The sequence below is a fragment of the Paraburkholderia sprentiae WSM5005 genome, assembly GCF_001865575.2.
Taxonomy (GTDB): domain Bacteria; phylum Pseudomonadota; class Gammaproteobacteria; order Burkholderiales; family Burkholderiaceae; genus Paraburkholderia; species Paraburkholderia sprentiae.
This window is the reverse complement of sequence record NZ_CP017562.2, coordinates 1,200,009-1,315,351: the sequence shown is the minus strand read 5'-3', so window position 1 is coordinate 1,315,351 and position 115,343 is coordinate 1,200,009. Positions and strand designations below refer to the sequence as shown.

Annotated in this window: 88 protein-coding genes, 2 tRNA genes, 3 rRNA genes, 1 pseudogene and 2 riboswitches (2 of these 96 cut by a window edge); of the genes and pseudogenes, 67 read left to right on the top strand and 27 right to left on the bottom strand. The window is 62.6% G+C overall.

The window, feature by feature from the left end; translation table 11 throughout:
• Positions 1–215: the 3' end of an ApeA N-terminal domain 1-containing protein gene (locus BJG93_RS22710; RefSeq protein WP_154671772.1), read on the top strand. The gene continues 1,456 nt to the left of window position 1, outside the view; the window shows 215 of its 1,671 coding nt (coding positions 1,457–1,671); its start codon lies beyond the left edge, outside the window; the stop codon is at positions 213–215.
• 54 nt (positions 216–269) lie between these two features.
• Entirely contained in the window at positions 270–515 is a 246-nt protein-coding gene (locus tag BJG93_RS22705; RefSeq protein WP_027196476.1) for a DUF3732 domain-containing protein, read from the top strand.
• A gap of 606 nt (positions 516–1,121) precedes the next feature.
• Here the strand turns inward: BJG93_RS22705 and BJG93_RS22700 are convergent.
• Together BJG93_RS22700 and BJG93_RS22695 are read right to left on the bottom strand one after the other, a co-directional pair.
• The gene (locus BJG93_RS22700) at positions 1,122–1,475 is read right to left on the bottom strand and encodes a hypothetical protein (RefSeq protein ID WP_154671771.1); all 354 of its coding nucleotides are present in this window, start codon (positions 1,473–1,475) and stop codon (positions 1,122–1,124) included.
• Positions 1,476–1,480: 5 nt separating this feature from the next.
• Positions 1,481–2,386 carry an NmrA family NAD(P)-binding protein gene (locus tag BJG93_RS22695; protein ID WP_034478399.1) on the bottom strand — a complete coding sequence of 302 codons (906 nt, stop codon included), beginning with the start codon at positions 2,384–2,386 and terminating at the stop codon, positions 1,481–1,483.
• A 237-nt stretch (positions 2,387–2,623) separates the two neighbouring features.
• Here BJG93_RS22695 and BJG93_RS22690 point away from each other — a divergent pair, with 237 nt between their 5' ends.
• On the top strand, positions 2,624–3,535 hold the full coding sequence (locus BJG93_RS22690; protein WP_027196474.1) for an AraC family transcriptional regulator: 912 nt from the start codon (positions 2,624–2,626) through the stop codon (positions 3,533–3,535).
• A gap of 31 nt (positions 3,536–3,566) precedes the next feature.
• On the opposite strand, the gene BJG93_RS22685 is transcribed toward BJG93_RS22690, so the two are convergent.
• From BJG93_RS22685 to BJG93_RS22675, 3 genes are all read right to left on the bottom strand, one after another.
• Positions 3,567–4,418, bottom strand: coding sequence for an anti-sigma factor family protein (locus BJG93_RS22685; protein ID WP_027196473.1), 852 nt, complete (start codon positions 4,416–4,418; stop codon positions 3,567–3,569).
• The gene (locus BJG93_RS22680; RefSeq protein ID WP_027196472.1) at positions 4,415–4,933 is read right to left on the bottom strand and encodes a sigma-70 family RNA polymerase sigma factor; all 519 of its coding nucleotides are present in this window, start codon (positions 4,931–4,933) and stop codon (positions 4,415–4,417) included. The genes BJG93_RS22685 and BJG93_RS22680 overlap by 4 nt, the downstream gene beginning before the upstream one ends.
• A gap of 134 nt (positions 4,934–5,067) precedes the next feature.
• Positions 5,068–5,793, bottom strand: a complete 726-nt coding sequence (locus BJG93_RS22675) for an anti-sigma factor family protein (protein WP_027196471.1) — start codon at positions 5,791–5,793, stop codon at positions 5,068–5,070.
• Positions 5,794–5,959: 166 nt separating this feature from the next.
• Here BJG93_RS22675 and BJG93_RS22670 point away from each other — a divergent pair, with 166 nt between their 5' ends.
• The 6 genes from BJG93_RS22670 (at position 5,960) to BJG93_RS22645 (ending at position 16,268) form a co-directional block, all read left to right on the top strand.
• Positions 5,960–6,232, top strand: a complete 273-nt coding sequence (locus tag BJG93_RS22670) for a DUF4148 domain-containing protein (protein ID WP_027196470.1) — start codon at positions 5,960–5,962, stop codon at positions 6,230–6,232.
• A 239-nt stretch (positions 6,233–6,471) separates the two neighbouring features.
• Entirely contained in the window at positions 6,472–9,954 is a 3,483-nt protein-coding gene (locus BJG93_RS22665; RefSeq protein ID WP_027196469.1) for a DEAD/DEAH box helicase, read from the top strand.
• A 915-nt stretch (positions 9,955–10,869) separates the two neighbouring features.
• Positions 10,870–11,610 (top strand): response regulator transcription factor, encoded by a 741-nt coding sequence (locus BJG93_RS22660; protein ID WP_027196468.1) that lies wholly within the window; start codon positions 10,870–10,872, stop codon positions 11,608–11,610.
• A 38-nt stretch (positions 11,611–11,648) separates the two neighbouring features.
• On the top strand, positions 11,649–13,058 hold the full coding sequence (locus BJG93_RS22655; RefSeq protein WP_034478769.1) for a FecR domain-containing protein: 1,410 nt from the start codon (positions 11,649–11,651) through the stop codon (positions 13,056–13,058).
• A 67-nt stretch (positions 13,059–13,125) separates the two neighbouring features.
• Positions 13,126–15,612 carry a CHASE2 domain-containing protein gene (locus BJG93_RS22650; protein WP_027196466.1) on the top strand — a complete coding sequence of 829 codons (2,487 nt, stop codon included), beginning with the start codon at positions 13,126–13,128 and terminating at the stop codon, positions 15,610–15,612.
• 41 nt (positions 15,613–15,653) lie between these two features.
• Positions 15,654–16,268: a DUF4136 domain-containing protein gene (locus BJG93_RS22645; protein ID WP_027196465.1), complete on the top strand. Its 615-nt coding sequence runs from the start codon at positions 15,654–15,656 to the stop codon at positions 16,266–16,268.
• A 36-nt stretch (positions 16,269–16,304) separates the two neighbouring features.
• On the opposite strand, the gene bluB is transcribed toward BJG93_RS22645, so the two are convergent.
• From bluB to cobA, 5 genes and pseudogenes are all read right to left on the bottom strand, one after another.
• Positions 16,305–16,964 (bottom strand): 5,6-dimethylbenzimidazole synthase, encoded by a 660-nt coding sequence (gene bluB / locus BJG93_RS22640; protein WP_027196464.1) that lies wholly within the window; start codon positions 16,962–16,964, stop codon positions 16,305–16,307.
• Entirely contained in the window at positions 16,948–18,288 is a 1,341-nt protein-coding gene (locus BJG93_RS22635) for a cobyrinate a,c-diamide synthase (protein ID WP_051374318.1), read from the bottom strand. Before BJG93_RS22635 ends, bluB begins: the two co-directional genes overlap by 17 nt.
• A gap of 3 nt (positions 18,289–18,291) precedes the next feature.
• Positions 18,292–18,894 (bottom strand): cob(I)yrinic acid a,c-diamide adenosyltransferase, encoded by a 603-nt coding sequence (gene cobO, locus BJG93_RS22630; RefSeq protein ID WP_027196462.1) that lies wholly within the window; start codon positions 18,892–18,894, stop codon positions 18,292–18,294.
• Positions 18,891–19,292 (bottom strand): cobalamin biosynthesis protein, encoded by a 402-nt coding sequence (locus BJG93_RS36250; protein ID WP_322791098.1) that lies wholly within the window; start codon positions 19,290–19,292, stop codon positions 18,891–18,893. The genes cobO and BJG93_RS36250 overlap by 4 nt, the downstream gene beginning before the upstream one ends.
• An 84-nt stretch (positions 19,293–19,376) precedes the next feature.
• Positions 19,377–20,138, bottom strand: a pseudogene (gene cobA / locus BJG93_RS36245) (uroporphyrinogen-III C-methyltransferase); the annotation flags it as partial.
• A gap of 194 nt (positions 20,139–20,332) precedes the next feature.
• Positions 20,333–20,591: riboswitch (cobalamin riboswitch) on the bottom strand.
• 80 nt (positions 20,592–20,671) lie between these two features.
• A riboswitch (cobalamin riboswitch) is annotated at positions 20,672–20,949 on the top strand.
• Positions 20,950–21,153: 204 nt separating this feature from the next.
• Between cobA and cobW the strand changes: the two are divergent.
• The 4 genes from cobW (at position 21,154) to BJG93_RS22605 (ending at position 27,845) form a co-directional block, all read left to right on the top strand.
• On the top strand, positions 21,154–22,245 hold the full coding sequence (gene cobW / locus BJG93_RS22620; protein WP_272493196.1) for a cobalamin biosynthesis protein CobW: 1,092 nt from the start codon (positions 21,154–21,156) through the stop codon (positions 22,243–22,245).
• A gap of 13 nt (positions 22,246–22,258) precedes the next feature.
• Entirely contained in the window at positions 22,259–26,077 is a 3,819-nt protein-coding gene (cobN, locus tag BJG93_RS22615) for a cobaltochelatase subunit CobN (RefSeq protein ID WP_027196459.1), read from the top strand.
• Positions 26,074–27,174 carry an ATP-binding protein gene (locus BJG93_RS22610; protein WP_027196458.1) on the top strand — a complete coding sequence of 367 codons (1,101 nt, stop codon included), beginning with the start codon at positions 26,074–26,076 and terminating at the stop codon, positions 27,172–27,174. Before cobN ends, BJG93_RS22610 begins: the two co-directional genes overlap by 4 nt.
• Before the next feature lie 131 nt (positions 27,175–27,305).
• Positions 27,306–27,845, top strand: a complete 540-nt coding sequence (locus BJG93_RS22605; RefSeq protein ID WP_071336648.1) for a vWA domain-containing protein — start codon at positions 27,306–27,308, stop codon at positions 27,843–27,845.
• 65 nt (positions 27,846–27,910) lie between these two features.
• Here BJG93_RS22605 and BJG93_RS22600 read toward each other — a convergent pair whose 3' ends face one another.
• Positions 27,911–28,855 carry a flagellar brake protein gene (locus BJG93_RS22600; RefSeq protein ID WP_027196455.1) on the bottom strand — a complete coding sequence of 315 codons (945 nt, stop codon included), beginning with the start codon at positions 28,853–28,855 and terminating at the stop codon, positions 27,911–27,913.
• Positions 28,856–29,398: 543 nt separating this feature from the next.
• On the opposite strand from BJG93_RS22600, the gene BJG93_RS22595 reads away from it, so the two are divergent.
• The 5 genes from BJG93_RS22595 to rrf all read left to right on the top strand — a co-directional run bounded on the left by BJG93_RS22595 (position 29,399) and on the right by rrf (position 34,770).
• Positions 29,399–30,931: ribosomal RNA gene (locus BJG93_RS22595) — 16S ribosomal RNA — on the top strand.
• A gap of 76 nt (positions 30,932–31,007) precedes the next feature.
• Positions 31,008–31,084: transfer RNA gene (locus BJG93_RS22590), tRNA-Ile, on the top strand.
• 53 nt (positions 31,085–31,137) lie between these two features.
• Positions 31,138–31,213: transfer RNA gene (locus tag BJG93_RS22585), tRNA-Ala, on the top strand.
• A gap of 349 nt (positions 31,214–31,562) precedes the next feature.
• Positions 31,563–34,444, top strand: a 23S ribosomal RNA gene (locus BJG93_RS22580).
• Positions 34,445–34,656: 212 nt separating this feature from the next.
• Positions 34,657–34,770: ribosomal RNA gene (gene rrf, locus BJG93_RS22575) — 5S ribosomal RNA — on the top strand.
• Together the 16S, 23S and 5S rRNA genes with 2 tRNA genes alongside form the textbook arrangement of a ribosomal RNA operon.
• Before the next feature lie 73 nt (positions 34,771–34,843).
• Here the strand turns inward: rrf and BJG93_RS22570 are convergent.
• The 3 genes from BJG93_RS22570 to BJG93_RS22560 all read right to left on the bottom strand — a co-directional run bounded on the left by BJG93_RS22570 (position 34,844) and on the right by BJG93_RS22560 (position 39,406).
• Positions 34,844–35,926: a lipocalin-like domain-containing protein gene (locus tag BJG93_RS22570; RefSeq protein WP_027196454.1), complete on the bottom strand. Its 1,083-nt coding sequence runs from the start codon at positions 35,924–35,926 to the stop codon at positions 34,844–34,846.
• Positions 35,927–36,102: 176 nt separating this feature from the next.
• Positions 36,103–38,682 carry an FtsX-like permease family protein gene (locus BJG93_RS22565; protein WP_027196453.1) on the bottom strand — a complete coding sequence of 860 codons (2,580 nt, stop codon included), beginning with the start codon at positions 38,680–38,682 and terminating at the stop codon, positions 36,103–36,105.
• Positions 38,672–39,406, bottom strand: a complete 735-nt coding sequence (locus tag BJG93_RS22560; protein ID WP_027196452.1) for an ABC transporter ATP-binding protein — start codon at positions 39,404–39,406, stop codon at positions 38,672–38,674. The genes BJG93_RS22565 and BJG93_RS22560 overlap by 11 nt, the downstream gene beginning before the upstream one ends.
• 682 nt (positions 39,407–40,088) lie before the next feature.
• Here BJG93_RS22560 and BJG93_RS22555 point away from each other — a divergent pair.
• The 5 genes from BJG93_RS22555 (at position 40,089) to cyoD (ending at position 45,902) form a co-directional block, all read left to right on the top strand.
• Positions 40,089–41,645, top strand: a complete 1,557-nt coding sequence (locus tag BJG93_RS22555) for a complex I subunit 4 family protein (protein WP_027196451.1) — start codon at positions 40,089–40,091, stop codon at positions 41,643–41,645.
• Positions 41,646–42,036: 391 nt separating this feature from the next.
• Positions 42,037–42,930: a ubiquinol oxidase subunit II gene (cyoA, locus tag BJG93_RS22550; protein ID WP_027196450.1), complete on the top strand. Its 894-nt coding sequence runs from the start codon at positions 42,037–42,039 to the stop codon at positions 42,928–42,930.
• Between the two features lie 3 nt (positions 42,931–42,933).
• On the top strand, positions 42,934–44,955 hold the full coding sequence (gene cyoB, locus BJG93_RS22545) for a cytochrome o ubiquinol oxidase subunit I (protein ID WP_027196449.1): 2,022 nt from the start codon (positions 42,934–42,936) through the stop codon (positions 44,953–44,955).
• Positions 44,955–45,560, top strand: coding sequence for a cytochrome o ubiquinol oxidase subunit III (cyoC, locus tag BJG93_RS22540; protein ID WP_034478390.1), 606 nt, complete (start codon positions 44,955–44,957; stop codon positions 45,558–45,560). The genes cyoB and cyoC overlap by 1 nt, the downstream gene beginning before the upstream one ends.
• Positions 45,561–45,902, top strand: coding sequence for a cytochrome o ubiquinol oxidase subunit IV (gene cyoD / locus BJG93_RS22535; RefSeq protein ID WP_027196447.1), 342 nt, complete (start codon positions 45,561–45,563; stop codon positions 45,900–45,902).
• A gap of 90 nt (positions 45,903–45,992) precedes the next feature.
• Here cyoD and BJG93_RS22530 read toward each other — a convergent pair whose 3' ends face one another.
• From BJG93_RS22530 to BJG93_RS22520, 3 genes are all read right to left on the bottom strand, one after another.
• Positions 45,993–48,002 (bottom strand): Ig-like domain-containing protein, encoded by a 2,010-nt coding sequence (locus BJG93_RS22530; RefSeq protein WP_051374317.1) that lies wholly within the window; start codon positions 48,000–48,002, stop codon positions 45,993–45,995.
• Between the two features lie 408 nt (positions 48,003–48,410).
• Entirely contained in the window at positions 48,411–50,462 is a 2,052-nt protein-coding gene (locus tag BJG93_RS22525) for a capsular polysaccharide biosynthesis protein (protein ID WP_051374316.1), read from the bottom strand.
• Positions 50,463–51,611: a glycosyltransferase family 4 protein gene (locus BJG93_RS22520; RefSeq protein ID WP_027196445.1), complete on the bottom strand. Its 1,149-nt coding sequence runs from the start codon at positions 51,609–51,611 to the stop codon at positions 50,463–50,465.
• A gap of 891 nt (positions 51,612–52,502) precedes the next feature.
• Between BJG93_RS22520 and BJG93_RS22515 the strand changes: the two genes are divergently transcribed.
• The 10 genes from BJG93_RS22515 (at position 52,503) to BJG93_RS22470 (ending at position 65,474) form a co-directional block, all read left to right on the top strand.
• Complete coding sequence (locus BJG93_RS22515; protein WP_174566125.1) at positions 52,503–52,772, top strand: hypothetical protein; 270 nt, start codon at positions 52,503–52,505, stop codon at positions 52,770–52,772.
• A 120-nt stretch (positions 52,773–52,892) separates the two neighbouring features.
• Complete coding sequence (gene galU / locus BJG93_RS22510) at positions 52,893–53,774, top strand: UTP--glucose-1-phosphate uridylyltransferase GalU (protein WP_071336647.1); 882 nt, start codon at positions 52,893–52,895, stop codon at positions 53,772–53,774.
• A gap of 1,038 nt (positions 53,775–54,812) precedes the next feature.
• A complete protein-coding gene (gmd, locus tag BJG93_RS22505; RefSeq protein WP_027196443.1) occupies positions 54,813–55,850 on the top strand; it encodes a GDP-mannose 4,6-dehydratase in 1,038 nt (345 codons plus the stop codon).
• 334 nt (positions 55,851–56,184) lie between these two features.
• Positions 56,185–57,348, top strand: coding sequence for a polysaccharide biosynthesis/export family protein (locus BJG93_RS22500; protein WP_027196442.1), 1,164 nt, complete (start codon positions 56,185–56,187; stop codon positions 57,346–57,348).
• Between the two features lie 175 nt (positions 57,349–57,523).
• On the top strand, positions 57,524–58,633 hold the full coding sequence (locus tag BJG93_RS22495) for a glycosyltransferase family 4 protein (RefSeq protein ID WP_027196441.1): 1,110 nt from the start codon (positions 57,524–57,526) through the stop codon (positions 58,631–58,633).
• Between the two features lie 186 nt (positions 58,634–58,819).
• On the top strand, positions 58,820–59,476 hold the full coding sequence (locus BJG93_RS22490; protein ID WP_082194569.1) for a DUF4214 domain-containing protein: 657 nt from the start codon (positions 58,820–58,822) through the stop codon (positions 59,474–59,476).
• 85 nt (positions 59,477–59,561) lie between these two features.
• Complete coding sequence (locus BJG93_RS22485) at positions 59,562–61,823, top strand: glycosyltransferase (protein WP_027196440.1); 2,262 nt, start codon at positions 59,562–59,564, stop codon at positions 61,821–61,823.
• A gap of 3 nt (positions 61,824–61,826) precedes the next feature.
• Positions 61,827–62,630: a hypothetical protein gene (locus BJG93_RS22480; RefSeq protein WP_154671770.1), complete on the top strand. Its 804-nt coding sequence runs from the start codon at positions 61,827–61,829 to the stop codon at positions 62,628–62,630.
• A 5-nt stretch (positions 62,631–62,635) separates the two neighbouring features.
• A complete protein-coding gene (locus BJG93_RS22475; RefSeq protein WP_082194568.1) occupies positions 62,636–63,178 on the top strand; it encodes a DUF4214 domain-containing protein in 543 nt (180 codons plus the stop codon).
• Positions 63,179–63,323: 145 nt separating this feature from the next.
• A complete protein-coding gene (locus tag BJG93_RS22470; protein WP_231337589.1) occupies positions 63,324–65,474 on the top strand; it encodes a glycosyltransferase in 2,151 nt (716 codons plus the stop codon).
• 115 nt (positions 65,475–65,589) lie between these two features.
• Here BJG93_RS22470 and BJG93_RS22465 read toward each other — a convergent pair whose 3' ends face one another.
• From BJG93_RS22465 to BJG93_RS22450, 4 genes are read right to left on the bottom strand one after another with little or no spacing between them, the layout of a single operon-like run.
• Positions 65,590–66,870, bottom strand: a complete 1,281-nt coding sequence (locus tag BJG93_RS22465) for a glycosyltransferase family 4 protein (RefSeq protein ID WP_027196438.1) — start codon at positions 66,868–66,870, stop codon at positions 65,590–65,592.
• A 36-nt stretch (positions 66,871–66,906) separates the two neighbouring features.
• Complete coding sequence (locus tag BJG93_RS22460) at positions 66,907–67,560, bottom strand: ABC transporter ATP-binding protein (protein ID WP_027196437.1); 654 nt, start codon at positions 67,558–67,560, stop codon at positions 66,907–66,909.
• Positions 67,557–68,357 carry an ABC transporter permease gene (locus BJG93_RS22455; protein WP_034478386.1) on the bottom strand — a complete coding sequence of 267 codons (801 nt, stop codon included), beginning with the start codon at positions 68,355–68,357 and terminating at the stop codon, positions 67,557–67,559. Before BJG93_RS22455 ends, BJG93_RS22460 begins: the two co-directional genes overlap by 4 nt.
• Position 68,358: 1 nt before the next feature.
• Positions 68,359–69,513, bottom strand: coding sequence for a capsule polysaccharide export protein (locus BJG93_RS22450; RefSeq protein WP_027196435.1), 1,155 nt, complete (start codon positions 69,511–69,513; stop codon positions 68,359–68,361).
• A gap of 465 nt (positions 69,514–69,978) precedes the next feature.
• On the opposite strand from BJG93_RS22450, the gene BJG93_RS22445 reads away from it, so the two are divergent.
• The 14 genes from BJG93_RS22445 to BJG93_RS22380 all read left to right on the top strand — a co-directional run bounded on the left by BJG93_RS22445 (position 69,979) and on the right by BJG93_RS22380 (position 89,370).
• Positions 69,979–71,187: a capsule biosynthesis protein gene (locus BJG93_RS22445; protein WP_027196434.1), complete on the top strand. Its 1,209-nt coding sequence runs from the start codon at positions 69,979–69,981 to the stop codon at positions 71,185–71,187.
• On the top strand, positions 71,180–71,965 hold the full coding sequence (locus BJG93_RS22440; RefSeq protein ID WP_027196433.1) for an SDR family NAD(P)-dependent oxidoreductase: 786 nt from the start codon (positions 71,180–71,182) through the stop codon (positions 71,963–71,965). Before BJG93_RS22445 ends, BJG93_RS22440 begins: the two co-directional genes overlap by 8 nt.
• On the top strand, positions 71,966–73,501 hold the full coding sequence (locus BJG93_RS22435) for an LTA synthase family protein (RefSeq protein ID WP_027196432.1): 1,536 nt from the start codon (positions 71,966–71,968) through the stop codon (positions 73,499–73,501).
• Positions 73,498–81,183 (top strand): type I polyketide synthase, encoded by a 7,686-nt coding sequence (locus BJG93_RS22430; RefSeq protein WP_027196431.1) that lies wholly within the window; start codon positions 73,498–73,500, stop codon positions 81,181–81,183. Before BJG93_RS22435 ends, BJG93_RS22430 begins: the two co-directional genes overlap by 4 nt.
• On the top strand, positions 81,183–82,097 hold the full coding sequence (locus BJG93_RS22425; protein ID WP_027196430.1) for a UDP-3-O-acyl N-acetylglycosamine deacetylase: 915 nt from the start codon (positions 81,183–81,185) through the stop codon (positions 82,095–82,097). The genes BJG93_RS22430 and BJG93_RS22425 overlap by 1 nt, the downstream gene beginning before the upstream one ends.
• A gap of 23 nt (positions 82,098–82,120) precedes the next feature.
• Positions 82,121–83,458: an aminotransferase class I/II-fold pyridoxal phosphate-dependent enzyme gene (locus BJG93_RS22420; protein ID WP_027196429.1), complete on the top strand. Its 1,338-nt coding sequence runs from the start codon at positions 82,121–82,123 to the stop codon at positions 83,456–83,458.
• Positions 83,459–83,494: 36 nt separating this feature from the next.
• Complete coding sequence (locus BJG93_RS22415) at positions 83,495–84,205, top strand: GNAT family N-acetyltransferase (protein WP_027196428.1); 711 nt, start codon at positions 83,495–83,497, stop codon at positions 84,203–84,205.
• An 87-nt stretch (positions 84,206–84,292) separates the two neighbouring features.
• Positions 84,293–85,723: a mannose-1-phosphate guanylyltransferase/mannose-6-phosphate isomerase gene (locus BJG93_RS22410; RefSeq protein WP_027196427.1), complete on the top strand. Its 1,431-nt coding sequence runs from the start codon at positions 84,293–84,295 to the stop codon at positions 85,721–85,723.
• Positions 85,724–86,355: 632 nt separating this feature from the next.
• A complete protein-coding gene (locus BJG93_RS22405) occupies positions 86,356–86,811 on the top strand; it encodes a hypothetical protein (RefSeq protein WP_027196426.1) in 456 nt (151 codons plus the stop codon).
• 3 nt (positions 86,812–86,814) lie between these two features.
• A complete protein-coding gene (locus BJG93_RS22400; protein WP_027196425.1) occupies positions 86,815–87,108 on the top strand; it encodes a hypothetical protein in 294 nt (97 codons plus the stop codon).
• A gap of 41 nt (positions 87,109–87,149) precedes the next feature.
• Positions 87,150–87,521 (top strand): M35 family metallo-endopeptidase, encoded by a 372-nt coding sequence (locus BJG93_RS22395; RefSeq protein WP_231337588.1) that lies wholly within the window; start codon positions 87,150–87,152, stop codon positions 87,519–87,521.
• Complete coding sequence (locus tag BJG93_RS22390; protein WP_231337587.1) at positions 87,518–88,066, top strand: hypothetical protein; 549 nt, start codon at positions 87,518–87,520, stop codon at positions 88,064–88,066. The genes BJG93_RS22395 and BJG93_RS22390 overlap by 4 nt, the downstream gene beginning before the upstream one ends.
• Positions 88,067–88,370: 304 nt before the next feature.
• Positions 88,371–88,856 carry an OmpA family protein gene (locus BJG93_RS22385; protein WP_027196424.1) on the top strand — a complete coding sequence of 162 codons (486 nt, stop codon included), beginning with the start codon at positions 88,371–88,373 and terminating at the stop codon, positions 88,854–88,856.
• 121 nt (positions 88,857–88,977) lie between these two features.
• Positions 88,978–89,370 (top strand): carboxymuconolactone decarboxylase family protein, encoded by a 393-nt coding sequence (locus tag BJG93_RS22380; RefSeq protein ID WP_027196423.1) that lies wholly within the window; start codon positions 88,978–88,980, stop codon positions 89,368–89,370.
• An 89-nt stretch (positions 89,371–89,459) separates the two neighbouring features.
• On the opposite strand, the gene BJG93_RS22375 is transcribed toward BJG93_RS22380, so the two are convergent.
• Entirely contained in the window at positions 89,460–89,699 is a 240-nt protein-coding gene (locus tag BJG93_RS22375; RefSeq protein ID WP_027196422.1) for a hypothetical protein, read from the bottom strand.
• Between the two features lie 208 nt (positions 89,700–89,907).
• Entirely contained in the window at positions 89,908–90,594 is a 687-nt protein-coding gene (locus BJG93_RS22370; RefSeq protein ID WP_027196421.1) for an HAD family hydrolase, read from the bottom strand.
• 191 nt (positions 90,595–90,785) lie between these two features.
• Between BJG93_RS22370 and BJG93_RS36235 the strand changes: the two genes are divergently transcribed.
• The 6 genes from BJG93_RS36235 (at position 90,786) to BJG93_RS22335 (ending at position 95,644) form a co-directional block, all read left to right on the top strand.
• On the top strand, positions 90,786–91,106 hold the full coding sequence (locus tag BJG93_RS36235; RefSeq protein ID WP_027196420.1) for a YXWGXW repeat-containing protein: 321 nt from the start codon (positions 90,786–90,788) through the stop codon (positions 91,104–91,106).
• 271 nt (positions 91,107–91,377) lie between these two features.
• A complete protein-coding gene (locus BJG93_RS22355) occupies positions 91,378–91,944 on the top strand; it encodes an RNA polymerase sigma factor (protein ID WP_027196418.1) in 567 nt (188 codons plus the stop codon).
• Positions 91,941–92,357: a hypothetical protein gene (locus BJG93_RS22350; protein WP_071336645.1), complete on the top strand. Its 417-nt coding sequence runs from the start codon at positions 91,941–91,943 to the stop codon at positions 92,355–92,357. The genes BJG93_RS22355 and BJG93_RS22350 overlap by 4 nt, the downstream gene beginning before the upstream one ends.
• Positions 92,354–92,887 (top strand): periplasmic heavy metal sensor, encoded by a 534-nt coding sequence (locus BJG93_RS22345; protein WP_027196417.1) that lies wholly within the window; start codon positions 92,354–92,356, stop codon positions 92,885–92,887. Before BJG93_RS22350 ends, BJG93_RS22345 begins: the two co-directional genes overlap by 4 nt.
• Before the next feature lie 82 nt (positions 92,888–92,969).
• Positions 92,970–94,490, top strand: coding sequence for a DUF1800 domain-containing protein (locus BJG93_RS22340; protein ID WP_027196416.1), 1,521 nt, complete (start codon positions 92,970–92,972; stop codon positions 94,488–94,490).
• A 5-nt stretch (positions 94,491–94,495) separates the two neighbouring features.
• On the top strand, positions 94,496–95,644 hold the full coding sequence (locus BJG93_RS22335; RefSeq protein ID WP_027196415.1) for a DUF1501 domain-containing protein: 1,149 nt from the start codon (positions 94,496–94,498) through the stop codon (positions 95,642–95,644).
• 103 nt (positions 95,645–95,747) lie between these two features.
• Here the strand turns inward: BJG93_RS22335 and BJG93_RS22330 are convergent, their stop codons facing one another.
• Entirely contained in the window at positions 95,748–96,125 is a 378-nt protein-coding gene (locus BJG93_RS22330; protein WP_027196414.1) for a BON domain-containing protein, read from the bottom strand.
• Between the two features lie 586 nt (positions 96,126–96,711).
• On the opposite strand from BJG93_RS22330, the gene BJG93_RS22325 reads away from it, so the two are divergent.
• The 5 genes from BJG93_RS22325 (at position 96,712) to BJG93_RS22305 (ending at position 101,575) form a co-directional block, all read left to right on the top strand.
• On the top strand, positions 96,712–97,023 hold the full coding sequence (locus tag BJG93_RS22325; protein WP_027196413.1) for a DUF4148 domain-containing protein: 312 nt from the start codon (positions 96,712–96,714) through the stop codon (positions 97,021–97,023).
• A 67-nt stretch (positions 97,024–97,090) separates the two neighbouring features.
• A complete protein-coding gene (locus tag BJG93_RS22320) occupies positions 97,091–98,218 on the top strand; it encodes a VIT1/CCC1 transporter family protein (protein WP_027196412.1) in 1,128 nt (375 codons plus the stop codon).
• A 260-nt stretch (positions 98,219–98,478) separates the two neighbouring features.
• Positions 98,479–99,654 (top strand): quaternary amine ABC transporter ATP-binding protein, encoded by a 1,176-nt coding sequence (locus BJG93_RS22315; RefSeq protein WP_027196411.1) that lies wholly within the window; start codon positions 98,479–98,481, stop codon positions 99,652–99,654.
• Positions 99,647–100,549, top strand: a complete 903-nt coding sequence (gene choW, locus BJG93_RS22310) for a choline ABC transporter permease subunit (RefSeq protein ID WP_027196410.1) — start codon at positions 99,647–99,649, stop codon at positions 100,547–100,549. The genes BJG93_RS22315 and choW overlap by 8 nt, the downstream gene beginning before the upstream one ends.
• A 33-nt stretch (positions 100,550–100,582) precedes the next feature.
• Positions 100,583–101,575 (top strand): GlxA family transcriptional regulator, encoded by a 993-nt coding sequence (locus BJG93_RS22305; RefSeq protein ID WP_027196409.1) that lies wholly within the window; start codon positions 100,583–100,585, stop codon positions 101,573–101,575.
• Positions 101,576–101,606: 31 nt separating this feature from the next.
• Here the strand turns inward: BJG93_RS22305 and BJG93_RS22300 are convergent, their stop codons facing one another.
• On the bottom strand, positions 101,607–102,689 hold the full coding sequence (locus BJG93_RS22300) for a GlxA family transcriptional regulator (RefSeq protein ID WP_027196408.1): 1,083 nt from the start codon (positions 102,687–102,689) through the stop codon (positions 101,607–101,609).
• 271 nt (positions 102,690–102,960) lie between these two features.
• On the opposite strand from BJG93_RS22300, the gene BJG93_RS22295 reads away from it, so the two are divergent.
• Genes BJG93_RS22295 through BJG93_RS22270 form a run of 6 tightly spaced genes read left to right on the top strand, consistent with a single transcriptional unit; the run spans position 102,961 to position 109,930 of the window.
• Entirely contained in the window at positions 102,961–104,355 is a 1,395-nt protein-coding gene (locus BJG93_RS22295; protein ID WP_027196407.1) for an L-serine ammonia-lyase, read from the top strand.
• A gap of 37 nt (positions 104,356–104,392) precedes the next feature.
• Positions 104,393–105,637 (top strand): sarcosine oxidase subunit beta family protein, encoded by a 1,245-nt coding sequence (locus BJG93_RS22290; RefSeq protein ID WP_027196406.1) that lies wholly within the window; start codon positions 104,393–104,395, stop codon positions 105,635–105,637.
• Positions 105,638–105,654: 17 nt separating this feature from the next.
• Positions 105,655–105,990, top strand: a complete 336-nt coding sequence (locus BJG93_RS22285; RefSeq protein ID WP_027196405.1) for a sarcosine oxidase subunit delta — start codon at positions 105,655–105,657, stop codon at positions 105,988–105,990.
• Entirely contained in the window at positions 105,987–108,989 is a 3,003-nt protein-coding gene (locus tag BJG93_RS22280) for a sarcosine oxidase subunit alpha family protein (protein ID WP_027196404.1), read from the top strand. Before BJG93_RS22285 ends, BJG93_RS22280 begins: the two co-directional genes overlap by 4 nt.
• Positions 108,979–109,635: a sarcosine oxidase subunit gamma gene (locus BJG93_RS22275; protein ID WP_027196403.1), complete on the top strand. Its 657-nt coding sequence runs from the start codon at positions 108,979–108,981 to the stop codon at positions 109,633–109,635. Before BJG93_RS22280 ends, BJG93_RS22275 begins: the two co-directional genes overlap by 11 nt.
• 31 nt (positions 109,636–109,666) lie before the next feature.
• Positions 109,667–109,930 (top strand): hypothetical protein, encoded by a 264-nt coding sequence (locus tag BJG93_RS22270; RefSeq protein WP_027196402.1) that lies wholly within the window; start codon positions 109,667–109,669, stop codon positions 109,928–109,930.
• Positions 109,931–109,942: 12 nt separating this feature from the next.
• Here the strand turns inward: BJG93_RS22270 and ampC are convergent, their stop codons facing one another.
• Positions 109,943–111,124 carry a class C beta-lactamase gene (gene ampC, locus BJG93_RS22265; protein WP_027196401.1) on the bottom strand — a complete coding sequence of 394 codons (1,182 nt, stop codon included), beginning with the start codon at positions 111,122–111,124 and terminating at the stop codon, positions 109,943–109,945.
• A gap of 279 nt (positions 111,125–111,403) precedes the next feature.
• Between ampC and fdhA the strand changes: the two genes are divergently transcribed.
• Entirely contained in the window at positions 111,404–112,603 is a 1,200-nt protein-coding gene (gene fdhA / locus BJG93_RS22260; RefSeq protein ID WP_027196400.1) for a formaldehyde dehydrogenase, glutathione-independent, read from the top strand.
• 19 nt (positions 112,604–112,622) lie between these two features.
• Here the strand turns inward: fdhA and BJG93_RS22255 are convergent, their stop codons facing one another.
• Positions 112,623–113,618: a GlxA family transcriptional regulator gene (locus BJG93_RS22255; RefSeq protein WP_027196399.1), complete on the bottom strand. Its 996-nt coding sequence runs from the start codon at positions 113,616–113,618 to the stop codon at positions 112,623–112,625.
• A 419-nt stretch (positions 113,619–114,037) separates the two neighbouring features.
• Between BJG93_RS22255 and BJG93_RS22250 the strand changes: the two genes are divergently transcribed.
• The gene (locus tag BJG93_RS22250) at positions 114,038–115,312 is read left to right on the top strand and encodes a serine hydroxymethyltransferase (protein WP_027196398.1); all 1,275 of its coding nucleotides are present in this window, start codon (positions 114,038–114,040) and stop codon (positions 115,310–115,312) included.
• 18 nt (positions 115,313–115,330) lie between these two features.
• Positions 115,331–115,343 carry the 5' portion of a dipeptidase gene (locus BJG93_RS22245; RefSeq protein WP_027196397.1) on the top strand. The gene runs 959 nt beyond the window's last position, so only the first 13 of its 972 coding nucleotides appear in the window; its start codon is at positions 115,331–115,333; the stop codon falls past the right edge of the window.

The window sequence follows — 115,343 nt, the reverse complement described above, 5'->3', positions numbered from 1 at the left end:
CCGGTCGCCAGATCGCATTTGCAGACCACTTCTGGCAAAAGCAAAAGGACTGGCACAACGCGCGCCACACGGGCATGTTTACGGCGGAACAAATCTTTGGTGTGAAAGCCACGGCGGTTCGGCATGTGCCCCATCTGTTCATCGAGTGTGGGGACGACAGCCTTGAGTTTCACGGTGTGCACATCTTTGACAGCTCTCGTCTTGAACCATCGTAAGTGGGGCGCCTGTCCGTGATCGTTGGACCATGAAGTTGTAGCATTCGACACAAAATGAGCGATAAGGTACGGGATATGGCTGGATCATTGTCGCAAGCGCATTTTTCGCCCGATCCGGTGCCTGGCGATGGGTTGACGCAGGAAAAGATCGACTCGGATCGTCTGGCGGTGAAGCGATTGTACGGCCAGGTTTTTGACGTCGTGGAGAGCCTTAAAGGTAAGTTCCAGGTGATCATCACTGATCACCTGGACTTTAGCGACGATGCACGATTCCAGGCGGCCTTGCGTGAACGGTGGTGAGACGGCCTGAAGCTGGTGCCCGACGACTGGCCTACAGCCTAAACGGTTGCGTCGGTCTCGTTGGCGGTTTCGTTGGACCACGCGATGTACTCCAACAACGTCGATGAAGCAGTCCACATCGTTGCATCGTTGCACCCTAAGGCCGACTCTGACGGTATCAGGTGACGGTATCGACGTCTTGGGGCATTTTGCCGTTCGCGATACCGTCATTCACGATAGCGGGAGGGGTTTTGTTGGTGCAGTTTGGCTCGACACATGGTTCATTGGTCGATGCCTGGACGCCGACGGACCGTCTTGGACACATGGGCCGTGCCGAGAGAATTTTTTGGCGCGTATACGGCTTCCATACTGTAAGCCGCTAGAGGAAGGCGTACAACGGTACGCTTTACGGTATCACGTTCGCATGGATCGTCGCAACCGCCCGCTGGCATTGGCTTCAACGGACCGATTTAGGATCGAGTGGGCATTGGGTCTTCGCCGAACGCGTTCTACCAAGTGATCGCCTCCGTTGCCAAAATGCGACATCAAAATGCTAAAGTGTCGGAGATGATCCGGCGTAGGTTTTGGCGTAGGTTTGTACATGAAGGCCCGTCGGATAAGGCCCATTCATTTCTTCGACGAGAACGAATAAGCCATCTCGCCAGAGCTGGGCCGCGAACCTAGAACACGCCGAAATCGTCGTTGCTGTCGGGAATCGCGGCGAGCAGGTTCGTAAGCGCGCGCCAGCCGATCAGGCTCGATAGTGATATCGCTGCGCGCAACCAGCGCTCGGCGTATGAGCTGGGTTTCGTCGGCGACGTGGGCGGCGCTGACGCCACGCACCGCAGCCGTCGCGTTACGCTTTTCGTTGATGCTGCGTCGATCCATGCGCGACGCAACGGGCAGGTCTGCATAGTGTGTCTCCCCGGTTGAATCTCTTCGACGCTGCTCGAGCCGCGCAGTCCATTTGCGGACGTCCATGCGACTCAACGCGCCGCCGTTTGTGCATCGGCCACGCGCGATAGCTGCTCCCTCAGCACCTGTTTCAACGTCGTGGCGCCAAAGCGTCGCTCGCTGATGTTCGCCTCGACGTCGATGCGGCCCGCGTTGTGCGCGTCATACAGATCGACGATCAATTGCGCATGCCGCTCACCGAGCCCGGCGCCGCGCAGCACGGCAGTCCATTCGTCGCGCGGCACCTGGTGGGCAACGACCGGCCGCTCCGACAACTCCGCCAGGGTGCGCGCGACGTCGAGCGCGCTCACCCGCTCTTTCCCTTCGATACTGACCACCCGCGGCGTCGCTCGCGCAGGCCCGCCATCGACCAGCAATTGTGCGGCGAGTTCGCCGACGTCCTGCGCAGCGACGGTCGGAAACAGCTTGTCGAGCGGATCGTGCAGACTCGGCAGCACGCCGCGATCGAGCGCGACCGGCAGCACGCGCGCCCAGTTCTGCATGTGCTCGGCGGCGCGCAGCAAGGTCAGCGGTGCAGGGACGGTACGCAACTGCGTTTCGAGGTAGTGGAACAGCGTCGTGATGCCGGTGCCGTCCGCGTGCTCGGCGCCGTAGTCCGATAGCGCGAGGAGTCGCGGCGGCGCGGCCGCGCGGAAAGCGGCGACGCCCGTGTCGATGATCTGCCGCATCGCGGCCGCCGGATCGGCATGCTCGCGCGGCACCGGACAAAGCCATTGCACTGCGTGCGCACCGTCGATCGCGCGCGCGACCGAGTCCGCATCGTTCAGGTCGGCGAGCGCGATCTCGCAACCGATCGCCGCGAGCGTGTCGGCTTGCGTTGCATCGCGCACCACCGCGCGTACTTCATGGCCCGCGCGACGCAGTGCGGCGGCGCTCGCATGTCCCACATGACCGGTAGCTCCGAATATGACGAACACGTTGTGCTCCTGTGAAGATCGCGATGGCTTGATGGTACGGACGTCGTGCTCGCGGGGCGCTCAGATCTGGATGGTTTTGCGCAGATAGGGATGATTTTTTGCAGCGACGCGCCGGCAGCCGTGCGAATCGCATCGGCCGCCGGGGAGCTATTCAATGTCGTCACTCCGGCGAAGTCGCCAAAAACGCCGCACAATGCAGGCTTCTCGTCGTCATTCAGGACACTCAGGAGAGAAGCGATGAACGCCGTCACCCCGATTCCTGCGCCTGCGCCGCACAGCGGCTCGCGCGTCGCCGTACGCACGAGCAGGGCGCTAGGCTGGCACGGCTTCGGTGCGGAACTGGTCAACGTGTCGGCCGGTTTGCATCGGCTGCCCGCGTTTGGCCATCATCGCGTGGGCGTGCATGTCGGCGCGCCGGTGACTGCGCGCTGTCTGTGCGATGCGCACCGCCACACGCGAATTCAGGCGCACGGCGACGCGGACGTAATTCCCGCAGGACTCGAAGGTGAGTGGAACGATGACGCCGCGTGCACGATTTTCAGCATCTGGTTTGCCGAGGACTTCGCGCGACGAACCGTCGAGCAACTCGCGCTGAAATCGGTCGACGCGCAGTTACGTCCGCGCTTTCAGATGCGCGATCCGCGCTTTCAGCATCTCGCGTGGGCGTTGCGCGCGGAACTCGAAGCGCCCGACGCATCCGATCCGCTCTACGCCGAAAGTCTGTGTACGGCGATGCTAGTGCGTCTGATCGGTGCCGAGTCCGTGTCCGACAACCGGCGGCGCACGCTCGCGCCGCGCACGGCCGCACGCGTGATCGAGTTTATCGACGCGCATCTCGATCAGCGTCTGACGCTCGACGAGCTCGCCGCGCAGGTGCACCTGAGCGTGCCGCATTTCAAGGCGCTGTTTCGCGACACGCTCGGCGTGCCGGTGCATCGGTACGTGGTGCAGCGCAGGGTGGAGCGCGCGCGAACGCTGCTGCTGCAAGGACAACTCAGCGCAAGCCGGATCGCGCTCGATACCGGCTTCGCGCATCAGAGCCATATGGCGCAGTGGATGTCGCGTCTGCTCGGCATAACGCCGCGCGAACTGCGCGTCGCCGCGCGCGATGACGTGGCGACGTCGGCGCAGCAGACGACACGCCGTTAACGCGCGAACCGCACGGCGGGACACCCCGGCTTCAACCAGGCGCCGCTCCCGTCAACTGCGCATAGACATCATGCGCGAGCTGCAACAGCGCCTTGCGATCGATCCCGCCCGACACCGCATAGCCGAAGTCGCCGTCGACCCAGTAGAACACGTTCACAGGCCCCGCCTGATACAGCCTGAACGCCGTCGTGTTCGCGTTCTCGCGCCGATGCGCGATGCACAGCGTGACGCGCTCGCCGTTCCGTCCGCGATACATGAACTGCGCTGTCGGGCCGTCGTCGCCGGGCAGCAGACGGCCGCCCGACAGCATGAAGCCGCTCTTCGACAGCATCGGCGGGTGAACTTGCGTGCCGAGCCGGTTCGCGAGCCATTGCACGAAGTCCTGTTCGTGATCGGCGTTCATGTCGCTCGGCCGCTCGATCGCCGGCATGTAGACGACATGCGCGAGCGCCGCCTGGCGCGCGAAACCTTCGGCGCTGTCCGCGCTGACCGCACGATTTCCCGCTCGAGTGTCGGCGGCCGTGCCGGGTTGATCGATCGCAACGGGTGCGATCAGATCGTTTCTGTGCATGCCGATGCCCATGCCAAGCACGAGCGCCGCGGCCATAGCCCCGAATTGCGCGGCAAACCGCGGCCAGTTCGCGGCCAGCCGCGTGCGGCGCGGCGTGCTCGCCAGCAGACGCTTCGGCACGGGCTCGCTGAGCACGCGGTCGTAGCGCTCGTGAAGCAGACCATTGAGCGAAAAGTAATCGCTGACGCGCGCGGCCAGTTCCGGATTCTGTTCGAGCGTGCGCTCGAGCTCGTCGCGCCGCTCGCCGGACAGCGTGCCGTCCACGTACGCGTGCAAGTCTTCTTCGCCGATCGGCATTTGCGGCTCGCTCATCGCACCACCTGTAATTTCGCGCTGGGCTGGGTGCCCGCCATCAAAGCCCGCAGCCGTTCGCGTCCGCGCGACAGCCGCGACATCACCGTGCCGATCGGAATGTTCAGCGCGAGTGCGACATCGGCATAGCTCATCTCCTCGAGACCGACCAGCAGCACCACCTCGCGCTGCTCGACGGGCAGTCGCTGCAGCGCGTAATCGAGGTCGCGCATTTCGAGCGAACGGGTCTGGCCCGACGGCACCGCGAGCTCGCTTTCGGCGATGCTGTCGTCGTCGACCGCGATGTGGACCGCGCGCGCCGACGCCTTGCGCGCCTGATTCGCGAAGACGTTGTGCATGATCGTGAACAGCCACGCGCGCAGATCGGTGCCCGGCTGGAACAGACGGGTGCGGCCGAGCGCGCGTTCGAGCGTGTCCTGCACGAGGTCGTCGGCGAGCTCGCGATTGTTGATCAGCGCCCGCGCATAGCGCCGCAGACGCGGCACGTGCTCCATCAGCTCGTCACGGACATCCATGGTTGATCCCGGTCAAGGGCGTGGGGTGGATCGATTCGCGTTCGGGCGGGTCGAAGGCTGCCCGTCGCACGATGCGTTCGAGCTGCCAACACCCGTCAGCGCATTTTATTCCGCAGGGGCGGCGCGCAACGGCGTCAGCGTGCGCTCATCACGTCTGCGGCGCGCATCAGCCCGTGCGTGCGCGCATTGCCCGCGACGACGAAGCGCTGCCGCCGCGCGGTCCACGTCAACAGCCGCAACTCACCGATGCGACGCGCGGTCCACTGCGGCTCTTCGCGCGCAAACGGCGCCGCGGCCGACAGCACCACCACCGGCTGCTGATCGCCGTTCAGATACACCAGTTCGTCCGCGCGCTGCCATGGCCCGAGCCGCAGCACGCGTTGCTCGACGAGGCGCAAGCCGATCGCGCCGAGATCCGGCGCAGCGGGGTCGACGCGCGTCGGCGATGCCGGCGAAAAGGGCCGCGCGGTGGCTTCGGCGAGCGCCATCACGGCGGCGTTATCGAGCGCTTGAGCGGACACCTGAGTCGCCGCGAGCCAGCCGCTGCCGGCGATCACCATCAGCGCTACTGCTACGAGCGCGACTAGCGTTCGGCGCGCGCGACCGGCCGGTCGCAGGCGCATGCGCAGCGGGCGCGATCCGTCAATGTGGCCGTGCCGGGGCTTCTCCGTGCTCTCAAACGTGGCCTGCATCTGTGCGTTGAGTCGGTCGTAGAAGGCCACACGCCGTGCTTCCGCCGGATGCTTGCCGAGATAGTCGCGCAGCGACGCGGCACGCTCGGGTGTCAGCGTGCCGTCGGCATAGGCCTGAATGTCGGCTTCCGAAGGCGGAGCGCCGCAGGGATGGTGGGTCGAGGTCATGACGATGCGCGGTGTTGATTGCGGCTATCCGACGGCAAACACGGCTGCGTGCGCATTTATTCCCCGCCTGAGCCATGTTTTTTTCACGCCGCGAATCGAGGAATAAACGCCGCCGACCCATGGTTCTCCCTGCTGCGAACCCGCACAATTCTCACAGGAGTCGATCATGAAAAAGCTTTCGTTTGTCGCTTTGTCGTTCGCAGTTCTCGCCGCTTCGTCGAGCGCGTTTGCGCAGGGCAAGACACGTGCTCAGGTCTACCAGGAGTTGATCGAGGCGCAGCAGAACGGTCTCGACTACATCACCGACGCGTCGTACCCGGATGTCAGTCCCGTCTTCGCACGGCAGATCGAGCAGCGCAAACAGGCGCTCGCCGCTCAGGCGGCGGCCGCCGCCGGCCACGTCGCAAACTCGGGCGCGCCGGCTGTCGGCACCCATTGAAGCAACGTCGGCGACCGGCGAGCGCTGAACCCGGCCGGAGCCGCGGCTTGACCGGGCCGCTCCCGAACCCTCCAAACCGGTCGCCCCAGCGACGTTCGTCCAACGCGTAAAATGGCCGGCTATCACTGGCAAGTCGCAGCTCGACAGAATCGGCCGGGCGTCGCGCGCGCGCGTCGCGCGGCGCCCGATTATGGCCCGCGCGCGCTTGCCTTCGCCGGTTTGAACAGGAATGCACGCGGATGTCGTCAGTTTTCTTCGATCGGGAAAGGATTGCGGATTGGCTCGGTGAGCGGACCGTCGCCAAGGCGCGCTCGGTGGGTGCGGTCAGCAACGTCAAATGGCAGGGCGAGACCCTGTCGGGTAACGTGCAGGGCTCGCAGCCGCGGCCGTACCGGACGCGGGTGCACTTTCGTACCGATGGCGGGTCGCCGTGGGCGGTGGGCGAATGCACGTGCCCGGTCGGCCGCAATTGCAAGCACGTTGCGGCGCTGCTGCTCGCGCAACTCGATTACCACGACGAGATGGATCACATCACGCAGGTCGAGGATGACAGCGACCCCGCCACGTCGGAGGCGTTCATCGCGCGACGGATGACGGTCCCGGGCGCGCCGCCGTCTCCATCGCCCGCCGTGCGCCCGGAACTGGTCAGCTGGCTCGAGCGTTTTCGCGCCCGCGCCCGCGCGGCCGACGCCGCCGCCGACAAAGATGCGGCCCGCAAGGTGCTCGCCGCGCGCAAGGAAACGCTCGCCTATCGGCTCAACTGGTCGCGTTTCCATATGCATCACGAGGTCGTGCTGCATCGCGCGCGCTGCGACGCGCAAGGCGTGATCGTCGAAGTCGGCGACAACTGGGAGGACATCGAAGGCGCGCTGCTCAGGCAACCGCGCTTCGTGTCCGACGAAGATCTGTCGATCCTGCGCGGCCTGTGGCTCGGCCGCTCGCGCGAGGATCTTGGCCAGTTCGTGTTGCGCGGCACGAGCGGCGGACAGACGCTGCAGAAGCTGATCGCGACCGGGCGCCTGTTCTTCGACTTCAGGACCGCGCCGGGCCAGGCCGGACCGACGCCGCTCGCGCGCGCCGCCGACCGCCCTGGCCGCATCGAGTGGGAGCCGCTCGCCGACGAGCGCCTGCGCCCGGTGCTGCGCACGGAACCGCGCGCGAGCATGGTGCTGCCGACCGAGCCGGTCTGGTACGTGGACGGCGTCGCCAACGAAGCGGGCGTCGTGCCGCTCTCGCTGCCGTTCCAGCAACTGCCCGACTACCTCGCGATGCCGCCGATCTCGCTCGCCGAGGCGCCGCTCGTTGCATCGGTGTTGCGCGAGATCGCGCCCGAACTACCGCTGCCGCCCACCCACGACGCCCCCGCGATTCGCGTAATCGACGTCGAGCCGGTGCCGGTGCTGACGCTGAACAGCCACGCGCTGCCCGGCATGCCGAAGGCGTTGAAAGCGGCGAAAACTGCGAAGGCAGCCGAGCGCAAGTCCGCCGCGGTCGAACTGGCCGCCGCGAGCTTCGACTACGACGGGGTCAGCATCAATGCCGACAGCAGCGTGACGCTGGTGCCGCTGCCAGGCGGCGACGTGATCCATATCCGCCGGCGCTACGACGCCGAGAAAAAGCGTCTGCTCGAATTACGCAAGACCGGTCTGCAAAAGGTGCCGACGCGCAACATGCACGCGTCGCGCCTGTTGCCCGACACGATGCTCGGCCTGCCCGACAGCGACGCGTGGTCCGAGTTCGTCAACGAAGCGGTGCCGGATCTGGTCGCGAAGGGCTGGCGCGTGACGATGGCGCCGGAGTTTCGCTACAACGTGATCGAGATCGACGCGATCGACGGCACCGCGCAGCAAGCCGGCGACGGCTGGTTCGATCTGGAGATGGGCATCCGCGTCGGCGAGCGCAATGTGCGGCTCGAGCCGCTGCTGGCCGATCTGTTCCGACGCGACCGGCGCTGGCTGTCTGGCGCGCTGGAGAGCATCCGCGACGACGAGCCGATCGAGCTGAAAACCGAGGAGAACAAGCGCCTGCGGCTGCGCGCCGATCGTCTGAAGCCGGTGGTGCGGGTGCTGGTCGATCTGTTCGATTCGCTCAGCGGCGCGCTGGCCGAAGGCGCGCCGCTGCGCGTGCCCGCGGTCGATGCCGGCCGCCTCGATGCGCTGCACGACACCGGCCGCTGGCAATTCAGCGGCGACGACTCGATCCGCGCGCTTGCGCGTCGTCTGCAAGCCGGTGCGGGTCTGCGCGAAGTGCCGGTGCCGCGCGGTCTGCAGGCCGAGCTGCGCGCGTATCAGCACCAGGGCCTGAACTGGATGCAGTTCCTGCGCGAACAGGATCTGGCCGGCGTGCTCGCCGACGACATGGGGCTTGGCAAAACCATCCAGACGCTCGCGCACATTCTGGCGGAGAAAGAAGCGGGGCGGCTCACGCATCCCGCGCTGATCGTCGTGCCGACCACCCTCGTGCACAACTGGCGCGAGGAGGCGCGCCGCTTCGCACCGGCGTTGAAGGTGCTGGTGCTGAACGGGCCGCAGAGGAAGGAGCGCTTCGAGCAGATCGGCGAACACGAACTGATCCTGACCACTTACGCGCTGCTGTGGCGCGATCAGAAGGTGCTCGCCGGGCACGACTACCATCTGCTGATTCTCGACGAAGCGCAGTACGTGAAGAACGCGACCACCAAGGCTGCGCAGGCGATTCGCGGCTTGCGCGCGCGACATCGGCTGTGTCTGACGGGCACGCCGCTCGAGAATCATCTCGGCGAGCTGTGGTCGCAGTTCGATTTTCTGCTGCCGGGCTTCCTCGGCAGCCAGAAGGACTTCACCCGACGCTGGCGCAATCCGATCGAAAAGAACGGCGACGACGTGCGCCGCGCGTTGCTCGCGCGCCGCATCCGGCCGTTCATGCTTCGCCGTCGCAAGGACGAAGTCGCGAAGGAGTTGCCGCCGAAGACGACGATCGTGTGTCCGGTCGATCTCGAAGGCGCGCAGCGCGACCTGTACGAAACCGTGCGTACGGCGATGCAGCAGAAGGTGCGCGCGGCGGTCAGCGCGCAGGGGCTCGCGCGCAGCCACATCATCGTGCTGGACGCGTTGCTGAAGCTGCGTCAGGTGTGTTGCGATCCCCGGCTCATGCGCATGGCGAGCGGTGTCGCGGACGGTGCAGCTGCGCACGGCGGCGCACGCCCGATGCGTTCGGCCAAGCTCGATCTGCTGCTGTCGATGCTGCCCGAGCTGATCGAGGAGGGACGCCGCGTGCTGCTGTTCTCGCAGTTCACCGGCATGCTCGCGCTGATCGCCGAGGCGCTCGACGAAGCCGCGATCCCGTATGCGTTGCTGACGGGCGACACGGCCGATCGCGTGACGCCGGTCGAGCGGTTCCAGCGGGGCGACGTGCCGCTGTTCCTGATCAGCCTGAAGGCGGGCGGCGTGGGGCTGAACCTGACCGCCGCCGACACGGTGATCCACTACGACCCGTGGTGGAATCCGGCCGCCGAGAATCAGGCGACCGACCGCGCGCATCGGCTGGGACAGGACAAGCCGGTGTTCGTGTACAAACTGATCGCGGCCGGGAGCATCGAGGAAAAGATCGTCGAACTGCAGGCGCACAAGGCCGGGCTCGCGGACAGCATTCTCGCGGAAGACGCGGCCGGCGCCGCGAAGTTCTCGGACGACGATCTGGACGCGCTGTTCGCGCCGATGCCGGAAATCGAAGGGGCGCGCTGACGGTGCGAGCCAGCGGCGGAACGGCGGCCAGGTAATCCGATGCGCGGGCCCAACACCGAAGCGGACCAGACTGTAACAAAACGTCTGGGTATGTAAATCCACCGCGAACGCGATTCAACTCATACCAATTTCGACCTCGCGCCGCGTGGCCTGATCAGCCAATGTCCGTCGGCTGTCCCGTAATAACTACTTCGACAACGGTTACAACGGCAGTTGTTTCGTCTTGAGCACGATTTTCTGGCGGGCTAATGTGACCTTACTCGCGCGGTTAGACCCCGGCGAGCGTGTGTAGTGTTTTTGGGCGGCGTTGCTTCGACAGGAGTGGCGCCGCATTTTTTTTGCCCGCGATGTGCAGGTTTCAGCCTCTTGCCGGATCATGCCGATCGCGTCAAATGACAACTGGCGCCCGGCCAGATCTAACAATGTTTAAACGATTTGTTCTCAGATTATTCTTATACTGAGCCCGCAATTGTTAAATAAACGTACTTGGCGGGAATCTTAAAGCGGATGAGCGGACGCAGCCAAAAGCCGCTCGGGCAAGGGTTTGCCGTCTCAACTGTCGCTTCCCCGCAGGCGCCGGCCAGTGCTGGCAGACCGGCGAAACTTTAAATGCGCGTTGACCGCTTCCAATCAGGATTTCTTGCGGCGGATTGCCGACACGCGACAAACGTGAAACAAGAGGGTTTTCGATTATCATGATCTGCCGTGCATAATTGCGATGGCAATCCCATATATTCGCTGATTTCGACTTCACGAAACAGCGACATTGCGGGGTAAGGCGAGGGACCATTAGTCAGAAAAGTAGCCGCCAAAGTTTATTGGGGAAGCCGGATTGGCGGTGCTGCGCCGTCATCCCGCTCGTCAGCCGGTTTGCCGGACGTCAGCCACGAAGGCGCTGTTGCGTTGTGGGGTTTTATGAGAATTGCAGTGCTCGATGATGATTCGGCTCAAGCCGATCTTGTATGTCAAACGCTGTCCGCCGCTGGACACGTCTGTCATGCGTATAGCGCAGGGCGCGAACTGGTGCGCCAATTGCGCCGCCAGACGTTCGATCTGCTGGTGCTCGACTGGAACGTTCCGGACATGTCCGGCGAAGAAGTGTTGCGCTGGGTGCGCGAAAGCCTGTCGGAGCGCCTGCCGGTGCTGTTCATGACGAGCCGCAGCCGCGAAACGGACATCACTTCGATTCTGAATACCGGTGCGGACGACTATCTCGTCAAGCCGGTGTCGGCCGGGGTGTTGCTCGCGCGGGTCGGCTCGCTGCTGCGCCGCGCCTATTACCTGAAGCCGCCGGCCACCCGGGAAGTGTTCGGCGAGTTCGAGTTCGACCTGAGCGCCAAGCACGTCGTCGTGCGCGGCACGCCGGTCTCCGTCACGCAGAAGGAGTTCGAACTCGCGCTGCTGTTGTTCCAGCATATGAGCCGCCCGCTGTCGCGCGCGCACATTCTCGACGTGATCTGGAAGCAGGCCACCGACATCCCGTCGCGCACGATGGACACTCACGTGTCGATGTTGCGCAGCAAGCTCGGTCTGCGCCCGGAGCACGGTTATCGGCTCACGCCGATCTACGGCTATGGTTACCGTCTCGAGCGGATCGAAGCCGATGCGCCGCCGGCCGACGACGACGAACCTACCGAAGAAGCGGGGGGGGCGTGAGGGCCTGGGCAGATGTGGCAGCGTCGGGCAGCGCCGCCATGTCCGGCCGACGTGCCGCTGCCTGGCTTGCGGTTGCCTGTCTGATGACAACGGCTACGGCCGGCTGCAGCGCGCTCGCGCACGCGCAGCCCGCGCGCGGCAAGGCCGGTGCGAAGACGCCGGCGCTCTACGCTTCCTACACGACGCACGAAGGCGACACGCTGTACGACATCGCCGCTCGCTACATGGCGGACCCGACCGACTGGGCGCTGTTGAGCAGCCTCAATCACGTGCCCGCACCGCGCCGCATGGCGGCCGGCATCGTGCTGCGTCTGCCGTCCGGACGTCTGCGCCAGGATCGGGACACGGCTCGGGTGGTCGCAAGCAGCGGTCCGGTCGAGCACGCGTTCTCCTCGAGCCCTTATCTGCCGCTGAAAACCGGTGAGACGCTTGGCGAAGGCGATCGCTTGCGCACCGGCGCGAACGGCTTCGCGACGCTCGAGCTGCCCGACGGCTCGTACGTGACGGTCGCACAGAACGGCGAACTCGACATCGACAAACTGCGGCACGTCACGCTAACCGGCGCGGCCGATCGCATCTTCGATCTGCGCGCCGGCGAAGTCGAGAGCCGGGTCACGCATGCGACGCGACGCGACGATCGCTTCCAGATCCGTTCGCCTTCGGTGGTCGCGGGGGTGCGCGGCACGCGTTTTCGCGTCGACTACGACGGCGGCACGCAGACAACCGCGGTGGCCGTGCTCGACGGTGCGGTCGGCGTCGATCCGGCCACGCAGCATGGCCAGAGCGCCGCGCCGGCGCCGGGCATGCCGTTGCAGGCGTCCGAGCAGCTGGTCAAAGCGGACTTCGGCAACGTCACGCCCTCGGGCGGCGCGGTCGGCAGTCCGGTCCAGCTGTTGCCGGCACCCGCGCTCGCGTGGCCGGCGCGCGTGCAGGACGGCCAGAGCGTCGCGTTCGACGTCGACCCGGCCGAGCACGCGGTCGGCTATCGGCTGCAGATTTCGCACGACGCCGATCAGCTCGACCTGGTGCGCGACCTGCGCGTGAGCGCGCCGCACGCCGACTTCGGCGATCTGCCTGACGGCACCTACTTCGTGCGCGTTGCATCGACCGATAGCAACGGCCTCGACGGGGTGCCGAGCGTGTACGCGTTCGAGCGCCGCCAGCTGGGGCTGGACGCTTCGTCCGCGCAGCGTGCGGGTGGCCGCGACTACGAATTTCGCTGGTTCGTCAGCCGCAGCAACGTGCCGACGCGTTTCCGCTTCGTGCTCGCGAAGACCGCCGACCTGAGCAATCCGGTGATCGATCGCACCGACCTGCCGGGCGGCGAACTCGTGGTCCGGGATCTGCCGCCGGGCATGTACTACTGGACGATCGTCGCCGAGCAGTTCGACAACGGCCGTTTCTACGAAAAGAGCAGCCCGGTGCGCTCCTTTACGCTGGCGCGCTAACGCTGGTAGATTCACGGGTCCGGCCGGCTGGCCGGCCCCATCCTCTCGTTGCCGACCACATCGCCCCTTGCACGCCACTTCCACGCGACTGAGCCTCGACCCGCGCGCCCGTTTCGGACGGCGTGCCGGCCGGCGCTTTCTGATCGAGTGGGTCAGCGTCGGCTGTCTCGGCCTCGTGGTGATTCTGCTGACGTCGTTCGGGCGCATCGGCATCGGCATCGATCAGCTGGTGTACGACCAGTTTCTGACGCTGCGCGAGCAGCCGCTGCTGTCCGACATCGTCGTCGTCGAGATCGACAACGCGAGCATCGACGAGCTAGGCCGCTGGCCGTGGCCGCGCAGCGTGCATGCGCGGCTGCTCGAGCAGATCGCCGCGGCCGGACCCGCCGCGGTGATCTACGACGTGCTGTTCACCGAGCCCAACGCCGACGACGCCGAACTCGCCCACGCCATCGCTCTGAGCCCGACCTATTTGCCGGTGCTGCTGACGCCGCCCGATGCGAGCGGCGCGCGCACCGTCGACAAGCCCGTCGCGCCGCTCGCGCAGGCGGCGGCAGGACTCGGTCACATCAATTTCGAGGTGGACAGCGACGGCATCGCGCGCAGCGTCGCGCGCTTCGAAGGTGACGACGGCTCGCGTTGGCCGCAGCTGACGGTGCTCGGCGCCGACGCGGTTGAACGCGGCAAGCTGCATCTGCGCGGCGGCCTACCGCCGCGCCGCACGAACGAGCCCGCGCGCGGCAGGGACGACGGCGGCGAAGACCGCTTCCTGATTCCGTTCGGGCCGAATGCCGCGAACTACGCGAAGCTCAGTTTCGCCGACGTGCTCGCCGGCAAGGTGCCGGCCGATCGTCTGCGCGGGCGCATCGTCGTGATCGGCGTCACGGCGTCGGGTTTGTACGACCGCTTCGCGACGCCGGTGTCGGGCGAGCTCGGTCCGCTGCCCGGCGTCTACATCCATGCGAACGTGCTCGACACGCTGCTGACCGGCCGCGAGATTCAGCCGGTCGAGCTGTGGGTGGTGTTCGCGGCGGCGCTCGGGCCGCTCGCCGCGCTGCTCGCCGGCTTCCTCGTGCTGTCGCCGCGCCGCTCGCTATTGCTGACCGGCGCGCTGGTGCTGCTCGCGGCCGCCGGCAGCGCGCTGCTGCTCTACGACGGCAGGCTCTGGATATCGCCGGTGCCGGCGATCCTCGGCGTCGTGATCGTCTATCCGATCTGGAACTGGCGACGCCTCGAAACGACCATGGCATATCTGCGCGGCGAACTGCAGCGTCTCGCCGACGAACCGCATCTGCTGCCCGAAACGCCGAAGCGCCGCCGCGAGTTCGGCGGCGACGTGCTCGAGCAGCACATGGCGCTGATGGCTCAGGCCGCGCAACGGGTGCAGGACATGAAGCGCTTCGTGTGGGACAGCCTCGATAGCGTGCCGGAGCCGATTCTCGTTAGCGATGTTGCGGGCGTGGTGCTGATCGCGAACCACGCGGCGAAAGCGCATTTCGCGCGGCTCGGCGCGCCGATGCCCGAGGGCCAGCCGATGCGCAACGTGCTCGGCGGCCTCGCGCTCGTCAAGACGATCGATGCCGGAGCGGCCTCGGACAACGAGCGCAATCTGTACGCGCACGCGCACTGGCCGGCGCTGCTCGATCCGACGCGCGGCGAGTTCGCGGCGCTGATGGCGCAGGGCGTCGAGGTGCGCGACGCGAACGAACGCGACCATCTGCTGCGCTATGCGACCTGCACCAACGCGCAGGGCGAGACGACGGGCTGGATCGCCGGTCTCGTCGACGTGTCGGCGCTGCATGCGGCCGAGCGTCAGCGGGAAGACGCGCTGCGGCTGCTGTCGCACGACATGCGCTCGCCGCAGGCGTCGATCATTGCACTGGTCGAGATCGAGCGCGCGCGGGCCGAGCCGGTGCTCGCGCGCAGCCTGCTCGAGCGCATCGAACGCTACGCGCGACGCGCGCTCACGCTCGCCGACGACTTCGTGCAACTGGCGCGCGCGGAGTCGCAGGTCTATGTGCTCGAGCCGCTGAGCCTGACCGAGCTCGTGATCGATGCGAGCGATGAAGTCTGGCCGCAGGCGCACGCGAAGCGCATCACGCTGGATACGGAAACCGGCAACGACGCCGACGACGATCCCTGGATCTGCGCCGACCGCTCACTGATGACACGCGCGCTCGTCAATATTCTGAACAACGCGGTCAAGTACAGTCCGCCCGACACGCGCATCGTGTGCAGCTTCGCGAGCCCGCTGGCGGCAAAGCACGCGGGCAGCGAGGCGCCGCGCGTGTCGTGTACGATCCGTGACCAGGGCTATGGCATCCCGAAGGACCAGCAGGCGGGACTGTTCGAGCGCTTTCACCGCTTTCACGAGGCCGAGCGGCCGGAAGTGGGCGGCGCGGGACTCGGCATGGCGTTTATCAAAACCGTCGTGACACGCCACGGCGGCAGTGTCGAGGTCGTCAGCGCGCCAGGCGAGGGGACGGCGTTTACGGTCTGGCTGCCGGCGCTCGACGACGCGCCGCTCGACGAATCGAACGCACTGCGCACCTGAGGCGCCTTCGACCTGTTCGGTGTACCAGAGAGAAAAGAAAAATGGCCAAGATCACTCACTTCTGTGCCGCGCTGGCCGCGGCGAGCCTCACCGCTTGCGCGGGTCTGAGCGCCGACGTGCACACCGTCTCCGGTAACGGCGCCGACCAGGCCGTTGCGCTGCATGGCGAGCAGACCTATGCGTTCGCGCGCACGCAGCCGCAGGACGACAGCGCCGACCATCCGCAAGCCGAAAACCTGCTGCGCGACGAACTGGCGAAGCACGGGTTCGTCGATACCGCGGGCAAGCCCGCGCATTATCTGCTGTCGATGGCGTATAGCACGCGGCCGGCGTCGGTCGGCATCGGCGGTGAGGATTGCGCGCCCCTCGATTGCGGCGCGGGCAGCGATGGTCCGGGCGCGCTGCTGTTTGGGCGCGAGTATCAGCACGCGCTGACGCTGCGCTTTTTCGACTACGCGAGCGGCATCGAGCGCTACAAGGTCAGCGCGGTGTTCACGGACCGCGATGCGTACCCGCTGCATGCGCTGCCATTGCTCGTGAAAACCGCGCTCGCGAAGCTGCCGTTCGACGCGCCGGCCGACTGGCGCGTGAAGCTCAGCATCGACAAGGCGAGCGGCGTGCCGAACGTCGAGTCGATGATGCCGCTGCAACGCTAAAACGCAGCCTTGGGTCGCCCGGGCCCTGCGTATCAGTCATTCCCGCGCCGGCTCGTCGCGCGGCCAGCCGTTTTCGAACACGCAATCGGCGAGCGGCAGACGGCTCGCCCAGCGCTCGGTTTCCAGCATCGGCTCGCTGTAGAACGCGTCGACGTGACCCAGGCACAGAATCGCGACTGGCCGCGCGCCTTCCGGCATGCCCAGCAACCGATGCACCGCGTCGACATCGAATAGCGACACCCATCCGAGCCCGAGTCCTTCCGCGCGCGCGGCGAGCCACATGTTCTGGATCGCGCACGCGACCGACGCGAGGTCCATCTCCGGCAGCGTGCGACGGCCGAAGACGTGGCGCTCGCGCCCGTCCATCAACGCGATCACGAGCAGCTCCGCGCATTCGCGCATGCCTTCCACCTTCAACTTCATGAACTCGTCGCGGCGCTTGCCGAGCGCGTCGGCCGTGGCGAGCCGTTCGCGTTCGACGATCTCGCGCAAGCCCGTGCGCAACGCCGCATCGGTGATGCGCACGATGCGCCAGGGCTGCATGTAGCCGACGCTCGGCGCGTGATGCGCCGCGTCGAGCAGACGCCGCAGCACCGCGGGGTCGACCGGTTCCGGCACGAAGTGACGCATGTCGCGGCGTTCGTAAATCGCGCGATAGACCGCGTCGCGCTCGGAGTCGTCAAAAGGCTTCGCCATGAAAGAGAGCGGCCGTAAAAGCCGGGTTGGAGGGCCAGTAAGCGTGCATATAGGTTGCCACGATCGGGCCCACGCGGAACACCGCTTCGCCGGGCGCGTCGCTGTGCGCGTGCGTGGCGAAGCACTGTGGCGCGAGCGGCGTCGCGAGCTTCGAGTAGTGGAACGTGTGGCCGGTCAGCGTGCCATGGACACCGTCGATCTGCTGCATGCCGAGCGACGTAAAGCGTGCTTGCATCGTCGCGTGGCCGGGGAGCAGGCCGAGCATCGGCGCGCTCATGCCTTGCGCGTCGGTCAGCGTGTCGAGCAGATAGAGCATCCCGCCGCATTCGGCGAGCACCGGTCTATCAGCCCCGACGTGCGCGCGGATCGATGCGGCGCTGGTCAGGTTGCCCGCGAGTGTCGCCATATGCAGCTCGGGATAGCCGCCGGGCAGATAGAGCGCCTGCGTGTCGGCGGGCAAGGCTTCGTCGGCGAGCGGCGAGAAATAGCTGAGCCGCGCGCCGAGCGCTTCGAGCAGCGCGACGTTGGCCGGATAGATGAACGAGAACGCGGCGTCGTGCGCGATCGCGATGTGCATGCCTTGCAGCAGACGCGGCAACGCTTCGGGAACCGGCACGCCGAACTCGACCGGCGGCGGCAATTCGGCGAGCGATGTCGACGCGAGCGTATCCGCCGCGCGCTCGAGGCGCACGTCGAGATCGTCGATTTCATCGGCCTGGTGCAGGCCGAGGTGACGGTCGGGCAACGTGATCTCTTCGTCCGCGGCGATGTGGCCGCACCAGCGCAACTCGGGCGGCAGCGCTTGCTGCAACATCTGCGCGTGCCGAGCGGAACCGACGCGATTCGCGAGCACGCCATAAAACGGCAGCTGCGGCATGAAGCGGGCGAGGCCGAACGCGAGCGCGCCGAAAGTTTGCGCCATCGCCTGCGCGGAAATCACCGCCAGCACCGGCACACCGAATGCGATCGCGAGATCGGCGCTGCTGGGCGTGCCATCGAACAGGCCCATCACGCCTTCGATCAGGATCAGATCGGCTTCTTGCGCCGCGCGCGCGAGCAGATTGCGGCACGCGCTTTCGCCGACCATCCACAAATCGAGCGACAGCACCGCCGCGCCGCTCGCGCGCGCGAGGATCATCGGATCGAGAAAATCCGGCCCGGTCTTGAACACGCGCACGCGACGTCCGAGCCGTCGGTGATAGCGCGCGAGACCGGCGGTGATCGTGGTCTTGCCTTGTCCCGACGCGGGCGCGCTGATGAACAGCGCGGGGCAAGTCCCCTGGGGGGACGCCCCGGAAGAAGTCGCCTTTGGGGAGGCGGACATCGCTCAGAACTCCACGCCGGGCTGCGCCTTCACACCCTGCTCGCGATACGGATGCTTGATCGCGCGCATTTCCGTGACGAGATCGGCGGCTTCGATCAGCGCATCAGGCGCGTGACGTCCGGTCACGACGACGTGCAACATCGGCGCGCGCGCGTTGATCACGGCGAGCACTTCGTCGAGCGGCAGGTATTCGTACTTCAGCACCGTGTTCAGCTCGTCGAGGATCACCATCTGATAGTCGCCGCTTTCGATCATCCGCCGCGCTTCGTTCCAGCCTTTGCGCGCGGTCGCCATGTCGGCCTCGCGATTCTGCGTATTCCACGTGTAGCCATCGCCCATCGTGACGAAGTCGCACTGGGCGATAGCGCCGAGGAAATCACGCTCCGACGTATGCAGCGCGCCCTTGATGAACTGTACGACGCCGAGCCGCATGCCGTGGCCGAGCACCCGCACGGCCATGCCGAACGCGGCCGTGCTCTTGCCCTTGCCGGTGCCGGTGTTGACGATCAGCAGCCCTTTTTCGACGGTCGCGCCGGCCTGCTTCTTTTCGTGGCCTTCGCGGCGGCGTTCGGTCATGCGTTGATGCGATTCCGGATCGGTTTTCATCGAGGGTCCTGGTCTTGAGAGGCGGGATGGGATGAGGTCGTGTCGCTAACGGCAGCGTTGTGCGCCGCTGCGATCGCCACGGTGATGCCGGCGTGCGCGGTCTTGCGTACGATTAGACGCGCGTGTTGCGCGGTTGCGGCGCAGTCCGACGCTGCCGCCGCCAGCAGCGCGCACGGCTCGCACACACCGTCGACGCCGAGATGCGCGTGGGCGGCCGCCGACGGCGACGCGACCGGTACGGCGGCGATCTGCTCGCGGTTGAACAGTTGCAGCGGCAGCTGATGACGTGAGCAGAATTCGACCAGACCTGCTTCGCAGGCTTTAGTGTCGATCGTCGCAATGGCGCGGATCTGTTCGAAGGCATTCGATCCGAGCGCCGCGCGGACAGCGGCTTCGATATCAACAGCTTCGCTGTGCGCGCGGCAACCGATGCCGACGCTCAGCGTTTTGATCTCGGGTGCGAGTTCGTGTCGTGTCGCGCTCGCTGCTGGTTCGCGTGCGACGCCGGCGTCGCGTTTGGCCGCATCACGCGCAAGCGCGAGCGATGCCACACCGCCGATCACGACGATTGCCGGCGAGCCGAGCCCCGCGCGCGCAACCGCCTCGGCAAACTCGCGAAGCGGCGCGAGCACGTGACGCTGCTCGGGTCGCGTCGCCGACTCGATGGCCGCGCAGGGCGTGTCGGCGGGCATGCCGGCCGCGAGCAGCGCGCGGGCGATCTCGCCGAGCCGGCGCATGCCCATGTAGATCACCAGCGTCATACGCGTCGCGGCGAGGGCGGCCCAGTCCGGCTCGCCGCTGCCGGCGCCGTGGCCGGTGACGAACACGACGCCCTGCGCGTGATCGCGGTGCGTGACCGCGATGCCGAGCGCCGCGGGCGCCGCGATGCCGGCCGTGATGCCGTTGATCACGTCGACTTCGATTCCCGCCGCCTGCAGCGCCTGCAACTCTTCGCCGCCGCGGCCGAACACGAACGGATCGCCGCCCTTGAGCCGCGCGACGCTGCGCCCCGCGCGCAGATGCGCGAGCATTTGCGCGACGATGTCGGCTTGCGGCGTCGACGGATGGCCGCCGCGTTTGCCGACGTACACGATTTGTGCGTCGGCGCCCGCGAACTGCAGCACGTCGGGATTCACGAGATCGTCGACGAGCACGACATCGGCCTGGGCGAGCGCGCGGGTCGCCTTTAGCGTCATCAGCTCGACGTCGCCGGGACCGGCGCCGATCAGCCAGGCGCGCGTCATCGCGGCGTGCATGGCGTGCGCCATGCGGTGATGGGAGAAGAGAAGCGGCGCGCGACAGCGCGCGCGGCGGTGAACGTAGAGGTCATGCGGAACGGCGAATCTAGGCAGGCGCGATGCCGCGCTGCTACGCCTTCACATCCGTTCCCCGCGGATTCCGGCGGCCGGCGGCGCCACGCGATGCACGGATGCATGCGGCGCCGCCTCCGCGTCTGGCCGGTATCCGGGCTGGCGGCCTCACGCGCTTTGCCTTCCCCTCCCTTTTGCGCATTCGCGGGAAAGTGGCATCAAAAAACGCATGCGCGGCACGTCAGAATCGAGGGCAAATCGAATCGCGCGCCGCAGGTCGCTTACCGTTGCGGGGACAGCACAGGTTGAACGCGCGACGCGTTGCCTGTTTCCCGTTTAACTGCACACGCGAGCGCATGTGCGGGCACCAAACGCGCGCATACGATAGCACATGGCGCCTTGCCGGATAAGCCTCGGCGGCATTTTCCGACACGCTGCGTTCCTTGACTGCGCAAGGCCGCGGGCCTACACTCGCACGCACTTTGGGTGCCCGCGTGCGCGTTCGTGCGCATGCAGTTAAACGGGAAACAGGGAGCCTTCTGCTCTTGAGCGGCTAACCTGTGCTGTCCCCGCAACGGTAAGCGAAAAGCGGTTCCGGCTTGCTGGCCGGGCGCCGCGGTGCCGGCTTCGATGTCCTCGCGCAAGGGCGCGTCGACATTTCACCACTGGACGAGAAACCACTCGTCCGGGAAGGGGAAGCGGCGCTTTCGCCAGCCCGGATACCGGCCCGAAGAAGCAGAACGTACGCCGCGGGGATGCGGCGGCGCGTTCATGACCTCACTTCCGCTTTCTATATTCCCGTTGTCGCGGCCATGCCGTCGTTCGTCCCCGTGTTCCGTGATCATTGGCCGTGGTGCGCGCGCTTCATTCGTTCCATTCGTCAGCCGATGTGCGGAATCGCGCGGACTTGCCCGGCATGCCGATGCAACGCCAAGGGATGGATCTCACGATGCAAACACAATTGCGCAAGATTCCCGTCACCATCGTCACGGGCTTTCTCGGCAGCGGCAAAACCACGCTGCTGCGACACATTCTTCAGCATGCGGGCGGCAAGCGCATCGCGGTGATCGTCAACGAGTTCGGCGAGCTCGGCATCGATGGGGAAATCCTCAAGGGCTGCGGCATCGGTTGCGATGAAAACGGGGTCGAGACCGAAGGGCGATTGTATGAACTCGCGAACGGTTGCTTGTGCTGCACCGTGCAGGAAGAGTTTTTCCCGGTGATGGAAAAGCTCGCGGAGCGCCGCGACGAACTCGATCACGTGCTGATCGAAACGTCGGGCCTGGCGTTGCCGAAGCCGCTCGTGCAGGCGTTCAACTGGCCGCAGATCCGCAATGGCTTCACGGTCGACGCGGTGGTGACGGTGGTGGACGGACCGGCCGCCGCAAGCGGCCAGTTCGCCGATAACCCGCTCGCCGTCGACGCGCAGCGCAAGGCCGATCCGAATCTCGATCACGAGTCGCCGCTGCACGAGCTGTTCGAAGACCAGTTGTCGGCGGCCGATCTGGTGATTCTGAACAAGACCGATCTGATCGACGATGCGCGGCAGCACGAGGTCGAAGCCGCGATCCGCGCGGAGATTCCGCCGCAAGTGAAGATCGTACGCGCGCAACAGGGGCGGCTCGACCTGCATACGCTGCTGGGCCTCGAAGCGGCGTCGGAACAGACGATCCACCTGCGTGCCGACCACCATGGTTCCGCCGACGACCCCGATCATCACCACGACGAATTCGATTCGGTCGTCGTGCAGGCCGATTTGCGCTCGCGCGACGCGGCGCTCGCCGCCTTGCAGGCGCTGGTCGAAAGCCACACGATTTACCGTGTCAAAGGCTTCGCCGCGTTGCCGGGCGCGCCGATGCGTCTGGTGATTCAGGGCGTGGGCCGGCGCTTCGACAGCTACTTCGACCGGCGCTGGCAGGCCGGTGAACATGGCGAAGGCGCGTTGAGCCGCTTCGTGCTGATCGGCGAAGACCTCGATCCGCACACGCTGCAACAGGCGTTCGACGCGGCGCTTGCCGCGGCGTCGAACGCGACGGCATAACGGGCGCGCCAGCATGCATCTACTGCGCACGACGCCGGGCGGCTTCGTCGACGATACGCAGGGCGTGATCCGCATCGATCAGCAGCCCGCCGATATCGTCGTGCTCAGTTCCGCCGACACCACCCTGTCGCTGCTCGCGAGCGTGGTGCCGCGTCTGGGCGACGGCTTCCCGAGCGTGCGGCTCGCGAACGTCACCTATCTGCGTCAGCCGGCCTCGGTCGATTTCTATCTCGACGACGTGTTGCAGCATGCGCGCGTCGTCGTGGTCGATCATCTCGGCGGTGAAACGTATTGGCCGTACGGCATCGAGCAGGTGGTCGCGCTCGCGCAGCGCAAACAGCAAACCCTCGCGATGTTTTCCGGCGATCTGCAGGAAGATCCGAATCTGCTCGCGCGCAGCACCGCGAGCGCCGAGCTATGTCAGCAGCTGTGGCGCTATCTGCGCGAGGGCGGCCCGCAGAACGCCGAGGCGTTTTTGCGCTGCATCGCCTATCGCGTGCTCGACTGGGGACGCGAGCCCGAGCCGCCGCGCGCGTTGCCGGCCACGTCGCTGTATCACCCCGAGCGCGATACGCCGAGCATCGCCGACTGGCAGGCGCGCTGGCGGCAGGACGCGCCGGTCGTCGCGATCCTGTTCTACAAGGCGCATCTGCAGGCCGCCAATACCGCGGTCTTCGATGCGCTGATCGATGCGCTCGAAGCGCAAGGGCTCAATCCGCTGCCGCTCGCGATCACGTCGTTGAAGGATGCGCTGAGCCGCGATGTCGTGCAGTCGCTGTGCGCGCAGCATGGTGCCGCGCTCGTGCTGAACACGACCGCGTTCGCCGCGTCCGCGATCGACGATCCCGAACCGCTCGCGCTCGCCGGCGACGCGCCGGTGTTTCAGGTGATCCTGAGCGGCGGCAATCGTGAAGATTGGCTAAAGGACAATCACGGCCTCAATTCGCGCGATATCGCGATGCATATCGCGCTGCCCGAAGTGGACGGGCGCATCATCACGCGCGCAATCAGCTTCAAGGGGCTCGCGTATCGCTGCGCGCATACACAGGTCGACGTGGTCCGCTATCAGCCCGACCTCGAACGGGTGCGTTTTATCGCCGAGCTGAGCCGCCGCTGGTGCCGTTTGCGTTCGCTCGATAACGCCGACAAGAAAGTCGCGTTGATCCTCGCGAACTATCCGATGAGCGAAGGGCGTATCGGCAATGGCGTGGGGCTCGATACGCCGGCGTCGGTAGTCGGCATTCTGTCGATGCTGCACGACGAGGGCTATCGTGTCGGCGAATTGCCCGAACACGGCGACGCGTTGTTGAACAGGCTGACCGAAGGCGTGACCAACGATCCCGTGGTGCGCGATCTGCGTCCAGCTCTGCAAAGCCTTTCACTCGACGACTATCTCGCGCATTTCAATGCGTTGCCGACCAGCGTGCGCGACGCGTTGAACGCGCGCTGGGGCAAGCCCGAACAGGATCCCACGCTGCGGCGCGGCCGCTTCATGATCGCCGGCTGGCGCTGCGGGCAGGTGTTCGTCGGCATTCAGCCCGCGCGTTCGCGCGAGCAAGGCGACTACGCGAGCTATCACGACGCCGAGCTGGTGCCGCCGCATGCGTATCTCGCGTTCTACTTCTGGCTGCGCGATCAGTTCGGCATCGACGCGATCGTGCACGTCGGCAAGCACGGCAACCTGGAATGGCTGCCGGGCAAGAGCGTCGCGTTGAGCGACGCGTGCTGGCCCGATCTGATTCTCGGGCCGATGCCGCACCTGTATCCGTTCATCGTCAACGATCCGGGCGAGGGCAGCCAGGCGAAGCGGCGCGCGCAGGCGGTCATCGTCGATCATCTGATGCCGCCGCTTACGCGCGCTGAAAACTATGGACCGCTGCAGGACCTCGAGCGCCAGGTCGACGAATACTACGAAGCATTGATGGTCGATCCGCGTCGCGCGAAACTGCTGCGTCGCACGATTCTGGCGACGATCGTCGAGCATCGGCTGCATGAAGAGCTGAGTCTCGCCGCGCCGAACGGTCAGGACGATGAGGACGCGCTGCTCACGCGCGTCGATGCGTGGCTGTGCGAGCTGAAGGAAGCGCAGATTCGCGATGGCCTGCATACGTTCGGACAGTCGCCGCGCGGCGTGCAGCGGCGCGATACGCTGCTCGCGCTGGGGCGCTTTCCGATCGGCGATGGACGCGGCGGCAAGGCGGGGCTCGTCGACGCGCTGGCGCGCGACCTGCGCATCGATCATCGGTTCGATCCGTTGAGCGTGGATTGGGCAGCCGCATGGGACGGCCCACGTCCCGAGGTATTGCAGCGGGTCAGCGACGCACCGTGGCGACATCACGGCGATACGCGCGAGCGGTTGGAGTTGCTCGCGGCGGAGTGGTTGCGCGGCGTGTGCGGTGTCGATTGCGATGACGCGGATCGCTCGCAAGCCGTACCGGTAGCGGACGTTGGTCTGCCGCAAGCGGCACAGGTGATCGCGCGCCTGCGCGACGACGTGCTGCCGCGCCTCGACGCCTGCGGCCCGCAGGAAATGACGCAACTGAAGCGCGGCCTCGAAGGACGTTTCGTGCCGCCGGGCCCGAGCGGCTCGCCGTCGCGCGGACGGCCCGACGTGCTGCCCACCGGCCGCAACTTCTATTCGGTCGACACACGCGCGGTGCCGACGCAAGCCGCGTGGACACTCGGCCTGAAATCGGCGCAGCAACTGATCGAGCGGCACCTGCAAGAGCACGGCGACTATCCGCGCGCGATCGGCCTGTCGGTCTGGGGCACCGCGACGATGCGCACCGGCGGCGACGATATCGCGCAGGCGCTCGCGTTGCTCGGCGTGCGGCCGAAGTGGGCGCCCGGCAGCCATCGCGTGACCGACTTCGAGATCATGCCGATCGAGGCGTTCGACCGGCCGCGTATCGACGTCACGTTGCGGGTATCCGGTTTCTTTCGCGATGCGTTCGCGAACGTGATGCATCTGTTCGATGCGGCGGTGCAAGCGGTTGCCGAACTCGACGAGCCTGCGCAACTCAATCCGATTCGTGCGCGCGTGCAGCGTGAACGCGATGGGTTGATCGCGCGCGGCATGGACCCGGCCGAAGCGCGCAAGCGCGCCGGCTGGCGCGTGTTCAGCGCGCGGCCCGGCGCGTACGGCGCGGGTCTGCAGCAGATGATCGACTCAGGCCAATGGCGGACCGACGCCGATCTGGCGAACGCGTATCAGGCGTGGGGCGGATACGCGTACGCGCAGAAGAGCGCAGGCGAGGAAGCGCATCAAGTGTTTGGCGCCCGCTTGGCAGCGATGGACCTCGTGCTGCAGAACCAGGACAATCGCGAGCACGACGTACTCGATTCAAACGACTACTACCAGTTTCAGGGCGGCATGGTCGCGGCGGTGCGGCACCTGGCCGGTCAGCAGCCGCGCGTCTATCACGCCGATCACAGCAATCCGGCCGCGCCACGCGTGCGGACGCTGCAGGAGGAGATCGCACGCGTGATCCGCTCGCGCGTGGTCAATCCGAAATGGCTCGATGGCGTAAAGCGCCACGGCTACAAGGGCGCGGCCGAGATCGCCGCGACCGTCGACTATCTGTATGGCTACGACGCCACGGCGCGCGTGATCGCCGATCATCAATACGCGCTCGTCGCCGATGCTTATCTGAACGACGCCGACACCCGCGCGTTCATGCAACGGCACAATCCGCATGCGCTGCATTCGATCTGCGAGCGTTTGCTCGAAGCGATGCAGCGGGGGCTGTGGCAGCAACCGGGCGACTATCGCGCGCAGGTGGAAACGCATCTGCTCGCGAGCGAGCAGCAGATCGAAGGAAGACAAACATGAATGGAGCGATGCGGGGAACGGACGACGTAGGCAGCGCAGGCGTCGCGTCCGGCACGGCGCCGCGGCCGGTTTTTCCGTTTGCGGCGCTGATTGGCCAGGCCTCGTTGCAGCAGGCGCTGGTGCTGGCGGCGATCGATCCGGGCTTGGGTGGCGTATTGATCAGCGGACCGCGTGGCACTGCGAAGTCGACCGCCGCGCGCGCGCTTGCCGAGTTGCTGCCGCAAGGGCAGCTCGTGAATCTGCCGCTTGGCGCGAGCGAGGATCGCCTGATCGGCACGCTCGATATCGAAACGGTGCTGCGCGACGGGTCCGTGCGCTTCTCGCCGGGACTGCTTGCGAAGGCGCATCGCGGCGTGCTGTACGTCGACGAAGTCAATCTGCTGCCCGATGCGCTCGTCGATGCGTTGCTCGATGCGGCGGCGAGCGGCGTGAACACCGTCGAACGCGATGGCGTGTCGCATAGTCATGACGCGAGCTTCGTGCTGATCGGCACGATGAACCCGGAAGAGGGCGAGTTGCGGCCGCAACTGATCGACCGTTTTGGTCTGATGGTCGAGTTGCAGAATGTGTTCGAGCCGCAAGTGCGGCAGGCCATCGTGAAAGCGCGGTTTGCGTTCGAGCTCGACCCCACTGGTTTTCGTGCCGCTTATGCGGAGCTGCAGGCTTCATACGTACAGCGAATTCGCGCGGCGCGCGCGGCGCTGCCGCTGCTGTCGTTCGATGACGCCGTCCATGCGCGCGTGAGCGCGCTGTGCATCGACGCGGCCGTCGACGGCCTGCGCGCCGACCTCGTGATGCTGCGCGCGGCGCGCGCGCTGGCCGCTTTCGAACGGGCGGATGCGGTGACGGTGCGACACGTGGAGCGCGTTGCCGATGCGGTGCTGCTTCATCGGCGGCGTCAGCATGATGCGCCACATGCGAATCAGCGCCAGCAGGAAGGCGAGGCGCAGTCACAAGACGTTACTGGTAGTGCGTCTGACCGTGCAGCTGGATCCGCGACGTCTTCCGCCGATCCCGACTGGGGCTACCTGCCGCCCGAGCCGACCGGGGCTGTGCCTGTCAAAGGCGTGATTCCGCTCGACGCAAAAAAACGCTGAGCCATCGGAAAGGCGCCGCCGCTGACTCGCGCAGCGGTTTTCGATGGCGGCAAGGCGCGGGGGCGGGTGCGCACGACACGTCGCATGCGGCACCGGGCCGGCGCATCGCATGGCCAGCGACGCTCGCCGCGATGCGCGGGCGCACGCTGCGGCGCGAGCATCTGCGCTTCGTACGCGAAATGCCGCGCGGCGGGGTGCTGCATTGCTTCGTGCTCGATTGCTCCGGGTCGATGCTGGCGGGCCAGCGCCTCGCGCTCGCGAAGGGTTTGCTGACTACCTTGTTCGACCGTGCGAGCGCGATGCGCGCCGAGGCCGCGTTGATCTGCTTCGGCGGTGCGGGCGCGGACGTGCGCTTCGGGCCCGCCGTGCCGCGCTGGTGGAACGAGCGATGGCTCGCGCCAGTCGGCGGAGGCGGCGGTTCGCCGCTCGCCTCGGGCGTGCGCCGCGCCGCGCAACTGCTCGAGCACGGCGCGCGGCGACGGCCGGCCCAGCAGCGTTGGCTATGGATTCTGACCGACGGCCGCACGCGCGACGAACCGGCGCGTCCGGCCGGCGCCGATGAAGTCGTGTTCGTCGACTTCGAGCGTGGTGCGATACGGCTTGGCCGCTGCGAAATGCTCGCGAATGCGTGGGGAGCGCGACGGTTGACACCGGAAGACCTGATCGGCTGATCGATGCGTGCGTAGCGGGGGCGGCCCGCCGCGTCTGCACGTGCGTTGCGTCCCAGCCGTACCGCTTATTTCAGACCGTTGGACCAATGCTGCACATTCTCTTGACGATCGAAGACGAACACCTTCATCGCCATCTGTTGAGCGGCATCGAGTTGACCCAGTTCGAGCCCATGCATCGACGGTTCGCCTGGCGTTTTGCCCTTCTGAACGTTGCGAATCACGGCCGTCGTCTCGATCTGCGAATCGTATTCGGCCGACTTGAGCCGGAACGCTATGCGCAGGCGCTCGCCCACCTCGCCGAGTGTCCATGGCGCACTCAACGACATGCCGAGCGTGCTGATGCCGTTCGCGAGTCCGAGGCCCTCGTAGGTATCGCCGTCCCCGCCGATGCCAAACCGCACGGGCAGGTGCGTATGAACGCGGATCGATTTGCGCTCGCGTAATCGGCGGACCGCGCCTGGCCGCGACAACACGACATAATCGAACGGCACACGGCACACGGCCTCGACCGTGCAGAGGAAACGGAACACGGCTTGACTCGCGATCGCGATGATTTCGACGTTCTCGCCGGGCGTGAGCGGCAGCGCTTGGCCCTGTTGCATCGGCGGCGTGAGGAACAGCGCATGATTCGGCGTGAAACCGATGATGCGGCAAGGGTGCATCGTGGCGCCGCGGCCGAGCTGCGAGCGCAGGCCGATCAATGCGCCGATCTCGAGGTGCATGTCCTTGAGCGTCAGCTTGCCGGCGTGCTCAGGCTGAGCCGTGGGCACCGGCGGTTGTGGTGCGCCGAGGCCGAGCAGGTCGCCGCGTTGCGGGTGGAAGTGTTGAAACAGGAAGGCACGCTCGTCGGTGGTCGCGAGCGTCGTGGCGCTTGCGAAGAGCAAGCTGCCATCGGCATCGACGATCGGCCAAGGTAGGGGCGTGCCTACCGGCACCGTATCAGGCGCGAGCGCCGGCGATGCAGTGGCGGGCGGGCTTTCCTCGACGTGTGCGTCGACGGGATGATCCATAGTCGGCAGCTAATTGAAGTAGCGGGATGATCTGGTTCACGGCGCGGAAGGGTAAAACTTTAATTGTGGGGAGGAGTGGTGGTTCGATTCGTGCGCAGAGTACTTTGATTTGTTTCGTCTTTGGTCTTGGCAAATAGATCGGAGGTCTAAACAATTGAATTTTTCGCGCGACGTGCTCATTTTTTAAGCTCTTCAACTTTTTAGAATAAATTGCGAGAAGGGTATTGACGGAACATGGACCGCTCTCCATAATCTCGCCTCTCTGCTGCTGATGCAGCGACGCCAGACGAAGCAGTGCCGGGTAGCTGTCATGCCGGTACGGCGGGTTGGGCGGACCGATCTTTAAAAACTAACAGCCGATAAGTGTGGGCGCTTGATGCGCAATGCGGCAGCGGGTTCTGCGGAATCTGCTGTCAGGCAGAAGTATCAAGAAGCCTCACACAGTATCAGAGGAAGGTTGATCTGTCGGAAGACGGATTGATCATCGTCAGTACGTTGAGTGAGCGACCGGTTCAGAGATGGACCGAAAACAGTAACAGGTTTGAACTGAAGAGTTTGATCCTGGCTCAGATTGAACGCTGGCGGCATGCCTTACACATGCAAGTCGGACGGCAGCACGGGGGCAACCCTGGTGGCGAGTGGCGAACGGGTGAGTAATACATCGGAACGTGTCCTGGAGTGGGGGATAGCCCGGCGAAAGCCGGATTAATACCGCATACGCTCTGAGGAGGAAAGCGGGGGATCTTTCGGGACCTCGCGCTCAAGGGGCGGCCGATGGCAGATTAGGTAGTTGGTGGGGTAAAGGCCTACCAAGCCGACGATCTGTAGCTGGTCTGAGAGGACGACCAGCCACACTGGGACTGAGACACGGCCCAGACTCCTACGGGAGGCAGCAGTGGGGAATTTTGGACAATGGGGGCAACCCTGATCCAGCAATGCCGCGTGTGTGAAGAAGGCCTTCGGGTTGTAAAGCACTTTTGTCCGGAAAGAAAGCATTCCTGTTAATACCGGGGGTGGATGACGGTACCGGAAGAATAAGCACCGGCTAACTACGTGCCAGCAGCCGCGGTAATACGTAGGGTGCGAGCGTTAATCGGAATTACTGGGCGTAAAGCGTGCGCAGGCGGTGCTGTAAGACCGATGTGAAATCCCCGGGCTTAACCTGGGAACTGCATTGGTGACTGCAGCGCTGGAGTATGGCAGAGGGGGGTGGAATTCCACGTGTAGCAGTGAAATGCGTAGAGATGTGGAGGAACACCGATGGCGAAGGCAGCCCCCTGGGCCAATACTGACGCTCATGCACGAAAGCGTGGGGAGCAAACAGGATTAGATACCCTGGTAGTCCACGCCCTAAACGATGTCAACTGGTTGTCGGGCCTTCATTGGCTTGGTAACGAAGCTAACGCGTGAAGTTGACCGCCTGGGGAGTACGGTCGCAAGATTAAAACTCAAAGGAATTGACGGGGACCCGCACAAGCGGTGGATGATGTGGATTAATTCGATGCAACGCGAAAAACCTTACCTACCCTTGACATGTATGGAATCCTGGTGAGAGCCGGGAGTGCCCGAAAGGGAGCCATAACACAGGTGCTGCATGGCTGTCGTCAGCTCGTGTCGTGAGATGTTGGGTTAAGTCCCGCAACGAGCGCAACCCTTGTCCCTAGTTGCTACGCAAGAGCACTCCAGGGAGACTGCCGGTGACAAACCGGAGGAAGGTGGGGATGACGTCAAGTCCTCATGGCCCTTATGGGTAGGGCTTCACACGTCATACAATGGTCGGAACAGAGGGTTGCCAAGCCGCGAGGTGGAGCCAATCCCAGAAAACCGATCGTAGTCCGGATCGCACTCTGCAACTCGAGTGCGTGAAGCTGGAATCGCTAGTAATCGCGGATCAGCATGCCGCGGTGAATACGTTCCCGGGTCTTGTACACACCGCCCGTCACACCATGGGAGTGGGTTTTACCAGAAGTGGCTAGTCTAACCGCAAGGAGGACGGTCACCACGGTAGGATTCATGACTGGGGTGAAGTCGTAACAAGGTAGCCGTATCGGAAGGTGCGGCTGGATCACCTCCTTTCCAGAGTCGAGCATTGCTCGCGTCAAGTGCTCACGCTTATCGGCTGTGGTTAAGAAAGCAACGCAGACAGGCTCAGGGGTCTGTAGCTCAGCCGGTTAGAGCACCGTCTTGATAAGGCGGGGGTCGATGGTTCGAATCCATCCAGACCCACCATCCTTGTCTGTGGTGCGGGGCCGGGGGAGTGTGCCCGGGTCTGTGTGGGGCCGGGGGGATTAGCTCAGCTGGGAGAGCACCTGCTTTGCAAGCAGGGGGTCGTCGGTTCGATCCCGTCATCCTCCACCAATCCTCAATGCCAAGGGTTCAGCACGAAGTGAGGCTGAGTACTTGGCATTGGCGATTGAGCCAGTCAGCGCGGTACGCGATGGAATGTGATACCGGCTGTCGTTCTTTAACAATCAGGAAGAAGTAGTAAGGAGATTCACGAAAGCGTGCCTGGAGATGGGTGCGTGAGTAGGTGAATCAGGGTTGTGATTGTATCGATGTATTTTAAAGGTGATCGAGAGATCGCCTTGGAATACGGCGCAACACGAATACTCAACCTGTAGCGAGTGCGTCTATCCCCTGCGGGGATGGGAGCCACGTAAGCGCCAGGGCGCTAACGTGGGTCGACACAGAGACACACCCGTTATAGGGTCAAGCGAACAAGTGCATGTGGTGGATGCCTTGGCGATCACAGGCGATGAAGGACGCGGTAGCCTGCGAAAAGCGGGGGGGAGCTGGCAAACGAGCTTTGATCCCCCGATATCCGAATGGGGAAACCCACTCCGAATGGAGTATCCATGACTGAATCCATAGGTCATGAGAAGCGAACGCGGTGAACTGAAACATCTAAGTAACCGCAGGAAAAGAAATCAACCGAGATTCCCAGAGTAGTGGCGAGCGAAATGGGACCAGCCTGTACTCTTTATTTGTAGTGCTAGCCGAACGCTCTGGAAAGTGCGGCCATAGCGGGTGATAGCCCCGTAGGCGAAAGCATTATGAAAGAACTGGGTGTACGAGAAGTAGGGCGGGACACGTGAAATCCTGTCTGAAGATGGGGGGACCATCCTCCAAGGCTAAATACTCGTGATCGACCGATAGTGAACCAGTACCGTGAGGGAAAGGCGAAAAGAACCCCGGGAGGGGAGTGAAACAGATCCTGAAACCGCATGCATACAAACAGTCGGAGCCTTTGAAAGAGGGTGACGGCGTACCTTTTGTATAATGGGTCAGCGACTTACATTCAGTGGCGAGCTTAACCGATTAGGGCAGGCGTAGCGAAAGCGAGTCCGAACAGGGCGTCCAGTCGCTGGGTGTAGACCCGAAACCAGGTGATCTATCCATGGCCAGGTTGAAGGCACGGTAACACGTGCTGGAGGACCGAACCCACTAACGTTGAAAAGTTAGGGGATGAGCTGTGGATAGGGGTGAAAGGCTAAACAAACCTGGAAATAGCTGGTTCTCTCCGAAAACTATTTAGGTAGTGCCTCGTGTATCACCTTCGGGGGTAGAGCACTGTCATGGTTGTGGGGTCCATTGCGGATTACTACGCCATAGCAAACTCCGAATACCGAAGAGTGCAATCACGGGAGACAGACATCGGGTGCTAACGTCCGGTGTCAAGAGGGAAACAACCCAGACCGCCAGCTAAGGTCCCCAAATATGGCTAAGTGGGAAACGAAGTGGGAAGGCTAAAACAGTCAGGAGGTTGGCTTAGAAGCAGCCATCCTTTAAAGAAAGCGTAATAGCTCACTGATCGAGTCGTCCTGCGCGGAAGATGTAACGGGGCTAAGCCATATACCGAAGCTGCGGATGCACATTTATGTGCATGGTAGGAGAGCGTTCCGTAAGCCTGCGAAGGTGCACTGGAAAGTGTGCTGGAGGTATCGGAAGTGCGAATGCTGACATGAGTAGCGATAAAGGGGGTGAAAGGCCCCCTCGCCGTAAGCCCAAGGTTTCCTACGCAACGTTCATCGGCGTAGGGTGAGTCGGCCCCTAAGGCGAGGCAGAAATGCGTAGCTGATGGGAAGCAGATTAATATTTCTGCACCATTGTGAAATGCGATGGGGGGACGGATCGCGGAAGGTTGTCCGGGTGTTGGAAGTCCCGGTCGCTGCATTGAAGAGGGTGCTTTGGCAAATCCGGGCACAGGACTCAAGGGTGTGGCGCGAGCTTCTTCGGAAGCGAAGCAACTGGAAGGGGTTCCAGGAAAAGCCTCTAAGCTTCAGTTTCACAGTGACCGTACCGCAAACCGACACAGGTGGGCGAGATGAGTATTCTAAGGCGCTTGAGAGAACTCGGGAGAAGGAACTCGGCAAATTGGTACCGTAACTTCGGGATAAGGTACGCCCTGCTAGCCTGACTGGCCTGCGCCAGAAGGGTGAAGGGGTTGCAATAAACTGGTGGCTGCGACTGTTTAATAAAAACACAGCACTCTGCAAACACGAAAGTGGACGTATAGGGTGTGACGCCTGCCCGGTGCCGGAAGATTAAATGATGGGGTGCAAGCTCCTGATTGAAGTCCCGGTAAACGGCGGCCGTAACTATAACGGTCCTAAGGTAGCGAAATTCCTTGTCGGGTAAGTTCCGACCTGCACGAATGGCGTAACGATGGCCACACTGTCTCCTCCCGAGACTCAGCGAAGTTGAAGTGTTTGTGATGATGCAATCTCCCCGCGGCTAGACGGAAAGACCCCATGAACCTTTACTGTAGCTTTGCATTGGACTTTGAACCGGTCTGTGTAGGATAGGTGGGAGGCTGTGAAGCGTGGACGCCAGTCTGCGTGGAGCCGACCTTGAAATACCACCCTGATCTGTTTGAGGTTCTAACCCTGGTCCGTGATCCGGATCGGGGACAGTGCATGGTAGGCAGTTTGACTGGGGCGGTCTCCTCCCAAAGTGTAACGGAGGAGTACGAAGGTACGCTAGGTACGGTCGGAAATCGTGCTGATAGTGCAATGGCATAAGCGTGCTTGACTGTGAGACTGACAAGTCGAACAGGTGCGAAAGCAGGTCATAGTGATCCGGTGGTTCTGTATGGAAGGGCCATCGCTCAACGGATAAAAGGTACTCTGGGGATAACAGGCTGATACCGCCCAAGAGTTCATATCGACGGCGGTGTTTGGCACCTCGATGTCGGCTCATCTCATCCTGGGGCTGTAGCCGGTCCCAAGGGTATGGCTGTTCGCCATTTAAAGAGGTACGTGAGCTGGGTTTAAAACGTCGTGAGACAGTTTGGTCCCTATCTGCCGTGGGCGCTGGATATTTGAAGGGGGCTGCTCCTAGTACGAGAGGACCGGAGTGGACGAACCTCTGGTGTACCGGTTGTCACGCCAGTGGCATCGCCGGGTAGCTATGTTCGGAAGAGATAACCGCTGAAAGCATCTAAGCGGGAAACTCGCCTTAAGATGAGATATCCCCGGGGCTTCGAGCCCCTTGAAGGGTCGTTCAAGACCAGGACGTTGATAGGTCAGGTGTGCACGTACAGTAATGTACTGAGCTAACTGATACTAATTGCCCGTAAGGCTTGATCCTATAACCGGTGTGTGCCGGCAGCCGTTAGCGCTTGAGCGCTCATGGATGCCCCACCCTGCGCAAGGCGCAGGGTCTTATGCAGACCCCACACGGTTGAGACCGGTGTTGTGCCAGAAACACCACAACCCCCCACACGAATCCCTTACGCTTCTTCCCGATTGGCTGTGGCGCGCCCGGCTGGCTCCAGCCCCGCGACGCAGCAACCCGTCATGCCTGATGACCATAGCGAGTCGGTCCCACCCCTTCCCATCCCGAACAGGACCGTGAAACGACTCCACGCCGATGATAGTGCGGATTGCCCGTGTGAAAGTAGGTAATCGTCAGGCTCCCCGGCACCTCAGAAACCCCACCCGCCGCGGTGGGGTTTTTGCGTTTACGCGCCGGTATTTGGACGCCTCGCTACTTTCCAATCCGCAGCGCATCCACGTAACCCGTCAGTTCCAGATAGGCGCGCCCAATATCGGTGTCCTGTTGATGCACCCGCACCGCGCCTTCCCAATACACCGCCCCAGCCGACTGTCGCGAATCGAGCTCTTGATCGTCCATTAGCGGATCGAGTTGCCATGTCAACGTTCCGGTTCTAACCGTCATCGAGACTGGGTACAAAGTATTCGTGTGCGGCGAGCGCCACATACGACGCGGCGTGAAGGCGACTTCACCGGGCCCGAAGTTCGTGACCTGTCCGTCGGATTTGCGAAGCGTCGCGTGGGCCCATATGGCATGTCCATCGCGGCTACGCACCTTGAATGCCATTAGCGCGGAACCGCCCGTCAAATTCGCACCGAGCCAATCCCATCCGACCGCATTCGCATCGAGCAAGGTGCTCGACCATTCGTGATCCAGCCACGCGGTGCCCGTCACTGCTGTATTGCGCGTCGTGTGGTTTCCACCCGCGACTGGGCGCACCACAGTGCCCGTCACGCGAAGTTGCGGTTCGCTGTAGTAATAGCTCGCCTGTTCGGGCCGCGGTCCTTTGCGCGAGTAACCGCGCTCGCCCTGAATCAGAGGAGACTGGGTCGGCATGAGTTGCAGATGCAGCGAGAATCCGCTTGCGTCGGCGGTAACGTCGTAGTGACCGTCCGCGGCGCGAATCATTTTCCATGCGTCGAGTTTGACGTCAGTGTTGCCGGGCTTCGCGTAGGCAAGCCCGAAACCCTGACGAGCGATGCGTTGATCGTGGACCAGCTGTCCGATGGCCGGGTCGCTCAATGCAGCGTGCGCGATGATCAGTTGCGAGGGCGCGAAGCCGCTGGGATCGGCAGCGTCGTGACCCGTCGCCGAACGGAAAAACGTGATCTGGAATCCGAGCGGTTGGTTATCGGGCGTCGTGAGCCAGCCGGTCGCGTACCACCATTCGGTGCGGAAGTCCGGATGGGCACCGCTGTCCTGAGGAAGCGAGATCGGATGGTCTGGCGTGACTGCCGCGAAGGTGGCCGCGGTGGATGCAGCGCCGTTATCACTAGCGGCAAAAGCGGGCGACACAGCGGCTATGCCAATGCAAAGCAGGCCTCGAAAGAAACGCTGCGTGCGCCGCAGAGATGGCCCGCTGTGCTTGCGCGCGACCAGCGTCGGGCATCCACATTGCGCAGAGCGAACGTGGCCAAAGGCCGCGCCACGCCAGACCAACCGTATTCCCCAGGCCCGCTGCGCGGCTCGCATCACCAGTCCTCCTTCACCGCGCGCACCGCATCGACCGATACCGCGCCACGTCCCGCGACCACCGCCGTCGAGCACGACAGCACCAACATCACCGATGCGACCGTGCTCAGCACGAACCACGGTACATGCAGCGACATGCTCCAGTGAAACGACTGCGGATTGACGACGAACACGAGAATCAGGCTGATGGCGAAACCAAGCGCGAAACCGAGCGCAATCCCGCATGCGGTGAGCAGACCGCCCTCCGACGCGAGGATCGCAAGAATCTGCGCGCGCGTCACGCCGACGTGGCGCAACATCCCAAACTCGCGTGCGCGCGCGAGCGTCTGCGCGGAAAACGTCGCGGCGACGCCGAACAATCCGATCACGATCGCCACCGCCTCGAGCAGGTACGTGACCGCGAAACTGCGGTCGAAGATCACCAGCGTGCGCGCACGGATTTCACCCGGCTGCGAGAACTCGAGCGAAGCGCCGAACGGCAACGCCTTCAAATTTGCGACGACGCGTTCGACGCTCACGCCCGGTTCGACGGTCACGGCGACATCGGTTGCGGTCGAGTCGCCGGTTAGCCGCCGATAATCGGCGAGCCGTATCTGGATCGCGCCACTCTGCCGAGCGTAATCGCGCCAGACACCGGCCACGACGAACGTCTGGCCGCGCTCGCCAAGCGGCAACGGCACTCGCTGGCCCAACCGATACCCATACAGGTCGATCATTGCTTCGGAGACCCAAACAGGTATGTCACCGGCGCGAAGCGCGGACGGCGGCAGCACCGCGCCGGTCATCTGCAGATTCGCGCCGGGATCGGCTGCGTCGATTTCGCGCGCGAGCAGCGCGACGTCCGGGCGCGCAGGATCGAGCGTCAGATGTGTGGTGCGCGCGAACGCGGCGTTGCGGATGCCTGACACCATCGCGATGCGCGTCTGTTCGTCGGGCCGCAAGCCGCCACTGTCGCTGCTATTGCCGCCCGACGCGACGCGCACGTATAGATCGGCGGACAGCAGATGCGTGATCCAATCGTCGACGGACACGCGAAAGCTCGCCACCATGATCGCCATTGCGACGATCAGCGCGAAGCTCGACAGCACGCCGCCCATTGCGATCGACGCCTGTCCCGGCGCATTCGCGAGACGCGCAATCGCGAGCGTGGCCGTCGCGCCCGTGCGGGGCCGCGCACCGCGCGCGCGGCTCGCCGCGCCGAATATCAGCGCGGTCACGCGCGGCATCAGCGCAATGCCGCCGACGAGCAGCAACGCAACCGCCAGATAGCCGGCGATCGGCGCATCGAACCACGGCGGCAAACGCGTCAGCGCGGCGGCCGCCAGCAAACAGCCGAACGCGGGCCATGGCGTCGCCAGCCGCGCCAACGCGCTTTCCTCGGCGCCAGCCTTGAGTGCCGCGGCCGGCCGTGCGCGCGCCGCGTCGATGGCGGGCGCGATGCTGCCCAACACCGACACCGCGACCCCGAGCGCGAGAAACACCGCGCTCGCGAGCGGCTCGAAACCGACTCGCGGCTGCACGCCCGGAAAATAGCCACCGCCGAGATCGCTGCCGAAAAAGCGCAGCGCACCGCTGGCCATCGCGTAGCCGAGCGCAAGCCCGCCCAGCGAACCGAGCAGCCCGAGCAGCGCGCCTTCGAGCAGGATCTGCCGCACCAGTTGAGCTCGCGTGAGTCCGAGCACGCGCAGCATCGCGAATTGCGAGCGGCGTCGCACCACACCGAGCGCCTGCGTCGAAAACACGAGGAACGCGCCCGTGAACAGCGCGACCAGCGCGAGCACGTTCATGTTGATCCGGTAAGCACGCGACAGGCGATCGGTGCGGCTTTCGGTATCGCGCGTCTCGGCGACTATCCACGCGCTGCCGAGCTGTCGTTGCAGATCGCGTTTGAAGCGTCGCCGATCGACGCCGCGGTCGAGCTGCACGTCGACGCGCGACACCTTGCCCACCTTGCCGAACCGCCATTGCGCGGCGGCGATGTCCATCACCGCGAGCCGTTGACCCGGCCGCGTGCGCACCAGCCCGCCCGCGACGCGCAGATGCAGATCCGACGTGCCGATGCGCAGCGTCACGTGGTCGCCGGTTTTCACGTTCAGCCATCTTTGCGCGGCTGTCGACAGAAATATCGCATCGGAGGCGAGCGTGTCGAACGGGCGGTCGGACGAGGGCACGCCGATCAAATCGGGCGTGATCTGGCGCGCCTTGAAGACGTCGATGCCGAGGACGGGCAGCGCACCGCTGTGGCCCGGCACCGCGACGTCGAGCGCGAGCACGGGACTCGCCAGCGCCACGCCCGGCTCATTGGCCAACCGCGGATAGAGGGACTCGTCGACGAAAGGCTGCGCGCCGCGCACCTGCAGATCCGCTTCACCGGACAGACTGCGCGCGGCCGCCGAGAATTCGTTGAAGGCGGCGCTGTTGATCAATTGCACCGCGTAGCCGAGCGCGACGCCTAGCGCGATCGTCGCGATTGCGACGAGTGCGCGGCCGCGATGACTGCGCCATTCCGCCGCCAGCAGCCAGCGCGCGAGAACGCGATATCCCGGCGTGCGCGGCAATGGACGAAGGTCAGCGGGCATCGTCGGTCGAGCGGGCCGCCGCGTGCGCGGCGTTCGCGGTTTTATCGCGCGCAGCGTGCAGGCCGCCGTCGCTCAGGATCAACACGCGGTCGGCCACGGCGGCCGCGGCTTCGGAATGCGTGACCATGATCGTCGCCGCGCCGGTCGCCTTGCTTTGCGCGCGGAACAGGCCGAGCACGTCGTGCGCGGTCGCGGGGTCGAGGTTGCCGGTCGGTTCGTCGGCGAGAAGCAGTGTCGGGCGATGCACGAGCGCCCGTGCAATTGCCACGCGCTGCAATTCACCGCCCGACAGTTCGCGCGGAAAGTCGTCGCCGCGTCCGCCGAGGCCGACCGCCGCGAGCAGGTCGAGCGCGGCTGCCGTCGGTAGATCATTGAGCAGCAGCGGCAGTGCGACGTTCTGCGCGAGTGTCAGATGCGGCAGCACGTGAAACGCCTGGAAGACGAAGCCGAGCTTCTGGCGGCGCAGACGCGTCGCGGCGTTATCGTCGAGTTGCTCGACCGGGCGTCCGTCGATCAGCACACTGCCGCTATCGGCACGGTCGAGTCCGGCGATCAGGTTGAGCAGCGTCGACTTGCCGACGCCCGAGTCGCCCATGATCGCGACGAACTCGCCCGCCGCGAGCGTGAAGTCGAGCTGCGCGAGCACGATGCGGCCGGTGCCGTACCGCTTGCTCAGGCCGCGGCATTCGAGTGCGGGTACGACGACGTCGTCACGAAGCGACATGCGAGAAGGTCCGGGAAAGGAGCCGGCGACGTGAGCCGGCGGGAGAAATGAGTGTGCCTCTCCGCGCGATTTTCCGCAGCAGATAGCAGGGCGCGGTACGTGTTGGCGTAAGGCAAATGCAATTTTGCGCGGTGGAACGATTCAGTTCGGCGCTCGTGCACGAGGCGGTCGGCACCACTTGGCGCCCCTGCTAGCGGCGCAATTCCGAGCGTGGCAACAAAAAACTTTTTTCTCGCCGACAGGGTGGATTTTGGTTAATTGCCGGACGTGCCCGCCAGTCAAAAAAAGCACGGGAGAGCACGCTTCGTTCCAGCCGCGATGATCCCACGATCCGCAACCGCCTAAATGCCGCCAACGGGACGGCAATTACCAGCTTTTGCTGCCAACTCATCGAGGCCGTGCGAGACGTTTGTAACAATGTGCAAGTGCACATTTCGATGCGCTTTGCAAGCATTGGCGTCGCAACTATGACTTGTGGCGCCGTTTTTCACGCTGTTGCGATGCAAAATTTATCTGATCTTGGTAATCTCCCACCCTTGGTCATTCGACTGCGGGTAAACGTGTAGCGGGAAACCCCTCCACACGTCCATTGCAGCGAACTCCAACTTACATTTCCATTTCAATGTCTGCGGTTTTTTGGGCGTTGACGCGGCGTTTTGTACTTCAAGTTTTGACACAGCACATGCCATTGCCACTCCTAAGTCTTCTCATCTGGATCCCCATCGTCGCCGGGTTCGTGGTTCTGCGCGCTGGATCCGACGCGGCGCGTAACCGCACGCGCTGGCTCGCGTTAATCGGCGCGGTGGCGGGTTTCTTGCCGGTGATCCCACTCGTGGCGAATTTCCGCAACGACGTGACCTCGATGCAATTCGTCGAGAACGTCCGCTGGTCGCCGACGTTCGATATCGCATGGCATGTGGGAATCGACGGGATTTCGCTGTGGCTGGTCGCACTGACCGCGCTGACGACGATCATCATCGTGATCGCATCGTGGGAGTCGATCACGCAGCGTACCGCGCAGTACTTCGGCGCGTTCCTGATGCTATCGGGCTTCATGCAGGGCGTGTTCACGTCCCTCGACGGCATGATGTTCTTCATTGCGTTCGAAGCGACGCTGATCCCGCTTTATCTGCTGATCGGCACGTACGGTCACAAGAACCGCACGTATGCCGCGGTGAAGTTCTTCTTCGTGTCGTTCCTCGGCTCGCTGATGATGCTGATGTCGCTGCTCTATCTGTATAGCCAGACGCACAGCTTCGACCTCGCCGTGTGGCGCGAAGCGCATCTCGACACGGTGCCCCAGGCGCTGATCTTCCTCGGCTTTCTTGCCGCGTTCGGCGTGAAGGTGCCGATGTGGCCGCTGCATACGTGGCTGCCCGACGTGCACCTCGACGGCCCAACCGGTGCCGCGGTGATGATCGGCATGCTGAAGATCGGCGGCTACGGTCTGCTGCGTTTCGCATTGCCGATCGCGCCGCAAGCGAGCCACTTCTTCGCGCCGATGATGATCACGCTGTCGCTCGTCGCGGTGATCTATTCGAGCCTGCTCGCGCTCGTGCAAACCGACATGCGCCGACTGCTCGCGTATTCGACGGTCGCACACATGGGCCTAGTCACGCTCGGTCTGTTTGTCTTCAACCGCTTCGGCCAGTCCGGCGCAATCGTGCAGATGATCTCGTACGGCGTGGTGTCCGGCGCAATGCTGTTGTGCACCGGCATGCTCTACGACCGCACGAAAACGGCATCGATCGCCGAATACGGCGGGGTCGCCAACACGATGCCGCACTTTGCGGCTTTCGTGATGCTGTTTTCGATGGCCAACATCGGTCTGCCCGGCACGTCCGGTTTCGTCGGCGAATTCATGGTGCTGATGGGCGCGATCCGTTTTAACTTCTGGGTCGGCGCGATCGCCGCGACCACGCTGATTCTGAGCGCGGCCTACACGCTCTGGATGTACAAGCGCGTGATCTTCGGTGCGATCGCCAACGCGCGCGTCGCGAAGCTGAAAGACCTCGGCAAGCGCGAGTTCGTGCTGCTCGGTGCAATGTCGCTGCTCGTGCTCGCGATCGGTCTCGATCCGAAGCCATTCACCGATGCGATCGATCCGTCGGTCGGCACGCTGCTCGCGCAATCGGAACGCTCGGCGCTTCCTTCCGATTCCGCGCCGACGGAAGGTGGTGAGCATCTGCAGGCAGCGGCGCCGGGCGCGGCACCCGTCGCCGCGCACACTCCGGGTTAAAAAAACAGAGCGCCAGAGCCGTTGTTGCATCCACGCGTCAGGATGCGGCGACGCTCTTGCGCTTTTACGCGTCGCTACTGGTCCCTCGATGAATGCATGCGTCACGAAGTACATCGCAAGCGCCGCGCATGCAGCGATTTTTAGCGCTTGTTTTTAAGGGACTTTGCGATGCGTCAAGCTTTCGATGCTTCGATTCGAAGCGTCGCAAACGACGCTGGTGAATAGCGTGTGCGGGGAAATGCGGCAACGTGTCGCACTGCGTCTCGGCGCAATAGAGCGTTGCAGGATCGAGTGTTTACCGGATGTCCGACGCCCACCTATTATGCGAGCGCTTATTAATGGAGAGCCGTCGAATGACGTTCGTTGAAGTCACAAAAACGAGGCAGTGGAAATGAAAGGACGGACGCTGAGAAGGCCGGCAAGTTTCCTGTCCGCCAGCCTCATGTTGTTGCTTTCGGGTTGCAGCAACCTCGATATTCTGAATCCGAAGGGGAGTGTGGGACTCGCGGAGCGTGATCTGATCGCGACTTCCGTGTGGGCCATGCTGATCGTGGTGGTGCCGGTCATTCTGATGACACTGTTTTTCGCGTGGCGTTATCGCGCGTCGAACAGCAACGCCGACTACCAGCCAGGGTGGACGCATTCCACCGCGGTTGAAGTCGTCGTCTGGACGATTCCGACTTTGATCATTCTGTTCCTCGCCGTGTTGACGTGGCGGACGACGCATGAGCTCGATCCGTATCGCCCGCTCGAATCGCAGGTCAAGCCGATCAACGTCGAAGTCGTTGCGCTCGATTGGAAGTGGCTCTTCATCTATCCGGACCTCGGCATCGCTTCGGTGAACCAGCTAGCGATCCCGGTCGGAACGCCGGTGAACTTCCGGATCACGTCGGACACGGTGATGAACTCGTTCTTCATTCCGCAGCTGGGCGGCCAGATCTATGCGATGGCGGGCATGCAAACGCGCCTGCATCTGATCGCCGATCACGCTGGCGACTACGCGGGCACCGCGGCGAACTTCAGCGGGAAGGGCTTTTCGGACATGAAGTTCCGCACGCTCGCCAGTTCGCCTGAAGACTTCAACGCGTGGGTCGCGAAGGTTCGCGCTTCGTCGGACCGTCTCGACATGGACCGCTATCACGCGGTGTCCGAGCCGAGCGAAAAGGACCCGGTGCGGTACTTCTCGACGGTTGATCCGAAGCTGTTCAACAACATCATCGCCCGCTACAACAACGGCAACGTCCTCGACAACGTCAAGGACGCTAACTGTGCGCCTAAGGGGTAACGCATGTTCGGAAAACTAACGCTCGATGCGATTCCGTATCACGAGCCAATCATCGTTACGGCGGGCGCGGGGATGATCCTCGCCGCGCTGGCCGTACTCGGCGCAATCACGTATTTCGGCAAATGGCGCTACTTGTGGACCGAATGGCTGACCTCGGTCGACCACAAGAAGATCGGTGTCATGTATATCGTCATTGCCCTGGTCATGCTGCTGCGCGGCTTCGCCGACGCGATCATGATGCGTATGCAACTGGCGCTGTCGTACCTCGCCCCGGGCTTTTTGCCGCCGCATCACTACGACCAGATCTTCACCGCGCACGGCGTCATCATGATCTTCTTCATGGCGATGGCGTTCATGGTCGGTCTGATGAACCTCATCGTGCCGCTGCAGATCGGTGCACGCGACGTCGCGTTCCCGTTCATCAACTCGCTGAGCTTCTGGATGACGGCAATCAGCGCGATCCTGATCAACGTCTCGCTGGTGATCGGTGAATTCGCGCAAACGGGTTGGCTCGCCTATCCGCCGCTGTCCGAATTGCAGTTCAGCCCCGGGGTCGGCGTCGACTACTACCTGTGGAGCTTGCAGCTCTCCGGTATCGGCACGTTGCTGACCGGCGTGAACTTCTTCGTGACCATCGTGAAGATGCGCGCGCCGGGCATGTCGTTCATGAAGATGCCGGTGTTCACCTGGACCGCGCTGTGCACGAACGTGCTGATCATGGCGTCGTTTCCGATCCTGACCGTCACGCTCGCGCTGCTCGGTCTGGACCGTTACCTCGGCATGCACTTCTTCACGAACGATGCCGGCGGCAACGCAATGCTGTACCTGAACCTGATCTGGGCATGGGGACACCCCGAGGTGTACATCCTGATCCTGCCGGCGTTCGGTATCTTCTCGGAAGTCGTCGCCACCTACGCGAAGAAGCCGCTGTTCGGCTACAAGACGATGGTGTGGGCAACCTGCGCGATCATGGGGCTGTCGTTCCTCGTGTGGTTGCACCACTTCTTCACGATGGGTTCGGGCGCGGACGTCAATGCGTTCTTCGGTATCGCGACGATGATCATCTCGATTCCGACCGGCGTCAAAGTGTTCAACTGGCTGTTTACGATCTACAAGGGCCGTCTGCAGTTCACGACGCCGGTTATGTGGACGATCGGCTTCATCATTACTTTCACGATCGGCGGTATGACCGGCGTGATGATGGCGATTCCGGGCGCGGACTTCGTGCTGCACAACAGCCTGTTCCTGATCGCTCACTTCCACAACGTGATTATCGGTGGCGTGCTGTTCGGCTATCTGGCCGGCTTCAACTACTGGTTCCCGAAGGCGTTCGGCTTCAAGCTGAACGAGAAGCTCGGCAAGGCCGCGTTCTGGTTCTGGCAGATCGGCTTCTGGGTCGCGTTCACGCCGCTGTACGTGCTTGGTTTCATGGGCATGACGCGTCGTCTGAATCACTACGACAACCCGACCTGGCATCCGTGGCTGATCGCCGCCGCGTTCGGCGCGGTGCTGATCGCAATGGGTATTGCCTGCCAGTTGCTGCAGTTGTTCGTCAGCATCCGTGATCGCAACCTGCCGCAAAACCGCGACCTCACGGGCGATCCGTGGGACGGTCATACGCTGGAATGGGCGACCAGCTCGCCGCCGCCGGCTTATAACTTCGCGCATATCCCGGAGGTCCGCTCGCTCGACGCCTTCACCGAAATGAAATCGCGCAAGGGGGCCCAGAAGGTGCCGGTGTATCGCGACATCCACATGCCGTCGAATACGTCCGCGGGTCTGATCGTGGGTCTGTTTTCGCTGGCGCTGGGTTTTGCAGGTGTGTGGCACATCTGGTGGCTTGCGATCGTCGGCCTGGTCGGCGCGATTGCCACCGTGATCATCTACAGCTTCCAGGACAACAAGGGCTATTACATTCCGGCCGACACTGTCGCGCTGATCGAAGAGAAACTCAGTGGCGGTGCTGCCGCCGGGACCGGTGTCGGCGCAGGTGCCGGTGCGCAGGTCGCGCTGGAGGTTGACTGATGTTACAGAAGACTATTGCGGTTGAGCCGCAACTCGCGCCGGACCACGTGCCGTCGCACTCGGTGTTCGGTTTCTGGCTGTATCTGATGACCGACTGCATCATCTTCGCGGCGCTGTTCGCGGTGTTCGCGGTGATGAGCCATCAGTTCGCGGGCGGTCCGAGCGGCAAGGACCTGTTCGAGATTCCGGGCGTCGCGCTGGAAACGACGATGCTGCTGCTCTCGAGTATCACGTACGGCTTCGCAATGCTCGGCGCGCACAAGAACCGCAAGGGCGCGCTGCTCGGCTGGCTCGGCGTGACCTTCCTGCTGGGCGTCGGGTTTCTCGTGCTGGAAATGCGTGAGTTCTCGCACCTGATCGCCGAAGGCGCGGGTCCGGGGCGCAGCGCGTTTCTGTCGTCGTTCTTCACGCTGGTCGGCACGCACGGCCTGCACGTGACGTTCGGTCTGATCTGGATGGTGGTGCTGGCACTGCAGGTGATGCGTCATCGCGACCTGACCGAACGCGACATGATCCGTCTGACGTGCCTGAGCCTTTTTTGGCACTTTCTCGACGTCGTGTGGATCGGCGTTTTCACCTTTGTCTATCTTGCGAGCGTGATCTAAATGGACCATAGTCATAGCGCCCATGGCGCACACTCGGAAGGCGGCCACGGCAGTTTCGGCAGCTATACGACGGGCTTCGTACTCGCCGTCATTCTGACCGTCGCGGCATTCGCGCTGGTGATGACCGGCACGTTGACAGGGCAGAGCGCGTTGCTCGCCATCGCGGGCCTCGCGTTCGTGCAGATCATCGTGCACCTGGTGTTCTTCCTGCATATGAACACCTCGTCGTCGCAGCGCTGGAACCTGACGGCGTTTGCGTTCACCGTGCTGACCGCGGTGATCGTGGTTGGCGGCACGCTGTGGGTGATGCATAACGTCAGCATGAACATGATGTCGCGATAAGCGGATAACGCTTTAGCGCGAAAAGAGAAGCCCCGCAAGAACGAAAATTCTTGCGGGGCTTTTGTCATTTACCGGCTCGCTTTATTTCCTTCAGTACTGGTAACGCCACGCGTTCATATACAGCGTGCCGTTGTTGGTCCATTGCAGCGCCGCATAGCGGATCGAGCCAGGAGCCTGGGCGGCAAACTGACAACCGGAACATTCGGCCGTGCCGTCTTCGTTGACGCCCGCGCTCAGCTGCACCGAATATTGACCGCCACCCAGCGCAGTCGGCATGTTCTGCGACCAGCTATCGATGCCCATCAACGGGATGATCCCGTTCCCCGTCTGAGTCTGGATCAAGCCCTGAGTGACGAGCGGCGCGATATTCTGACCGCCGAACAGGTTCGACCATGCGAGCGTCAACTGCGACTGAGCAGCCGCGAGCGAACCGTTCGGCGCGAAATACGCATTCATGAAGTCGTTCGATAGACTCTGCCATGCAATGCCCGCACCCGTGGCCGCCGCCATCACAGGCGTCGCGTTCACCACGCTGAACGTTCGGCCGATCTGCGCGCCAGTGGAATCATAGAGGCTCACCGAGTAGCGGGCGAATTGTCCGATGCTGGCGACATCGACCGATTGCGGACTGTAGCGACCGTTATTCGTGCCGGGCGCGAACGTGGAGCTCGCGGTGGGCAGCGCCGTCCACGAGAAGCGATAGTAGTTGGTGCCGCTGTCCGACGTGATCGGCGTGGCCGGCACGCTCGTCAACACGTTGGTGCTGAGCGCCAGACTGCCGTAGCCGCTCGCGTTCGGGCGCACCAGATAGGCGGCACCGCTGATGCCAGGACCCGTGACAACGGCGGTGTACACGTTCGACGGGTTGGTCGAATCGAGCGGAATGTCGATCAGGATGCCCGACTCGTAACGACTGAAAGGCGCATTGGCCGGATCGAGGAAAGTGCGGCGCTGCAATCCCGAGGTGATGTTCACGTTATAGGGCACCTGATTGCCGACGATGTCCCACGTGCCTGCCGCCGTTTTCTGCACGACGGTCAGCACATTGCCGGTTACGCCATTCGCGGTGGTGTAGAAGAACCGCACGAGTGCGGTCGAATTGCTGCCCGCCATCAGCTCGCCTGGGGCGAAAAACGCGAGCGTCTTCGCATCGCCCAATGTGACTCCCGCCGCGCTCAGCTCGGGATGTGCGCTGAGGAATGAGTGAAATCCGGCTTCGAGGTAAGTCGAATCGACCGCGCTTGCGCAAGCCGTCGACGTTCCCTGCAAACACTGCGACAGCGACGCGATCAACGGCGACAGATAGTCGGCGGCGACCGACGGCACGACGAGCGTCGCGGACACGCTGGTCTTGTCGTTCAGCACGATCGCCGAATTCGGATCCGCGATCGATATCAACTGCGTGCCGCCGCTGGGCGCGGGGACCACGCTCACCGAATCGACCACCGCGTCGAGCCCTTGGTGATTCGTGGCGAAGGCGGTGCCGATCGGATCGAATGCGGTGGTGCTGACGCCGTTTGCGGCGAGTATCGGCGCGAGCGCAGTCCGCAGTTTAACGACGCTCGCGTTGACGCTCGAGGCCGTGACCTGCGCCGCGAGTTGCCCTGACGTGGTGAGCTCGAGCGGGTTGCCGCTGGTCGTCAATTGCGCCGTGACCGCGGTGGTCAGCGTGGTCACGTTGGCGATGGTGGGAGCGGTGCTGTCCGGCGCCGTGGCGACCACCGAGTAGAGCGGCGTTTCGTTTCCGGCGGGATCGGCTGCAACGATGAGGAAAGGCGCGCTCAGCCCCGCGATCGACGCAGTGTAGTTGCCCGATACATTCGCCGATGCGGTGACGCTCTTGCCGTTCACATCGATCACTGTGACGTTGGCATTCGCAACCGCGCGGCCCACCGCGACCGTCCCGGTCAGTTGCATCGATTGGACCGGCTGCGTGCCCGGCTGGCTCGCGCCGCCGTTGCTTGTGCTTGCCGTATTCGCGCCGTTGCCGCCGGCGCCACCACCGCAGGCCGCGAGAACCGACGCGGTCAGCACGCTTGCCGCAAGCAGCTTGAACGGCACCTTTACGGACGTCTTTTTCTTATGCAATGAGGCTTTCATAGTCTCGGGTTCTCTCGATAACCGATATAAAAAATATAATCATATGGGCGCGCCGCAGCCGTGAGCTGCCGTGCGGTAACGGAAATAACGGCACCGGTCGAGGAAAGTTTAAGAAATTTTTTAGTGACGGTAGGAAGGGCGGCTGGGCCGGTCAATGATCGGCCGATCGCTCCGATCGTGTACATGGCACTTGCGCGATCGCGCGCAAACCGCTATATTTTTTGTATCAAAAAAAGAGAGCCTGAGAGAAACGTCGGCATAGCGGGGATTCAGCAACGGGGATGCGGCAACGCGAGTAGACCAGGACCGTCGAGGCGTCTGTGATGACGTCTCGACGGCGCCGCATGCCTATCGTTCGGCTGCGAGTGAAACGGTTCCGAGACCTGATCGTCTGCTGGTCGTGCTGGGTTATCGCGCGAAGTGCTGACGATAACGCCATCCCAGATGGCTTATCGCATTGCGAGCCCAGCGAAAAGCTTTCAGTAGCGGTCGCATCCGGTTGCCGCGGACTTTTTCCAGCGGCCGTGCGGCTTGCGATGCGAGTTGTTCGACCACGGCTTCCGGCGTCGTGAAGAGACGCGTCTTCCAGTCGTAGTACAGCGGGTAACGCAGCAGCACGCCCGCGCACAGCATGTCGAGCGTCAACGTGCGATCACGCCACGGCAGCGGCGCGAGCGCATCGTGGGTGAGTCCCCAGCCGGCGTAGAACGGCAGCCCGTACGTGAAGACCGCTTTGCCGCGCAACAGCGCGTCGAAGCCCGCAAGCGACGATAGCGTGTGAACTTCATCCGCCGCATCGACGAGCGACAGCAGGTCCGCTTCGGTATCGACGACGTCCGCGAGCTGCTGTGCGTCGATGAGCCCATTGCGGTTGCCGGATAGCACGTCGGGATGCGGCTTGTAGACAACGAATGCATCGGGACGCAGGCGGCGCACTTCGCGCAGCAGCGCATCGGCGGTGCCGATCGCGCGCGTGCCGAGGCGGATCGATGCATCGTCGGCGACCTGGCCGGGGACCAGCACAATCTGCTTGCCGGCCAGCGTCGTCCATGTAGGGCGCCGACGGCCGAGGTTGTACTTGGTGACGCCGAGTTGCACGACCTTATTGCGAAGCGCTGCAGCGCGCGCCAGCTCGATGTCGCTGAATTCGGTCTCGTTGAGCAGCACGCTCAGGTCGCTCGGCTGACTCGCATCGAAGTACAGTCCCCGGCGATCGATTACCTGACTGCGTGGCGCGATCATGTCGGAGCCGAGGCCCGTCGAGTGGAAGAAGCCGTCTTCGATTCGGACGCGATGAACTTCCGGCGCGAGGCCGTCTGCGCTGCGCGCGCCCCATAGGATCGCGCATTCATGGGATCGCACCGATTGCGGTTCGGCGGTCCAGCGTAATGCCGAATTGCCCGCCGTGATGTATGGCGTCGCGAACGGGCGTTTCCACCATTGAAAACGGAGTGCCGCGACGGCGTGCAGATCGGCGAAGCGTTGTTGGACCGCTTGCTGCAGTTCGATGCTGTCTAGCAGATCGTCGAGCGTGCCGGCTGTGTGCGTGAACGGATTCAGATAGCGCGTCGAGCGGACGAACACTACGTCGAACAAGGTGGCGAGCGAGGGGCGCGCGGTTCGGTTCGGCAAGGGCTGGGCGTCGTGCGTCAGGCCCCAGCCCGCGTAGTACGGTGCGCCGAACACGTGGACGCGCGCGCCGGCCAACAGAGCATGCATGCCTTCCGATGCGCCGAGCGTGTAGACGTGATCGACGTGAGGCAGGGCGGCGCACAGGGATTCGTTGTCGGCGAAACGCTTGGTGCCGGCGGGCAGCATCGGTTCCGATGATGTGGAGAGCCAGCGGCCTCGTGCTGGATCGGTCGATCGAGCGATCCAGAATTCGGCTTGTGGATGGGCGCTTATCGCGGCTTGTACCATTCGCGCAAAAGCTTTGGACGAGTGAGGCGTTGCGACTGCGCTAGATCCTTTCGAGCGTGCGCGTTCGTCGATCAGCAGTACGCGTTCCTTGCTTCGGGGCTCGAGTAGCGCGACGGGGCAACAGGATTGCGGGTCACGTATTGACGATGCGTTAGTGCGCGCGAACCGCTGCATCAATCGTTGTGATTGGGAGGCGGTTTGGGAACCGCGGTCCTGTTCTGTTGCGGTCGTGAGTGCTTCGTTCAGCGCGGCGACGAATGTCTCGGGACTGGCATCGGCAAGCGGCACCGAAAACCAGGACAACAGCGGTGTGCCAAACGGTCCACGCGACCAGACCGGTCCGGGCCACGCGGCGTTGATGTGCTTGCGGAGTAGAGCTGCGACGCGTAAGGCAATGCGCCCATGCCAACGGTCGATCCATACATGTTCGACGCTCCGTTGACGGAGTCCGCTCCACAGGCGAAAGCCGCGCGTGAGACCGCGCAGATCGATTGCGAGGTTCGACGAGGCCTGTTCGTTAGCGATGACGCGTTGCTTCATTTAGCGCAGCGTTTCCAGAAAGGCGTCGACGCGTTCGAAATGATCCGCCCACGTCGGCTCGCGGAATCGTTCGATGCGGATTATCTGCGCATCGCGCTCGGGGCTATTCGGCTGCGCGTAGGCCTGAATGCGCGCGAGCCAGCCGGGGCCGTCGAGTGGATCCAGATAGTCGGGAATGTCGTCGGCGATTTCGTGGAAGACGGCGAGATCGCTAGCGAGTACGGGTACTTTCAGCGCGAGTGCTTCGGCGAGTGGCATGCCGTAGCCTTCGACGAAGGAGGGGAACAGCAGCGCCTGGCAGTGTTGCAGATAGGCGTGCAGTTTTTCGTCGGAGCAGTGGGGTTCTTCTATTACGACGCCTTTTAGCGGTTCGCAGCGCTCCAACATGTCGATGACGTTTTCGCATTCCCAGCCGCGTCGGCCGATTACGACGAGCTTGGGTGCTGCGGTGCCGAGTTGTTCGACGAGGCGGCGCCAGGCTTGCAGGATTAACCAGTGGTTTTTGCGCGGCTCGATCGTGCCGAGGATGACGAAGTAGGGCGCTGGCAGCGGGCGCGCGGTGAGCGGTCGCTGCGTAACACCGGAGGCGAGGCGTGCGACTACGCTCGGCGGCATGGGAAGATCGGCGCGCTGTGCCTCGGCCGCGAGCGAGTCGAGCGTGGCTTGGGAATTCATGATCAATCCGCTGGCGTGCTTCAGCGCAGTGTGCATGCGGTGCCGATGCGTTGCGTCGACGCCCGGGCGGCAATATTCGGCGTGCGTCAACGGGATTAAATCGTGGACCATGAATACGGGGCGAATCTGACGTTTCGTCATTGCGCTGTAATAACGTCCGAATTCCATACCGTTGTGACTTGTGTGCAACAGAATTCCGCTGAGTCTTGTTTCTCGCAGGCGATTAAGGCACGTGCGGATGACTAATGCACGGATCGCGTTTCGATTACATGTGGATGAAAGAAGCCATGCAAACGTTTGCTGGGAGTCTTTTTCAGTCAATACCGTGGAGAAACCCTGTTCGCTCAGGATTGCGCGAGCTTTTGCGCCGTACTTTTCGATATAAGCGAGACCGACGCGATCTACGCCGGTGGGCAAAAGCCCATCGTAAAGACGCGTGAGTAGACGTGACACGTCCAGGAAAATGGTTGACACGTTAGGAGCAGTGACGTTTTTGTTGGCAGTCGCGCAGACGATATCCGTCTTTCAGGTGTGGCTTTTTTTAAAGAGCGCCATTCTACCTCGAGTGCGTGAGAGAATTGGTTGTTGCCTTTTATAATGCGATGGTACCTGCGCGAGGAACGATACTCCAGTGAGGCATGCAAGCGCATGCCTGCACGTTGCCCTACGATTTTTCACGTATCCGCGACAGCACTAGATCGAGATCGAACAGATTCAGCACGTTCGCGTGATCGCATACCTGGACTACCAGCTACGTCGGTTTCGGCGGCGGGCCGGACGCAGCCCACAGCATTTGAGGCATGGCGCGACTGGCAACTCAGCGGTGTTCAGATGCTTTTCCGTCTGGTACAAGATCGTTGGCCTCCAGTTCCAATACCATCAAGCCCGCGAGAGAAGAGTCAGGCGCCCCTTAGCTGGGATAGCAGGGCGGCGGGAAACCATGACTCTGAAGCCTATTGACAAGCATTTCCATGGGGAATGCGCGAGCCATCGGGCCGTAACAAAAGTGGACGTTGATGTGGCCTCGAAACTGAAAAGCTCCGAGGGCCGAGCCCGCAACCGTAAGGGTTAAGGCAGTATGGGTAGCCGAAATCTGAAGCGACGGCACGATGACAAGGACATGCCAAGCAACTGGAGAATTCCTCGTCGCCTCGGTGCGAAACACTGGAGCAAGGTAGGTCCTATAACCGGCGAACCGGGGAAGTGTGCCGAAGGCGAGAGGATGGCGGATGGGTCGGTACTAGCTGAAATTGGGTAACGATGGTGGAGCGAAGTGACTCTGCTATTTGGTGTTTCCTCGACAGCACGGGAGGCAAGGATGAAATGACAAAGGCGTCCAGCAGTTTGGAGGACCTGAGGCGGGGAATGTACGTCAAGGCGAAGGCTGAACCGTCCTGGCGTTCCTGGGATTTGTATGTCCATGTCTGCAAGTTGGAAACGCTGCGTGAGGCGTATGCGCTGGCCAGAAAGAACAACTGCGCTTCGGGTATTGACGGGGTGACGTTCGAGGCCATCAAGACACAAGGCGTGGAAGTGTTCCTTGAGCAGGTACAGGACGAACTGATCGAGCGCACCTATAAGCCGCTGCGAGCACGAGAAGCGAGGTCTGTTCCCGAGCCAAATTCACCGAAATGAAATTGGTCACTTCGTCATCCGAGAGTTCTGTACCAGCCCCGCCGGCAACTTTGCGAGCTGGTCAATTACTCAGCGATTCCCTAGCGAAATTCAAACAGATTTACCAGGAACATTTTTCACATGCTAAAAGTTACAAAGGCGGTTTTTCCGGTAGCAGGTCTTGGCACCCGCTTCCTCCCCGTCACCAAGGCTAGCCCGAAGGAGATGCTGCCGATCGTCGACAAGCCGCTGATTCAGTACGCGGTCGAAGAGGCGATGGCGGCCGGCATCACCGAAATGATCTTCGTCACGGGCCGCAGCAAGCGCGCGATCGAAGACCATTTCGACAAGTCCTATGAGATCGAGGCCGAACTCGAGGCGCGCGGCAAGGACAAGCTACTCGAACTGGTGCGCAGCATCAAGCCGAGCCATGTGGACTGCTTCTATGTACGCCAGGCGGAGGCGCTGGGCCTCGGCCACGCGGTGCTATGCGCCGAGAAGCTGGTCGGCGACAACCCGTTCGCGGTCATTCTCGCGGACGACCTGCTGTACGGTACCCCGCCCGTGATGACGCAGATGATCGAGGTGTTCGATCACTATCACAGTTCGGTGATCGGCGTCGAAGAGATCCCGCCCCAAGACACGAAGTCGTACGGCATCGTCGACGGCAAGGAATGGGAGGATTCGATCATCAAGATGTCGGGCATCGTCGAAAAGCCGGAGCCGAGCGTGGCGCCGTCGAACCTCGGCGTGGTGGGCCGTTATGTGTTGAAGCCGCGCATCTTCGATCATCTACGCTCCATCAAGCCGGGCGCGGGCGGCGAGTTGCAGTTGACGGACGCGATCCAGTCGCTGCTCGCCGACGAACAGGTGCTCGCGTACAAATATCACGGCACCCGTTTCGACTGCGGCAGCAAGCTCGGATATCTGAAGGCGACGGTCGAGTTCGCGCTGCGTCACCCGGAAGTGGCCGCCGATTTCGAAGAATATCTGCGCACCCGCTCGCCGGTGCTGGAAGGTTGAACGACTTCATGCCCAGCCTGTAAATAGAATCAGACTGACGTAAAAAAGGCGCTGTGCCCCGCATTCGGGGTACAGCGCCTCTTGTTTTGCCAGCGCGTTTCATCGCGCCTGTTCCATTCACGCTGCGCTACTATGATCGCTGCCTTAACGCGTTGGCGTCTACGCGTTCCGACCGCCCTCACTGTGACACCGGGGTTGCGTGCGCAAGCCTCTATTGCGATCCCTGTTGCTCGGCATCGCCGCGGCGACCTCGCTGATCCTCATCGCACGCTATACCTTCCGTCATCGACTGGCATCTCAAATCCACGCAAACGCCGCTCGAAACCCCACAAGTGCATGACCCCAAAAACCTTGCCGAAAGAGGAATTATTGTAAATCGTGGACCATGAATACTGGGCAAATCTTGCGCAGTGTCATTGCGCTGTAACAACGGCCGAATTCCATCCCGTTGTGACTGTGTACAACAGGATCCGGTCAAGTCTTGTTTCTCGCAGGTGATCAACGCAGGCGCGCGCGACTAAAGCAACGAATTGCATTCCGATTGCGGGTGGACGAGAAAAAGCATGCAAACGTTTGCGACGAATCTCATTCGGTCAAAACCGTGAAAAAAACTCCGCTCAAAAAAACTGTGCGAGCTTTTGCCCCGTACTTTTCGATGTAAGCGAGACCGACGCGATCTACACCCGTGGGCAAAAGACCGTCGAAAAGGCACGTGACGTCCAGGAGAATGGTTGACACGAGAAAGTGGTGCGGTTTGTCGGCTGGCGCGCAGACTTTTTTAGTGTTCTTGGGTGAGGATTTTTTTTTAATAACGTGCCATTCTACTCGAGTGCATGAGACAATCCGCACCGAAGTTTTGACCAAGCCGTGAGATATATGTCCTCTCGTGTTGGTTTCACCAAAGTTGGCTTGGACTTGGCGTTGCACGCGCGATGATTCTCTCGCAACCCGCCAGTTATGGTGAAGCTTCCGTGTGATGCGGCCTTTTCGATGTCTTTTGCCGGCGGTGCGGCGAGTCGGATCCTTGTAAAATTGAACATGAGTGAAATTGCGGTTGTAACTGGCATTACAGGTCAGGATGGGGCATATCTCGCGCAGTTGTTGCTTGAGAAGGGCTATATCGTTTACGGAACATATCGTCGAACCAGTTCGGTCAATTTCTGGCGGCTCGACGAGCTTGGGGTCCGGAAGCATCGGAACCTCCGCCTGGTCGAGTACGATCTCACAGATCCAAGTGCCAGTATTCGCTTGCTGCAAACAACGAAGGCCACTGAAGTCTACAACCTTGCAGCCCAGAGCTTTGTCGGGGTTTCGTTTGATCAACCGATTGCCACCGCGGAGATCACCGGCATTGGGCCGTTGAACCTGCTTGAGGCGATTCGGATTGTGAATACGGACATTCGCTTCTATCAGGCCAGCACGTCCGAGATGTTCGGGAAGGTCCAAGAGGTGCCGCAGGCAGAAGGCACGCCATTCTACCCACGCAGTCCGTACGGTGTGGCGAAATTGTACGCTCACTGGATAACCGTAAATTACCGCGAGAGTTACAACATCTTTGGTAGCAGCGGTATCTTGTTCAATCATGAATCTCCTTTGCGCGGCCAGGAATTTGTGACGCGCAAGATTTCCGACGGCATAGCAAAGATACGCTTGGGGCTCCTTGACGTGCTCGAACTTGGCAACCTTGATGCGAGGCGAGATTGGGGTTTTGCCAAGGAGTATGTGGAGGGTATGTGGAAGATGTTGCAGGTGCCTCTTCCCGACACTTTTGTGCTTGCGACCAATCGGACAGAAACGGTCCGCAATTTTGTATCAATGGCCGCTGCAGCAGCCGGTATGGAGCTTGTTTGGGAGGGCAGCGGTCAAAACGAAGTGGGTATTGACCGCGCAACAAACAAGACGGTTGTCAAATTGAATCCCCGATTTCACCGGCCAGCAGAAGTTGATTCTTTAATCGGCTGTGCTGAGAAGGCGAGAAAGGAACTGGGTTGGGAGCCCAAAACGACGCTCGAAGAACTCTCCGAGATGATGGTGGAGGCAGATATTCGCCGTAACAAGGCTGGTTTTTCTTTCTAGCACTCGAAGACGGAAAACTTCCCGGCGGCGAAGTAGTGGCGAGGCTTGCCTTCCGCACGTCATGCTCGGAATACCGAAAGACGTGTTATGAAGGCGAAGGCGGATACAGGTTTCGCAGGATAGGCAGACCATGATGTCGTGCTATGGTGCCCGCAGAGCAGCTATTGTCAGTAGCAACGTAGTGTCAAAACGCCGCCAACTCTGAAGGAGAGTGGCGATTGATGTTTAAGGTTAAGTTCAGCCATTCGGGTGTTGATTTTTCTTTGCATTACGCCGTTTGCGTCGGTGCGTGACACAATTCGCGCCAAACCTCAATTACTAATACATGCAATTAATGTCGCGTTTGTCCTTTGCCGTTTTCACTGCGATCGCCTTGGCCGTGGTTGCGTTTAGTGGTTGTTCAGCCATTCCGACATCCGGACCTAGCAGTTCGCAGATTGAAAAATCTGCGTCGACGGCGAATCCAACCGGCATTCAGATTGTCGATGTGACCGACGAGGTCGCGCGCAAACTGTTTTCGGAGCGCGGCGTCGGCGATTTTTCCGCCGCGCTGGGCAACAATAGTTCGTTCCAGCAGCAGCTCGGGGTAGGCGATACCATCGAAGTGTCTATCTGGGAAGCACCGCCTGCCACGCTGTTTGGCGCCGCACAAGTGGATGCGAGAGGTGGTGCGGCTAACGCGCGAGTTACCGTTTTGCCCGATCAAACGCTCGACGGAGACGGGAAGATCAACATTCCGTTCGCGGGAGAGTTGATAGCAGTTGGCCGTACGCCAACCGAACTTCAACGTGATATCACGGCACGTTTGAAGAACATCGCCCACGACCCTCAGGTGCTGGTCAAGCTTTCGCACAACGCGACTTCATACGTGACGGTTGTGGGCGATGTGGCGAGTAGCAACCGGATGCAACTCAGTGCGCGCGGTGAGCGTCTATTGGATGCACTTGCCGCAGCTGGCGGAGTGAAGCAGCCAGTGGATAAGGTCACGATTCAGGTGACGCGAGGCGACAAAGTTGCGTCGCTGCCGTTGGAAACCGTAATTCGTGACCCGCACCAGAACGTGCCCCTGCATGCGGGTGATGTGGTGACGGCGCTCTTCCAGCCGTTCAGCTTCACGTCTCTCGGCGCGACCGGTAAGAATCAGGAAATCAACTTCGAAGCGCAAGGAATCACGCTTGCTCAGGCTTTGGCGCGTGCGGGTGGTCTGGAGGATTCGCGTTCAGACGCACAAGGCGTATTCATCTTCCGTCTCGAAGATGCCAAGGCTTTGCCATGGCCGACTCTGCCTGTGCGCACCACGGCTGATGGAAAGGTGCCTGTGATCTATCGTGTCAATTTGCGCGACCCCAACTCCTTTTTCGTGGCGCAGAACTTCATGATGGAAAACAAGGATCTGCTGTACGTATCGAATGCGCCGATTGCTGAAGTTCAGAAATTCTTGAATGTGGTGTTCTCGGTGGCTTATCCGCTGGTTACCGGAGTTCAAACATTCAGGTAGGTGCCGTGCGCCGAGACTACGCTGTGGCAAGGTACGATTCCTCGCGTGTCCCGCCTGTCATTCACGAGGCAATCGCACGAGGTGTGAATCAAAAGTATGGTACTGGTTATAAGTAAGGTCATGTTGAGCGACACACGTGCTGAAACGTATCAGGAGGGCTGCGTTGGGGACAAAGATGAAACTTGTCTTTGCCGTTGATGCAATCCGGCCGCCTCTTACGGGAATCGGCCGTTATGCCTGGGAGCTTGCAAACCACTACCAAGGCGAGCCGTGCGATGTCGAGACCGTTCGCTTTTTATCGGGCGATCGCTGGATATCAAGTCTGGACGATCTGCTAATCGAGCCGGGCAAAAAAAAGCCTTTACAGCGCCGCTTCAAATGGCTAACCACATTGGGGCGTCAACAACGAGTCAGGAAGTTGATCCGTCATCACGTGTGTCACTCTCCCAACTATTTTCTTCCAGGCGTTGTGGAGCGCGGCATTGCGACAGTTCATGATTTGTCGGTGTTTAAGTTCCCGGAAACTCATCCGGTCGAGCGAATAGTTCAGTTCGAGCGTAACTTTGCGTCTACCCTGCAGAGAGCGGTGCACTTGATCACCGACTCGGCGGCGACACGTCAGGAAGTTGCGACTTTCTTTGGCTGGCCGTTAGACAAAATTACTGCAATAGGTTTGGGGGTGCGAGCCGATTTTCATCCAAGGGAGCCTGGCGAAATGGGCGCCTTGGCGCAATGGAATCTTGAACCCTTCCGGTACGCCCTTTGTGTCTCTACGCTCGAGCCGCGAAAGCGTATTGACTGTTTGCTGGACGCATATGGCTCCCTGCCAATCGCTCTTCGGCGCCAATATCCGCTCGTCATCGCGGGTGGCAAAGGCTGGCTCAACGACGCCTTGTTGATTCAGATCGAAAAGGGGCAGCAGGAAGGTTGGGTTCTCTACTTGGGATATGTCCCGGAAGAGTCGCTGCCAGTGCTTTATGCCGGCTCAAAGGCGTTTCTCTATCCTTCAATTTATGAGGGGTTTGGCTTGCCTGTGCTAGAAGCGATCGCGAGTGGTGTTCCCACCCTCGCAATGAATTGTTCGTCGCTGCCCGAAGCCGGGAGCGGTGCGGCGTGGCTTGTAGAGCCTGGTGATCATGATGCGTTGCGAGAGGGTATACAGCGTGTGCTTTGCGACGAAAAGTGGCGAAAGAGCGCAATTTCAAAAGGATTGAGTGCGGCTAGGCAGCAGACGTGGTCACGCTGCGCCAATGCCACGATTGATGTTTACCGAAAATTCGCATAGATGGGGTTCGCTGTTTCAATTGCTTGACCATCTTTTCGGGTCGGTTGGTTTTTAGCTTGTCTGCTGACCTCTTGGATGCAGTGATCGAACGTCATGCTTTTATTAATCGTGCCTTTTGAAGTTAAAACGAAGTGGTGAAATCAGGCGTATAGGTGAGAAAGATCTGAAATTTTCCGGGGGCTTCAAATGCAAGCTGTTTCAATTTATGAACTAATAGAAAGTGGCGACGATCGGTTCATCGAACGATGTTATCGTCTCCTGCTGGGCCGTGCGCCGGACGCGAACGGCATGCAGCATTACTCAAGGCGTCTCGCCGACGGCTGGAGCAAATCGCGCGTGGCGAAGGATATAGCGCGAAGCGAAGAGGCACGTAAGCGTGGAATTGTGCTGAGTCATGCAACTCGGTACAGCTGGAAAAGTACCGTGGCGGCCGTTCCCGCAATTGGTCACCTTTTTGCACCAAAACTGAGTCGCGTTTCGCCGGATGAAGCGGCGAAGCACATAGGTCACGCAGGGCCAAAAGGGCACGGCGGCATCGATCACGCAGCTATCGCTGAATTGCACGCGGGCCTGAGCGGACTGAACGGCGCGCAGCGGGATGTTGTCAATACGCTGGAAACGCTTGGCCGGCATTTTGGCGCGTCGCTTGAGGGGACGTCAGAGGCAATCAAAAGCTTGCATGAGCGTCTTGATTTCGCAATCCATTCGATTAGTGCAGCACTAGATGGAATTCGGTTCGAACAGCGAAGAATATCGGCTCGACTGGAACGGGTGGAAGCGGGTGTCGGTGACGTCAGTCAATTCGATCAGGCTGGTTCGAAGAATGACTCCCTAGCAGCATGATCTGTGCTTTGCGTGGCAACTTTCTTCGCCATATGATCATGTGTCGAGCAATACGATAAAGAATATCGATTAGAAGGATTAGAAGATGTCACTTCGTTTTTCGATTGTCATTAATACATACAACCGCGCCGCCACGCTTCGGAACACGCTCGCTTCGCTGCCGTATCTGAGGCACGACAATTTTGAAGTTGTCGTGGTAAACGGGCCGTCGACCGATGATACGCTAGACGTTTTGAAGGACTACGAGCACTCAGTCAAAGTTGGACATTGCCCCGAAGCGAACCTGTCGAAATCGCGAAATATCGGCATTGCGCTGGCTACCGGCGATATCGTCTGTTTCATCGACGACGATGCGGTTCCGGAGCCCGATTGGTTGAACCAGTTGGAGAATGGCTACGAGGATCCGAACGTGGCCGCCGTCGGCGGGTACATTCGAAACCACACTGGCGTCGATTTTCAGTGCAAGGTTACCGCGTGCGATCGGTTTGGAGACGGCCAGAGCTTTGGGACCTTGGAGGAGGCAAATGCCGAATCCGGTTCCTCGGCGAGACGCTATCTGGCTTTGACCGGAACGAATTCATCATTCCGTCGCCGCGTGCTTACAGAAATCGGCGGGTTTGACGAGGAATACGCGTACTTTCTCGATGAGACGGACGTCATCGTGCGAATGATCGATGTCGGTTACGACGTCAAATACGTTCCCGACGCGGAAATTCATCACAAGTATGCGGCAAGTCACTTGCGGACGTCTTCAAAGCTGCCTAAGTCGATCTATCTTCCGGTGCGGAGCAAGGCCTACTTCTGCATCCAGAATGCCTTGCCCGGTACATCGTACACGGAGATTTTCGGGTTCTTGCAACGGTACGCAGCAGGGCTGAAGAAGGACAAAAAATGGTACCTCGATGAGGGCCTCATCGACGCGAACCACTATCACCGTCTGTTGAGTGAGATTGATTCGGGCATATACGATGGTATCGCGGACGCTCACCGCTATCCAAATCGTCGCACGATGCCGGTCAAATACTGGGCCGATCATGCTCGGGATTTCAAGCGATTTGCACCGCGGCTGGCGGCTGGCTTCCGCCTCAAAATTTGCCTTTTGAGCCAGGACTATCCGCCTGGCCAGTGTGGTGGGATCGGCGTCTGGACGCATGAGGTTGCCACCGGCCTTGCAAAAATGGGCCATGAAGTCACTGTCGTGACGCGCGGTCATGGGCATCCCACGGTCGATTTCGAGGATGGTGTTTGGGTGCATCGCATTGTGCCGGTCTGGTGGCCAGAAAGAACCGTTCCGGCGCTCCCGGACATCCCGCCCGTCATTAGAGACTATGCATACACCGCGTTCGATGAAGTGAAGCGGATTGAGGCTCGACGCGGTCTGGACATCGTCTCTGCTCCGATTTGGGACCTCGAGGGCATTGCTTGTGTGGCTGATGGTTCGATTTCGACAATGGTTAGTTTGCATACTACGTTCCAGCTGGCACTTCCGTTCAAGCCGGAATGGGAGGCGGACAAGGAGTACCGCAAGCACCACGTCGAGAAGATCATCCAGGGCGAAGCATGGCTGCTTAAGAACGCCAAGCATATCCTTGCCAACTCCAATGCAATCCTGCGTGACATCGAGCGCGAATACCGCTTCGAAATCGCCGCGAGCCGCACCACCGTGGTGCCGCATGGCATCGAAGATGTGCCGCACATCGAATCGCGTAGAAAGAAGTCGGACAAGATCAATCTTCTTTTCGTCGGTCGCTTTGAGAAGCGAAAGGGCGTCGACCTTCTCCTGAGCGTGTTGCCCGCACTTCTAAAGAAGTACCCGAATCTGGCCGTTAAGATGGTCGGAGAAAACGGCCTTCCCGGCAATGATGGGCGTACGTTTACGGAAGCGTTTCTTGCGGAGCACGCGGGTACGAAGACGATTGTGGACCGGATGGAATTCACGGGAACTGTGGACAATGCGACGTTGCTGTCGAGTTACCAGGATTGCGATATCTTCGTTGCTCCGAGCCGGTATGAGTCGTTTGGTCTCGTACTGATCGAGGCAATGCGCTTCGGTAAGACGTGCGTCGGTTCACGTATCGGGGGGATGCAAGAGGTGATCGAAGACGGCAAAGATGGATTGCTTTTTCAATCTGATAATGCGGCGGATCTTGCCAGAGTTCTCGATTCGATCATTGCAGACGAATCTTTGCGGGTGCAACTGGGTAAAGGGGCGCGTGCCTCGTTTATCGACAAGTTTTCGACGGAAGTTATGTGTGACCACCTGGCGCAATTTTACGCCGGGCAGCGAACTGATAAAGCTGGGCGGACAAACATCGCTGAATTAATTGTCGAAGGGGCGGTCGCGTAAATTATGGTAGTTCGGGCGCGCAAATATTATTTTGCGCGCCTTATTATTGATTTAAGGTGGGCGAAAATGGTGGGCGACGGGATGCAGGCGGAGCGATTGGTGGAGCGGAATACCTTGAGTCAGAATCTCTTTTCAAAAGAATCTGAATTTTTCAGGTATGAAAAGCACGGTTCCGATACGCTTTTCGTGTGGTTTGGGGGAATCAACGAGCCTTTTTTTAGTTCATCATTTCCGAGTTACTCCGGTTTTGATTGCTTATATTTTAGGGACTCTGAGTTTGACTGGTATGCAAATGGCGTCGCAGGTCTGGTACCAGATGCAGAGTCACTCATTGCGGCATTAAGGGACGGCTTGATGCCTGCGTATTCCCATGTCTGTTTCGCCGGACAAAGTTCGGGGGGGCACGCTGCGCTTTATTATGGTCTTGCCTGTCTTGCAGACCTGTGTATCGTTTTTGCGCCTCAAATCAGAAATCAATTTGATGGTCAGTGCAAAATGGTCCCGCACGTGCCGCTGAAAAACCTCTACAACTTATACCGCGATGCGCTGGAAACACCAAAAGTGTTGGTTAATGTAAGTCGCTCAGAAAGAGATCATTCGAACGAATTCGAATGGAATGATCTGAAGCAGTTGGACGAATTTAGAAATTTGGATTGTGTCACGCTGAATATCCACCCTTACGATAATCATGCAGTATCCGTTAAGCTTCGCGAAGAAAAGCTGCTTTATGATCTTTTAGTCGGATATGTAGGCGGCTATAAAGCGCTACATAAGTCGCGTACGCAAGCGGCTATTGCGACTGTTTAAGGTAAATGAAAGACATGGACAGACGCCCCTATCGTACGTCATTTGCAGAACTGACTTTGCTTCAGGGCGATGAATTTGTCGAGGCCTGCTATCTGGCTATCCTTAACCGTTCTGCCGACGTCCGGGGGCGCACGCATTATCTGCGTAAGCTGGGCTCGGGATGTTCCAAGACTGACGTCATTCTGGATCTACTGCGAAGTAAGGAAGCAAAAGCCTTAGGGCATCGTCTGCAATCCATGTGGCTCCTAAGATTGCGGCACTTTTTCGCAACAACACCTAGCGTACGTGGCTTTTACCATGCTTGTCGTCTCGTGTTCCGCGCGCGTGTTTTATTGGCCACCGTGCAAGCTTTGGAGAATGGCAGCCGCTTGCAATCCCATTCGGATCGACACGAACAACCGGGGGTTTCGTTGGATAAGTTCGATGCATTGCTCAATGCGGCTGAGTCGAGTAATCGCCATCAGAGGGAATTGCGGCGGAGAATTGACGAGCTCACCCGGCGTTGTCGGGATCTAGAGTCAATGGTCGCCGGGAAGTCAAAAAAATAACCTGACGTGGCGCGACATCCGATTTGATGTTTCGAAACGGCTGGGACTAAACAAATCTACTTGATGCTGAAATATGGCACCTTGGCGTAAACCAAGAACATTGTCGGTTGTTGTGAATACATGTAACCGATCTGCAAGTCTTGACGTGACTATTGCTTCGCTGCTAGGACAATCATTCAAAAATATGGAGGTAATTGTTGTCAATGGCCCGTCTAGTGATTCGACTCAAAATGTCATTGATAAATATAAAAACAACATTAAATCATTGAACTGTGCGGAGCTAAATTTATCAAAATCCAGGAACATTGGCATTGCTGCAGCAGCAGGTGACGTCGTTGCGTTTGTCGACGACGATGCCATTGTTGAGCCGTTTTGGGCGGAGCGAATTCTCTCTGCGTATGTCAGCGAAGATGTCGGAGCGGTAGGCGGATTTGTTTTCGATCATACGGGATTTGAGTTTCAGACTACTTATATAGTCTGCGACCGTCTCGGTGCGAGCTGGGTAAGGGTTGAATTCGATCCGGCGGAACTTTATTCGTTGCCGGGCGCATTTAAGTACAGTGCGATGATCGGGACAAATTGTTCATTTCGCCGAGATATTCTACTTTCTATTTGCGGGTTCGACGAAGAGTATGAATATTTTCTGGACGAAACTGATGTATGTGTAAGGGTAATCGACAAAGGTTATAAAATTTGTCAGGCTAAGGGGGCATATGTACATCATAAGTTCCTCCCCAGCTATATGCGGAGTGCGTCGCGAGTAACTTTGCATCATTATCCGATATTAAAGAACACCCTTTATTTCGGACTGAAGCACGCGTCGTCGCAGATGAGTCAGCAAGCTATTCGCGCAAATGTTGACGAAATCTACGCGCGCCATCTGAAGGACGCGGAGGCTGCAGCACTGGATGGCCGAATGGCGCCTGAGATTGCCGAACAATTGCCCGCAACCTACCAGCGGGCGTGTCGTGATGCAATCGAGCGCAGCGCTTCAGCGGCGTTTCATAAGCCCCTGCGTTCATGCGAGAGCGGTTTGTTTTTTTTACCTGCGGTGTCCAGGGACCTTGATCGTTCGCGGCAATTGTGCGTTGCGCTGTTGTGCCGAAATTATGATGCCGACGACTCGGGCATAGCTAGATTCGTGCGTGTGCAAGCTCGTGCGTTAGAAGCGTTGGGACACATCGTTCATGTTTTAACCGAAAGCAAGATGCATCCGACCGTCGATTGGGAAGACGGCGTTTGGGTCCACCGGCTTGTGCTCGGCTGGTTCGATGACCAGCAAGAAATGCTTCCTCTGCAAGTTCACCCAGATCAATGGTGCTACTCGCGAACCGCGTTGGAGGAAATCCGGAAAATCAATGGAAGGCATCGAGTCGATGTGGTGGAAGCGCCGCTTTGGGGTAATGAAGCCCTTGCCATCATCGCGAGCAAGGAGTTTCCCGTCGTAGTGAGTTTGCAGACTTCGCAGGCAATCGCTCTGGAGAGCCACCCAGAATGGCAGCGTGATTCTTCGTTCATGCGAGATGTGGTGCGTCCGACTATCGAAGGGGAGAACTACGTCCTCGCGAATTGCGATCTCATCCGCACGATTAGTCGCGCAATTGCAAACGAGATTTCGTCTCGCAACGGAATAAAGTTGGCTGACGGCCGTGTGGTGCTTTGTCCTTTGGCTCTCGAAGATCGCGCCACCAGCAGGATCAGTTCCCTCGATCTCGCGCGGCCGATGATCCTCTTTGTCGGGCGGTTGGAGCTTAGAAAAGGTATCGATACGCTTTTAGATGCACTTCCTAAGATTCTGCGGGAGTTTTCAAATGCACAGGTGGTGATTGTCGGCGACGACAAGCTGCCGACCGGCGACGGAAAACAAACTTTCCGGCAAATATTCGAGGCAAAGCACGTGCAACTATTGGACAATGTCCATTTCACCGGCGTTATCTCCGACACTGAAGTCGACGAGTATTTCCAGCGTGCAGCATTGTTCGTTGCACCGTCGCGGTTCGAATCGTTTGGCCTTATCTATGTGGAAGCGATGATGTTCGATGTGCCGACCGTAGCGTGTGATGTCGGTGGGGTTCCGGAAGTCTTCGCTGATAGTGGGTGTGCAAAATTGGTCGAGCCTGATAACCCGGTCGCATTGGCCGACGCCGTCATCTGCGAATTGAGGAAGCTGTTTGACGCTGAGCAGGGAAGGACCGGCCGGGCCCGTCAGGAGTACGAGCGGCGATTCCTTCCAGAGCAAATGGCGCTGCAAATGTCGGAGATATATCGCTCCGTACTTCCGCGCAAGGTTCGTTAGAGTCTAAGCGGCCTTGCGGTGACTCGAGCGTGCGGCAAAGCCCTCCGAGTATTTGATTAGCATGCAATCCGCATGTTGTTGAGCTGCCCGCTATGGGGTCCGCTGTCTGTAGGCGTCAGGCACGGAGGGATACGAGTTTGCGCTTAAGGTGAGTGGCACTTTCGGCCCAAGTAAGCCAATGTAGCTCTCTAATGTCTGGCGCTTTCCCGGCAATCATTTCTAGCAGCCAGCTTTGGAGTGGCGCGGCAAGGTTTGAAGCGGTCGTTCCAGAAAAGTAACTGACGTTGTCTCCAGCGATCTCCCGGAACACTTTGATATCTCGAGCCAAGACGGGCACGCCAAATTTAGCGGCTTCAATTAATGGTAGGCCGAAACCTTCCCCGTTTGATGCCATCACGACGCCGGTGGCTTGCTGGTAAAGGTTGATTAATTGCTGATCTGTCGTGTCAGGGAACCAGAGCAGTCTATTGTTAAGTTCCGGATGTCGCTCAATCCTGGCCACTAGATCATCGACGTTCCAGCCGCGTTTTCCGACAATGACCAATTTTACGTCGTTGCCTTGACTCCATAAGAGTTCCATGGCGGCAATGGCCTGCTCGTAACCTTTCCGCGGCTCGACGGTCCCGACCATTAGCAGCGTTGGCTGAACGGTCGTTGCGACGCAGTTGTTCGTTGCGGACGCTTCGTTTTGCGTGGCGCCTCCTTCAAAATCGGCACCCAGATGGAACCAACTGATCGGCAAATCGGCTGAGTCCAGTTTGTAGTGAGTCAAGAACCAGTTACGGGTTTCGTCCGCTGCGGAATTTGAAATGCACAGAAGAGCGGTCGCATGAATTGCCAAAGTGGTAAGCCATTGCGCAAAGGCTTTACGCGCCCGTTGCGTAAACCAATCGGGATGCAATGCGGGCAAGAGGTCGTATACGATGAACACGAAACACACACCCTGCTTTTGCCATAGTGCAAGATCTCTTTTTCGTCTTGAGAGAATACGGCTCGCCATGTCCAGTCCAAGGAACAGGTCGCCTCGGTGAACCTTGACTAACGTATCCTCGCTCGACGCATCAATGCCAAATGTCCGTGAGACAAAGTCGTTTGCGTATCTATACGGTGATTTTCGCGTGGCGTAAATGGCCTCGACAGTCCAGCCATGCGGTGGATCTATCAGCAGTTGGCCAAGTATTGCCAATACGACTCGTTGAATTCCGGTGCCGGCATTTTGCTGGGCGATGATAGAAACGTCGACAAGCAGCCGCTGCTCACAGTTTCTCCCAGCCTCTGTAGCTAAACTCAGACGCGAACTTGCAAGACGTTTGCGAGCGGTCGGGGCGAAGGTGCGCGGGAAAAGAGACGTGAGTTGAAGCAGGATTTGATCGAGGGCGGTTAAGCGAGTAGTCATCAATGGTTACCGCGCGACGCGATGCGCTAGATTTGTTCAATTGGTGCTTTGCTGGTAGAACGAATACGCATCGTCAATGTTTTCGAAGCTATGTAGTCTTCCGCCGACAAGGACCGCGGCGGTGTCGCAGTGTTGGCGGATATAGCCTGCGTCGTGGCTGACAATAATGAGTGAGCGGTCTCGGCGCCTTTCAAACAGCTCGTGATGGCACTTCTCGTGGAAGCGGCTGTCACCGACCGCGATAATTTCATCGATCAGGAAACAATCGAATTCAATCGCCATCGATATCGCGAAGGCGAGGCGGGCACGCATGCCGGCAGAGTAGCTCTTAACCGGCTCGCGTAAGTAGTAGCCGAGCTCTGAAAATTCTTGGACGAAAGGTTCCGACGCTCTTGCGTCAGTGCCATATACGCGGCAGATAAAGCGCAGGTTGTCCATGCCCGTCAAGCTGCCCTGGAACGCACCGCCGAATGCCAACGGCCATGAGACACTCATCTTCCGTTGAATCGTTCCAGACGTAGGTAGTTCCGCCCCACTGATCATGCGAATCATTGTCGATTTTCCGGCGCCGTTGCGTCCGAGAATACCGATTTTTTCACCCTTGCGAACGCGAAGGTTGATGTCATCCAGAACAACGCGCTTTCCTTGTCGCGTGTTGTAGGCTTTTGTCAGATTGCGAAGTTCGATCATTCCGGCTCCACGCGTCTTCCGGCTTCGCGCACGAGTGCGAGCCCGACGAAAAGCAGCACAAGGTCGGAAACCACCATGTAGGGAATACTGTAATGAGCCTTGACTATCGATCCGAAGTAGCCAGCTCGGAGCATTTCGACACCATGAACCATCGGGATATAAAGAACGACTTGCTGAAAAGCGGGCGGTAGCCAGTCCACCATGAACACTGCGCCCGACAAGGGGAACAGCAAGTAGGCAATGGTGTGCCATACACGTTCGACCGTCTCGCTGCGCTCGGTTAGTGCTCCGACTGCGAATCCCAATCCCGTGCCCAGTAGCGCGAGATAGATCCAGGCCGAAACGATCAGGGAAATATCCGCAGGGGCCTTCATCATGCCCACTGCAATAAAGAGGCAGCTGAGAATAAAAAATGACATGCTGGCGCCCGCGATCTCGAGCAGCACTCTTGACATAAACAGATCGATCACCCGAACGTTTCGGTGGTAAAGGAGGCTCTGATTCGGGACGATGGCGAGCGCACATCGGCCTACAGCATTGCGCCACAGAAGAACGGACGAATAGCCGGTCACGGCGAACGCCGTGATGGGAACATTTGATCCGTGTGTTGCTTTCGAAGCGGTCCACAATGCGGTGATCCCGAGCGTGAACATCATCGGCTCGAAGAATACCCAAAGAAATCCAACGTTATGGCGCCCATAGCGAGTCAGGATTTCTCGCATCAACAAGGCGCCGATTACGCGCAGCTGGATCTCGAGGGAGCGGAAAAATGGGGTCGTCTGTTGCACCGCTTGCATCCTAGTCGTGATGTTCGCGCACGCCGCTGATCAGCAGACTCAAGACACCCCAAATCATCATTCCCAGCGCGAAAACTTCGAAAATCGATTTCAGGCGTTTCGGTTCGATTGCCACATCGGGCGTATTGGGCTGTACAAGGCGCTCGAGGTACAGTTGCTGCCGTTGAGCTTCCGCGCGTGCGTTTTCCAATCCAGTCATCGCGGACGCGAGTTGCTTCTCTGCAAATTGTGCGTCAAGTTGCAGTCGTGCGTACGCAGCGGCTTTATTCGACAATGAATTTTGTCCGCCCGCCACGCCACCTGAGACTACTTCAATTTGCTTTTCAATCGTGGCGATACTAGTCTTCAGCGCCGGTATCTGCGGATTTTGCGGCGCGATGGACTGTAGCTGGATCAGCTGCGTCTGGGCGGCGTACAGCTGGGTTTGAAGTGTGGTGATCTGCTGCAGTTGCAATGCGGACTGCCTGTCCGGATCGAAGACCGTGTTTGAATTTCTATAGGACGCCAGCGCTGCTGCGGAATCCTTCGCCTTGATTGCAGCCGCGTCAACCTGATTTTGCGCGAATCGAACGGTATCGGTTGTGGCGCGTTCGCTCATGCGATTGACCAGGCTCTCACTCAATTCCAGCAGGTGCTCATTGATCTTTTCAGCGTCGTTTGCCGTGTAGCCACGGACCTGCAGTGTGCCGATAGCTGACGTGGCGTCCACCTCAATTGATACGACATGCCTGTTGTAGTACTTCCAGAGCGCTTCAAAGCTGTCGTCGAAGCTTCGCGAGAAATGGCTGACAAAGTCGCCATGATTGCCGTAGGCATCAGCAATATAGTTGGCTTTATTCAGTTCCTTAAGGGCATCGCGCGACTGGATGTAGGCGACAACGGCGTAAGTGTCGTCTTGCGCGCGCGAGAAGCCGGTTCCTTGCAGTAGTGCGCCTACTACGGTGGACTGCGTTTGCTTTTGCGGGCTTCTCACTACAAAGCGCGATTCCGACACGTAGACATCCGACGCGATCAGACCGAAATACACGACGGCGATTGTGGTCGGCAGGACAACCGTTAACGCAAAGAGGCGATTGACCCCCTTGACGCGTTCAACCAGGCCTTTCTTTTTTCCCGAAGGCGGCAGTGCCGCGATGTTGCTAGATGCATTTTCCAACGTCTTATCCAACTTTGAATAGTTCTTTCAGTTCCCACGCAGCGTATTTGGCGAGCCACAAAGAACAGGCGATGGCACCAACAAATCCTTGTGATTCGGACCGCGCAAACGTTTTACATGGGCCAATACGAATCCTTACGCGATGTTTCTGCCGGTGTTACACGCGCAGGTCAGGCGCGGAGTTTTCTTACATGGTAAATGGCAGCGTACGTCCACCCAGTGGAGCAAGGCCGCCCGATTATATCCAGCCGGCCTGGCTTCCGTCATCCAACTTCGTGTCCTTTGAACAATTTTCCGATTTTTTCTTGTTACGAGTTATTTTTCGTCTCGTGATGTTGTATTCTTCGCTCCTTGCTTGAGACCAGTAGCACAATTCAAACGATACCAAGGTCACCGGGGGCCGAGGGCGCATGTATGCCTATGTGTTCTATCGGTAATGCTCGACCTGCCATTCGACGTACTTACATGCACCGCTCCTTCCTCGCCCTGCAAGGCACGGCTTCTCCATTCTTTAGCCGGCTTGCCACAGCATTGCGCGAACGCGGCCACGCCGTACGTCGGGTTAATTTCTGCGGCGGTGATCTGTCATATGCTTGTAATAGTGATGCATGGAATTTTCGCGGACAGCCAGGCGAATTGTCCGATTGGTATTCCAATAAGGTGAACGCCAGCAGCTTTACCGACGTACTAATGTTCGGTGACTGTCGCGAAATACATCGTCCGGTACACCCTATTGCAAAAACCCACGGCCTGCGCGTCCACGTTTTCGAAGAAGGCTATGTCCGCCCGCATTGGCTGACGTTGGAAAAGCACGGCGTAAACGGCCGCTCGCAATTGTCGCGCGATCCCGCCTGGTATCTCGACCAACGCCGTTTCACGCCGCTGAGCCCCGTCGGTCGTCCCACCGGCTACAACCTATACGAGCGCGCGTTTCACGACATCCGTTATCGCGGCGCCAACACGCTATTCGCGTTGCGCTTTCCTCATTACCGCAGCCATCGTCCGAGAAACGGCTTCTTCGAATACTCGGGACTGGCCGCGCGCGCATTGCGCCAACGCAAACATCATCACGATTCCGACAAAGTCACTCGCGATCTACTCGAAGCCGGTCGCGCGTACTACATCTTTCCGCTGCAACTGAATTCGGATGCGCAGATCGTCGTCCATTCGCCGTTCGACAGCGTGCGCGATGCAATCGCAAAAGTACTGACGTCGTTCGCGCATCACGCGCCGGCCGACAGTTGGCTCGTGATCAAGAACCATCCTCTCGACACCGGCCTGATCGACTACCGCCGTCACGCCGAGCAGCTCGCGCGCGAACTCGGCATCGCCGAGCGCCTACGTTTCATCGACGCCGGCCATCTACCGACGCTGCTCGACAACGCGCGCGGCGCGGTCGTGGTGAACAGCACGGTGGGCCTGTCGGCGCTGCACCACCGTCGCCCATTGATGGCGCTCGGTTCTGCCATCTACAACATGCCCGGCCTGACGTGGCAAGGCTCGCTCGACGATTTTTGGAGTGAAGCCGACCAGCCCGACATGAACCTGTACCAGGCCTTCCTCGACTACGTCGTCCACCACACGCAAATCAACGGCGACTTCTACACGAAGACCGGCATTGCAATGGCGGTGAGGGGGGCGGTGCAACGTCTCGAGGCCGCTGCGCATGCGTAAAGCCGCGCCGCGCCACATCGTGATCACCGGCGCGAGCGCCGGTCTCGGTCGCGCGCTCGCAACCGCTTACGCAGGACCGAGCGTCGTACTGGCCTTGACCGGCCGCGACGCGCAACGTCTCGAAGCCTCGGCACAAGCCTGCCGCGCAAAAGGCGCAAGCGTGCAGACCGCGCTGATAGACGTGCGCGACGCACAAGCCATGCAAAGCTGGCTGCACCGTTTCGACGACGCGCACCCGATCGACCTGCTGATCGCCAATGCCGGCGCGGCCAGCACGCTCGCATCCGCGACCGACTGGGAAGACCTGGCGCGCACGGCCGCGATCATCGACACCAACTTCTACGGCGCGATGCACGCGGTGCTGCCGGTCATCGCCCGCATGCGTGCGCGCAAACACGGCCACGTAACACTGATCAGCTCGCTTGCCGCGCTGCGTGGCATGGCGATTTCGCCGGCCTATTGCGCGAGCAAAGCGGCGATCAAGGCCTACGGCGATTCGGTCCGTCCGATCCTGTCGCGCGATGGAATTCGCATGTCGATCGTTCTGCCGGGCTTCGTGAAAACGGCAATGAGCGACGTGTTCCCCGGCGACAAACCATTCCTCTGGTCCGCCGACAAAGCAGCCCAACACATCCAGCGCAAACTGGCAGCCGGCCGCGCCGAAATCGCGTTCCCGAGCCTGCTCGCATTCGGCATGCGGCTGCTGCCGTTGCTGCCAGCGGTCCTCGCCGACGCGATTCTCGGCGGCCTGTCGTATCTGCCGCGCGAGGAGCATTGAGTGAACGCGACGCTCGCGCTCAGTTTCGCGGCCGCTGCCGGCCTCGCCTTTGTGCCGGAAGCACTCGCGCAGCCGCGCGCGTCGCTGCGTCGCTCGCCGCTTGCGTTCACGTTGCATATCGCGGCCATCGCGTTCCTCTGCGCGTGCGTGTTGCTGATCACGGGGCGAGTGCATTTTTCGGCGTTCGTCGCGATTGCACTGGTCGCGCTGCTGGCGGGCGTCAGCAACGCGAAATACGCGTCGCTGCGTGAGCCGTTCGTCTTCACCGACCTGAGCCTCTTCAGTCAGCTATTCGCGCATCCGCGTCTTTATCTGCCGTTCCTGAGCGTCGGCACGGTCGTTGCGATCGTGCTCGGCATCGTTGTAGTCGTCGCGGCGTTCGTTGCGGACACGCCGCTGGCGCATCGGCCCATCGCGGCGCTTTTGCTCGCCGCCTGCGCATCGATGGCGGCCGCCTACGCATGCGCCGCGCGCTTGCCGTTATCACTGCGTGCCGTCGAAGATCAGCAACGCCACGGCTTTTTCGCGGTTTTCATCGCCTATCTGCTGAACGGCATGCGCCCCGCCACCGCGCGTCAGTTGCGCACCGCGCTCGCCAACGGTCCGTTCGCGACCGGCACGCCAGGCACGACGCCCGATGTAATCCTGATCCAGAGCGAGTCGTTCTTCGACGCGCGGCGTCTGTCCATCTCGATCAATCCGTCGATCCTGCGCAACTTCGATCTCGCGGGCCGTGAGTCGATCCAGCATGGGGAGCTGACGGTGCCCGCGTGGGGCGCGAATACGATGCGCACGGAGTTCGCGGTGCTGACGGGCGTCGATGACGCGCAGCTCGGCTACGCGCGTTTCTATCCGTACGCGTTCGTGCGGCGCGCGTGCGCATCGCTCGCATCGTGGTTCAAGCAGGGCGGTTATCAGACCCTCGCGATTCACCCGTATTACGCGGATTTCTTCGGTCGCGAGCGGGCCTTCAAACATCTGCAGATCGACCGCTTCGTCGACATCAAGGCATTCGCGGACGCACCGCGCGCGGGCCCGTACGTCGCCGATATGGCGGTCGCGGATGCCATCGTCGAAGCGCTGGACGAACCGCGCGATAAACCCGCGTTCATCTTCTCGATGACGATGGAAAACCACGGCCCGCTGCATCTGGAAACGGTTCGACCCGGCGAGGCCGCCGCTTTCCATTCGCTCGGCGACGACGAGCAATGGCGCGACCTGACCGCTTATCTGCGGCATCTGGCGAACGCCGATGCGATGCTCGGCCGGCTGCTCGACGCGCTGCGCGCGCGGCGCCGCGACACGGTGCTGTGTTTTTATGGCGATCACGTGCCGGCGCTTTCGCACGTGTACGCGCAATTTGACCACGAGCCCGCACACAGCAACTACTTTATCTGGCGCAACTATGGTGAAGCGCCAGCTACCCGAGCTGATCTTTACGCCGGGCAACTTGGCGTCGCCCTCCTAGAAGCACTCGCGCCGGCTGGATCGCGCGAGACGCCGACGCGCACGCTGCACCCAACAGAAGAACGATGACCAAACAGATTGCGATTGTGGGGATGGCCTGCCGCTTCCCGGGCCATGTTGAGAACCCCGAAGATTTCTGGGCGTTGCTGCGCGACGAAAAAGACGCGGTCACGCAAGTGCCGGCCGATCGCTTCGGCACGGAGTTTTACCAGCATCCGTCGAAGCGCGAAGCGGGCAAGAGCTATACGTTTTCCGCGGGCGTGCTCGACGATGTGGCGGGTTTCGACGCGTCATTCTTCGGCATTTCGCCGCGCGAAGCGCAGCAGATGGACCCGCAGCAGCGTCTGTTGCTCGAGCTCGCGTGGGAAACCTTCGAGGACGCGGGCGTGCGTCCGCGTGACATGGAAGGCAGCAATTGCGCGGTCTATATCGGTGTCGCGAGCCCGGACTACGGCAATCGTTTCGTCGACGACCTGAACGCGGTGGACCCGTATTCGGCGACCGGCAACACGCTCAGCATCGCGTCGAACCGTCTGTCGTATCTGTTCGATCTGCGCGGGCCGAGCGTGTCGGTCGATACCGCCTGCTCGTCGTCGCTGGTCGCGCTGCACCAGGCGTGTCAGGCGCTGCAGTCGGGCGACGCCGAGGTGGCCATCGCAGGCGGCGTCAATCTGCTGCTGCATCCGTTCGGTTTCGTGACGTTCTCGAAGGCGTCGATGCTGTCGCCGCGCGGGCGCTGTCGCGCGTTCGACGCGACCGGCGACGGCTACGTCCGCTCGGAAGGCGGCGCGCTCGTGATGCTGAAGACGCTGGAGCGCGCGCTCGCCGACGGCGACACGATCCACGCGGTGATCGCCGGCTCGGGCGTGAACTCGGACGGCTACTCGCAGGGCGGCATCAGCGTGCCGGGCGCGGCGACTCAGGCCGCGCTGCTGCGCACGGTGTATCGACGCGCGGGCGTCGATCCGCGCTCGCTCGCTTATGTCGAGGCGCATGGTACCGGTACTGCCGTCGGCGATCCGATCGAGGCGCGCGCGTTGATGAGCGTCGCATCGGCGGGGCGGCCCGTCGATCGTCCGCTGCTGATCGGTTCGGTGAAGACCAACGTCGGCCACCTCGAAACGGCGTCGGGCATGGCCGGCCTGATCAAGGCGATCCTGTGCCTGAAGCATCGCGCGGCGCCGAAAACGCTGCATTTCGAAACGCCGAATCCGGCGATCGATTTCGTCGGCGGCCGGCTGCGGGTCGTCGATCGTCTGACGCCGCTCGAATCGCCCGATGGTGCGCACGCGCCCCTCGTGCTCGGTGTCAACTCGTTCGGTTTCGGCGGCACGAATGCGCACATCGTGCTGCGCGAGGCACCGGCTTCGAGCGTCACCCACGCAACGCAACCCGAACGCGGCGACGCGACAACGCCACTCACGCCGCTCGTACTGTCGACGCGCGCGGCGGCCGCATTGCCCGATCTCGCGGCACGCTATCTGGCGTCGCTCGATCAAGGCGCGTCGTGGAATGTGTTGGCAGCGAATGCCGCGCATCGCCGGCAATGGCTCAAGCATCGCGCGATCGTCGCGGCGTCGACGCTCGCCGAAGCGCGCGCGGCACTCGCCGCGCTGGCCTCGTCGACGCAAGAACACGCGGACATGGCGCTCGTCAAAGGCGAAGCGCCGGCCGACGACGGCCGTCTCGCCCTCGTATTCTCCGGCAACGGCTCGCAGTGGGCCGGGATGGGCAAGCAGTTGCTCGAACAGGAGCCGGTGTTCAGCGCGGCGCTCGAAGAACTCGACGCACTGTGGCGCGCCGACGGCAGCGCTTCGCTTCTCGACATGCTGCGCGAGGGCGTGAGCGCCGAGCGTCTCGCGGCCACCGAGCATTCGCAGCCGTTGCTGTTCGCCATCCAGGTCGGCGTGGTGCGCGTGCTCGAAGCGCGCGGCGTCGCGTATCACGTGTGCGTCGGCCACAGCGTCGGCGAAGTCGCGGCCGCGTGGGCGTCGGGCGCATTGACGCTCGCGCAGGCCGTGCATGTGATCAAGATTCGCAGCCGCGCGCAGGCGAAAACGCGCGGCACCGGCCGCATGGCGGCGGCCGGTCTGGGCGAAGCGGCGATGCGTGCGTTGATCGCGCAACACGATCTGGACGCCACGGTCGAAGTTGCCGGCGTCAACAGTCCGCAGGCGGTCACGCTCGCCGGTCCGCTCGATGCGTTGCAAGCGCTCGAATCGGCCGTCAAGGCGAGCGGCCGCTTCTTCCAGATGCTCGATCTCGACTACGCGTTTCACAGCTGTCAGATGGACCCGATCGAGCCCGACGTACTCGCGGGTCTCGCCGACCTCGCGCCGAACGCAGTCGCACGCGATTTCGTCTCGACGGTGACGGGCGACGAACTCGCGGGCACCGAACTCGACGCGCGCTACTGGTGGCGCAATATCCGCGAGCCGGTGCGCTTTGGCGACGCGATTGCACGCATCGCGCAGAACGGCGTGCGTCTGTTCCTCGAGATCGGCCCGCATTCCATTTTGCGCACCTACGTGACGCAAACGCTCGACGACGCGCGCATCGCGGGCCGCTCGCTGGCGACGCTCAAGCGCAATCACGACAGCGCGGAAACGCTGCATCACGCGCTCTACGCGATGATCGCGAACGGCGCGAACGTCGACGTCGATCGTTTCGCGCCGCGTGCGTTGCTGAGCCGACAGGTGGCGTTGCCGTCGTATCCGTGGCAGCACGAACGCCACTGGCTCGGCCCGACCGCCGAGGCCTACAACCTCGTGTACCGTCGCCGCGAGCATCCGCTGCTCGGCTATCGTCTGCACGAGCATGCGCTCGCGTGGGAAAACCAGCTCGACCCGGCGGGTCTGCCGATGCTGGCGGATCACGTCGTCGATGGCGGCGCGGCGTTTCCGGGCGCCGGCTACGTCGAGATGGCGCTCGCCGCCGCGCGCGTGCATTTCGGCACCGCGAGCTGCGCGGTCGAGAACGTCGAAATCCGTCTGCCGGTCGTGTTCCAGCCGCAGCATTCGAAGCTGTTCCGCTTCACCGTGGACGTGCGGACCGCGAACTTCACGATCGAAACGCGCGAGCGCATGTCGGACGAAGCGTGGTCGCTGAACGTCACCGGCCGTTTGCTCGCGAGCGGCTGCGCGCTCGGCGACGCGGCGGCCAACTTGCCGCTGTTCGAACTGACGAGCCTGCTCGCGCAGCCGGCAATGTCCGGCGACACGCTGTACGCGAACACCGCCGCGATCGGCCTGAACTATGGACCCGCGTTCCGTTGGGTGCGCACGGTGCACGTCGACGCGAACGCCGACATGGCCCTTGCCGAAGTGGACATGCCCGCGGTGCTCGCGCAGTCCGCCGACGCTGTGAACGCGTTCGCATTGCATCCGGCGCTGATGGACAGCGGCTTTCATCCGCTGTTCGCGCTGCTCGCTTCGCCGCGGCATGGCGAGCTCGAGCAGGCCGCCTACGTGCCGGTGCAACTGGGCCGCATCGACTATCTGCGCGGCGAGGCGATCCGCTATGTGCTCGCGCGCATCGAGCGGCGCAGCCCGCATTCGGTCGTCGCATCGTTTGAATTCGCCGACGCGCAGGGCGCGGTCGTCGCGCGTCTGAGCGCGTGCCGCTTCCGTCGCGTCGATCTGCTGAGCCGGCGCCAGCAGGCGCCCGGACGCTATACGTATATCGTCGAAGCGAAGCCGCTTGCCGCCGACGTGAACGCCCATGCGTTGCCCACGGCCGCCGCATTGCTCGCCGATGCGACGAGCGTGCTCGCCGCGCGGGAAGACGAAGCGCGCCGGCACACGCATCTGACCGAGATGCTGCCGCTGCTCGACGTGCTCGCGGGCGCCTACGCGTTGCAGGCGCTCGACGCGCTGGACGTGTTCGCACAGCCGGCGCTGCCCGATTGCGCGCATCCGGTGTTGCTCGCGCGACTCGTGCAGATCGTCATCGAAGATGGACTTGCGCGTCGCGACGGCGCGCGTCTCGTGCGCGACGACGACGCCTGCGCGAACCTGCCCGCCATCGACGAGCTGTGGCGCGAGCTGCTCGCGCAATCGCCCGCGCACGTGGCCGAGTTGACGCTGCTCGCGCATTGCGGCGCGGCGCTGCCTGCCGTACTACGCGGCGAAGTGAGCGGCGCGCAGATCTTGCCGCCGTCGCGCAGCAGTCTCGTCGAGCATTTCTTCGAAGCGTCGCCGACGTGGACGCATGCGAACGCGCTGACCGCCGCGTGTCTGCATCGCGCGATCGAAAGCTGGAGTGAGCCGCGCCGTCTGCGCGTGCTCGAACTCGATTCGCCGCTCACCGACGTACTGCAGCCGCTCGCGATTCATGTGCCGGTCGCGCGCTGCGATTACACGATCGCGGGTACGCGCGAGCAGTTGAGCGGCTTCGACACGACTGAGCATCCGTCGCTCCGTGTCGCGACCGTCGAGTTCGACGATGCGCCGCGTCTCGTCGGCGTCGACGCGAGCGAGCGCTACGACGTCGTGGTCGCGAGTCACGTGCTCGCCGCGCAAAGCGAGCCGCGCGCGTTGCTCGTCGCGTTGCGCGGCTGGCTCGCGCCGGGCGCGCTGGTCGTGATCGCGGAGCCGCGCAATAGCCGTTTCGCGGACCTCGTGTTTGATCTCGATGCGGACGCCGCTCACGCCAACGCGCGCCGCGCGGCGTGGCTGTCGCCGCAGGCGCTGACGCAACTGCTCGAGCAGGCCGGCTTCGAACAGGTCGCGCGCCATGCGGAGCAAGGGCTCGATCTCGAAGGCGCGCCGACATTGCTGGTGGCGCGCGCGCCGCTCGCGGTGGCCGCGAACGATGCGGCGGGCGCGACTATGGCGAATACATCGCCCGCGCATTGGTCGCTGCTGTACGCCACGTCCGGCGCGATCGACCCGATCGACGCTAAGCTCGCCACGGCACTGCAAGCCGCCGGTCAGACGACGTCGAGCACGACAGTCCAGGCATTGCGCGACGATATGAGCAAGCTGGCTGCGCCGGCCGGAGGTGGGCAGCACATCGCCCATCACATTGTCTTTATCGCGCCCGACCAGCCCTTGTCCGCCGACGCGGACGGCGCCGAAGTGATGCGCACGCAGCAGCAGACGACGCTCGCGCTCGCGCAGCTCGTGCGCGATCTGGCGACCGCGTCGAACGAAACGCTGCCGCAACTGTGGATCGTCACACGCGGCGGCGCGCCGGTGTCGACGCCGTTCGTGGATGCGCAGTCGCTGCGTCCGGAGCAGGGCGCACTGTGGGGGCTGGTCCGCGTGCTGGCCAACGAGCATCCCGAACTGTCGTGCCGTCTGATCGATGTGTGCGCGACGCAACCCGACGCGGGCGCGCTGCTCGCGTGTGAACTGCTGGCATCCGACGGCGAGGAAGAAGTGCTGCTGACGCCGCACGGCCGCTACGTGACCCGCATGCTGCCCACGCCGAACGCGGCGCTGCGCGACATCGTCGCCGAGCCGCTGCGTGCGCGCAATGAAGCGGCGGTGCTCGGTTTCGCGTCGCCGGGTTCGTTGCGCAACCTCGAATGGTTCCCGTTGCCGCATCGCGAGCTCGCGGCCGATGAGGTCGAGATCGAGCCGGTCGCGACCGGCCTGAATTTCCGCGACGTGATGTACGCGATGGGCCTGCTGTCCGACGAAGCCGTCGAAAACGGCTTCGCGGGCGCGACGGTCGGCATGGAGCTGTCCGGGCGCGTCGTACGCGTCGGCCGCGACGTGCAGCGTTTCGCGCCGGGCGATGCGGTGCTCGGCTTCGCGCCGGCGTCGTTCGCGAGCCACGTGCGCACCAAAGCGGAAGCGATTGCGCACAAACCCGCGCGTCTGACGTTCGAAGAAGCGGCGACGGTGCCGACCACGTTCTTCACCGCGTACTACGCGCTGTGCGAGCTCGCGCGTCTGCGCCGCGGCGAACGGGTGCTCGTGCACGGCGCGGCGGGCGGCGTGGGGATCGCGGCGATCCAGCTCGCGCGGCATCTCGGCGCGGAAGTGTTCGCGACCGCGGGCAGCCGCGAGAAGCGCGAATTCGTGCGTCTGCTCGGCGCGGATCATGTGTTCGATTCGCGCAGCCTCGCGTTCGCCGATGAAATCCGCGAGCGCACGCAAGGCGCGGGCGTCGACATCGTACTCAATTCGCTGGCCGGCGAAGCGATGGTGCGCAGCATCGACACGCTGCGTCCGTTCGGTCGTTTCCTCGAACTCGGCAAGCGCGATTTCTATGAAAACAGCCGCATCGGCTTGCGGCCGTTCCGTAACAACATCAGCTATTTCGGCATCGATGCGGATCAGTTGATGAGCGCGTTGCCGGGGCTGACCGCGCGTTTGTTCGAAGACGTGATGCGGCTGTTCGCGGACGGCGTGCTGCATCCGCTGCCGTATCGCGCGTTCCCGGCCGAGCGCGTCGAGGAAGCGTTCCGCCATATGCAGCAGGCGCGGCAGATCGGCAAGATTCTCGTCACGTATCCGGCGGGCACGCCGAGTCCGGCGCGTTCGGCGCAGGCCGGCGCCTCGCTGCAACTCGATCCGGCGGGCGCGTATCTGATCGTCGGCGGCACGGGTGGGCTTGGCTTTGCGAGCGCGCGCTGGATGATGTCACGTGGCGCGCGTCATCTGCTGCTCGCGAGCCGTTCGGGCACACTCGCGCCCGAACTGGCCGAAGAGGTCACGCGCTGGCGCGCGAGCAACGGCACGCAAGTGCGCACGGTCGCCTGCGACGTGACCGACGCGGCCGCGCTCGAATCGTTGCTCGCGGATCTCGCGCGGCGCGGCACGCCGTTGAAGGGCGTGTTGCATTCGGCGATGGTGATCGACGACGGTCTGGTGCGCAATCTCGACGACGAGCGCTTTGCCGCCGTGCTCGCGCCGAAGGTGGCGGGCGCATGGAATCTGCATCGCGCGACACGCGAGCTGCCGCTCGATTTCTTCGTGGTCTATTCGTCGGCGACGACCTTCCTCGGCAATCCTGGGCAATCGAGCTACGTCGCGGCGAACAGCTTCCTCGAAGCGCTGATCGCACAGCGGCGCGCGGCCGGTTTGCCGGGCACCTGCATGGCATGGGGCCCGCTCGACGACGTCGGCTTCCTCGCGCGCAACGCGGACACACGCGAAGCGCTGCAGGCGCGCATCGGCGGCGTGTCGATCAGCTCGGCCGAAGCGATGGCCGCGCTCGAACGCGCGCTGGTCGCGATGCATGCCGGCGAAGCAGTGGTGCGGCTCGATTGGCATGCGCTCGCGCTCGGCATGCCGGCGGCGCGCGCGCATCGCTACACCGAGCTGCAAGCGCGCGGCAGTCACGAACCGGCGCGTCAGGGCAGCGTGCAGATGCGCGAGCAGATCGCGGCGATGCCGTTCGACGACGCGCGGCGATGGGTCGAGGAGACGTTGCAGGCGCAGATCGCGCGCATCCTGCACATGTCGCCGGAGAAGATCGAAACCGGCCGCTCGATTCTCGACATGGGCATGGATTCGCTGATGGGCATGGAGCTCGGCATGGCCGTCGAAGAACGCTTCGAGGTCAAGCTGTCGATCATGACGATGGCCGAAGGCGCGACCGTGCATTCGCTTGCGCAAAGAATCGTCGAGTCGATCCAGACGCAGGATGAGGCGGCCGAGCCGAACGGCGCCGCCGCGCAGATGGCGGCGCAAGTCGCGGCGGTCGCCGCGCAGCATGCGCTCGATGTCGGTGCCAACGCGCTGGCCGACGTGGCCGATGCGCTGTCCGCTCAGTCGAGCGCGACGGAGCTGGTCTGATGCGCGCGCCCGCGGGCTGGAGTCATCGCGAGGGGACGCTCGCGCGCGAGCTGACCGTGAGCGGCCACGGCCTGCACACGGGTCGGCGCGTGAACGTGCGGATCCTGCCGGGTACCGCCAGCGGTCCGCGCGGCATCGTGTTCCGGCGCATCCAAGATGGCGGCGTGCTGGCCGAATTCGCGGTGAATCCCGCGCTGCGGCGCGCTCAGCCGCTGTGCACGATGCTCGAAGCGGCCGATGGCGTGCGCGTGCGCACCGTCGAGCACCTGCTGGCTTCGCTGCTGGCGTGCGAAATCGATCGCGCGACGGTCGAGCTCGACGCCGAGGAAGTGCCGATTCTCGACGGCAGCGCGCAACCCTGGCTCGACGAGATTCACGCGTGCGGACGCATCGAGCTGCCGGGTGCGAAGCGTTTCATTCGCGTGCTGCGGCCCGTGCGGATCGCCGACGGCGCCGGCACGCGCGACGAACGCAGCATGTCGATCGAACCGGCCGCCGCATACGAAATGAGCGTGCGCAACGATCTGAAAGGCTTCGGCGCATTGCGCTGGGACGGCGCGCTGACGCCCGCGAGCTTTGCGGGCGAGATCGCGCCGTCGCGCTCGTATGGGCGCCTCAAGTGGGCGATCCCGGCGATCGCGGCCGGCTACCTGCGCGGCATGCCGATTCTGCGCGGCGCGCGGCTGTCGTGCACGGCGGCGATCGTCGGCAATCGGGTGCTCGGCGGGATGCGCGTGCCTGACGAGTTCGTGCGCCACCGCGTGCTCGACCTGGTCGGCGACATGGCGATGGCCGGCGCGCCATTGCTGGGCCGCGTGAGCGCGTTGCGGCCGAGTCACGAAATGAACTACCGGCTCGTCGCCGCGCTGCTCGCGGATCGCGACGCGTGGGAATGGGCCGAATTCGCGGGCTGAACGTACAGGATTAGCGAAACACTATGGGATTGGGTGATCACCTTCGTCAGCAACTCGCCGCGAAGGCGTTGATGAGGCAGCTCGAACGCGTGTCCGACGACGCGCGCGAACCAGGCGCGCCGCTCGCGGCGAGCGGCACTCGCGCGGCGCAGGACGCCGCGCGCGCCGAGCTGTGCAGCTTCGAAAGCATGCCGGGTTATCAGCAGGTCGAGATTCTGCGGCAGATGGGCGACAAGCTGCAGGTGCAGTCGCCGTTCTTTCGCGTGCATGAAGGCGTGGCCGGCGCGACCACGCGCATCGGCGGCGTCGAGTATCTGAACTACGCGAACTACAACTATCTCGGTCTCGCCGGCGATCCGCACGTGTGCGCGCGAGCGAAACAGGCGATCGACCGCTATGGCACGTCGGCGTCGGCCAGCCGCATGGTGGCGGGCGAGCGGCCCGTGCAGCGCGAACTCGAAACGGCGCTCGCGTCGTTCTACGAGGCCGACGATTGCGTGGTGTTCGTCAGCGGCCACGCGACCAACGTGACCGTGATCGGCTCGCTGTTCGGTCCCGGCGACCTGATCGTGCACGACTCGCTCGCGCATAACAGCATCGTGCAGGGCGCGCAATTGAGCGGCGCCAAACGGCTGAGCTTTCCGCACAACGATTGGCAGGCGCTCGACGCGTTGCTCGCGCGCGTGCGGCACGATTACCGGCGCGTGCTGATTGCGATCGAAGGTCTGTACAGCATGGACGGCGACATTCCCGATCTCGCGCAATTCGTCGACATCAAGCGCCGCCATGCGGCGTTCCTGATGGTCGACGAAGCGCATTCGCTCGGCGTGCTCGGGGAGGCCGGCAAGGGCGTGCGCGAGCAGTGCAGCGTGGCGAGCGGCGATGTCGATATCTGGATGGGCACGCTCAGCAAAACGCTGGCCGGTTGTGGCGGGTTTATCGCCGGCACGCAGGCGTTGATCGACATCCTGCGGCATCTCGCGCCGGGCTTCCTGTATAGCGTGGGACTCGCGCCCGCGTTGGCGGCCGCGTCGCTCGCGGCGCTCGAGCGTCTGATCGCCGAGCCCGAGCGGGTCGCGCGCTTGCGTGCACGCGGGCGGCAGTTCGTCGACGAAGCGCGCGCCGCCGGTCTCGATACCGGCAAGAGCGCGGGGTATGCAGTCGTGCCGATCATTACCGGCAGCACGCTGAAGGCCGCGCAGTGGGCGAACGCAATGTTTGCCGAAGGCATCAACGTGCAGCCGATCTTCTATCCGGCCGTCGAGGAAAAGGCGGCGCGCTTGCGCTTTTTCATCTGCTCGACGCACGAACCCGAGCAGATCAGCCGCACGATCGTCGCGCTCAAGCGCGTAGCTCGTTAGCCGCACCGCAACGAATCGAACAGGGGGCAGCCTGTCATGTATGCCGTAGATGCCGCACGCGCGGATTGGCCAGATAGCGAACAAGAACCGGTCGCGTTGCGCTTTCGCGCCGCGCGCGCCGGCGACGCCGAAGCGTGCGCGCCGCTGATGTTCGCATCGGGCGTGCGCGAATTTGGTTTCTTTCTCGGCGAGCCGGCCGATGCGTGCATCGAGTTTCTGTCGTTTGCGTTTGCATCGAAGCTCGGACGCTTTTCGTATCGACGCCACCGAGTGGCCGTGACCGTGGACGACCAACCGGTCGCGGTGCTCGCGCTGCATGACGGACGGCAGACATGGTTCGACGATCCGCACGTCGCGCTCATGCTGATGTTGTTCTTCGGCCTGCGCCGCACGGTTCGCATGCTGTTGCGCGGCCTCGTGCTCGAAAGCGAATTGCCGGCGCCGAAGTCGTCGCAGACACTGATCGCCCACTGCGCGACGCATGAGCGTCTACGCGGCACGGGCGTTTTCAGCGCGCTGTTTACGGATGCTATGCGCGCGCGGGCGTTGATGAATTCGCAGGCTCGCGCGGCGCATGGCGGACACGATCGACAACAGCTGGTGCTAGACGTGCTGGTGAGCAACCAGCGCGCACACGCGCTGTACCGGCGTCTCGGCTTCGTCGAATTGCCGCGCCGGGCGCCGCTTTCGGCGCGCTTGCCGCGTGAGCTGGAGTCGGTGCGGATGGAGTGGGCAGGCAAGAAATAAGTGACGCGGAAAAAAACACGGCCGCGCCGCGTACGGGGCAAGCGCGATGCAGTCGATTGATAAGACACACCCACGAGGACCTGAACTATGCATATCCATCCCGTCATTCTTTGCGGCGGCAGCGGCACACGACTGTGGCCTATGTCGCGCGGCGGTTACCCGAAGCAGTACCTGGCGCTGACCGGCGAACACACGCTGGTCCAGCAAACCGCGTTGCGCCTGCGCGGCATCGGTGATGTCACCGCGCCGATCGTCGTCACGAACAACGAGCAGCGTTTTCTTGTCGCCGAGCAGTTGCGCCAGGTCGACGTAGGTTCGTCGCGCATCGTGCTGGAACCGGCGAGCCGCAATACCGCGCCGGCCATCGCGGTGGCCGCGCTGCTCGCATTGCGCGACGCGCCCGACGCGTTGCTGCTGGTGCTGCCGTCCGATCACGTGATCGCCGGCCAGGCCGCGTTCGTGAAGGCGGTCGAAGCGGCAGCGCAGATCGCGAAGGACGGGCGTCTGGTCACGTTCGGCATCGCACCGACCGAGCCGCATACCGGCTACGGTTACATCCGCGCGGGCGCGGCGCTGATCGACGGCACGCAGAGTTTCGCGGTCGATTCGTTCGTCGAGAAGCCCGATGCCGCAACGGCTCAGCGCTTCATCGATGAAGGCCGTTACTACTGGAATAGCGGCATGTTCATGCTGAACGCGTCGACGTATATGGACGAGCTGCGCCGCTACGAGCCGGAGATCGCGCGTCAGGCCGAGCTGTCGCTGCAGAGCGCGCAGCAGGATCATGATTTCGTGCGACTCGATGCCGAGGCGTTCGCGGCCAGCCCGAACATTTCCGTCGACCACGCGGTGATGGAGAAGACCCAATGCGCGGCCGTCGTCGCGGTCGCCGATCTCGGCTGGAACGACATCGGTTCGTGGACCGCGCTCGCCGACATCGCCGAGCGCGATGCGCAGAACAACGCGCTGATCGGCGACGTGCTGACCGATGCGGTCAGCAACTCGTATATTCGCGCCGAGCATCGGCTCGTGGCGGCGATCGGGCTCGAGAACGTCGTGATCGTCGAGACCGCGGACGCGGTGCTGGTCGCGCATCGGGACCAGGCGCAAGACGTCAAGAAGATCGTAGCGCAGCTCAATGCGATGGGGCGTCACGAGTCGGTCACGCATCGCCGCGTGGTGCGGCCGTGGGGTTCGTATGAAGGCATCGATAGCGGCGAGCGCTTTCAGGTGAAGCGGATCGTCGTCAATCCGGGCGCGCAGCTGAGTCTGCAGATGCATCACCATCGCGCCGAGCACTGGATCGTCGTGAAGGGCACCGCGCTGGTGACGAACGGCGACAAGGAAATCATGCTGACCGAAAACCAGTCGACCTATATTCCGCTCGGCGTCACCCACCGGCTGCTGAACCCCGGCAAGATTCCGCTCGAGTTGATCGAGGTGCAGTCGGGCGCGTATCTCGGCGAGGACGATATCGTGCGGTTCGAGGATACGTACGGGCGTGTCGCGAAGGTTTAACGCTCTCGACGTTTAGTGTTGGTGCTGTGATAGAAGGCCACCGGTTGAAAGACCGGTGGCTTTTTTTATGCGCGCTGAGCGGATGCGGGGAGCGACTCAATGCATGCGAGGGATCAGCATCGGGTAGATGATGGGCGGGAAATCAACGTGTATGGACCTATAAGCACAGTGATCTCGCAGGGGAACAGGCCGTGAGGTGTGCCTTTATCCTAATTCGTCCGGCATGAGCCGAAATATGCAATAGAAATGAAAAACCTGGAAGCATTGTTAATATCTGTCAAAAATGTTTTATCTCAATTTAAAGTCATTGACCGTGTCGCGTTTTAGATGGTTAATTCGTCGGCTGTGTGTTCTGGAAAAAACAGCAGAGGTCAGATGGGACAACAGAAACGGGATGATGCAGTGGGCAAGGAAGAATGCTTGCGTCGCGGTTCAGCTATTCAGTCTACTCGAACTTCCCGCCAATGCCGTCCCGCAATGGCGGAGAACGTCGAAATCGGTGAATTCTTTCTGCGGAATAGGTTTTGGTTGTATTCGATCTGAACCATGACGCGGAGGGTCACTGCCGCTGCTCTTTGCGTGCTCATTGGTCTGACGGCCTGAGAGCGCGAATTAACCTATGGGAGGATCCAATGTACGAAAGGATGCGCTCCGCAGAGGCGATCATCGCAGAAATGAAGGCTCACTTTGCGGATATGTTCGAGGGATCAGATGACTGGGAATGTCTTGATTGTCGTATTACATTCAAGATATACAAAGAGTGGCCTGATATGCCTCAGGCAATGACGATGAACCCGAAATCCGGGGAGTGGATTCGGATTGATGCGATCAAGACTCTCCCATCCGGTTACGACATGAGGCAGGCTTTAGGGGAAGGCGAGGGATGCCTCTGTCGCAATCGACCTGCGGGCCCGTTCGATGAACGGTTCCTCGTAAAGGATGAAGAAGGCAGTCCAGTCACGAATGTGCGCTACCGCATTTTCGCCAACGGTAAACAGATTATTGCCGGTGTGACAGATTCAGACGGATGGACAGAGCGGGTTGTCACGCCGGGACTGAAATTCGTAGAACTGAAAGTGGAGAGTTAAGACATGGACATCAATCAGTATGGATTCAGAGTCCCCACCGAAGATGAAGATGGCGAGTGGGTGCTTGTTCATCAAGGTGCCGTGACTAACACGAACCTAGGATCATTTGTAGAGGTAGTAATTAACGCCAAGCCAATCTGCCCGAACATGACCAATCAGGAGTTTAGAAAGGAAGTCATGCGGGCCCGCGACATCGGCATCGAGTTAATCAAAAGACGCATTGAGGGCTTGGCGCGCTGGGACGACAAAGAGCAGGACCGCGTAACAACTTTTTTGCACGTGCGAACGAGGATATAAGAAAAGTACTTAGCGATGGGCTGCCGCGATTGCTCGCAGCAATGCAACAACTGGTCCCTGAAAAGATCGTACGATTTGATAGTAAAACGAGCAGGAAGCTGTCATGCGTAGTCAACCCGGATTCAGGTGTCAATCACGCAGCAGTCTGTAAACCCGATTCGGAAAAGCGGGTCATCGCCCTCTACTCGAGGTATTGCGAGAGTCCATTTGGCTTACTGCATGGCACGTGCAAGATAAAGACGGTAATCCATGAATGTACCCACTTCACGGACACGTTCAATTCGCAAGACTGGGCTTATGCCGACAAGGAAACAAGCCTGCGGATATTCGCGGAGAATCATCCGGAAAAAGCGATTGAGAACGCAGACAACATAACTGGATATATAGCGAATTTCGACAAAGTAATACTATGATCAACAGGAAAAAGACCGCTCGGTACCACGTACTGGTCGCTGCGCTCGCCTTGTCCGCTGGTCTTTGTGAACCGGTTCGCGCAGATGGCTCGTTGGATACTGTGGAAAAGCGGCCATCCAGCACGGGATGCCGCTTTTTGTACAACGTGGAGCTTGAGCTGCCGTTCAACACTACCGCGCTTTCCGAGGGAAATCGGCGCTTGATTTCAGACGCGGTCGGCAAGGCGAAAAAATGGCCCGATGTGCAGATTCAGGCCATCGTAATCGCCGGCGCGTATATTGGCGAGCGCGATCTGGACATATTACAGGACCGTCGCGGCGAGGTAGTGAAAGCGTATCTGAGGAAACTTGGAATTTTGGGTAAAAATATCTATGTCGAACCTAAGACAATGACGGATGTCCATGTGGTGAGGCGGTCGGACGGCGAACTTGCTGTTCGGCAAATCGAAATCGAGTTAACTCCGTTATGCAAAGGGGGAGACTGCCGGTGGATGTGCGACGATCCGCGGCTATGGCCAGATCCGGGGCCTTCTAACCTGAAATAGCATAAGGACAATTCGGAAATGGTGGTGCGCGGTTAGACTTTTTGTGGGCAATGCACCTGCGGTCTGTAAACCTGATTCAACAACGCGCATCATTGCGATATGACACGGTCGCAGCTATGGCATGGCTGCCAAGTTTTGACGCTTATTCATGGACGCACGCATTTCACAGAGGCATTCGATTCAATCGATGATATGTACGGCGTCAGCATTGGTCTTTCGTACTGGGCGCAGGACCATCCTGAAGGCGTAAGGAATGCGGATAGCCTGGCGTGTTACGTCGAAATGAACGACTGAGGATAGTTTCATGGAAAGGAAACGTTTCTTGCGGCGGGGAACGCGCTCCCTTGTGGCGCTTTGCTTTGCTGTGAGCGCGGGTAATGCAATTGCTTGCACCGTTTCGGAGGATATGACAAGCAGCTTGCTACTCAATTCAACGGAAATTCCGAATTCTGAACGCATCAAGATTGCGGATATGATGCTCGCTGCGAAGCAATGGCTGAACGTCGAAATCAGAGGCATTGTCTATGCCGGCGGATATATAAAAGAGCGGAGCCCAAAGGAAATAGCAGCGGAGCGCGCCGCGAACCTCAAAAGCTATCTGGTTCAACTTGGCGTAAAGGAAAAAAATGTTTGGGTCGATACGAGAATCATCAAGGAACCAGACGTTGATGATAAAGAAAATGCGGCGCTCGATCAGATATCAGTAACCCTTGTTCCGATATGCGACGGCGGCTGCGCACGACTTTGCGACGATCCGCGCGTAACGCCGACGAGTAAGGCTATCAAGTAGGTCATCCAGCCCGAAGGTGGAGAAGAATTAGTACAGCGCAAGATCGCCTTCGCACCCAGCCCCCACCACAAGCGCACAATACCCCAACGCCCACCCCGAACCGCCACGCCAAGGAGCCCCCATGACCCAGCCCAAGCCCATCGAATACCCCGACGCGCCGCCCGAAGTCAAAGCCGTCTATGACGACATCAAAGCCACCCGCCAGGTCGACGACGTGAACAACTTCTGGAAGTACATCGCGCAGCATCCGCCGACGCTCGCGCGCACATGGGACAGCCTGAAGGAAGTGATGGCGCCCGGTGCGCTCGATCCGCTCGTCAAGGAGCTGCTCTATGTCGCGGTCAGCGTGACGAACAACTGCGGCTATTGCGTCGCGAGCCACACGGCCGCGGCGCGTCGCGCCGGCATGACCGACGAGATGTTCGGCGAGCTGCAGGCAATCGTCGGGATGGCCAATGAAACGAACCGGCTCGCGATCGGCTATCGCGTGCCGATCGATCCGGCCTTCGAGTAAGTGCACGAAACGCGCGATGCGGCCCGGTCGTACCGACTCGGGCCGCATGCAAGCTTGCGCCGTCGTACGCAACGGCGCGAGGCCCGGGCTCACAACGGCACGATCTTGCCCGGCCCCGGATGGCAGACCGGGGTGTAGACCGGGCCACAGCCGTTATGTACCGGTTCCCAGGGGTTGTAGTGGGGCGGGTTGTAGTGCGGCGGCTTTTCGCCGAAACACGACGGCGGATATTCGCGCGTGAAGCACGAGTGGCCGCCGCGCACGGACTGTGAAGCGGCGTGGTCGAGTTCGTCGCAGCGCGACAGATCGGCAAGGGTCAGGATGGTCATGATGAATCTCCGGCAACGTTGGATGGGCATCGAGCGCGCAAATGCTTTGCGCTCGGCTGTACCGGTTGCACGCACCATGCCATACGGCGCGATTGACCGTCTGTACTGGCTCCAGCGCTGATCGACTGCATCTGCGCAGCCGAAAACTGATCGGCGTCGGCCAACTTGCGTCAGGCCGATGTCGTTCAACCGACAACACGTCGGCCGATCAGCGCCTGACCCATCCCGCGAGCAATGCCGGTAGCTCGGCCATTTCCCTGAACACGTGCACCGCCCCCGCGCCATGCAACGCGGTCGCGCTGCTGTGACCTAGGTGCGTCGGGCAATAGCCGAACACGGTCGCGCCGGCCGCGACGCCCGCGGTCGCGCCCGTCACCGTATCCTCGATGACCGCGCAACGGGCCGGGTCGACGCCGAGTCCCGCGGCGGCAGCGAGATAGACATCGGGAAACGGCTTGCTGCGCGGCATTTCGTGGCCGCTAAAAATGCGTCCGTCGAAGCAGTCGAGAATGCCAGCCTTCACCAGTTGCAATTCGATCTTCACGCGATCCGCGCCCGATGCCACCGCAATGCGTCCGTTCAAAGTCTGCCGCAGCGCGCGCACCGCGGCGGGCGCCCCGTCGATGGCGCGCAACGCGTGGTCGAGCGCCACGTTGCGACGCGCGCGGAACTGCGTCAGCCACTCGGCGGTGATCGCAAAACCGGTGCGCGCCTCGATCAACGCGGCTTCGTCCTTGACCATCTTGCCGACGAAAATGCGCATCGTCTCTTCGACGCTCAGATGCCAGCCGAGCTCGCCGAGCATCTCGGTGAGCACGCGGTTCGTGATGGGTTCGGAATCGACAAGCACGCCGTCGCAGTCGAAGAGCACGGCGTCGAAAGGAAAATCGGGCATCGGGAAGGACACAGAAGGTTCGCGAAGCGGATGAGCATACCTCATCGGTCCGCACCGTCGACGAGCGCACAAGAAGTCTCCCGCTGATTTTTTCTGCGATACAGCGACGGATTTTTCTCGCTACAGCGTTCAAGTAGAAACGGCCCAAGTTTCGGGCGCCGTGTTTTTCGGCTTTGAAGGGAGAAACCGACATGAACACCAACCGCATGATTCGTCTGCTGGGTTCGACGCTCGCTGTCGCGCTGTGCTGCGCGGCCACGCTAACGTCCGCGCCGGCATCCGCCCAAGTGATGATCGCGCCGATGGTGCCACCGCCGCCGCCGCGCGTCGAAGTCGTGCCCGCGCCGCGGGCCGGCTATGTGTGGGATCAGGGCCGCTGGCGCTGGCAGCATGGCCAATACGTGTGGGCGCCCGGCCACTGGCAGCCGGTGCGCGCCGGCTATCGCTGGGTGCCCGGGCATTGGGCGCAACGCGGGCCGCACTGGCGCTGGATCGAAGGACATTGGGCTTGAACGGGATTGGCGATGAAAACACTCGTGATGATTCTGCTGGTGGCCTCGCTCGCCGGCTGTGTGGTCTATCCGGCACGTCCGGCCTATTACCGGCCGGCGGTCGTCGTATATTGACCGCGTACCTGATACCAGGCGGCTTAGCGGCTTAGCGGCACGAAACCATAACGATACGACGACAGCTTAAGGAGCGGCGGCAAGTGAACGACGTTGATCCCGCGATGCGGTCCGCACGCGAAAGCGCGCGCGCGATGCCGCGACGGAACCGCGCGCCTTGAGCGACGTGCCGCCCGATCCGGATGCCGAGCTGATCGCGCGCGTGGGCCGCGAGGAGCCCGGCGCGGTCCGCTCGCTGGTCGCGCGCAAGCTGCCGCGGCTGCTCGCGCTCGCTACCCGCATGCTCGGCGATCGCATGGAAGCGGAGGACGTCGCGCAGGAGGTGTTCGTGCGAATCTGGAAGCAGGCGGTGCGCTGGCGTGAAGGCGAAGCGAAGTTCGACACATGGATGCATCGGGTCGCGCTCAATCTTTGCTATGACCGTCTGCGCGGCCAGCGCGAAGACCCGCGCGACGAACTGCCCGACTCGGCCGATCCCGCCGCGTCACCCGACGCGCAGCTCGAAGCACGCGCCGACCACGCGCGCGTGCGTGCAGCGCTCGCCGCGTTGCCGGCGCGACAGCGCGAAGCGCTCGTGCTGACCTATTACCAGGAAATGTCGAACGTCGACGCTGCCGCCTTGATGGGCGTCAGCGTCGACGCGCTGGAAAGTCTGCTGACCCGCGCGCGCCGCGGTCTGCGCGCTCGACTGGCCGACAGCGGCCTTAGTAAGGACAAGTCATGACGCCCGAAAGATTCCATCAGATCGTTGCAGCCTACGGCGCCGACGCGCGCCGCTGGCCCGAGCGCGAACGCGAAGCCGCGCAGGCGTGGGCGCGCGCGCATCGCGTAGAAGCCGACGCGGCGTTGAGCGACGCGGCCGGCCTCGACGCTTGGCTCGCCGCCGACCGGCTCGAGCCGCCGAGCCTCGAACTGCAGCGCCGCATCATCGATGGCGCGCCGTCGCGGCGGCCGACCGCGCGCTGGCGCCTGTGGTGGTCGGGCGCGGCGGTAGCCGGCGTCGGGCTGCTCGGCGGCGTGGCCGGCGCGTTCGCGGTGTCGTTTTTCGTGCTGACCGAAAACGCGCCGGTCGTGCATGAAGCCTCGTATCTGACTTCGAGCTTCGGCGGCACCCCCGCCGATTGGAGCGGCGAATGAACGGGCGCTCGTGGAAATTTGCGCTGCTGGGCTCCGCGGTGCTCAACGTATTCCTGCTCGGTGCGATCGCCGGTGGCGCGTATCAGTGGTTTGCGGCGCACGGTGCGAATCAGGGGGCGGCGGTGCAGGACCCGCGCGCGCTGCGGTTCGCCGCCGAGCCGCTGTCGGCGCAGCGGCGGCAAGCGTTTGTCGACGGCCTCAGGAACGCGCGTCGCGACGCTCGGCAGTATGCGCGCGAGGGGCGCGAAGGGCGGCGCGAGGTGCTGCGTCTGCTGGCCGCGCCGCAATTCGACCGCGCGGCGCTCGATGCTGCGCTCGCGCGCACCCGTGCGGCCGATAGCAGCCTGCGCGCGAGGGTCGAAGCGAGCGTCGCCGATTTCGCGGCGACGCTGACCCCCGAGGAGCGCGTCGAATTCGCCGAGAGTCTGAAGCTGCGCGGGCAATGGCGCGAAGCGCAGTCCGGGCCGAACGCGAAGAAGCCGGCCAACGCCGAGCAAAGCGCTTCGGCGAATGCGGCATCGGGCAAATAAAAAACGCGCGCGACAGCGACGGATTTCGGCGTGCCGGCCGTTTAACGGATAGGCAGGCGACTTAGCCGCCGACGAGGATCGTATGGCCAACTCACCGAACCTGAATGCCGCGGCGATCGCACTGAACCGCTTCGGCCTCGGCGCGCGCGCCGACGACACGCCGCCCGCCGATCCGAAAGGTTGGCTGCTCGCGCAGTTCGAGCAGTATCAGCCGCGGCCGGCCGCGTGGGCGAACCAGCCCGATTCGATCGCGTTGTCGACGCAGCTCTTGCAGCAGCGCATGCGGATCGAGCAACAGGCGAAACAGCAGGCGGGCGAGGAGAGCAACTCGAGCCCGAATGCGACCAACGGTGCAACCAGCATCGCCGGCAACGCCGCGGCGGCCAGCCAGACCGACGCGCAAGCTGCGAGGCAATCAGAACGAAAAGCGCTGCGCGTCGAAATACGCGATATGTACCGCTCGTCGGTTAACGCGCGCGTGGCGAGCGCGCTGACCACGCCCACTCCGTTCATCGAACGCCTCGTGCATTTCTGGGCGAATCACTTCGCGGTGTCGACGGAAAAGCCTGGCGTCGCGGCGCTCGCCGGCTCGTTCGAAGCGGAGGCGATTCGCCCGCACGTGCTCGGCCGTTTCGAGGAGATGCTGGTGGCAGTCGAGCGTCATCCGGCCATGCAGCTGTTCCTCGACCAGACCCGTTCGGTCGGCCCCGACAGCATGGCCGCGCTTCGCGCCGCGCAACGCAATCCGGACAACAAACGCGGGCTCAACGAGAATCTCGCGCGCGAGATCATGGAGCTGCATACGCTCGGCGTGCGCAGCGGCTATCGCCAGGACGACGTGACCGAGTTCGCGCGCGCGCTGACCGGCTGGAGCCTCGTCGGCAATCCCGGCAACGGCGGCGCCAACGCCAACCGCCGCGCGCTGGAGCAGAACGGCGAACCCGGCAGTTTCGTGTTCCGCTCGGCGCTGCACGAGCCGGGCTCGCGCACGATCATGGGACGCCGCTACGACCAAGTCGGCGAGCAACAGGCGCTCGCGATCCTGCATGACCTCGCGCACGCGCCGGCCACCGCGCAGCATATCGGCACCAAGCTCGCGCGCCATTTCGTCGCCGACAATCCGCCGCCCGGCGTCAGCGATCGTCTAGCGGATGCGTTCGCGCGCAGCGACGGCGATTTGCCGACCGTCTATCGCGCGCTGATCGATATACCGCAAGCGTGGTCGGCCACCGCGTCGAAGTTCAAGACGCCGTGGGAGTGGACCATTTCGTCGATGCGCGGACTCGGCTGGCACGACCTCGGCAATCTGCAGAGTGCGCCGATTCTCACGCAGCTCGGTCAGCCGGTGTGGCGTCCCGGTTCGCCCGCCGGCTACGACGATATCGCCGCGAGCTGGGCCGCGCCCGATGCGCTCGTGCGCCGTGTCGAGGTCGCGCAGCGTTTTGCCGCGCGCGTGGGCGACCGGCTCGATGCGCGCTCACTCGGCCAGACCTTGCTGGCTGGCTCGCTCAGCGAGCCGACGGCGACGGCGGTGTCGCGCGCGGAAAGCGCGTCGACGGCGATCGCGCTATTGCTCGTATCGCCCGACTTTCAACGGAGATGAATGCCATGCTGTCACGCCGCCAGTTTCTGAGCGTCGCCGCCGCCGGTGCCGGCGCGCTGTTCGTATCGCCGCGCATTGCGTTCGCGCACGTCGCGACCGAGCGCCGCTTCGTGTTCGTGATTCAGCGTGGCGCAGCCGATGGCCTGAACATCGTCGTGCCGTATGCGGACCCCGCGTATGCGACGTTGCGCGGATCGCTCGCCATCGATGCGTCGCAAGCACCGCATCTGGACGGCACCTTCGCTTTGCATCCGGCGCTCGCGCAGATGGCGAAGCTGTACGCGCAGCGCGAGGCGCTGTTCGTGCACGCGGTCGCGTCGCCGTATCGCGACCGCTCGCATTTCGACGGACAGAACGTGCTGGAAACGGGCGGCACGTCGCCATATCAGATGAAGGACGGCTGGCTCAACCGGCTCGCCGCGCAATTGCCCGCCACCCGCGAAAACGCCATTGCGTTCGCGCCGACCGTGCCGATGGCGCTGCGCGGTCCGGCCACGGTCACGTCGTACGCGCCGTCGGCCTTGCCGCAGGCGCCCGACGATCTGCTCGCGCGCGTGTCGCAGCTGTACGAGCAGGACGCACAGTTGCGTCCGCTGTGGGAATCGGCGATGGCCGCGCGCGGTCTCGCGGGCGATGCCGGCGCGCGTCAGGATCCGGCGAGCCTCGGCAAGCTCGCGGCCAGTTTTCTGGCGCGCGACGACGGTCCGCGCATCGCGATGATCGAGACCGGCGGATGGGACACGCACAGCGCGCAGAACGCGCGGCTCGCGAATCAGTTGAAGGCGCTCGACACGATGCTCGCGGCGTTGCGCGACGGCATGGGGCCATCGTGGATTAACACCACGGTACTGGTCGCCACGGAGTTCGGCAGGACCGCGGCCGCGAACGGCACGGGCGGCACCGATCATGGCACCGGTTCGGTCGCGATGGTGTCGGGCGGGGCGGTGCAGGGCGGACGCGTGATCGCGGATTGGCCGGGACTCGCGCCGCATCAGCTGTATCAGTCGCGCGACCTGAAACCGACCGCCTCGCTCGATGCGTTGATCGCCGGCACCGCGAGTGAAAGTCTCGGGCTCGATCCTGAGCGTACGGCGGCCGCGCTGTTCGGGCGGACGATCGCGGGCAGACCGATGACGGGCGTCGTGCGTACCTGATGCGCTGATGATTGCGCTCGATCCGGAGCGCACCGCGGCCGCGCTATTCGGCTGGACGATCCGCAGGCTCGCGGCGCTCCGCTCACAAGTCGGCTTCCGAGGCTCAGCTCCCGCCACTTCCGCGGGAGGGCAGGTTCAATGTGAGCTTGTTGGTCACCGAGGTCACGCCCGGCACGCCTTTCGCGACGTCGGCGGCCTGCTGGATCATGCCGCCCTCAGGCACCGAGCCGCTCAACGTCACCGCGCCGCCGCGCGCCCGCACGAACACGTTCGATACATTGAAGCCCGGCGCTCTACCTAGCGCTCGCCGCACGTCGCGGCCCAGCTTGCGATCCGCCGCACGCGTGGCTTTTGCATTCGTGGCCGGCGCGGCTTGCATGTCGGCGGGCGCTTGCGCGTCGCTCGCCTGGGCATAGGCGCTGGATGCGGTCGCCACGCACAATGCAATACCGAGCGCCTTCAAAAGATTGACTGATTTCACGTTTTTGTCCTCCTCGATAACTTGATGTCGCTTCGTTGCATGTTGGAAACGCCGCGCTTTGTCGAGCAGGTCTGGACTCTGGGAAGCGCCTGTCTTATAGAGGACTGCCGGTTTTGGCGCTTCCGGCGCGCTTAAACGATACTCCTCGCGGGGCGGCCATGCGAAAAAATCGATGACGGATGAAATGTGCGTCGTCTTGGTTTCGTGACGGCGAGGTACGGGCGCGAGCGTATGACGCAGCGGGCTATAAGCGCGGACGAGCGGCTACCAGTTTGTCCCAGAACGATGGCGGTAACGAAATACTCGAGTCTCCTCGACCGCCATCTCCGCGGGAGAACTCGACGGACGGACCGAGATAACCGGGCGGCGAATACGGATTCAGCGAGTATCGCAGGCCCATATCGCACGTCAATAGCCGTCGATCGAGCGATGAACGTTGCCGTCCACACCCGCCACGCGCATCCCGCTATTTGCCTGTAAGCTTTCGTTGACGGTTCGCGCGCAAGCTGCGCGACTCGCCGTGGCGGTTCACGATTCGCAGACGCAACTCGTACGTTATCGTCAACTTTTTGAGGGGATATCAGTGATGAAGACCTTCGCCATTAAACGAATCATGCTCGGGGTTTCGGTCGCCGCACTGGTGGCCGGCACGATCCCGCTCGCGTTCGCACAGGGTTCGACGGACGCCGCAACTCAAGAGGGCGCGACGGCGACCACCCCAAAGCCAACCAAGGCCGAACGTAAGGCGGCGCGCAAACAGGCTCGCGCGAAAAAGAACGCCGAACTGAAGAAACTCGAAGACGCGGGCTACCAGCCGGCGCAGAACGATCCGAACTATCCGGACAAGCTGCAGGCAGCCCAGAAAAAGGCCGGCGTTGGTGCGCCTGCCAGCCAATAACGAACAGGCGGACGCCCGGCGCGGCATGCATCGTTGATGAGGCGCCGGGCAGTGGCGAGGCGTGATCATGGCAACCCGGCATGAAGTGAAACGCTACAAGGCGAATCTTTCCGACGAACTGCATAGCGCCGCCCTCTACGAGACGCTCGCGAACGTCGAGAAAGACGAGACCCGCAAGCAGGTCTATCAGGATCTCGCACAATCCGAACACAGCCACGCGCAAGTGTGGGCCGACAAGCTCAGAGCCAACGGCATCGAACCGAAAGGCCGAGGGCATGCGGTCAAAACGCGTCTGATGAAGGGGCTCGTGCGCCTGTGCGGCGCGGACTTCGTGCTGCCGACGCTCGCCGCCGCCGAATACGCGGACCGCAACAAATATCAAGGCCAACGCGACGCGGGCCGTATGTCGGCCGATGAACATCATCACGCGGCCGTCGTGCAGACGCTCGCCGGTACCGGCAATGGCGATCTGTCGCCCGGCGCGCGGATTGCGTCGGCCGAATCGTGGCACAAGGGCGCATCGTCGGGCAACGATCTGCGCGCGGCGGTCCTCGGCGCGAACGACGGCCTCGTGTCCAACTTCTGCCTGATCATGGGCGTCGCGGGCGCGGGCACCGGCAACAAGGCGATCCTGTTGACCGGCCTCGCCGGGCTGATCGCCGGTGCCTGTTCCATGGCGCTCGGCGAATGGCTGTCGGTCACCAACGCACGCGAACTCGCGAGCACGCAGATCGCGAAGGAAGCCGAGGAGATCGACGAGCAGCCCGAAGCGGAGGAGCATGAGCTTGCGCTGATCTACCGCGCGAAAGGGCTCGACGCGAACGAGGCGAAACGCGTGGCGTCCCAGATGATGCGCAACAAGGACAAGGCGCTCGACACCCTCACGCGCGAAGAGCTCGGTCTCGATCCGGCAGAGCTGGGCGGCAATCCGTGGTCGGCGGCGGGGGTGTCGTTCTGTTTGTTCGCGCTTGGCGCCATTTTCCCGGTGATGCCTTTTCTGTGGACGCATGGCGTCAGCGCGATCGTGCAGTGTGTCGTGCTGAGCATGCTGGCGCTCGCGTCGATCGGCGTATTCACGTCGTTGTTCAACGGGCGCAGCGCGGGGTTTTCGGCGCTGCGGCAGATCATCATCGGGCTGATCGCGGCGGGGTTTACGTTCGGCGTCGGCCGCTTGCTGGGCGTGTCGATTTCCTGAGCGGGGCGCCTCGCGGGCGCCTGGCGCTCGCCGCCGTTGCGGAGCACTATCTGCTCTGGCGCGACACACTCGGCGTGCCGGCCCAATCCGCGCCAATCCCTTATCCCACAAGGCTGTCGTCGCCGCGTCGAGCGCTCGCGCCGCGGCCGGGTGTCGCATTTCCTCATGTGGTTGTCGCAATTAGTCGGCCAGCCGTACTTTTTTCTGGCAACTATGTAGGCACAGCGCGGACGGACGTCCGCACGCGAGGAGAGCATCCGATGAATTCCCCCAAGGTCGTGGTCGAAGGACTGTGCAAGGTGTTCGGCACCAACCCCAAACAGGCGCTCGCGATGCTGGCCAGCGGCGCCACGAAAGAGGAAGTGTTTGCCCGCACCGGTCAGATCGTCGGCGTCCACGACGCGTCGTTCGAGGTTCGCGAGGGCGAGATCTTCGTGCTGATGGGCCTGTCGGGCTCGGGCAAGTCGACGCTGATTCGCCTGATCAATCGGCTCGTCGAGCCAAGCGCCGGCAAGGTGCTGATCGACGGCCGCGATGTCGCGAGCGTGCCGCGCGCCGAGCTCACCGCGCTGCGCCGCAAGGACATGAGCATGGTGTTCCAGTCGTTCGCGCTGATGCCGCAGCGCAGCGTGCTGGCCAACGCGGCGTTCGGGCTCGAGGTCGCGGGCGTCGGCCGCAAGGAGCGCGAGGCGCGGGCGCTGACGGTGCTCGAACAGGTTGGCCTTGCGCCGTTCGCGCAGAAACTGCCCGCCGAGCTGTCAGGCGGCATGCAGCAGCGCGTCGGGCTCGCCCGCGCGCTCGCGGTCAACCCGTCGCTGATGATCATGGACGAGGCGTTCTCCGCGCTCGATCCGCTCAAGCGCAAGGAAATGCAGAACGTGCTGCTCGAATTGCAACGCGAGCAGCAGCGCACGATCCTGTTCGTGTCGCACGATCTGGAGGAGGCGATGCGCATCGGCACGCGCATCGCGATCATGGAAGGCGGGCACGTCGTGCAGATCGGCACGCCACAGGAAATCATCAAGAATCCGGCCGACGACTACGTGCGCGCGTTCTTCGAAGGCATCGACACGAGCCGCTATCTGACGGCCGGCGATCTGATGCAGACCGATGCCGTGCCGTTGATGCACTCGCCGCACATCGACGCGTCGAGCGTCGCCGCGATGCTCAACGGCAGCGCCGACTACGCGTTCGTGCTCGACAGCGAGCGCCGGATCCGCGGCTTCGTGTGCCGCGATGCGACCGGCAGCGCGTCGCCGCAGCTCAACCAGATCGAATGCATCCGCCGCAGCACGCCGCTCGACGACGTAGTCGAGCGCGTGGTGGCGAGCCACGCGCCGCTGCCCGTCGTCGAAGCGGACGGCTCCTACTGCGGTTCGGTCAACAAGACGAACGTGCTGAACGTTCTCACGCGCCATCGAGGCTCCCATGTCTGAAGTCATTCCACTTGGCGCCTGGGTCGATCACGGCGTTCACTACCTGCTCGATCACGATGCGAAAACCTTCGACACGATCGGCAAGGTCATCGAGAGCTTTGCCGCGGCGGTCGAGCACGGTTTGCAGGCCGTGCCGATGTGGGCGCTGATGGCGTTCTTCGTCGGCATCGGCTTGTGGCGGGTCGGCTGGCGCTTCGCGTTGTTTACGCTGGCGGCGCTGCTGTTGATCTATGGCACCGGCTTCTGGGATCAGATGGTGATCACGCTCGGCCTCACACTGTCGTCGACGGTAATCAGTCTCGTGCTCGGCGTGCCACTCGGCATCTCGATGGCGAAGAGCCGCACCGTCGAAATGATCGTGCGCCCCGTGCTCGATTTGATGCAGACGATGCCCGCGTTCGTTTATCTGATTCCGGCCGCGATGCTATTTGGCCTCGGTCGCGTGCCGGGCATCCTGTCGACCGTGATCTTCGCGATGCCGCCCGCGGTGCGTCTGACTGCGCTCGGCATCAAGCACGTGAATCGCGAAATCGTCGAAGCGGGACAGGCGTTCGGCTGCACGCCGTGGCAACTGCTGTACAAGGTACAGTTTCCGAACGCGCTGCCATCGATCATGACCGGCGTGAACCAGACCATCATGATGGCGCTGTCGATGGTGATCATCGCGTCGATGGTCGGCGCGGGCGGCCTGGGCAACGACGTGCTCGCGAGCATCCAGCGGCTCGATATCGGACTCGGCTTCGAAAGCGGGATGTCGGTCGTGATGCTGGCGATCATTCTGGACCGCATCACCGAGAGCTTCGGCCGCGCGCCGGGCAAGGCGCGCGCACCGCTATTCGCGGGTTTGCGCAATGCGCTGAAAGTGCGCCGCGAGCCGGCGGCGCAACACGGCTGATGCGCTGATCCGATGCGGCTATCGAATGCGACCATGAAGCGCGACGCGATCGTCTCCACCGAAGCCGATGCGCGATTGCGCGCCGTCGCGCACGTCGGCTTTCTGACGTTGCCGAACTTTTCGATGATCGCGTTCACGAGCGCGGTCGAGGTGCTGCGCATGGCGAACTACGTCGGCCGCGCGCAGCACTACCGGTGGTCGGTGATCACGCCGGACGGCGAGCCGGCGCGCGCGAGCAACGGCATCACGGTGAAGCCGACCGCCACGCTCGCCGAGACCGGCATGCCGGACCTGCTGTTCGTGTGCGCGGGCTGGCACGTGCGCGAGTACGTGAACGACGCGGTGATCGCGCTGCTGCGCGAGGTGGCCGCGCAACGCGTGCCGCTCGGCGGCATCTGCACGGGCCCGTATGCGCTGCTCGCGGCCGGGCTGCTCGACGGCTATCGCGCGACCGTGCATTGGGAGGACATGTCGCCGTTGCACCAGCGTTATCCGCACGTGCATTTCGACGACGACCTGTTCGTGGTCGACCGCGACCGGCTGACCTGCACCGGCGGCACCGCGCCGCTCGATCTGATGCTGCATCTGGTCGGCATGCGGCTGGGCTCCGCGGTGGCCGCGCAGGTGTCGGAGCAGTTCATCGTCGAGCGGATTCGCGGCTCGACCGATTACCAGCACATTCCGGTCGACGCGCGAGTCGGCCTGTCGCGCGCCGAGCTAATCGAAGTCGTGCGGCTGATGGAAGCGAACATCGAGGAACCGCTGTCGCTCGATGAACTCGCGCGGCTCGTCAAGCTGTCGCAGCGTCATTTGCAGCGGATGTTCAAGCTATTCCTGAACGTGTCGCCGACGCATTACTACCTGAGCTTGCGGCTGCGCCGCGCGCGCGAGCTGCTGCGCAATACCGACGCGTCGATCGCGCGCGTGACCACGGTGTGCGGTTTTCATTCGCCATGTCATTTCAGCAAGGCGTATCGCGCGCAGTTCGGGCATGCGCCGAGTGTCGAACGACGCTTGTCGGAGTAGCGGGCGCCGCGGCCCCGCGCGCTGCGCTAAGTCAGAGTGCCTGCGCGCGGCCCGGAAAGGTTTCGTCGTAGTTCGCGTCATCGTCGGCTTGCGCCGCCGTGCCACGCTGCTCGCGATACATGATCGGCGGCACGCCGAACTGTTTGCGAAATTCCCGTCCCAGGTGCGACGCGTCCGAAAAGCCGCAGCTCGACGCGATATCGGCGACGGTCTTGTCCGAACTCGTCAGCAGCCACGCGGCGGTGCGCAGACGCACCAGCTTCGCGTAAGCCTGCGGCGCCTTGCCGGTCTGCGCCTTGAAGAGCCGCTCGAGCTGACGCGGCGACAGATCGAGCTTGCCCGCCAGCTCGTCGAGCGACAGCGCGCGGCCCACGTGCTGCTCCATCAGCAGGATCGCGCGCTTGACCTTCGGATGCGAGGCCGGTGCGAGACCAGGCGGATGCGGTTGCGGCGCGTTGCCTTTCTGCAGGTCGTCGACGAGCAGAATGCGCAGCGCCTTTTGCACCGTGGCGGTTTCGAAATGACGCAGCAGAATCGCGGCGGCGACGTCGATCGACGCACGGCCGCCGGAACAGGTGATGCGCCGCCGGTCGATCACGAACAGCCGGTCGGCGACCAGCAGCTGTTCGTCGACCGACGGAAAGCGCTCGATGAAATCCCAGTAGTGAAACCAGCTCACGCAAACGCGATGGCCGTCGAGCACGCCCGCGCGCATCAGCGAGAACACGCCGGTGCACATGCCGACCAGCGTCGCGTCGCGGGCGGCGGCGCGGCGGATGAACGCGAGCGTCGCCTCGCTCGCGGCCGGCCCCGAGTGCAGCAGTCCGCCGACCACCACCACGTAGTCGAACTTTTCGGCGTTCTCGAAGGTTTCCCACGGCGTGATCTGGATGCCGCAACTCGCGCGCACCGGAGCAAGGGTTTCCCCGATCACGCTCCACGAGCAGCGCACCGGCTTGCTGAAGTCGCCTTCGTCGGCGGACAGGCGCAGCAGGTCGACGAAACCCGAGAACGCGGTCAGCGTGAAGTTCGGCAGCAGGATGATGCCGAAGCGGATGCGCTGCTTCGTGGCGGTATCGAGCGAGGGAGGGGCAAGCGTTTGAGCGGAATTCATGCGCGCGGCGGTTCGGCGAAAGGCACTGCGAAAGAGGAACGAACGTGAACCGAAGGGTGAAGGCAAGCATAGCACCCGGGCCTTAAGAATGGCCGGCCGCAATCGGGCGCCTGTCGCGATGCTTGACGACGCCATCCCACTGCGATGCCGTTTTTATTCTATCGGTCCGGCCCGCCGTGCGGTGCAATACGTACATTCCATCCGGGCGCATCAGTCAGCGCGAAACGCTCCGGTCATCGCAACGCGCAAGGCCCAACGCACAAGGCTAGCCATGAACGTCAGCGTCTTCGATCTGTTCAAGATCGGCATCGGTCCATCCAGCTCGCACACGGTCGGGCCGATGATCGCCGCGTGCCGCTTCGCGTCGCATATCGAGGACGCGAACCTGCTCGGCTTCGTGCGTCGCGTCAGAGCCGATCTGTTCGGCTCGCTCGGCGCGACGGGCAAGGGGCACGGCACCGACAAGGCGGTGCTGCTCGGCCTCGAAGGCAATCTGCCGGACCGGCTCGACCCGGACCTGATCGAGCCGCGGCTGCGCGCGATCCGCGAGACCAAACAGCTCGTGCTGCTCGGCAAGCATCCGGTCGGGTTCGACGAGCGCGAGCATGTCGGCTTCTTCCGCAAGCTGATGCCGGGCGCACCGGGCTCGGGCGTCGTGCATCCGAACGGCATGCGCTTTCAGGCCTTCGACGAAAACGGTCAGTTGCTGGTCGAGAAAGAGTATTACTCGATCGGCGGCGGCTTCGTCGTCAATCGCGACGGCGATCGCGTGAATGGACAGCGCGGCCACGCGGAGGTGCCGTATCCGTTTCGCACCGGCGACGATCTGATGCGCGTGTGCCGCGAAAGCGGTCTGTCGATCGCCGAAGTGACGTTGCGCAACGAATCCGCGACGCGGCCCGAGTCCGAAGTGCGCGAAGGCCTGCTGGCGATCTGGCGCACGATGGCCGCGTGCGTCGAGCGCGGCTGCAAGGCGCGCGGCGAGCTGCCCGGTCCGATGCACGTGAAGCGCCGTGCGGCCGAGCTGTGCGAGCGGCTGCGCGCCCACTCGGAGGAATCGCTGCGCGACCCGCTGTCGATGCTCGACTGGGTCAACCTGTACGCGATGGCGGTCAACGAGGAAAACGCCGCGGGCGGTCGGGTGGTCACCGCGCCGACCAACGGCGCGGCCGGCGTGATCCCGGCAGTGCTGCATTACTACGTGAAGTTCATGCATGCGGCGAACGACGCGGGCATCGTCGAGTTCCTGCTGACCGCCGCGGCGATCGGCATCATCTACAAGGAAACCGCGTCGATCTCCGGCGCCGAAGTCGGCTGCCAGGGCGAAGTGGGGGTGGCCTGCTCGATGGCCGCCGCGGCGCTCGCGGCCGTGATGGGCGGCACGCCCACCCAGGTCGAGAACGCCGCCGAAATCGGCATGGAACACAACCTCGGCATGACGTGCGATCCGGTCGGCGGGCTCGTGCAGATTCCGTGCATCGAGCGCAACGCGATGGGCGCGATCAAGGCGATCAACGCGGCCCGCCTCGCGATGAAGGGCGACGGCAAGCACGTGGTGTCGCTCGACAGCGTGATCCGCACGATGCGCGAAACCGGCGCCGACATGAAGACGAAATACAAGGAGACGTCGCGCGGTGGACTCGCCGTGAACGTCATCGAATGTTGAAGCCGCACAGCTTCAGCAAAACCGCAAAGGACCGACGATGAGCCGCTATTCGATATTCAGCCTGCTGCGCAACGGGATGTCGTATCACGAGAACTGGGAGCGGCAATGGCGCAGCCCCGAGCCCAAACGTGAGTACGACGTCGTGATCGTCGGCGGTGGGGGGCACGGTCTTGCGACCGCGTACTACCTCGCGAAGGAGCACGGCGTGCGCAATATCGCGGTGCTCGAGAAGAACTGGATCGGCGGCGGCAATACCGCGCGCAATACGACGATCGTGCGTTCGAACTATCTGTGGGACGAATCCGCCGCGCTCTATGAGAAAGCGATGAAGCTGTGGGAAGGGCTCGCGCAGGATCTGAACTACAACGTGATGTTCAGCCAGCGCGGCGTGATGAATCTCGCGCATACGCTGCAAGATGTGCGCGACACCGAACGCCGCGTCAACGCGAACCGCCTGAACGGCGTCGACGCCGAATTCCTCACGCCCGCCCAGATCAAGGAACTCGAGCCGACCATCAATCTGAACAGTCGCTACCCGGTGCTCGGCGCATCGATCCAGCGGCGCGGCGGCGTTGCGCGGCACGATGCGGTGGCCTGGGGTTTCGCGCGCGGCGCGGACCAGGCCGGCGTCGATATCGTGCAGAACTGCCAGGTCGTCGGCATTCGTCGCGATGGCGGCCAGGTGACGGGCGTCGACACGACGAAAGGCTTCATCAAGGCAAAGAAGGTCGCTGTGGTCGCGGCCGGCAACACCTCGACGCTCGCCGATATGGCCGGCGTGCGGCTGCCGCTCGAAAGCCATCCGTTGCAGGCGCTGGTGTCGGAGCCGATCAAGCCGGTCGTCAACACGGTCGTGATGTCGAACGCAGTCCACGCGTATATCAGCCAGTCCGACAAGGGCGATCTCGTGATCGGCGCGGGCGTCGATCAGTACACGGGGTTTGGGCAGCGCGGCAGCTTCCAGATCATCGAGGGCACGCTCGAGGCGATCGTCGAAATGTTCCCGGTGTTTTCTCGCGTGCGGATGAACCGGCAGTGGGGCGGCATCGTCGATGTGTCGCCGGACGCGTGTCCGATCATCAGCAAGACCGACGTGAAGGGGCTGTATTTCAATTGCGGGTGGGGGACGGGCGGCTTCAAGGCGACGCCCGGCTCGGGGTGGGTCTTTGCGCACACGATCGCGCAGGACGAACCGCATCCGTTGAATGCGCCGTTCTCGCTGGATCGGTTCTATACCGGTCATCTGATCGATGAGCATGGCGCTGCCGCCGTGGCCCACTAGTCGACAAGGAGACACAGATGTTGCTGATCGAATGCCCGTGGTGCGGTCCCCGCGCCGAAACCGAATTCTCCTGCGGCGGCGAGGCGGACATTGCCCGCCCGCTCGACACCGACACGCTCACCGACAAGGAATGGGGCGACTATCTGTTCATGCGCAAGAACCCGCGCGGCGTGCATCGCGAGCAGTGGCTGCACGCGCAAGGCTGCCGCCGCTGGTTCAAGGCGCAGCGCGACACCGTCAGCTACGCGTTCCAGGGCTACGAAACGTTCGAGCGTCCGTTGCTGGCGCTGGACGGTCGCGACGCACAGGCAGGCAACGCCGACGTAAAAGCACAAGAGGGCAACGCATCATGAGCCAGAAAGACCGACTCCCGACCGGCGGCCGCATCAACCGCGCGATTGCGCTCAGCTTCACGTTCAACGGCGTCGAATACCAGGGCTATCAGGGCGATACGCTCGCCTCGGCACTGCTCGCCAACGGCGTGCATTTCGTCGCGCGCAGCTGGAAATATCATCGGCCGCGCGGCATCGTGACCGCGGGCGTCGAGGAGCCGAACGCGATCGTGCAGCTCGAGACCGGCGCCTACACGGTGCCGAACGCGCGGGCCACCGAGGTCGAGTTGTACCAGGGGCTCGTCGCGAGCAGCGTGAACGCGAAGCCGAGCATCGAGAAGGACCGCATGGCGATCAACCAGAAGATCGCGCGCTTCATTCCGGCGGGCTTCTACTACAAGACCTTCATGTGGCCGCGTAAATTGTGGCCGAAGTACGAGGAAGCGATTCGCGATGCGGCCGGCCTCGGCACCGCGCCGTCACAGCGCGACGCCGACCGCTACGACAAGTGCTTCGCGCATTGTGACGTGCTGGTGGTCGGCGGCGGCCCGACCGGGCTCGCGGCCGCGCACGCGGCGGCCTTGTCCGGTGCGCGCGTGACGCTCGTCGACGATCAGCCCGAGCTCGGCGGCACGCTGCTGTCCTGCGGCGCGGAGATCGACGGCAAGCCCGCGCTGCAGTGGGTGCAGAAAATCGAGGACGAACTGCGGCAATTGCCCGACGTGAAGATCCTGAGCCGCAGCACCGCGTTCGGCTATCAGGACCACAATCTCGTCACGGTCACGCAGCGTCTGACCGATCATCTGCCCGTGTCGCAACGCAAAGGCACGCGCGAACTGTTGTGGAAAATCCGCGCGAAACGCGTGATCCTCGCGACCGGCGCCCATGAGCGGCCGATCGTGTTCGGCAATAACGATTTGCCAGGCGTGATGCTCGCGTCGGCGGTGTCGACCTATCTGCATCGCTACGCGGTGCTGCCGGGGCGCAACGCGGTCGTGTTCACGAACAACGATGACGGCTATCAATGCGCGCTCGACCTGAAAGCGGCCGGCGCCCAGGTGAGCGTGATCGATCCGCGCGCGGGCGAATCGAAGGGCACGCTGCCCGTGCTCGCGCGCCGCCATGGCATCAAGGTACTGAACGGCACGGTCGTCACGGCGGCGCGCGGCAAGCTGCGCGTCGCGTCGGTGGCGATCGCCTCGTATGAAAAAGGGCGGCTCGCCGCGCAGCAGGGCGAGCTGCCGTGCGATCTGCTCGCGATGTCGGGCGGCTGGAGCCCGGTGCTGCATCTGTTCGCGCAGTCCGGCGGCAAGGCGCATTGGCATGACGACAAGGCTTGCTTCGTGCCGGGCAAGGCGCTCCAGCCGGAAACCAGCGTCGGCGCCTGCGCGGGCGACTTCACGCTTGGCCAGGGCATCCGCTTCGCGTTCGACGCCGGCGTCGAAGCGGCGCGCGCGGCCGGGTACGTCGCCGTGCGGCCGAACCCGGTGCAGATCGCCGAGTTGAGCGAAACGAAGCTGGAACCGCTGTGGCTCGTCGGCGGACGTGAGCTGGCCACGCGCGGGCCCAAGCAGTTCGTCGATTTCCAGAACGACGTGGCGGCCGCCGACATCTTCCTCGCCGCACGTGAAGGTTTCGAATCCGTCGAACACGTGAAGCGCTACACCGCGATGGGCTTCGGCACCGACCAGGGCAAACTCGGCAACATCAACGGCATGGCGATTCTCGCGCAGGCGCTCGGCAAGACCATTCCCGAGACCGGCACCACGACGTTCCGGCCGAACTACACGCCGGTCACGTTCGGCACCTTCGCCGGCCGCGAACTGGGCGAATGGCTCGATCCGGTGCGCAAGACCGCGGTGCACGAATGGCATGTGGAAAACGGCGCCGCGTTCGAGGACGTCGGCAACTGGAAGCGTCCGTGGTACTACCCGAAGGCGGGCGAAGACCTGCACGCGGCGGTGGCGCGCGAAGCGCTCGCGGTGCGCACGAGCGTCGGCATTCTCGATGCGTCGACGCTCGGCAAGATCGACATTCAGGGCCCCGACGCCGCGAAGCTGCTGAACTGGGTGTACACGAATCCGTGGACCAAGCTCGAAGTCGGCAAGTGCCGCTACGGTTTGATGCTCGACGAAAACGGCATGATCTTCGACGATGGCGTCACCGTGCGCCTCGCCGAGCAGCATTACATGATGACGACCACCACCGGCGGCGCGGCGCGCGTGCTCACGTGGCTCGAACGCTGGCTGCAAACCGAATGGCCCGATATGCGCGTGCGGCTCGCGTCGGTCACCGATCACTGGGCGACGTTCGCGGTGGTCGGGCCGATGAGCCGCAAGCTGCTGCAAAAGGTCTGTGACGACATCGACTTCGCGAATGCGGCGTTCCCGTTCATGACATATCGCGAAGGCACCGTGGCGGGGGCGGCGGCGCGCGTAATGCGCATCAGCTTCTCGGGCGAACTCGCGTATGAAGTGAACGTGCCGGCGAACGTCGGGCGCGCGGTGTGGGAAGCGTTGATGGCCGCGGGCGCGGAGTTCGACATCACGCCGTACGGCACCGAGACGATGCACGTGCTGCGCGCGGAGAAGGGCTACATCATCGTCGGCCAGGATACGGACGGCTCGATGACGCCGCACGACATCGGCATGAGCGGGCTCGTCGCGAAGTCGAAAGATTTTCTCGGCAAGCGCTCGCTCGCCCGCTCGGACACCGCGAAAGCGGGGCGCAAGCAACTGGTCGGGCTGCTCGCGGACGATGCGTCGTTCGTGATCCCCGAAGGCTCGCAGATCGTCGCGGGTCCGTTTCAGGGCGATACCGCGCCGATGTTGGGACACGTCACGTCGAGCTATTACAGCCCGATCCTCAAGCGCTCGATCGCGATGGCGGTCGTCAAGGGCGGTCTCGACAAGATCGGCACGACCGTCACGATTCCGCTCGCGAGCGGCAAACAGATCGCGGCGAAAATCGCGAGTCCGGTGTTCTACGACAGCGAAGGAGCACGTCAACATGTGGAATGAAACAGGCGGGACAGTGCCGGTCGTGGCCCGCACGCCCGGGCGGCCAAGCGGCGTATGGCAGGAGTCGCCGCTGGTGGGCGTTGCTGCGTTGCTCAAGCAGCATCAGGCAGGCGCGAGCGCTGCGTTCCGGCTCGGCGAGCGGCCGTTTCTGGAACTCGTGAACGTGCGCGGCGACACCCGCGACGCGGCGTTCGTCCGCGCGGTCGAACAGGTGATCGGCTGCAAACCGCCGGAACAGGCGAACACGATCGCGCGCGGCAACGGCTACGACATGGTGTGGCTCGGCCCGGACGAATGGCTCGTGCGTTCCGAAGCCGCACACGACGCAACCCGTACCGCGCCGTTGCAGGCCAAGCTCGGCGCGGCGTTCGCGGGCGTGTTCGCATCCGCGGTCGATGTCGGCAGCGGCAGCACGGTGCTCGAAATCAGCGGCACCCGCACGCGCGACGTGCTCGCGCGCGGCTGTCCACTCGATCTGCATCCGAAACGGTTCGGCGTGGGGCAGTGCGCGCAGAGCCATTACTTCAAGGCGTCGATCACGTTGCTGCCCACGGGCGCCGACAGTTTCGACATCGTCGTGCGCCGCAGCTTCGCGGACTACTTCGTCAGGATCATGCTCGACGCCGCCGAGCCGTTGATGTGCTGAGCGATGCGCGGCTCGCTTCGCTGCTCTCGCCATGACGTCGACCCGCGCGGCCACCTCCCGTCTCACGGCGCGCGCGTGCGACGAGCGCGATGCGGGCGCGGCGCTCGCGCTACTCGATCAGAGTATCGCGCTGCGTCATCGGCGCATTGCGCTGATCCGCTATCTGCTTGCACGGGAACTCGGCGCGCCGCTCGAAGCCCGGCATCACGCGTACGTCGAGAAAGTCGCGGCCCGTCTGAGCGCGGATGCGCTTGCGCGAATCGCCGGCGCAGCGCGTGCGCGGCTGCGCGCTTGAAAGCACGGCGTATCAGGGCTTCTCGCCATCGAGCGCCGTTAGGATCTGATGCGCGGCGCTCACGCGCGCTTCGTTCGGAAAATTGCGATTAGCGAGCATCACGATACCGATGCGCTTTTGCGGCACGAACGCGACATACGCACCGAAGCCGTTCGTCGATCCAGTCTTGTTGATCCAGACGTTCTGCTGCGGCGGCAAGGGCGGCTTGATTTCGGTCGATGGCGTGCCGTTCAGGACCATCTCCAGCGAATTGCCCGCCTGCAAAGTGCGCAATTCGACCGGATACGGGTACTGCTCCCAGATCAGATCCTGGGTCAGCACGCCAGACTGGAAGTAGCCGGTATGCGTGTCCGTGATCGCACGCTGGAGCCGACTGTCGAGCGGAATCAGATTCATGTTCGCCTGCACATAACGCAGCATATCCGCGGCGCTCGACTTCACCCCGTACGCTTCGGCGGAAATCACGCCGCCCGTCAGGCGGATGGGCGCACCGTCTTTCGTATAGCCCTGCGCATAGTCCGGCATTTTCGCCGTGGGAACGTCGATGTACGTGTTCTTCATGCCGAGCGCCGGAAACACCCGTTGCTGCATCAGCACGGTGAAGTCCTGTCCCATCGCCTTCGCGGTGATCAGGCCGAGCGTGCCGATGCCGGGATTCGAATAAGTGCGGAACGTGCCGGGCGCATGAGCGGGCTGCCAGTCGTGGAAGTACTGCAGCAATTGCGCGTCGTTATGGATGTCGTCCGGCACCTGGAGCGGCAGACCGCCAGGCGTGTGCGTGCCGAGGTTCAGCAGGCTGACCTTGCCGAACGGGCGGCCACGCAGCGTCGGCAGATAGCGCTCGGTGCTATCCGACAACGACAGCTTGCCGTCGAGTTGCGCATACGACGCGAGGGTCGCCGTGAAGGTCTTGCTGACCGAGCCGAGTTCGAACAGCGTATCGCGTGTGACGGGCTTGCCGGTTTGCGTCGATGCGACGCCGTAGTCGTAGACGTAGGGCTTGCCGTCGTCGATCACGCCGACCGCCATGCCGGCGATATGGTACTTCGCCATCAGCGGCCGGATCGCGGCGTCGACGGTCGGTTTGAGCTGCGCGCCGATGGGCTCGGCCGCGTGGCTGACCGGTGAGATCGCGTACAGCGCGAACAGCGCGAACGTGGCGGTTGTTATGAGTTTGTGCGCTCGGGTCTTCATTGCAAACGGGTCCTCGATCGTGGAGTGTGAATCGGTGCATCGGCGATTCGGCCGAGGCTGCACTATCCGGCTTTCACGAACCGCTGGCAAACGAGGATATGTTGCGCGAGGCTAAAGAAAAAGTTGTGCGCGGCAACGCGAGCGATACGGGCCTTGTCGGTTGCAGCCAAACGCGTGTCGGGTTCGGCACAGGTGCCGCGCCGGGCGGCCGCTACGCTGATGAAACGGTGCGCCGCGCAGCGTGCGGGGCGCACCGCTCACGAACATGGAGACGAGACAATGAGCAGCAATCGCGGCGTCGTGTATCTGGGGCAGGGCAAGGTTGAAGTGCAGTCGATCGACTATCCGAAGATGGTCGATCCACGCGGCAGGTCGATCGGTCACGGTGTGATCCTGAAAGTGGTGAGCACGAATATCTGCGGCTCCGATCAGCACATGGTGCGTGGCCGCACGACCGCCGAGGTCGGCCTGGTACTCGGGCATGAGATTACCGGCGAAGTGATCGAGATAGGGCGCGACGTCGAGACGCTCAACGTCGGGGATCTGGTATCGGTGCCGTTCAACGTCGCGTGCGGACGCTGTCCGACCTGCAAGGCGCAGCATACGGGAGTGTGCCTGAACGTTAATCCGTCACGCGCGGGCGGCGCGTATGGTTATGTCGACATGGGCGGCTGGATCGGCGGGCAGGCCGAATACGTGCTGGTGCCGTACGCGGACTTCAATCTGCTGAAATTTCCGGACCGCGCGCAGGCAATGGCGAAGATCCGCGACCTGACCTGCCTGTCCGACATTCTGCCGACCGGCTATCACGGCGCAGTGATGGCCGGCGTGAAGCCAGGCGCGACCGTCTATATCGCGGGCGCGGGACCGGTCGGCATGGCGGCGGCCGCGTCCGCGCGCCTGTTGGGCGCGGCCTGCACCATCGTCGGCGACATGAATGAGGAGCGCCTCGCGCATGCGCGCAAGATGGGCTTCCAGACCATCAATCTATCGAAGGACGCCACGCTCGGCGAACAGATCGAGCAGATCCTCGGCAAGCCCGAAGTGGATTGCGCGGTGGACTGCGTCGGCTTCGAAGCACACGGTCACGGCAGCAGCGGCTCACACGAGGAAGCGCCGGCCACGGTGCTCAATTCGCTGATGGAAATCACGCGGGCGGCTGGCGCGATCGGCATTCCCGGACTCTACGTGACCGACGATCCGGGCTCGGCCGATGCCGCCGCGCGCCGGGGCAGCCTCAGTTTGCGTTTCGGGCTCGGCTGGGCCAAGTCGCATTCGTTCCACACCGGGCAGACGCCGGTCATGAAGTACAACCGCGATCTGATGCAGGCGATCCTTTGGGATCGTTTACCGATCGCGGATATCGTCAATGTGACGGTGGTGTCGCTCGACGATGCGCCCGAAGGCTACCGGCAATTCGACGGCGGCGCGCCGAAGAAGTTTGTGATCGACCCGCACGGGTTGTTGAAGGCGGCTTGAGGTTCGTCGGCCGCTACTATCAAGCGGCCATCACCGGCGCATGGGAGAGCGACGGCGCCTGCCGGCGACGCTCGCGGGTGGGCGCGGTGCCGAACGCATCGCGATAGCTCTTCGAGAAGTGGCAGGCCGACTGGAAGCCGCACGCCATCGTGATGTGCATGATGGACATGTCGGTCTGCAACAGCAGCTCGCGCGCGCGGCGCAAGCGCAGCGTCAGATAGTAGTGCGTGGGCGTCATGCCCAGATGCTCGCGGAATAGCCGCTGCAACTGCCGTTGCGACATGCCGGCGAGCCGTGCGAGTTCTTCGCGCGACAGCGGCTCCTCGATGTTGTTCTCCATCAGCGAAATCACTTCGAACAGCGACTTGTTGGCCGAGCCGAGCCGCGCGACGAGCGGCATCTTTTGCTGCGCGCTGGTGTCGCGCACGTGTTCGACGATGAACTGCTCGGCGATCTGCGTGACGCGCGCGTGACCGACGCGCGGTGCGATCAGGTTCAACATCATGTCGAGCGGTGCGACTCCGCCGGTGCACGTCACGCGATCGCGATCGATCACGAACAGCTCTTTCAGAAAGCGCGTATCCGGAAACTCTTCCTTCAGCGCCGACATGTTTTCCCAATGGATCGCGCAGGCATACCCGGCCAGCAGGCCGGCGCGCGCGAGCGCATAGGTGCCGGTGCACAGACTGCCCAGCACGCAGCCCATGCGCGCGAACCGGCGCAGCGCGGACAGATGCTCGGCGGCGGTGGAGCGCTGCACGTCGATGCCGCCGACCACGAACACGATATCGGGTTGTCCGACGCATTCGACCGGACCGGTATCGACGGATAGCCCGTTGCTCGCCATGACCGGCCCGCCGGCGGGACTCACGATCGACCAGCGGTAAAGCGTTTGACCGGTCAGATAGTTCGCCATGCGTAGCACTTCGATCGCGTTGCTGAAGGCGATCATCGTGAAGTTGGGAACCGGCATGAACGCGAAATGCGACAACGACGCCGTGCGATCGGTGGACATGGGAACGCTGATTCCTGATGTGAATGTCACGTCGCCGTGGGAGAGGGCGACTACCTGAATTTTGAGTATCAGGGCAACTACCGTGCCATCAGGCTAAACCCTTGGATGCTGGCATAAAACCTGGAATAGCTAATCAATCGGCTGATGAAAGGCGCTCCCGCGGCACCACAACGGCGCCATGACGACCGTGCGGCGCACCCGATCGGCGCAGGAAAACCGCCTTGTAGTGCAGCGCGGCGCGTGCGGATCGCGCCGACTTGTCGAAAAAGACCGCGCATGGCGGAAAAGGCAAAGAACACGTCTGAATTCATAAATCGACGCGCGGGCCGACCGTCAAGAATAGACGCAAGGCAAAGCGGTGGCGCTTCCCCGCCGGCAACCCGCAGCGGCCTTCCCGTCAACGTTCTCACGGACCTGTCATGTCGAACCCGAATCCCTTTTTCGAAGACTCGCTAGCGGCGCGCGATCCGGCCGTGCGCGGCGCCATTCTGAAAGAACTCGAGCGCCAGCAATCGCAAGTCGAGCTGATCGCGTCGGAAAACATCGTGTCGCGCGCGGTGCTCGACGCCCAAGGCTCGGTGCTGACCAACAAGTACGCGGAGGGGTATCCGGGCAAGCGCTACTACGGCGGTTGCGAAAACGTCGACGCGATCGAGACGCTGGCGCTCGATCGTATCAAGCAGCTGTTCGACGCGAGCTTCGCCAACGTGCAGCCGCACTCCGGCGCGCAGGCGAACGGCGCGGTAATGCTCGCGCTCACCAAGCCGGGCGATACCGTGCTCGGCATGTCGCTCGACGCGGGCGGGCATCTGACGCACGGCGCGAAGCCCGCGTTGTCCGGCAAGTGGTTCAACGCGGTGCAGTACGGCGTGCGGCGCGACACGATGCTGATCGACTACGAGCAGATCGAGGAGTTGGCGCAACAGCACAAACCCACGCTGCTGATCGCCGGGTTCTCCGCCTATCCGCGCGCGCTCGACTTCGCGCGGCTGCGCGCGATCGCCGATGGCGTCGGTGCGAAGCTGATGGTGGACATGGCGCATATCGCCGGCGTGATCGCGGCGGGCCGTCATGCCAATCCGGTCCCGCATGCGCACGTGGTTACGTCGACCACTCACAAGACCTTGCGCGGTCCACGCGGCGGCTTCGTGCTGACCAACGATGAAGCGATCGCGAAGAAGATCAACTCGGCGGTGTTTCCCGGCTTGCAGGGCGGCCCGCTGATGCACGTGATCGCCGGCAAGGCGGTCGCATTCGGCGAGGCGCTGCAGCCGGGCTTCAAAACCTATATCGACAGCGTGCTCGCGAACGCGCGGGCACTGGGCGAGGTGCTCAAAGCGGGCGGCGTCGAGCTGGTGACGGGCGGCACCGACAACCATCTGCTGCTGGTCGATCTGCGGCCGAAGGGGCTCAAAGGCAATCAGGTCGAACAGGCGCTCGAACGCGCGGGCATCACCTGCAACAAGAACGGCATTCCGTTCGATACCGAGAAGCCGACGATCACCTCCGGCATTCGTCTCGGCACCCCAGCGGCCACGACACGCGGCTTCGGCGTCAGCGAGTTTCGCGAGGTCGGCCGTCTGATCGTCGAGGTGCTCGATGCGCTGCGGCGGTCCCCCGACGGCGATGCCGCAACCGAACAACGCGTGCACCGCGAGATTTTCGCGCTGTGCGAGCGCTTTCCTATTTACTGACTACGCGTGGAGCGAACGATGAGCCAATTGC

Coding starts and splice junctions, on each gene's coding strand:
- BJG93_RS22300 (WP_027196408.1), bottom strand. CDS start 102,689: ATGAATTCCGCTCAAACGCTTGCCCCTCCCTCGCTCGATACCGCCACG.
- BJG93_RS22515 (WP_174566125.1), top strand. CDS start 52,503: ATGTACGTCAAGGCGAAGGCTGAACCGTCCTGGCGTTCCTGGGATTTG.
- BJG93_RS22305 (WP_027196409.1), top strand. CDS start 100,583: ATGAAGCGCGACGCGATCGTCTCCACCGAAGCCGATGCGCGATTGCGC.
- BJG93_RS22380 (WP_027196423.1), top strand. CDS start 88,978: ATGACCCAGCCCAAGCCCATCGAATACCCCGACGCGCCGCCCGAAGTC.
- BJG93_RS22270 (WP_027196402.1), top strand. CDS start 109,667: ATGACGTCGACCCGCGCGGCCACCTCCCGTCTCACGGCGCGCGCGTGC.
- BJG93_RS36235 (WP_027196420.1), top strand. CDS start 90,786: ATGAACACCAACCGCATGATTCGTCTGCTGGGTTCGACGCTCGCTGTC.
- BJG93_RS22390 (WP_231337587.1), top strand. CDS start 87,518: ATGATCAACAGGAAAAAGACCGCTCGGTACCACGTACTGGTCGCTGCG.
- BJG93_RS22440 (WP_027196433.1), top strand. CDS start 71,180: ATGCGTAAAGCCGCGCCGCGCCACATCGTGATCACCGGCGCGAGCGCC.
- BJG93_RS22475 (WP_082194568.1), top strand. CDS start 62,636: ATGAAAGACATGGACAGACGCCCCTATCGTACGTCATTTGCAGAACTG.
- BJG93_RS22600 (WP_027196455.1), bottom strand. CDS start 28,855: ATGGATCATCCCGTCGACGCACACGTCGAGGAAAGCCCGCCCGCCACT.
- BJG93_RS22255 (WP_027196399.1), bottom strand. CDS start 113,618: ATGTCCACCGATCGCACGGCGTCGTTGTCGCATTTCGCGTTCATGCCG.
- BJG93_RS22335 (WP_027196415.1), top strand. CDS start 94,496: ATGCTGTCACGCCGCCAGTTTCTGAGCGTCGCCGCCGCCGGTGCCGGC.
- cyoB (WP_027196449.1), top strand. CDS start 42,934: ATGTTCGGAAAACTAACGCTCGATGCGATTCCGTATCACGAGCCAATC.
- choW (WP_027196410.1), top strand. CDS start 99,647: ATGTCTGAAGTCATTCCACTTGGCGCCTGGGTCGATCACGGCGTTCAC.
- galU (WP_071336647.1), top strand. CDS start 52,893: ATGCTAAAAGTTACAAAGGCGGTTTTTCCGGTAGCAGGTCTTGGCACC.
- BJG93_RS22665 (WP_027196469.1), top strand. CDS start 6,472: ATGTCGTCAGTTTTCTTCGATCGGGAAAGGATTGCGGATTGGCTCGGT.
- BJG93_RS22430 (WP_027196431.1), top strand. CDS start 73,498: ATGACCAAACAGATTGCGATTGTGGGGATGGCCTGCCGCTTCCCGGGC.
- BJG93_RS22565 (WP_027196453.1), bottom strand. CDS start 38,682: ATGCCCGCTGACCTTCGTCCATTGCCGCGCACGCCGGGATATCGCGTT.
- BJG93_RS22420 (WP_027196429.1), top strand. CDS start 82,121: ATGGGATTGGGTGATCACCTTCGTCAGCAACTCGCCGCGAAGGCGTTG.
- BJG93_RS22690 (WP_027196474.1), top strand. CDS start 2,624: ATGAACGCCGTCACCCCGATTCCTGCGCCTGCGCCGCACAGCGGCTCG.
- BJG93_RS22295 (WP_027196407.1), top strand. CDS start 102,961: ATGAACGTCAGCGTCTTCGATCTGTTCAAGATCGGCATCGGTCCATCC.
- BJG93_RS22400 (WP_027196425.1), top strand. CDS start 86,815: ATGGACATCAATCAGTATGGATTCAGAGTCCCCACCGAAGATGAAGAT.
- BJG93_RS22405 (WP_027196426.1), top strand. CDS start 86,356: ATGTACGAAAGGATGCGCTCCGCAGAGGCGATCATCGCAGAAATGAAG.
- BJG93_RS22655 (WP_034478769.1), top strand. CDS start 11,649: ATGTCCGGCCGACGTGCCGCTGCCTGGCTTGCGGTTGCCTGTCTGATG.
- fdhA (WP_027196400.1), top strand. CDS start 111,404: ATGAGCAGCAATCGCGGCGTCGTGTATCTGGGGCAGGGCAAGGTTGAA.
- cobW (WP_272493196.1), top strand. CDS start 21,154: ATGCAAACACAATTGCGCAAGATTCCCGTCACCATCGTCACGGGCTTT.
- BJG93_RS22250 (WP_027196398.1), top strand. CDS start 114,038: ATGTCGAACCCGAATCCCTTTTTCGAAGACTCGCTAGCGGCGCGCGAT.
- cyoD (WP_027196447.1), top strand. CDS start 45,561: ATGGACCATAGTCATAGCGCCCATGGCGCACACTCGGAAGGCGGCCAC.
- BJG93_RS22370 (WP_027196421.1), bottom strand. CDS start 90,594: ATGCCCGATTTTCCTTTCGACGCCGTGCTCTTCGACTGCGACGGCGTG.
- BJG93_RS22320 (WP_027196412.1), top strand. CDS start 97,091: ATGGCAACCCGGCATGAAGTGAAACGCTACAAGGCGAATCTTTCCGAC.
- BJG93_RS22635 (WP_051374318.1), bottom strand. CDS start 18,288: ATGTCCGCCTCCCCAAAGGCGACTTCTTCCGGGGCGTCCCCCCAGGGG.
- cyoA (WP_027196450.1), top strand. CDS start 42,037: ATGAAAGGACGGACGCTGAGAAGGCCGGCAAGTTTCCTGTCCGCCAGC.
- BJG93_RS22285 (WP_027196405.1), top strand. CDS start 105,655: ATGTTGCTGATCGAATGCCCGTGGTGCGGTCCCCGCGCCGAAACCGAA.
- BJG93_RS22395 (WP_231337588.1), top strand. CDS start 87,150: ATGCAACAACTGGTCCCTGAAAAGATCGTACGATTTGATAGTAAAACG.
- BJG93_RS22680 (WP_027196472.1), bottom strand. CDS start 4,933: ATGGATGTCCGTGACGAGCTGATGGAGCACGTGCCGCGTCTGCGGCGC.
- BJG93_RS22705 (WP_027196476.1), top strand. CDS start 270: ATGAGCGATAAGGTACGGGATATGGCTGGATCATTGTCGCAAGCGCAT.
- BJG93_RS22700 (WP_154671771.1), bottom strand. CDS start 1,475: ATGGACGTCCGCAAATGGACTGCGCGGCTCGAGCAGCGTCGAAGAGAT.
- BJG93_RS22660 (WP_027196468.1), top strand. CDS start 10,870: ATGAGAATTGCAGTGCTCGATGATGATTCGGCTCAAGCCGATCTTGTA.
- BJG93_RS22460 (WP_027196437.1), bottom strand. CDS start 67,560: ATGATCGAACTTCGCAATCTGACAAAAGCCTACAACACGCGACAAGGA.
- BJG93_RS22415 (WP_027196428.1), top strand. CDS start 83,495: ATGTATGCCGTAGATGCCGCACGCGCGGATTGGCCAGATAGCGAACAA.
- BJG93_RS22315 (WP_027196411.1), top strand. CDS start 98,479: ATGAATTCCCCCAAGGTCGTGGTCGAAGGACTGTGCAAGGTGTTCGGC.
- BJG93_RS22525 (WP_051374316.1), bottom strand. CDS start 50,462: ATGAAGCAACGCGTCATCGCTAACGAACAGGCCTCGTCGAACCTCGCA.
- BJG93_RS22555 (WP_027196451.1), top strand. CDS start 40,089: ATGCCATTGCCACTCCTAAGTCTTCTCATCTGGATCCCCATCGTCGCC.
- BJG93_RS22645 (WP_027196465.1), top strand. CDS start 15,654: ATGGCCAAGATCACTCACTTCTGTGCCGCGCTGGCCGCGGCGAGCCTC.
- BJG93_RS22425 (WP_027196430.1), top strand. CDS start 81,183: ATGCGCGCGCCCGCGGGCTGGAGTCATCGCGAGGGGACGCTCGCGCGC.
- BJG93_RS22490 (WP_082194569.1), top strand. CDS start 58,820: ATGCAAGCTGTTTCAATTTATGAACTAATAGAAAGTGGCGACGATCGG.
- BJG93_RS22290 (WP_027196406.1), top strand. CDS start 104,393: ATGAGCCGCTATTCGATATTCAGCCTGCTGCGCAACGGGATGTCGTAT.
- BJG93_RS22605 (WP_071336648.1), top strand. CDS start 27,306: ATGCGCGGGCGCACGCTGCGGCGCGAGCATCTGCGCTTCGTACGCGAA.
- bluB (WP_027196464.1), bottom strand. CDS start 16,964: ATGGCGAAGCCTTTTGACGACTCCGAGCGCGACGCGGTCTATCGCGCG.
- BJG93_RS22375 (WP_027196422.1), bottom strand. CDS start 89,699: ATGACCATCCTGACCCTTGCCGATCTGTCGCGCTGCGACGAACTCGAC.
- BJG93_RS22675 (WP_027196471.1), bottom strand. CDS start 5,793: ATGACCTCGACCCACCATCCCTGCGGCGCTCCGCCTTCGGAAGCCGAC.
- BJG93_RS22560 (WP_027196452.1), bottom strand. CDS start 39,406: ATGTCGCTTCGTGACGACGTCGTCGTACCCGCACTCGAATGCCGCGGC.
- BJG93_RS22445 (WP_027196434.1), top strand. CDS start 69,979: ATGCACCGCTCCTTCCTCGCCCTGCAAGGCACGGCTTCTCCATTCTTT.
- cobN (WP_027196459.1), top strand. CDS start 22,259: ATGCATCTACTGCGCACGACGCCGGGCGGCTTCGTCGACGATACGCAG.
- BJG93_RS22340 (WP_027196416.1), top strand. CDS start 92,970: ATGGCCAACTCACCGAACCTGAATGCCGCGGCGATCGCACTGAACCGC.
- BJG93_RS22685 (WP_027196473.1), bottom strand. CDS start 4,418: ATGAGCGAGCCGCAAATGCCGATCGGCGAAGAAGACTTGCACGCGTAC.
- BJG93_RS22465 (WP_027196438.1), bottom strand. CDS start 66,870: ATGACTACTCGCTTAACCGCCCTCGATCAAATCCTGCTTCAACTCACG.
- BJG93_RS22530 (WP_051374317.1), bottom strand. CDS start 48,002: ATGAAAGCCTCATTGCATAAGAAAAAGACGTCCGTAAAGGTGCCGTTC.
- BJG93_RS22485 (WP_027196440.1), top strand. CDS start 59,562: ATGTCACTTCGTTTTTCGATTGTCATTAATACATACAACCGCGCCGCC.
- BJG93_RS22495 (WP_027196441.1), top strand. CDS start 57,524: ATGAAACTTGTCTTTGCCGTTGATGCAATCCGGCCGCCTCTTACGGGA.
- BJG93_RS22385 (WP_027196424.1), top strand. CDS start 88,371: ATGGAAAGGAAACGTTTCTTGCGGCGGGGAACGCGCTCCCTTGTGGCG.
- BJG93_RS22670 (WP_027196470.1), top strand. CDS start 5,960: ATGAAAAAGCTTTCGTTTGTCGCTTTGTCGTTCGCAGTTCTCGCCGCT.
- gmd (WP_027196443.1), top strand. CDS start 54,813: ATGAGTGAAATTGCGGTTGTAACTGGCATTACAGGTCAGGATGGGGCA.
- BJG93_RS22410 (WP_027196427.1), top strand. CDS start 84,293: ATGCATATCCATCCCGTCATTCTTTGCGGCGGCAGCGGCACACGACTG.
- BJG93_RS22610 (WP_027196458.1), top strand. CDS start 26,074: ATGAATGGAGCGATGCGGGGAACGGACGACGTAGGCAGCGCAGGCGTC.
- cobO (WP_027196462.1), bottom strand. CDS start 18,894: ATGAAAACCGATCCGGAATCGCATCAACGCATGACCGAACGCCGCCGC.
- BJG93_RS22500 (WP_027196442.1), top strand. CDS start 56,185: ATGTCGCGTTTGTCCTTTGCCGTTTTCACTGCGATCGCCTTGGCCGTG.
- BJG93_RS22345 (WP_027196417.1), top strand. CDS start 92,354: ATGAACGGGCGCTCGTGGAAATTTGCGCTGCTGGGCTCCGCGGTGCTC.
- BJG93_RS22350 (WP_071336645.1), top strand. CDS start 91,941: ATGACGCCCGAAAGATTCCATCAGATCGTTGCAGCCTACGGCGCCGAC.
- BJG93_RS22275 (WP_027196403.1), top strand. CDS start 108,979: ATGTGGAATGAAACAGGCGGGACAGTGCCGGTCGTGGCCCGCACGCCC.
- BJG93_RS22325 (WP_027196413.1), top strand. CDS start 96,712: ATGAAGACCTTCGCCATTAAACGAATCATGCTCGGGGTTTCGGTCGCC.
- BJG93_RS22280 (WP_027196404.1), top strand. CDS start 105,987: ATGAGCCAGAAAGACCGACTCCCGACCGGCGGCCGCATCAACCGCGCG.
- cyoC (WP_034478390.1), top strand. CDS start 44,955: ATGTTACAGAAGACTATTGCGGTTGAGCCGCAACTCGCGCCGGACCAC.
- ampC (WP_027196401.1), bottom strand. CDS start 111,124: ATGAAGACCCGAGCGCACAAACTCATAACAACCGCCACGTTCGCGCTG.
- BJG93_RS22480 (WP_154671770.1), top strand. CDS start 61,827: ATGGTAGTTCGGGCGCGCAAATATTATTTTGCGCGCCTTATTATTGAT.
- BJG93_RS22455 (WP_034478386.1), bottom strand. CDS start 68,357: ATGCAAGCGGTGCAACAGACGACCCCATTTTTCCGCTCCCTCGAGATC.